At 73.5% G+C, this 114701-nt stretch carries 99 protein-coding genes, 7 tRNA genes and 1 pseudogene; 77 read left to right on the top strand and 30 right to left on the bottom strand.

The genetic code is table 11. The annotated features are described in order from the left end of the window. Positions 1–603 precede the first annotated feature (603 nt). The gene (locus ACH4TG_RS25985) at positions 604–1227 is read right to left on the bottom strand and encodes a TetR/AcrR family transcriptional regulator (protein WP_398244910.1); all 624 of its coding nucleotides are present in this window, start codon (positions 1225–1227) and stop codon (positions 604–606) included. Between the two features lie 83 nt (positions 1228–1310). Here ACH4TG_RS25985 and ACH4TG_RS25980 point away from each other — a divergent pair, with 83 nt between their 5' ends. Further along, positions 1311–2180 (top strand): ABC transporter permease, encoded by an 870-nt coding sequence (locus ACH4TG_RS25980; protein WP_398244909.1) that lies wholly within the window; start codon positions 1311–1313, stop codon positions 2178–2180. A gap of 106 nt (positions 2181–2286) precedes the next feature. Further along, positions 2287–3081, top strand: a complete 795-nt coding sequence (locus ACH4TG_RS25975) for an ABC transporter ATP-binding protein (protein WP_398244980.1) — start codon at positions 2287–2289, stop codon at positions 3079–3081. 78 nt (positions 3082–3159) lie between these two features. Here ACH4TG_RS25975 and ACH4TG_RS25970 read toward each other — a convergent pair whose 3' ends face one another. Next, positions 3160–4017 carry a 3-hydroxybutyryl-CoA dehydrogenase gene (locus ACH4TG_RS25970; RefSeq protein ID WP_398244908.1) on the bottom strand — a complete coding sequence of 286 codons (858 nt, stop codon included), beginning with the start codon at positions 4015–4017 and terminating at the stop codon, positions 3160–3162. Between the two features lie 132 nt (positions 4018–4149). After that, positions 4150–6891 carry a cellulose binding domain-containing protein gene (locus tag ACH4TG_RS25965; RefSeq protein WP_398244907.1) on the bottom strand — a complete coding sequence of 914 codons (2742 nt, stop codon included), beginning with the start codon at positions 6889–6891 and terminating at the stop codon, positions 4150–4152. 254 nt (positions 6892–7145) lie between these two features. On the opposite strand from ACH4TG_RS25965, the gene ACH4TG_RS25960 reads away from it, so the two are divergent. After that, positions 7146–8414: a glycoside hydrolase family 10 protein gene (locus ACH4TG_RS25960; protein ID WP_398244906.1), complete on the top strand. Its 1269-nt coding sequence runs from the start codon at positions 7146–7148 to the stop codon at positions 8412–8414. A gap of 87 nt (positions 8415–8501) precedes the next feature. Here the strand turns inward: ACH4TG_RS25960 and ACH4TG_RS25955 are convergent, their stop codons facing one another. The 3 genes from ACH4TG_RS25955 to ACH4TG_RS25945 form a co-directional block, all read right to left on the bottom strand. After that, positions 8502–8693 carry a hypothetical protein gene (locus tag ACH4TG_RS25955; RefSeq protein WP_398244905.1) on the bottom strand — a complete coding sequence of 64 codons (192 nt, stop codon included), beginning with the start codon at positions 8691–8693 and terminating at the stop codon, positions 8502–8504. 71 nt (positions 8694–8764) lie between these two features. After that, positions 8765–9907, bottom strand: coding sequence for a methyltransferase (locus ACH4TG_RS25950; RefSeq protein ID WP_398244904.1), 1143 nt, complete (start codon positions 9905–9907; stop codon positions 8765–8767). Positions 9908–10038: 131 nt separating this feature from the next. Further along, on the bottom strand, positions 10039–12258 hold the full coding sequence (locus ACH4TG_RS25945) for an NADP-dependent isocitrate dehydrogenase (RefSeq protein ID WP_398244903.1): 2220 nt from the start codon (positions 12256–12258) through the stop codon (positions 10039–10041). Positions 12259–12401: 143 nt separating this feature from the next. On the opposite strand from ACH4TG_RS25945, the gene ACH4TG_RS25940 reads away from it, so the two are divergent. The 11 genes and pseudogenes from ACH4TG_RS25940 (at position 12402) to argH (ending at position 23855) form a co-directional block, all read left to right on the top strand. After that, positions 12402–12842 carry a GntR family transcriptional regulator gene (locus tag ACH4TG_RS25940; protein ID WP_398244902.1) on the top strand — a complete coding sequence of 147 codons (441 nt, stop codon included), beginning with the start codon at positions 12402–12404 and terminating at the stop codon, positions 12840–12842. Further along, positions 12842–13933: a DUF1648 domain-containing protein gene (locus ACH4TG_RS25935; RefSeq protein ID WP_398244901.1), complete on the top strand. Its 1092-nt coding sequence runs from the start codon at positions 12842–12844 to the stop codon at positions 13931–13933. The genes ACH4TG_RS25940 and ACH4TG_RS25935 overlap by 1 nt, the downstream gene beginning before the upstream one ends. A gap of 53 nt (positions 13934–13986) precedes the next feature. Continuing rightward, positions 13987–15342, top strand: a complete 1356-nt coding sequence (locus tag ACH4TG_RS25930; RefSeq protein ID WP_398244900.1) for a lanthionine synthetase LanC family protein — start codon at positions 13987–13989, stop codon at positions 15340–15342. Positions 15343–15433: 91 nt separating this feature from the next. Continuing rightward, the gene (locus ACH4TG_RS25925) at positions 15434–15931 is read left to right on the top strand and encodes a nucleotidyltransferase domain-containing protein (RefSeq protein WP_398244899.1); all 498 of its coding nucleotides are present in this window, start codon (positions 15434–15436) and stop codon (positions 15929–15931) included. A gap of 145 nt (positions 15932–16076) precedes the next feature. Further along, entirely contained in the window at positions 16077–17105 is a 1029-nt protein-coding gene (gene argC / locus ACH4TG_RS25920) for an N-acetyl-gamma-glutamyl-phosphate reductase (protein ID WP_398244898.1), read from the top strand. 58 nt (positions 17106–17163) lie between these two features. Continuing rightward, positions 17164–18321 (top strand): bifunctional glutamate N-acetyltransferase/amino-acid acetyltransferase ArgJ, encoded by a 1158-nt coding sequence (gene argJ / locus ACH4TG_RS25915; RefSeq protein ID WP_398244897.1) that lies wholly within the window; start codon positions 17164–17166, stop codon positions 18319–18321. After that, positions 18318–19199, top strand: a pseudogene (argB, locus tag ACH4TG_RS25910) (acetylglutamate kinase); the annotation flags it as partial. The gene argJ and the pseudogene argB, both read left to right, overlap by 4 nt. Before the next feature lie 110 nt (positions 19200–19309). Further along, the gene (locus tag ACH4TG_RS25905; RefSeq protein ID WP_398244895.1) at positions 19310–20521 is read left to right on the top strand and encodes an acetylornithine transaminase; all 1212 of its coding nucleotides are present in this window, start codon (positions 19310–19312) and stop codon (positions 20519–20521) included. A gap of 7 nt (positions 20522–20528) precedes the next feature. Beyond that, entirely contained in the window at positions 20529–21062 is a 534-nt protein-coding gene (locus ACH4TG_RS25900; RefSeq protein ID WP_398244894.1) for an arginine repressor, read from the top strand. Positions 21063–21222: 160 nt separating this feature from the next. Beyond that, on the top strand, positions 21223–22419 hold the full coding sequence (locus ACH4TG_RS25895; protein ID WP_398244893.1) for an argininosuccinate synthase: 1197 nt from the start codon (positions 21223–21225) through the stop codon (positions 22417–22419). Further along, positions 22416–23855, top strand: a complete 1440-nt coding sequence (argH, locus tag ACH4TG_RS25890; RefSeq protein WP_398244892.1) for an argininosuccinate lyase — start codon at positions 22416–22418, stop codon at positions 23853–23855. Before ACH4TG_RS25895 ends, argH begins: the two co-directional genes overlap by 4 nt. Before the next feature lie 120 nt (positions 23856–23975). On the opposite strand, the gene ACH4TG_RS25885 is transcribed toward argH, so the two are convergent. After that, on the bottom strand, positions 23976–24644 hold the full coding sequence (locus ACH4TG_RS25885; RefSeq protein WP_398244979.1) for a lysophospholipid acyltransferase family protein: 669 nt from the start codon (positions 24642–24644) through the stop codon (positions 23976–23978). Between the two features lie 220 nt (positions 24645–24864). Between ACH4TG_RS25885 and ACH4TG_RS25880 the strand changes: the two genes are divergently transcribed. Both ACH4TG_RS25880 and ACH4TG_RS25875 read left to right on the top strand, forming a co-directional pair. Then, on the top strand, positions 24865–25524 hold the full coding sequence (locus tag ACH4TG_RS25880; RefSeq protein ID WP_398244891.1) for a sigma-70 family RNA polymerase sigma factor: 660 nt from the start codon (positions 24865–24867) through the stop codon (positions 25522–25524). 205 nt (positions 25525–25729) lie between these two features. Beyond that, positions 25730–26239 carry a GNAT family N-acetyltransferase gene (locus ACH4TG_RS25875; RefSeq protein ID WP_398244890.1) on the top strand — a complete coding sequence of 170 codons (510 nt, stop codon included), beginning with the start codon at positions 25730–25732 and terminating at the stop codon, positions 26237–26239. Between the two features lie 100 nt (positions 26240–26339). Here the strand turns inward: ACH4TG_RS25875 and ACH4TG_RS25870 are convergent, their stop codons facing one another. Both ACH4TG_RS25870 and ACH4TG_RS25865 read right to left on the bottom strand, forming a co-directional pair. Next, on the bottom strand, positions 26340–26882 hold the full coding sequence (locus tag ACH4TG_RS25870) for a hypothetical protein (protein ID WP_398244889.1): 543 nt from the start codon (positions 26880–26882) through the stop codon (positions 26340–26342). Then, positions 26875–27243 (bottom strand): hypothetical protein, encoded by a 369-nt coding sequence (locus ACH4TG_RS25865; RefSeq protein WP_398244888.1) that lies wholly within the window; start codon positions 27241–27243, stop codon positions 26875–26877. Before ACH4TG_RS25865 ends, ACH4TG_RS25870 begins: the two co-directional genes overlap by 8 nt. A 676-nt stretch (positions 27244–27919) precedes the next feature. Here ACH4TG_RS25865 and ACH4TG_RS25860 point away from each other — a divergent pair. From ACH4TG_RS25860 to ACH4TG_RS25850, 3 genes are all read left to right on the top strand, one after another. Further along, complete coding sequence (locus tag ACH4TG_RS25860; RefSeq protein ID WP_398244887.1) at positions 27920–28951, top strand: methionine ABC transporter ATP-binding protein; 1032 nt, start codon at positions 27920–27922, stop codon at positions 28949–28951. Continuing rightward, positions 28948–29715 carry a methionine ABC transporter permease gene (locus tag ACH4TG_RS25855; RefSeq protein WP_398244886.1) on the top strand — a complete coding sequence of 256 codons (768 nt, stop codon included), beginning with the start codon at positions 28948–28950 and terminating at the stop codon, positions 29713–29715. The genes ACH4TG_RS25860 and ACH4TG_RS25855 overlap by 4 nt, the downstream gene beginning before the upstream one ends. 92 nt (positions 29716–29807) lie before the next feature. Further along, positions 29808–30656 (top strand): MetQ/NlpA family ABC transporter substrate-binding protein, encoded by an 849-nt coding sequence (locus ACH4TG_RS25850; protein ID WP_398244885.1) that lies wholly within the window; start codon positions 29808–29810, stop codon positions 30654–30656. 96 nt (positions 30657–30752) lie between these two features. Here ACH4TG_RS25850 and ACH4TG_RS25845 read toward each other — a convergent pair whose 3' ends face one another. Continuing rightward, a complete protein-coding gene (locus ACH4TG_RS25845; protein ID WP_398244884.1) occupies positions 30753–31541 on the bottom strand; it encodes a class I SAM-dependent methyltransferase in 789 nt (262 codons plus the stop codon). Between the two features lie 184 nt (positions 31542–31725). Here ACH4TG_RS25845 and ACH4TG_RS25840 point away from each other — a divergent pair, with 184 nt between their 5' ends. The 5 genes from ACH4TG_RS25840 (at position 31726) to ACH4TG_RS25820 (ending at position 40652) form a co-directional block, all read left to right on the top strand. Further along, on the top strand, positions 31726–32400 hold the full coding sequence (locus tag ACH4TG_RS25840; RefSeq protein ID WP_398244883.1) for a GNAT family N-acetyltransferase: 675 nt from the start codon (positions 31726–31728) through the stop codon (positions 32398–32400). Positions 32401–32533: 133 nt separating this feature from the next. Continuing rightward, positions 32534–33784 carry a precorrin-6y C5,15-methyltransferase (decarboxylating) subunit CbiE gene (cbiE, locus tag ACH4TG_RS25835; RefSeq protein ID WP_398244882.1) on the top strand — a complete coding sequence of 417 codons (1251 nt, stop codon included), beginning with the start codon at positions 32534–32536 and terminating at the stop codon, positions 33782–33784. A 342-nt stretch (positions 33785–34126) separates the two neighbouring features. Further along, a complete protein-coding gene (gene cobT / locus ACH4TG_RS25830; RefSeq protein WP_398244881.1) occupies positions 34127–38269 on the top strand; it encodes a nicotinate-nucleotide--dimethylbenzimidazole phosphoribosyltransferase in 4143 nt (1380 codons plus the stop codon). A gap of 328 nt (positions 38270–38597) precedes the next feature. Continuing rightward, a complete protein-coding gene (gene cobA / locus ACH4TG_RS25825) occupies positions 38598–39815 on the top strand; it encodes a uroporphyrinogen-III C-methyltransferase (protein ID WP_398244879.1) in 1218 nt (405 codons plus the stop codon). A 6-nt stretch (positions 39816–39821) separates the two neighbouring features. Next, positions 39822–40652 (top strand): TrmH family RNA methyltransferase, encoded by an 831-nt coding sequence (locus tag ACH4TG_RS25820; RefSeq protein ID WP_398244878.1) that lies wholly within the window; start codon positions 39822–39824, stop codon positions 40650–40652. On the opposite strand, the gene ACH4TG_RS25815 is transcribed toward ACH4TG_RS25820, so the two are convergent. Then, entirely contained in the window at positions 40624–41313 is a 690-nt protein-coding gene (locus ACH4TG_RS25815; protein ID WP_398244876.1) for a response regulator, read from the bottom strand. The genes ACH4TG_RS25820 and ACH4TG_RS25815 overlap by 29 nt on opposite strands. Beyond that, positions 41310–42629: a sensor histidine kinase gene (locus tag ACH4TG_RS25810; protein ID WP_398244875.1), complete on the bottom strand. Its 1320-nt coding sequence runs from the start codon at positions 42627–42629 to the stop codon at positions 41310–41312. The genes ACH4TG_RS25815 and ACH4TG_RS25810 overlap by 4 nt, the downstream gene beginning before the upstream one ends. A gap of 212 nt (positions 42630–42841) precedes the next feature. On the opposite strand from ACH4TG_RS25810, the gene ACH4TG_RS25805 reads away from it, so the two are divergent. Both ACH4TG_RS25805 and ACH4TG_RS25800 read left to right on the top strand, forming a co-directional pair. Then, positions 42842–43531, top strand: coding sequence for an ABC transporter ATP-binding protein (locus ACH4TG_RS25805; protein ID WP_398244874.1), 690 nt, complete (start codon positions 42842–42844; stop codon positions 43529–43531). Beyond that, entirely contained in the window at positions 43528–45900 is a 2373-nt protein-coding gene (locus ACH4TG_RS25800) for an ABC transporter permease (RefSeq protein WP_398244873.1), read from the top strand. The genes ACH4TG_RS25805 and ACH4TG_RS25800 overlap by 4 nt, the downstream gene beginning before the upstream one ends. An 80-nt stretch (positions 45901–45980) precedes the next feature. Here the strand turns inward: ACH4TG_RS25800 and ACH4TG_RS25795 are convergent, their stop codons facing one another. From ACH4TG_RS25795 to ACH4TG_RS25785, 3 genes are all read right to left on the bottom strand, one after another. Further along, a complete protein-coding gene (locus ACH4TG_RS25795) occupies positions 45981–47093 on the bottom strand; it encodes an acyl-CoA dehydrogenase family protein (RefSeq protein WP_398244872.1) in 1113 nt (370 codons plus the stop codon). After that, positions 47090–48295, bottom strand: a complete 1206-nt coding sequence (locus ACH4TG_RS25790) for an acyl-CoA dehydrogenase family protein (RefSeq protein ID WP_398244871.1) — start codon at positions 48293–48295, stop codon at positions 47090–47092. The genes ACH4TG_RS25795 and ACH4TG_RS25790 overlap by 4 nt, the downstream gene beginning before the upstream one ends. Before the next feature lie 1051 nt (positions 48296–49346). Continuing rightward, positions 49347–50540, bottom strand: a complete 1194-nt coding sequence (locus ACH4TG_RS25785; RefSeq protein ID WP_398244870.1) for a protein kinase — start codon at positions 50538–50540, stop codon at positions 49347–49349. Between the two features lie 232 nt (positions 50541–50772). On the opposite strand from ACH4TG_RS25785, the gene ACH4TG_RS25780 reads away from it, so the two are divergent. Then, positions 50773–51006 (top strand): hypothetical protein, encoded by a 234-nt coding sequence (locus tag ACH4TG_RS25780; protein WP_398244869.1) that lies wholly within the window; start codon positions 50773–50775, stop codon positions 51004–51006. Positions 51007–52449: 1443 nt separating this feature from the next. Next, positions 52450–53280, top strand: a complete 831-nt coding sequence (locus ACH4TG_RS25775; protein ID WP_398244978.1) for a phosphotransferase family protein — start codon at positions 52450–52452, stop codon at positions 53278–53280. 80 nt (positions 53281–53360) lie between these two features. Here ACH4TG_RS25775 and ACH4TG_RS25770 read toward each other — a convergent pair. The 5 genes from ACH4TG_RS25770 to ACH4TG_RS25750 all read right to left on the bottom strand — a co-directional run bounded on the left by ACH4TG_RS25770 (position 53361) and on the right by ACH4TG_RS25750 (position 53823). Beyond that, a tRNA-Val gene (locus ACH4TG_RS25770) sits at positions 53361–53432 on the bottom strand. A 20-nt stretch (positions 53433–53452) separates the two neighbouring features. Then, a tRNA-Val gene (locus ACH4TG_RS25765) sits at positions 53453–53524 on the bottom strand. A gap of 44 nt (positions 53525–53568) precedes the next feature. Next, a tRNA-Val gene (locus ACH4TG_RS25760) sits at positions 53569–53640 on the bottom strand. Between the two features lies 1 nt (position 53641). Next, positions 53642–53715 (bottom strand) — tRNA-Cys (locus ACH4TG_RS25755). A 35-nt stretch (positions 53716–53750) separates the two neighbouring features. After that, a tRNA-Gly gene (locus ACH4TG_RS25750) sits at positions 53751–53823 on the bottom strand. A gap of 190 nt (positions 53824–54013) precedes the next feature. Between ACH4TG_RS25750 and ACH4TG_RS25745 the strand changes: the two genes are divergently transcribed. The 3 genes from ACH4TG_RS25745 (at position 54014) to ACH4TG_RS25735 (ending at position 56885) form a co-directional block, all read left to right on the top strand. After that, on the top strand, positions 54014–55159 hold the full coding sequence (locus ACH4TG_RS25745; RefSeq protein WP_398244868.1) for a chorismate-binding protein: 1146 nt from the start codon (positions 54014–54016) through the stop codon (positions 55157–55159). Then, complete coding sequence (locus ACH4TG_RS25740; protein ID WP_398244867.1) at positions 55156–55977, top strand: aminotransferase class IV; 822 nt, start codon at positions 55156–55158, stop codon at positions 55975–55977. The genes ACH4TG_RS25745 and ACH4TG_RS25740 overlap by 4 nt, the downstream gene beginning before the upstream one ends. Before the next feature lie 86 nt (positions 55978–56063). Further along, entirely contained in the window at positions 56064–56885 is an 822-nt protein-coding gene (locus ACH4TG_RS25735; protein WP_398244866.1) for a GNAT family N-acetyltransferase, read from the top strand. A gap of 109 nt (positions 56886–56994) precedes the next feature. Here the strand turns inward: ACH4TG_RS25735 and ACH4TG_RS25730 are convergent, their stop codons facing one another. Next, complete coding sequence (locus ACH4TG_RS25730) at positions 56995–57522, bottom strand: DsbA family protein (protein WP_398244865.1); 528 nt, start codon at positions 57520–57522, stop codon at positions 56995–56997. A gap of 189 nt (positions 57523–57711) precedes the next feature. Here ACH4TG_RS25730 and ACH4TG_RS25725 point away from each other — a divergent pair, with 189 nt between their 5' ends. Next, positions 57712–58194 (top strand): hypothetical protein, encoded by a 483-nt coding sequence (locus ACH4TG_RS25725; RefSeq protein ID WP_398244864.1) that lies wholly within the window; start codon positions 57712–57714, stop codon positions 58192–58194. A gap of 333 nt (positions 58195–58527) precedes the next feature. Then, a complete protein-coding gene (locus ACH4TG_RS25720) occupies positions 58528–58656 on the top strand; it encodes a hypothetical protein (RefSeq protein ID WP_398244985.1) in 129 nt (42 codons plus the stop codon). A gap of 19 nt (positions 58657–58675) precedes the next feature. Here the strand turns inward: ACH4TG_RS25720 and ACH4TG_RS25715 are convergent, their stop codons facing one another. Both ACH4TG_RS25715 and ACH4TG_RS25710 read right to left on the bottom strand, forming a co-directional pair. Continuing rightward, positions 58676–59236, bottom strand: coding sequence for a CGNR zinc finger domain-containing protein (locus ACH4TG_RS25715; RefSeq protein ID WP_398244863.1), 561 nt, complete (start codon positions 59234–59236; stop codon positions 58676–58678). A 211-nt stretch (positions 59237–59447) separates the two neighbouring features. After that, complete coding sequence (locus ACH4TG_RS25710) at positions 59448–59861, bottom strand: SsgA family sporulation/cell division regulator (RefSeq protein ID WP_003959770.1); 414 nt, start codon at positions 59859–59861, stop codon at positions 59448–59450. A gap of 296 nt (positions 59862–60157) precedes the next feature. Here ACH4TG_RS25710 and ACH4TG_RS25705 point away from each other — a divergent pair. From ACH4TG_RS25705 to ACH4TG_RS25695, 3 genes are all read left to right on the top strand, one after another. Beyond that, positions 60158–60229, top strand: a tRNA-Val gene (locus ACH4TG_RS25705). A 106-nt stretch (positions 60230–60335) separates the two neighbouring features. Next, positions 60336–60800, top strand: a complete 465-nt coding sequence (locus ACH4TG_RS25700; RefSeq protein WP_398244862.1) for an SRPBCC family protein — start codon at positions 60336–60338, stop codon at positions 60798–60800. Positions 60801–60838: 38 nt separating this feature from the next. Beyond that, positions 60839–60910: transfer RNA gene (locus ACH4TG_RS25695), tRNA-Val, on the top strand. A gap of 86 nt (positions 60911–60996) precedes the next feature. On the opposite strand, the gene ACH4TG_RS25690 is transcribed toward ACH4TG_RS25695, so the two are convergent. After that, positions 60997–61737, bottom strand: coding sequence for an exonuclease domain-containing protein (locus ACH4TG_RS25690; protein WP_398244861.1), 741 nt, complete (start codon positions 61735–61737; stop codon positions 60997–60999). Positions 61738–61957: 220 nt separating this feature from the next. Here ACH4TG_RS25690 and ACH4TG_RS25685 point away from each other — a divergent pair, with 220 nt between their 5' ends. The 5 genes from ACH4TG_RS25685 to ACH4TG_RS25665 all read left to right on the top strand — a co-directional run bounded on the left by ACH4TG_RS25685 (position 61958) and on the right by ACH4TG_RS25665 (position 67905). Beyond that, positions 61958–62524 carry a DUF4365 domain-containing protein gene (locus tag ACH4TG_RS25685; RefSeq protein WP_398244860.1) on the top strand — a complete coding sequence of 189 codons (567 nt, stop codon included), beginning with the start codon at positions 61958–61960 and terminating at the stop codon, positions 62522–62524. Beyond that, entirely contained in the window at positions 62521–63726 is a 1206-nt protein-coding gene (locus ACH4TG_RS25680) for a hypothetical protein (protein WP_398244859.1), read from the top strand. Before ACH4TG_RS25685 ends, ACH4TG_RS25680 begins: the two co-directional genes overlap by 4 nt. A gap of 158 nt (positions 63727–63884) precedes the next feature. After that, a complete protein-coding gene (thrS, locus tag ACH4TG_RS25675) occupies positions 63885–65867 on the top strand; it encodes a threonine--tRNA ligase (RefSeq protein WP_398244858.1) in 1983 nt (660 codons plus the stop codon). A gap of 171 nt (positions 65868–66038) precedes the next feature. After that, positions 66039–67247: a sensor histidine kinase gene (locus ACH4TG_RS25670; protein WP_398244857.1), complete on the top strand. Its 1209-nt coding sequence runs from the start codon at positions 66039–66041 to the stop codon at positions 67245–67247. A gap of 4 nt (positions 67248–67251) precedes the next feature. After that, a complete protein-coding gene (locus ACH4TG_RS25665) occupies positions 67252–67905 on the top strand; it encodes a response regulator (RefSeq protein ID WP_398244856.1) in 654 nt (217 codons plus the stop codon). Between the two features lie 8 nt (positions 67906–67913). Here the strand turns inward: ACH4TG_RS25665 and ACH4TG_RS25660 are convergent, their stop codons facing one another. Continuing rightward, a complete protein-coding gene (locus ACH4TG_RS25660) occupies positions 67914–68573 on the bottom strand; it encodes a potassium channel family protein (protein ID WP_398244855.1) in 660 nt (219 codons plus the stop codon). A 67-nt stretch (positions 68574–68640) separates the two neighbouring features. On the opposite strand from ACH4TG_RS25660, the gene ACH4TG_RS25655 reads away from it, so the two are divergent. Continuing rightward, positions 68641–69198: an HIT family protein gene (locus ACH4TG_RS25655; RefSeq protein WP_398244853.1), complete on the top strand. Its 558-nt coding sequence runs from the start codon at positions 68641–68643 to the stop codon at positions 69196–69198. Positions 69199–69201: 3 nt separating this feature from the next. Here ACH4TG_RS25655 and ACH4TG_RS25650 read toward each other — a convergent pair whose 3' ends face one another. Continuing rightward, the gene (locus ACH4TG_RS25650) at positions 69202–70851 is read right to left on the bottom strand and encodes a hypothetical protein (RefSeq protein ID WP_398244852.1); all 1650 of its coding nucleotides are present in this window, start codon (positions 70849–70851) and stop codon (positions 69202–69204) included. Positions 70852–71125: 274 nt separating this feature from the next. Beyond that, a complete protein-coding gene (locus ACH4TG_RS25645) occupies positions 71126–73351 on the bottom strand; it encodes an elongation factor G-like protein EF-G2 (protein ID WP_398244851.1) in 2226 nt (741 codons plus the stop codon). 325 nt (positions 73352–73676) lie between these two features. Between ACH4TG_RS25645 and pgsA the strand changes: the two genes are divergently transcribed. The 15 genes from pgsA to ACH4TG_RS25570 all read left to right on the top strand — a co-directional run bounded on the left by pgsA (position 73677) and on the right by ACH4TG_RS25570 (position 89209). Then, on the top strand, positions 73677–74342 hold the full coding sequence (gene pgsA / locus ACH4TG_RS25640) for a phosphatidylinositol phosphate synthase (protein WP_398244850.1): 666 nt from the start codon (positions 73677–73679) through the stop codon (positions 74340–74342). Next, entirely contained in the window at positions 74339–75316 is a 978-nt protein-coding gene (locus ACH4TG_RS25635) for a phosphatidylinositol mannoside acyltransferase (RefSeq protein ID WP_398244849.1), read from the top strand. Before pgsA ends, ACH4TG_RS25635 begins: the two co-directional genes overlap by 4 nt. Next, complete coding sequence (locus ACH4TG_RS25630; RefSeq protein WP_398244848.1) at positions 75313–76515, top strand: glycosyltransferase family 4 protein; 1203 nt, start codon at positions 75313–75315, stop codon at positions 76513–76515. The genes ACH4TG_RS25635 and ACH4TG_RS25630 overlap by 4 nt, the downstream gene beginning before the upstream one ends. Before the next feature lie 11 nt (positions 76516–76526). Further along, complete coding sequence (locus tag ACH4TG_RS25625; protein WP_398244847.1) at positions 76527–77084, top strand: hypothetical protein; 558 nt, start codon at positions 76527–76529, stop codon at positions 77082–77084. Between the two features lie 229 nt (positions 77085–77313). After that, positions 77314–78225, top strand: a complete 912-nt coding sequence (gene pdxS / locus ACH4TG_RS25620; RefSeq protein ID WP_398244846.1) for a pyridoxal 5'-phosphate synthase lyase subunit PdxS — start codon at positions 77314–77316, stop codon at positions 78223–78225. Positions 78226–78233: 8 nt separating this feature from the next. After that, positions 78234–78827, top strand: coding sequence for a pyridoxal 5'-phosphate synthase glutaminase subunit PdxT (pdxT, locus tag ACH4TG_RS25615; protein WP_398244845.1), 594 nt, complete (start codon positions 78234–78236; stop codon positions 78825–78827). A gap of 66 nt (positions 78828–78893) precedes the next feature. After that, a complete protein-coding gene (locus ACH4TG_RS25610; RefSeq protein WP_398244844.1) occupies positions 78894–79646 on the top strand; it encodes a YebC/PmpR family DNA-binding transcriptional regulator in 753 nt (250 codons plus the stop codon). A gap of 131 nt (positions 79647–79777) precedes the next feature. Beyond that, the gene (gene ruvC / locus ACH4TG_RS25605; protein WP_398244843.1) at positions 79778–80317 is read left to right on the top strand and encodes a crossover junction endodeoxyribonuclease RuvC; all 540 of its coding nucleotides are present in this window, start codon (positions 79778–79780) and stop codon (positions 80315–80317) included. Next, entirely contained in the window at positions 80314–80925 is a 612-nt protein-coding gene (ruvA, locus tag ACH4TG_RS25600; protein ID WP_398244842.1) for a Holliday junction branch migration protein RuvA, read from the top strand. Before ruvC ends, ruvA begins: the two co-directional genes overlap by 4 nt. Before the next feature lie 125 nt (positions 80926–81050). Then, a complete protein-coding gene (gene ruvB, locus ACH4TG_RS25595) occupies positions 81051–82157 on the top strand; it encodes a Holliday junction branch migration DNA helicase RuvB (protein ID WP_398244841.1) in 1107 nt (368 codons plus the stop codon). 153 nt (positions 82158–82310) lie between these two features. Beyond that, positions 82311–82796 (top strand): preprotein translocase subunit YajC, encoded by a 486-nt coding sequence (gene yajC / locus ACH4TG_RS25590; RefSeq protein WP_398244840.1) that lies wholly within the window; start codon positions 82311–82313, stop codon positions 82794–82796. Positions 82797–82884: 88 nt separating this feature from the next. Continuing rightward, positions 82885–84651, top strand: a complete 1767-nt coding sequence (gene secD / locus ACH4TG_RS25585; RefSeq protein WP_398244839.1) for a protein translocase subunit SecD — start codon at positions 82885–82887, stop codon at positions 84649–84651. Then, positions 84651–85829, top strand: a complete 1179-nt coding sequence (gene secF, locus ACH4TG_RS25580) for a protein translocase subunit SecF (protein WP_398244838.1) — start codon at positions 84651–84653, stop codon at positions 85827–85829. Before secD ends, secF begins: the two co-directional genes overlap by 1 nt. Positions 85830–85995: 166 nt before the next feature. Next, complete coding sequence (locus tag ACH4TG_RS25575) at positions 85996–86556, top strand: adenine phosphoribosyltransferase (RefSeq protein ID WP_398244837.1); 561 nt, start codon at positions 85996–85998, stop codon at positions 86554–86556. 172 nt (positions 86557–86728) lie between these two features. Then, a complete protein-coding gene (locus tag ACH4TG_RS25570; RefSeq protein ID WP_398244836.1) occupies positions 86729–89209 on the top strand; it encodes a RelA/SpoT family protein in 2481 nt (826 codons plus the stop codon). Between the two features lie 83 nt (positions 89210–89292). On the opposite strand, the gene ACH4TG_RS25565 is transcribed toward ACH4TG_RS25570, so the two are convergent. Then, positions 89293–90519, bottom strand: coding sequence for a DUF349 domain-containing protein (locus tag ACH4TG_RS25565; RefSeq protein ID WP_398244835.1), 1227 nt, complete (start codon positions 90517–90519; stop codon positions 89293–89295). 223 nt (positions 90520–90742) lie between these two features. Then, complete coding sequence (locus ACH4TG_RS25560; RefSeq protein ID WP_398244834.1) at positions 90743–91597, bottom strand: peptidylprolyl isomerase; 855 nt, start codon at positions 91595–91597, stop codon at positions 90743–90745. A 293-nt stretch (positions 91598–91890) separates the two neighbouring features. Here ACH4TG_RS25560 and ACH4TG_RS25555 point away from each other — a divergent pair, with 293 nt between their 5' ends. The 5 genes from ACH4TG_RS25555 (at position 91891) to rpsD (ending at position 97064) form a co-directional block, all read left to right on the top strand. Further along, positions 91891–92607: an MBL fold metallo-hydrolase gene (locus tag ACH4TG_RS25555; RefSeq protein WP_398244833.1), complete on the top strand. Its 717-nt coding sequence runs from the start codon at positions 91891–91893 to the stop codon at positions 92605–92607. Positions 92608–92618: 11 nt separating this feature from the next. After that, positions 92619–93881 (top strand): histidine--tRNA ligase, encoded by a 1263-nt coding sequence (gene hisS, locus ACH4TG_RS25550; protein WP_398244832.1) that lies wholly within the window; start codon positions 92619–92621, stop codon positions 93879–93881. Between the two features lie 114 nt (positions 93882–93995). Next, the gene (locus tag ACH4TG_RS25545; RefSeq protein ID WP_398244831.1) at positions 93996–94652 is read left to right on the top strand and encodes a vitamin K epoxide reductase family protein; all 657 of its coding nucleotides are present in this window, start codon (positions 93996–93998) and stop codon (positions 94650–94652) included. Positions 94653–94775: 123 nt separating this feature from the next. Beyond that, positions 94776–96182 carry a replication-associated recombination protein A gene (locus tag ACH4TG_RS25540; protein WP_398244830.1) on the top strand — a complete coding sequence of 469 codons (1407 nt, stop codon included), beginning with the start codon at positions 94776–94778 and terminating at the stop codon, positions 96180–96182. 270 nt (positions 96183–96452) lie between these two features. Next, on the top strand, positions 96453–97064 hold the full coding sequence (gene rpsD / locus ACH4TG_RS25535) for a 30S ribosomal protein S4 (protein ID WP_398244829.1): 612 nt from the start codon (positions 96453–96455) through the stop codon (positions 97062–97064). An 88-nt stretch (positions 97065–97152) separates the two neighbouring features. Here rpsD and ACH4TG_RS25530 read toward each other — a convergent pair whose 3' ends face one another. Next, the gene (locus tag ACH4TG_RS25530) at positions 97153–99297 is read right to left on the bottom strand and encodes an ATP-binding protein (protein WP_398244828.1); all 2145 of its coding nucleotides are present in this window, start codon (positions 99295–99297) and stop codon (positions 97153–97155) included. Positions 99298–99573: 276 nt separating this feature from the next. On the opposite strand from ACH4TG_RS25530, the gene ACH4TG_RS25525 reads away from it, so the two are divergent. The 15 genes from ACH4TG_RS25525 (at position 99574) to ACH4TG_RS25455 (ending at position 114617) form a co-directional block, all read left to right on the top strand. Continuing rightward, complete coding sequence (locus tag ACH4TG_RS25525; RefSeq protein WP_398244827.1) at positions 99574–100011, top strand: DUF948 domain-containing protein; 438 nt, start codon at positions 99574–99576, stop codon at positions 100009–100011. 10 nt (positions 100012–100021) lie between these two features. Then, positions 100022–100372 carry a DUF6167 family protein gene (locus ACH4TG_RS25520; RefSeq protein ID WP_398244825.1) on the top strand — a complete coding sequence of 117 codons (351 nt, stop codon included), beginning with the start codon at positions 100022–100024 and terminating at the stop codon, positions 100370–100372. Continuing rightward, positions 100372–103041 (top strand): alanine--tRNA ligase, encoded by a 2670-nt coding sequence (gene alaS, locus ACH4TG_RS25515; RefSeq protein WP_398244824.1) that lies wholly within the window; start codon positions 100372–100374, stop codon positions 103039–103041. Before ACH4TG_RS25520 ends, alaS begins: the two co-directional genes overlap by 1 nt. 46 nt (positions 103042–103087) lie before the next feature. Continuing rightward, positions 103088–103552, top strand: coding sequence for a Holliday junction resolvase RuvX (ruvX, locus tag ACH4TG_RS25510; RefSeq protein ID WP_398244823.1), 465 nt, complete (start codon positions 103088–103090; stop codon positions 103550–103552). 102 nt (positions 103553–103654) lie between these two features. Further along, entirely contained in the window at positions 103655–105499 is a 1845-nt protein-coding gene (mltG, locus tag ACH4TG_RS25505) for an endolytic transglycosylase MltG (protein ID WP_398244822.1), read from the top strand. Beyond that, the gene (locus ACH4TG_RS25500) at positions 105496–106326 is read left to right on the top strand and encodes a shikimate dehydrogenase (protein WP_398244821.1); all 831 of its coding nucleotides are present in this window, start codon (positions 105496–105498) and stop codon (positions 106324–106326) included. The genes mltG and ACH4TG_RS25500 overlap by 4 nt, the downstream gene beginning before the upstream one ends. Positions 106327–106519: 193 nt before the next feature. Beyond that, a complete protein-coding gene (gene aroC / locus ACH4TG_RS25495; RefSeq protein WP_398244820.1) occupies positions 106520–107704 on the top strand; it encodes a chorismate synthase in 1185 nt (394 codons plus the stop codon). Next, positions 107701–108234 (top strand): shikimate kinase, encoded by a 534-nt coding sequence (locus tag ACH4TG_RS25490; protein WP_398244819.1) that lies wholly within the window; start codon positions 107701–107703, stop codon positions 108232–108234. Before aroC ends, ACH4TG_RS25490 begins: the two co-directional genes overlap by 4 nt. Further along, positions 108231–109349 carry a 3-dehydroquinate synthase gene (gene aroB / locus ACH4TG_RS25485; protein ID WP_398244818.1) on the top strand — a complete coding sequence of 373 codons (1119 nt, stop codon included), beginning with the start codon at positions 108231–108233 and terminating at the stop codon, positions 109347–109349. The genes ACH4TG_RS25490 and aroB overlap by 4 nt, the downstream gene beginning before the upstream one ends. Next, a complete protein-coding gene (gene aroQ, locus ACH4TG_RS25480; protein WP_398244817.1) occupies positions 109346–109783 on the top strand; it encodes a type II 3-dehydroquinate dehydratase in 438 nt (145 codons plus the stop codon). Before aroB ends, aroQ begins: the two co-directional genes overlap by 4 nt. A gap of 214 nt (positions 109784–109997) precedes the next feature. After that, the gene (locus ACH4TG_RS25475; protein WP_398244816.1) at positions 109998–110666 is read left to right on the top strand and encodes an AAA family ATPase; all 669 of its coding nucleotides are present in this window, start codon (positions 109998–110000) and stop codon (positions 110664–110666) included. A 159-nt stretch (positions 110667–110825) separates the two neighbouring features. After that, positions 110826–111962, top strand: a complete 1137-nt coding sequence (locus tag ACH4TG_RS25470; RefSeq protein WP_398244815.1) for an aminopeptidase P family protein — start codon at positions 110826–110828, stop codon at positions 111960–111962. Between the two features lie 56 nt (positions 111963–112018). Further along, positions 112019–112585, top strand: a complete 567-nt coding sequence (efp, locus tag ACH4TG_RS25465) for an elongation factor P (protein ID WP_398244814.1) — start codon at positions 112019–112021, stop codon at positions 112583–112585. A 2-nt stretch (positions 112586–112587) separates the two neighbouring features. Beyond that, positions 112588–113013, top strand: coding sequence for a transcription antitermination factor NusB (nusB, locus tag ACH4TG_RS25460; protein WP_398244813.1), 426 nt, complete (start codon positions 112588–112590; stop codon positions 113011–113013). A 92-nt stretch (positions 113014–113105) separates the two neighbouring features. Then, positions 113106–114617 carry a pyridoxal phosphate-dependent decarboxylase family protein gene (locus ACH4TG_RS25455; protein ID WP_398244812.1) on the top strand — a complete coding sequence of 504 codons (1512 nt, stop codon included), beginning with the start codon at positions 113106–113108 and terminating at the stop codon, positions 114615–114617. Positions 114618–114701: the final 84 nt, after the last annotated feature.

The raw sequence follows: 114701 nt of genomic DNA, 5'->3' as shown, positions 1-114701 counted from the left end.
CACACCCCGGCCGTGCGACGGCAGCGCTACGCCTCGGGCACGGCGTGCCCCGCCCAGGGCGCGGGGTCCCCCAGAGCTGCACCTGGGAGGTGCCCCCAGCGCGGGCAACCACGCACCTGCCGTGCGACGGCATCGTGCCTTTCGGGGCGGGGCGTGCCCCGTAGGGGCGCGGGGTCCCCCAGGGCTGCACCTGGGAGGTGCCCCCTGCGCGGGCAACCACGCACCGGCCGTGCGACGGCATCGTGCCTTTCGGGGCGGGGCGTGCCCCGTAGGGGCGCGGGGAACTGCGCGCTCAGCCCGCGCGGCGCCGCGGGTCGTCACCGGCCCGAAGGGGCAGTTCGGTACGTCCCGGACCACCGGCCGGTGGTGGGCTGGTCGCGCAGTTCCCCGCGCCCCTTGGGGGTGCACCTCGCCGTGCGGACAGCGGGCCACCGTCGTGGCTGGCACCTCCCAGGCGCAGCTCTGCGGGCCCCGCGCCCTGACGGGGCACCTCGCCGTGGGGACGGTGGGCCACCGTCGTGGCCGAGCGCGCGTCCGACCCGGCACCGACGGGCGGTCCGGGGAAGGCCGCACCGTAGCCTCCCCGCCGGATGGCGGCCGAGCTCACCCAGGAGAGCGGAGAGCTGACGTGACGGCCGTCGCGAGAGCGTCCAGCTGGGACGGGGGGAGAGGCGAGCGCATGACGGAGAGGTGCCAGTAGACGGGGCCGGCCAGAAAAGCCAGGGCCAGCTCGGGATCGGTGGACGGGGGCAGCTCGCCGCGGGCGACGGCCTTGCCGACGACGGCCGCGGCGATACCGCCCTGCGCGTCCCGCAACGCCGTGCGCAGCGCCTCCGCCATCTCGGGGCTGCGCGCCGCCTCGGCCAGCAGGTCGGGGATGATCTGCGCGGCCACCGGGTGGCTCAGCGCCCGCGCCGCGACCTCCAGCAGCTCGCGCACATCGCCGTGGAGCGTCCCGGTGTCGGGCACGGGCAGTCCGCCGGCCGCCACGGCCGGCACCAGATCGAGCACCAGCGGCAGCTTCGAGCGCCACCTGCGGTACACCGCGGCCTTGCCGACGCCGGCCCGCCGGGCGATGCCCTCCATGGACATCCGCCCGTAGCCGACGGCTGCCAGCTCGGCGAACACCGCCTCGCGGATCGCCTCGGTCACGTCCTCGCGCAGTACCGCCGCCCCGGCCGGCGCGCGCCGTGCCGGACCGCCGCCCGCCGCCTCCTCATTCGCCATGGCACGAGCCTAGCGCAACGTCGTGACGGTGACGTGACGACGGAACGGTTGCGTTCCATCGTCAATCTGCGTACGGTCGGCCCATGCCCGCTTCTCCCGCCGCCGCCTTCGCGGCCGCCCACGGACTGTCGGTCAGCGGCGCCCGGCCCGGCCCGGGCGCCTACGCCCGCCAGCTGTGGGCCCGCCGCCACTTCATCACCGCGCTCGCCGCCGCCCGCCAGTCCGCCCTGTACTCCGGGGCCCGGCTCGGCCAGCTCTGGCAGGTGCTCACCCCGCTGCTCAACGCGGCCGTCTACTTCCTGGTCTTCGGCATGCTGCTCGGAGCCGGGCGCGGCGTGCCCGACTACATCCCGTTCCTGTGCACCGGTGTCTTCGTCTTCACCTTCACGCAGTCCGCCGCGCTGTCCGGCGCCCGCTCGCTGACCGACAACATCGGCCTGGTCAGGGCCCTGCACTTCCCGCGGGCCAGCCTGCCGCTGGCCGCCACCCTGCTCCAGCTGCGGCAGCTGCTGCTGGCGCTCGGCGTGCTGGGGCTGGTGCTGGTCGCCGACGGCGTCCCCGTCACGACCCGGTGGCTGCTGGCCGTCCCCGCCCTGCTGCTGCAGTCCGTGTTCAACGCGGGGCTGGCCCTCGCCCTGGCCAGGGTCGGCGCCCGCACCACCGACTTCTCCCAGCTGCTGCCGTTCCTGCTGCGCACCTGGATGTACCTGTCCGGGATCTTCTACGACCTGTCCCGGATCACCGCGGGCGCGCCGCACCCGCTGGTGCGGCTGCTGGAGGCCAATCCGGCGCTGATCTACGTGGGCCTGATGCGGTACGCCCTGATCGACACGGTGACCGGGTCCCGGCTGCCGCCCCACGTGTGGCCGCTCGCGCTGATCTGGGCGACTGTGGCGGCAGGTGCCGGGTACGCGTTCTTCTGGTCGTCCGAGGAGGAGTACGGACGTGGCTGAACCCTCCGCCGAGCAGACGGCGGCACACGACAGGACACACACCGACGCACACGGCGACACCGCACGGCGGCCGCCCGCCGCCGATCCCGCGGCGCCCGCCCCTGCCGTGCCGGACCCGCCCCCCGCCGCCGGGCCGCCCGCGGCCCCGGTGCCGACCGTCGTCGTCGACGACCTGCACGTGGTCTACCGGATCTACGGCACCGGCACCGGGCACGGCAATGCCACCGCGGCGCTGCGCCGGATGGTGCTGCGGCAGGGCTCGCCCAACATCACGACCGTGCACGCGGTCAAGGGCGTCACCTTCACGGCCTACCGCGGCGAGGCGGTCGGGATCATCGGCTCCAACGGCTCGGGCAAGTCCACCCTGCTCAAGGCCATCGCCGGCCTGCTGCCCGCGGACCGCGGCAGGGTGTACACCCACGGCCAGCCGTCCCTGCTGGGCGTCAACGCGGCGCTGATGAACGACCTGACCGGCGGCACCAACGTCGTGCTCGGCGGCCTGGCCATGGGCATGTCCCAGGAGGAGGTCCGGGAGCGCTACCAGGGGATCGTGGACTTCTCCGGCATCAACGAGAAGGGCGACTTCATCTCGCTGCCGATGCGCACCTACTCCTCAGGCATGGCCGCCCGCCTGCGCTTCTCCATCGCCGCGGCCAAGAACCACGACGTGCTGATGATCGACGAGGCGCTGGCCACCGGCGACCGCGCCTTCCAGAAGCGCTCGGAGGAGCGGATCCGCGAGCTGCGCAAGGAGGCCGGCACCGTCTTCCTGGTCAGCCACAACAACAACTCCATCCGCGACACCTGCGACCGGGTGCTCTGGATCGAGAAGGGCGAGCTGCTGATGGACGGCCCGACCGAGGAGGTCGTCCAGGCCTACGAGGACCACGGCGGTCCCTAGGGTCCGACACGGCCCAGGCCGTGTGGGACCGGGTCCGGCCGCCGGCGGCCGGACCGGTCGGTAGGTGGGGATTCCCGGTCAGTAGGTGTAGAAGCCGGCGCCGGACTTGCGGCCGAGGCGGCCCGCGTCGACCATCCGCTGCAGGATCGGCGGGGCGGCGTACAGCGGCTCCTTGTACTCCGTGTACATCGAGTCGGCGATGGCCGCGACGGTGTCCAGGCCGATCAGGTCGGAGAGCTTGAGCGGGCCCATCGGGTGGGCGCAGCCCATCTCCATGCCGTTGTCGATGTCCTCGCGGGTCGCGATGCCCGACTCGAACATCCGGATCGCGGACAGCAGATAGGGCACCAGCAGGGCGTTCACCACGAAGCCGGACCGGTCCTGCGCGCGGATCGCGTGCTTGCCCAGCACCTCGGCCACCAGGTGCTCGGTGCGCTTGACGGTGTCGCCGGACGTCGTCAGCGCCGGGATGACCTCCACCAGGCGCTGCACCGGCGCGGGGTTGAAGAAGTGCACGCCGATCACGAAGTCGGGCCGCGAGGTGGCGACCGCCAGACGGACCAGCGGGATGGAGGAGGTGTTGGAGGCCAGGATCGCGTCCCGGCGGGTGACCACCTGGTCGAGGACCCGGAAGATGTCCGTCTTGACCTGCTCGTTCTCCACCACGGCCTCGATCACCAGGTCCCGGTCGGCGAACTCGCCGAGGTCGGTGGTGAAGCTCAGCCGGTCCAGTGCGGCGTCGCGCTCGTCCTCGGTGATCTTGCCGCGCTCGGCGGCCTTGCCGAGCGAGGTGGTGAGGCGGGCGCGCCCCAGTTCCAGCGCCTCGCCGGTGGTCTCGGCGACCCGGACGTCGAGCCCGGCCTTGGCGCACACCTCGGCGATGCCCGAACCCATCTGGCCCGCCCCGACCACTCCGACGCGCTGGATGTCACTCACTCGTCAGCCCCTCGCTGCTCGGCCACTACGTCTACCGGACAGACGTTACCGGTGCCCGGACAGTGCGATGCCCGCGGGGACCGGCTGCCGCCGGACCCGCGAGCACCGCACCTGGCCTGCCTGGACTGCCGCTCAGGCCGAACTGCAGGCGGAGCCGTCGAGCGTGAAGGCCGCCGGTACGCCGGGACTCCCGGAGGATGTGCCGGTGAAGCCGAAGGTCGCCGTCCCGCCCGCGGGTAGCGACGGGGCCCAGTCCGGCGGTGTGACCGACACCGCCTTCCCGCTCTGGGTGAAGTTCGCGCTCCACAGCGAGGTGATGGCCTCGTCACCCGGGAACGACCAGCCGAGCTTCCAGCCGCTGACCGCCGAGCTCCCGGTGTTCGCCACCGTCACCGACGCCTGGAAGCCACCCGGCCACTGGTTGGTGACCGTGTACGCGACCTGGCAGCCGCCCGACGCAGGAGGCGTGGTCGGCGGGGTCGTCGGGGGAGTCGTGGGCGGAGTCGTCGGAGGTGTGGTGGGCGGGGTGGTCGGGGGAGTGGTCGGAGGTGTGGTGCCGCCGGACGGGTCCGAGGTGTCGCCGTAGATGATGCCGCGGCCGTTGGTGCCCAGGTACACCCGTCCGTAGACCCGCGGGTCGCCGGTGATGGCGCCGCCGGTCCAGCCGTACTGGTGGGCGTCGTCGTTGATCCGCACCCAGCCGGCGCCGGCGTCGGTGGAGCGGTAGATGCCGCGGACCCCGCCGATCTTCGCGCTGGTGTACAGCGCCTGGTAGTTCGCGCCCGGGGCGGCCTTGCCGAAGCCTATGGTGTCGGCCTCCTGGACGCCGGCGACCTTGGTGAAGGAGGCGCCGGAGTCGGTGGAGTGCCACAGGCCGTAGGTGCCGCCGCTGGTGCCGCCGGCCAGCCAGATGTCGCCCTCGGTCCCGGGCAGCGCCTTGAAGTGCACCGTGCCCGAGGAGGGCAGTCCGGTGGCCGCGGTCGCGGCGAAGCTCGCGCCGCCGTCGGTGGACACGTAGAACCGGCCGCCGGAGAACGCGTAGAACTTCCTGGCGTTCACCCGGTCCGCGCCGATCACCGCGCCGGACGGCACTCCGGTCGAGGCCGACCACGAACTGCCGAAGCCCACCGAGTAGTTGATGCCGGTGCCGGCCGGGCTCCACAGGAAGCGGCTGCCGTCGGCCGCGGCCGCGACGGTGCCGCCCCCGGTGATGCCGGACGGGTCGGTGCCGGCGAACCAGTTCGCGCCGTCGTCGGTGGAGAACGCCACGTGCGCGCCGGAGTCCGCGTTGCCGGACCGCACCAGGACCGACGGGTTGCCCTCGGCGTAGTCCAGGCCGGTGGAGGTGGTGAAGTTCGGCTGCTGGAACATCATGGCCGGCACCTTGGTCAGGTCGGTGTGCCGGAACCCGTCGATGTCGCCGAGCGCGCTGAGCAGCGGGGCGCCCGAGGGCGGGCTGACCAGCTCGTTGACCGCGGTCTCCTCCAGGCCCTTGACGTTCGGCCGGAGGGTGATCTTCCCGCCGGAGGTGTCCCAGTCGGTGAGGTCGCTGGTGCCGTAGACGGTCGCGCCGGTGCCGTACCACATGCGGTCGGAGTCGAACGGGTCGATCTCCAGCGCCTCGGTCATCCAGCCGAGCTTCGGGGTCTGCTCGGGCGGCGACGGGTTGGCGCCGAAGGTCAGCCACGGCACCGAGGAGACGTCCATCGTGTAGCGGTTCGCACGGTTCGGATAGCTGGTGTAGTCCCAGGCCCGGGTCCAGGTCGCGCCGCTGTCGGTGGACCGGAAGATCTGGGTGTCGGGCCACCAGGAGCTGTAGCCGCTGACCATGACCGTGCCCGGGTGCTGGCGGTCGACGGTCAGTCCCGAGTAGCCGAAGTAGGTGTCGGCGTCCGACATCGGGCTGATGTTCGTCCAGGTACCGGTCCTGGTGGCGTACCGCCAGACCTGGCCCTTGGCGCCGTCGTACGGGCCGCCGGTGTCGCTGGTGGCCAGGTAGAGGTAGCCGTTGACCGCGTCCAGCACGCCCTTGTGCGCGATGTAGCCGGTCGGCTGGCCGGCCACCCGCGACCAGGTGGTGCCGCCGTCGGTGGACCGGTAGACGGTGTTGTCCTTGTCGGCCACGCCCACGTAGACCGTCTGCGTGGTGCTGCCCTTGGTGCCGGTCGTCGGGTCGAAGGTCACCCAGACGACGCCCTGGTTGTCGCTGTTGTAGCCGCTGGTGTCCGACGGGTCGTCGGCGTAGTTCCCCGGGTTGGGGAACGCCGTCACCTTCGACCAGGTCACGCCCGCATCGGTGCTGCGCCACAGGCCGTTGCCGCTGGGCGTGCCCAGGTACAGGACGCTGTCCTTGTTCGGGTCGATCGCCAGGCGCTCGCCCATGCCGCGGCCCGGCATGTTGCCGCCGAGCTTGAACGGCAGGTCGGTGGCCTGCCAGGTGGCGCCCCGGTCGGACGAGCGCAGCACCGCGCCGGTGCCGGGGTCCCAGCTGTTGGTGTAGGTGCCGACGGCCGCGTACACCTTGTCGGGCGCGAGCGCGTCGGTGGCCAGGCTCACCACGCCGGTCCTGCCCCAGTGGTCCCAGTCCACCGAGTCCAGCAGCGGAATCCAGGACCCGCTCGACTGGTCCCAGCGGTAGGCGCCGCCGATGTCGGTCCGGGCGTAGGCGAGGTTCTTCTCGGACTGGTTGAACTCGATGCCGGGGACGAAGCCGCCCCCGCCGATCTGCACGTTCTTCCAGCTGTAGGACTCGGCCGCGGCCGGGGCGGCGGCCCGCGGGGCCGCCGAGGCGGCCGCGGTGGCCGACGCCGCGGCGACCGCGCCGCCGATCAGGGAGAGCGCCGCGACGAGCGCGGCAAGGGGTCTGCGGAGCATGGGACGTCCTCGAGGTGGGGGGTGTGGACGGGGTGCTCGGGCACGGCGAACGCCTCCGGAGTGTGGGAGCGCTCCCATGAATGGTCCGATGTTAGCGGCCCCGGCCGCGGTCGAGAAGAGCCCGGGCGCCGTTGCCGGAGAACCCCCTGTGTCTCCTCCGCCCCCCACAATTGGAGTAGACCAATCGGTGGTTGCCGCCATGGCCGAATGGGCCCATCATCGGCGGGTCGTGACGGAAGATCAGGAGGCCACCCATGGACCAACTCTCGCGACGCTCCTTCACCGCCGCTGCGGCCGGCACGCTCGCCGCGACCGCCCTGCCCGCCGGCTCCGCGGCCGCCGCCGACGGGAAGCCCGCCGCGGCCCCGGCGGGGCCGCCGCCGGGCCGGCCCCGCCCGCACCGGCAGATGCGCGGCATGTGGATCGCCACCGTCGTCAACACCAACTGGCCTTCCGCGCCCGGGCTCAGCCCCGAGCAGCAGCGGCAGGAACTGCTGGACCTGCTGGACCTGGCGGTCGAACGCAAGCTGAACGCCGTGATGTTCCAGGTGCGCCCGACCGCGGACGCCTTCTGGCCCTCGCCGTTCGAGCCGTGGTCGCAGTACCTGACGGGCACCCAGGGCAAGGACCCCGGCTGGGATCCGCTGGGCACGGCCGTCGAGGAGGCGCACCGCCGCGGCCTGGAACTGCACGCCTGGTTCAACCCCTACCGGGTGTCCATGACGACCGACCCCAGCACGCTGGTGCCCACCCACCCGGCCCGGCTGCACCCCGAATGGGTGCTGCCGTACGGCGGGAAGCTCTACTACAACCCGGGCATCCCCGAGGTGCGCCGGTTCGTGGAGGCGGCGATCCTCGACGCGGTCCGCCGCTACCCGATCGACGCAGTGCACTGGGACGACTACTTCTACCCGTACCCGGTGGCCGGCCAGACCTTCGACGACGACGCGGCCTGGGCGGAGTACGGCGCCGGCTTCACCGACCGCGACGCCTGGCGCCGCCACAACTGCGACCTGCTGGTCCAGGAGACGGCCGCCGGGATCAAGGCCATCCGGCCGACCACCCGGTTCGGCATCAGCCCCTTCGGCGTGTGGCGCAACGCGGCCACCGACCCGCTGGGCTCCGCCACCACCGCCGGCGTGCAGACCTACGACGACCTGCACGCCGACACCCGCGGCTGGGTCAAGAAGGGCTGGCTCGACTACATCTGCCCGCAGGTCTACTGGAACATCGGGTTCGCCGCGGCGGACTACGGCGTGCTCGTGCCCTGGTGGGCCGACGTGGTGACCGGCACCCGGGTGCAGCTCTACATCGGCGAGGCGGTCTACAAGGTCGGTGCCGCCGGCCAGCCGGCCCCCTGGCAGGACCCGGCCGAGCTGTCCCGGCACATGGACTTCGACGCGGACTACCCGCAGGTGCGCGGCAACGTGTGGTATTCGGCCAAGGAGGTCGGGCTCGACCCGCTCGGCGCGATGACCAAGGTCGTCGCCGACCACTACCCGACGCGGGTGCGCACCCCCTGACACCGTCGCGCCCCTCACCCCGCGACCCGGGGGCCGGTCCGTCCGGCCGGGCCTCGGGGCCGCAGGGTGAGGGTGCGAGGGGTCGGTTCAGCCCGCCGCGGGGCACAGCGGAACGACGTGTCCCGGCTCGTCGACCCAATAGACCTGCCGGTCGGCGGTGATCGTGGCGCCGAACCGGTCGCGCGACGGGTGCCCCTGGGACACGAACCACGAGCGGGCGCGCAGCACGGCGTCCCAGAGCTTCCTCGGGCCGGCCTGCCTGACCTCGCCTCCTGCCACGTGGGCCGGCGAACCGTCCGGCGTGTGCCTCCGCGATGAACTGCCGCAACCCGCGGTCGGCGCGGGGTGCTTCAGCGCCTGACGGCGCGCAGCACCACGAACTTCGGGTCGGAGGCGACGACTTCGCAGTTGCCGAAGAGCCGGCGCAGCCGCACGTGGTAGCCGAGGTGCCGGTTGCCGACCACCCACAGCTCGCCGCCGGGCCGCAGCGCGGCGCGCGCGCCGCCGAACATCCGCCGGGCCGTGCTGTCGCTGGTGGCCCGGTGGGAGTGGAACGGCGGGTTGTTCAGCACCAGGTCGGCACTGCCGGGCGGGACGGAGGCGAGCGCGTCCCCGGCGAGGAACTCGGCCTTGGTGCCCGGGTCCGCGTTGTCGTGGAAGGTCGCCTCGGCGGAGGCGACGGCCTGGTGGGACTCGTCGACGAACAGCAGCTCGGACGCCGGGTTGGCGACGGCCGCCGCGGTGCCCACGACGCCGTTGCCGCAACCGAGGTCGACCACCCGGTCCTGCCCGTCGCGGTGCGGCAGGTGCTGGAGCAGCAGACGGGTGCCGACGTCGAGCCGGTCGGCGCAGAAGACGCCGGCGTGGTTGGTGACGGTCCGGCCGGACAGCGGCCCGATGCCGTCGGGCAGCGCGTACCGCAGCGGCCAGGGGCTGGGACCCGGGTCGAGGCCGGGGTCGGGGGTGCACAGGATGAGGCGGGCCTTGCGCACCGCGAGCGAGGTGCGGGTCGGCCCGATGATCCGCTCGAACAGGCGCAGCGTCGAGGTGTGGATCTCGCTGACCATGCCCGCGCCGACGACGACGGTGCCCGCATGGACAGCGGGTGCGAGCCGGTGCAGCTGGTCCTCCAGCAGCGCCAGGCTCTTGGGTACGCGCACCAGCAGCACGTCGATCCGCCGCGGCGGGGTGTCGCGCGTGGACAGCAGCGGCACCCGGGCATCGGGCGCGTTGCGCCGCAGGTTCGCCAGGCTGGCCTGCTGGCCGAGGTAGGAGTCGGAGATCTGCGTCGGCTCGTGATCGGCGAGGGCGGTGGCCAGCGCGCCCCACCGGTCCCCCAGCGCGACGACCTCGCCCGACAGGTCGGTGCCCTGCTCCGCGAGGTGGGACAGCAGATAAGCGTCCGCCGCGTCCCATGCCTGCAACTGCTCCCGCGGCTCCGCCGGGAAGCGGCTCATCTCTCGTGCGCCCCACGGCGTGCTGAATCGACCCATCGCCCCCTCACCCTACGGCCTGCCGCGGGTCCGCAGGGGCGCGCGCCGGGCCCGACGCCGACCGCCCCGCCGGCGGTGGGCCGGGCGGGGCGGTCGGGGTGGCGGTGCGGCGCGGGCCGCACCGCCGGGGATCAGGCGAGCGTGGCGAGCGCGGCGTTGAACGTCGCCGACGGGCGCATCACGGCAGCCGCCTTCGCCGGGTCCGGCTGGTAGTAGCCGCCGATGTCGGCCGGCGAGCCCTGCACGGCGATCAGCTCGTCGACGATGGTCTGCTCGGCCTCGGCCAGCGACTTGGCCAGCGGCGCGAACGCCTCCGCGAGCTGCGCGTCGTCGCCCTGCTTCGCCAGCTCCTGGGCCCAGTACAGGGCCAGGTAGAAGTGGCTGCCGCGGTTGTCGATGCCGCCCAGGCGCCGGCTCGGCGACTTGTCCTCGTTGAGGAAGGTGCCGGTCGCGCGGTCCAGGGTGTCGGCCAGGACCTGGGCGCGGGCGTTGCCTGTGCTCTGCGCGAGGTGCTCGAAGCTGACGGCGAGCGCCAGGAACTCGCCCAGGCTGTCCCAGCGCAGGTAGTTCTCCTTGACCAGCTGCTGCACGTGCTTCGGGGCGGAGCCGCCGGCGCCCGTCTCGAACAGGCCGCCGCCGTTCATCAGCGGCACGATCGACAGCATCTTGGCGCTGGTGCCCAGCTCCAGGATCGGGAACAGGTCGGTCAGGTAGTCGCGCAGCACGTTGCCGGTGACCGAGATGGTGTTCTCGCCGCGGCGGATGCGCTCCAGGGAGAACCGGGTCGCCTCGACCGGCGACATGATCTCGATCCGCAGGCCCTCGGTGTCGTGCTCCGGCAGGTACTGGCGGATCTTGGCGATCAGCTGCGCGTCGTGCGCGCGGTCCTCGTCCAGCCAGAACACCGCCGGGTCGCCGGTGGCGCGGGCGCGGGTGACGGCCAGCTTGACCCAGTCCTGGATCGGCAGGTCCTTGGTCTGGCACATCCGGAAGATGTCGCCGGCGCTGACGACCTGCTCCAGCACCGCGTTGCCGGCCTCGTCCAGCACCCGCACGGTGCCGGTGACCGGGATCTCGAAGGTCTTGTCGTGGCTGCCGTACTCCTCGGCCTTCTGCGCCATCAGGCCGACGTTGGGCACCGAGCCCATCGTCGCCGGGTCGTAGGCGCCGTGGGCGCGGCAGTCCTCGATGACGGCCTGGTAGACGCCGGAGTAGCTGCTGTCCGGCAGGACCGCCAGGGTGTCCGCCTCGTTGCCGTCCGGGCCCCACATGTGGCCGGAGGTGCGGATCATGGCCGGCATGGACGCGTCGACGATGACGTCGCTGGGCACGTGCAGGTTGGTGATGCCGCGGTCGGAGTCGACCATGGCCAGCGCCGGGCCCTCGGCCAGCTCGGCCTCGATCGACGCCTTGATCGCCGGGCCCTCGGGGAGCGCCTCGACGCCCTTGAGGATGCCGCCCAGGCCGTCGTTCGGGGTCAGGCCGGCGGCGGCCAGCACCGCGCCGTACTCGGCGAAGGTCTTCGGGAAGAACGCGCGGACCACGTGGCCGAAGATGATCGGGTCGGAGACCTTCATCATGGTGGCCTTCAGGTGCACCGAGAACAGCACGCCCTCGGCCTTGGCGCGGGCGACCTGGGCGGTCAGGAACTCGCGCAGCGCCGCGACCCGCATCACGGACGCGTCGACGACCTCGCCGTCGAGCACCGGCACGGACTCGCGCAGCACCGTGGTGCTGCCGTCGTCGCCGGCCAGCTCGATGCGCAGCGAACCGGCGCCCGGGACGACCGCGGACTTCTCGGTGGTGCGGAAGTCGTCCACGCCCATGGTGGCGACGTTGGTCCTGGAGTCGGCGCTCCAGGCACCCATGCGGTGCGGGTGGGCCTTGGCGTAGTTCTTGACCGCGGCGGCCGCCCGGCGGTCGGAGTTCCCCTCGCGCAGCACCGGGTTCACCGCGCTGCCCTTGATCCGGTCGTAGCGGGCGCGGACGTCGCGCTCCTCGTCGGTCTTCGGGTCGTCCGGGTACTCCGGCAGCGCGTAGCCCTGCTGCTGAAGTTCGGCGATCGCGGCCTTGAGCTGCGGGATCGAGGCCGAGACGTTCGGCAGCTTGATGATGTTCGCCCCGGGCGTCTTCGCCAGCTCGCCCAGCTCGGCGAGCGCGTCGTCGATGCGCTGGCCTTCCTGGAGGTACTCCGGGAAGACCGCGATGATGCGCCCGGCCAGCGAGATGTCACGGGTCTCGACGGTGACCCCGGCCGTAGCGGCGTACGCCTCGACCACAGGCAAGAACGAGTACGTCGCCAGGGCCGGGGCCTCGTCGGTGTGCGTATAGATGATGGTCGAGTCAGCCACCGGGTTACTCCGCTCCAGTCTCCAACATTGCTTGACATCAAGATATCCCGACGCCGCCCGCGCATCGACAGCGCCCTGCCCCGCGCTTGACCGTGTGCGTCCGTCTGCTCTACAACAGCTATAACAGATACGAGGGGGTGCCCATGCTGCTCACCATCGAGCCGGACGGGCCGGTGCCGATCTACCAGCAGATCAGGGACCGGCTGGTGGAGGCGATCGCGGACGGCGGGCAGACGGCCGGCTCCGCGCTGCCGTCCACCCGGCAGCTGGCCACCGATCTGGGGATCAACTTCCATACGGTGAACAAGAGTTACGACATCCTGCGCCAGGAAGGGCTGGTGCGGATCAACCGCAAGTCCGGCGCGGTGGTCCAGCGGGACGCCGCCGGCGGCCCGCCCGATCCCGGTTACGTCGACGCGTGGGCGGCGCGGCTGCGCACGCTGCTGGCCGAGGCGGTCGCGCAGGGCGTGGGCGCCGAGGAGATCGTCGCGCACTGCCGGAGCACCGTCGCCGCGTTCGCCGGCGCCGGGCGGACCGCGCCTGCCGGGGAGTCCACCGGCGGCGAGGGCGGGGGGCAGCGCTGATGACCGCGCAGAGCCTGCTGGCGGCCTTCCCCGTGCTGCTCGTCGGGGTGGCGACCTGCCTGTCGCCGCTCGCCACCCGGCCCACCGTGCAGTTCGGCGTGCGGGTGCCGCCCGGGCGCACCGGCGCCGCGGTGATCGGCCGGGAGCGGCGCGCCTACATGCAGCGCACCGGCGTGCTGGCGGTCTGCTGCACCGCGGCGGCCGTGCTGTTCACCTCCGGCTGGGCCTGGCTGGTCGCGCCGCTGGTGCTGCTGCAGGTGGCCGCCGGGTTCGGCTGCTTCCTGCTCGCCCGGGAGCGGATATCCGCGGTCAAGGCCGAGGAGGGCTGGTTCGAGGGCGTCCGGCAGACCGTCACCGCCGACACCTCCTGGCGCACCGAGCCGGAGCGCTTCCCCGTGCTGTGGGCGGTGCCGGCCCTCGCCGTCGTCGCGGCCACCGTCATCGCCGGCATCGTCCGGTACCCCGACCTGCCCGACCGGCTGCCCGTGCACTTCACCCTCTCGGGCACCGCCGACCGCTGGGCCGACCGATCGGTGTGGAGCGCCTTCTCGATCGTCCCCGCCCAGCTGTTCGTGACCGCGGTGGTCGTCGGGCTGCTGGTGCTCACCTACCGCTCGCGCCCGGACACCGACGCCGCCGACCCCGCCTCGACCCGGCGCTACCGGCGCTTCCTCGGGGTGACCGCCCGCGCGGTGCTGCTGCTGGCCGCCCTGGCCGACGCCGGGCTGCTGCTCGGCGCCCTGCAGATCTGGCAGGTCTACCGGCCCTCGGGTGCCGCGGCCGCCCTGCCTCTGGTCCCGGTCGCGGCCGGGACGGTGGGCCTGGTCGTGGTGCTGCTGCGGATGGGCCAGGGCGGCCACCGGCTGCCCGCGCCCGACGCCGCCGCAGCCGGCGCGCGGCCGGCCGGCGGCCGCGACGACGACCGCTACTGGAAGGCCGGCGTCCTCTACGTCAACCGCGACGACCCGGCGATCGTGGTCGGCCGCCGGTTCGGCATCGGCTGGACGCTCAACTTCGGCAATCCGCGGGCCTGGTGGATCTTCGGCGCGATCGTCGCGGTGGCGGTCGGGCTGAGCCGGCTCCAGCAGTGAGGCGCGGGCCGGGCGTCGTGGTGGCCGGGGGTCCGACGGGCTAGCGTGGCCGGATGCTGAGGGGCGCGGGATACCGGGACGTGGGGGAGCGCGCCTGGTCGTGGGTGCTGGACCAGGTGCGCGAGGACGAAGGGCCGTGGCTGCCGGAGACGGTGCCGCAGGACGGCCCGCCCGGGGCGGGGGAGGAGCCGTCCGGAGACCGGCCGGCCAAGGAGCACCGCGACTCGCTCTATTCGGGGATCGCCGGCCTGGCCCCCGCGCTGGCCGAGATCGCCCAGTACCGGGAGCTGACCGCGCGGGAGCAGGCCCTGGCCGGCGGCATCGTCGCCAGGCTCACGCGGCAGGCGGAGCAGACGGCGGAACCCTCCCTGTACGACGGGCTCGGCGGCCACGCCATGGCGCTGCGCCTTCTCGCCCCCGGTACGGAGGCGGTCGCCCTGCGACGCCTGGTGGACCTGGCGGGACCGGACGGCTGGCGGACCACGCTCGACCTCGGCGAGGGGTCGGACGCCCCGCTGATCGACGTCATCATGGGTTCCGCGGGCGTGGTGATGGCGGCGGTGTGGGCGAGGAGCGAGTTCAGCGCGGCGATCGCCGCGACGGGCGGGGAGGCGCTGCTGCGCGCCGCCGACCGCACCGACGCCGGCCTGGACTGGGGCATGACGCCCGGCCGGGCGTCCCGGATGCCCAACTACTCGCACGGAACCGCCGGGGTGGCGGCCGCGCTGGCGGTGGCGGGCGCCGCGCTGGACCGGGCCGACTTCGTCGACGCCGCGGTGCGGGGCGCCCGGCACGTCCTGGCGGTGGGCTCGCTGGCGGACGGCGGGTTCGTCGTTCCGCACACCATCCCGCCGTCGACCCGGGAGGTGGAACCCGTGACGTACACCTGGTGCCACGGCCCGGCCGGCACCTCGCACCTGTTCACGGCGCTGGCGCACGCGGGGGTCGCGGAAGTGGCCGGCCACGGGGTCGACGAGCTGCGGGAGCGCTGCCTGACGTCGGTCCTCACCTCGGGAGTGCCGGAGCGGCTGCGGCCGGGCTTCTGGGACAACGACGGGCGCTGCTGCGGGACGGCCGGCGTCGGCGACATCCTGCTCGACGCGGCCCAGGACTGCCCGGTGCCGGCCAGGCGGCAGACCCTGGTGGAGGCGGCCCGCACGATGGGCGACGCGCTGGCCGACCGCGCCGTGCGGGACGACGCGGGCGTGCGCTGGCGCTTCCTTGAGCACCGCGAGGACCCGCCCCTGCTGCCGCCGGGGACCGCCTGGATGCAGGGCGCGGCGGGCATCGCGACGTTCCTCCTGCGCCTCGCCCGCTTCCTTGACACCGGCCCGGACGCCCCGGTCGTGGACCGCCCCGACCAGTGGTGGTCCGTCCCCGCCCACCTGCGCACCACCACCGCCCTGTGACGGCTCGGGCGGTCAGCCGGCCCGTGCCCGTTCGCGGTGCGGGGCGAATCCCGGTGGCGGCAGGGCCGTCGTGGCTGTCAGCGTGCGACGTGTGCTGAGCGAATCCGAGGTGCTTGCCGTCCTGCGCCTGCTGGGGGACGCGGGAGCGACGGCCTGGGTGGACGGCGGCTGGGGCGTGGACGCCCTGGTCGGTGGGACGACCCGGGTCCACGCGGATCTCGACCTGGTCGTCCTCCTGGACGAACTCGACGTCGTGCGGGCCGCGCTGGCCGGGGCGGGGTTCACGGAGGTCCTGCGCGACTGGCTGCCCGCGGCGCTGGCCGTCGCGGACGGTTCGGGCGGGGAGATCGACCTGCATCCCGTCACCGGCTCGTCCGACGGGGGCGGCTGGCAGCTCCTGCCGGGCGGTGAGAGGTTCCTCTATCCGCCCCCGGTGTCCGGGACGATCGGCGGGCATCGGGTGCGGTGCGTCGACGCGGCGACGCAGGTGCGGTGCCACCTCGGCTATGAGCCCACCGCGAAGGACCGCCGCGACATGCTGCGGCTCCAGGCGGCCACCGGCGTCGAGCTTCCCGAGGAGTACCGGTAGCGGCCCTGGGCAGGTGCTGCCAAGGGCCCAGCGGTGGAAGGGTCGGCCGCGGGCGGTCGTCACGCCTCCTCCCAGTGGACCGCGAGGTCTTTGCATAAAAGTGCGAGGTCTCGTATAGTCATGCTATCGATGTGAGGAGGACTCGATGGCTGTGCGGGTGGCGGTGGCGGGAGCCAGCGGATACGCCGGGGGCGAGGCGCTGCGGCTGCTCGCCGGGCACCCCGAGGTGGAGATCGGCGCGGTGACCGGCAACGCGAACGCGGGCCAGGTGCTCGGCGCGCTCCAGCCGCATCTGCTGCCGCTGGCCGGCCGGGTGCTGGAGCCGACCACGGCCGAGGTGCTGGCCGGGCACGACGTGGTCTTCCTCGCCCTGCCGCACGGCCAGTCCGCCGCCGTCGCCGAGCAGTTGGGCGACGGCGTGCTGGTCGTCGACATGGGCGCCGACTTCCGGCTGAAGGACGCCGCCGACTGGGAACGGTTCTACGGTTCGCCGCACGCCGGCACCTGGCCCTACGGGCTGCCCGAGCTGCCGGGGGGCCGCGCCGCGCTGGAGGGGTCCAAGCGCGTCGCGGTCCCCGGGTGCTACCCGACGGCCGTCTCGCTTGCCCTGTTCCCCGCTTACGCCGCCGCGCTCGTCGAGGCCGAGGCGGTCGTCGTGGCCGCGTCCGGCACCTCGGGCGCGGGCAAGGCCCCCAAGCCGCACCTGCTGGGCTCCGAGGTGATGGGCTCGATGAGCCCGTACGGCGTGGGCGGTGTGCACCGGCACACCCCGGAGATGGTGCAGAACCTCAGCGCGGTGGCCGGTGGGCCGGTGAGCGTGTCCTTCACGCCCACCCTGGCCCCCATGCCGCGCGGCATCCTCGCCACCTGCTCGGCCAAGGCCCGCCCCGGCGTGACCGCGGCGGACGTCCGGGCGGCGTACGAGAAGGCGTGCGCCGACGAGCCGTTCCTGCACCTGCTGCCCGAGGGCCAGTGGCCGGCCACCGCCTCGGTGTACGGCTCCAACGCCGTCCAGCTGCAGGTCGCCCTCGACGAGGCGGCCGGCCGGGTGATCGCGATCAGCGCCCTCGACAACCTGACCAAGGGCACCGCCGGCGGCGCGGTGCAGAGCATGAACATCGCCCTGGGCCTCCCGGAGGCCACAGGGCTGCCCCTGACGGGGATCGCCCCCTGACCGGAGCGGGCGGGAAGACCGACCTGAATCCGGTACCGAGAAGCGAGGAGAGTTCAGCGTGAGCGTGACCGCAGCGAAGGGATTCACGGCGGCGGGCATCGCCGCCGGGATCAAGGCGAGCGGCAAGGCGGACCTTGCCCTGGTGGTCAACACCGGGCCGCGCCGGGCCGCCGCCGGCGTCTTCACCTCCAACCGGGTGAAGGCCGCGCCGGTCCTGTGGTCCGAGCAGGTCCTCAAGGGCGGTGCGGTGACCGCCGTCGTCCTCAACTCCGGCGGCGCCAACGCCTGCACCGGGCCCCAGGGCTTCCAGGACACCCACGCCACGGCCGAGAAGGCCGCCGAGGTGCTGGGCCACAGCGCCGGCGAGATCGCGGTCGCCTCCACCGGGCTGATCGGGGTGCTGCTGCCGATGGACAAGCTGCTGCCCGGCGTGGCCGCCGCGGCCGCCGAACTGTCCGAGCACGGCGGCGAGAAGGCCGCCCTCGCCATCAAGACCACCGACACCGTGCACAAGACCGCGGTGGCCACCGGCCCCGGCGGCGCCTGGGCGGTCGGCGGCATGGCCAAGGGCGCGGGCATGCTCGCCCCGGGCCTGGCCACCATGCTGGTGGTGCTCACCACCGACGCCGACGTGGACGCCGGCACCCTCGACAAGGCGCTGCGCGACGCCACCCGGCAGACCTTCGACCGGGTCGACTCCGACGGCTGCATGTCCACCAACGACACCGTGCTGCTGCTGGCCTCCGGCGCCTCCGGCACCACCCCCGAGTACGGCGACTTCGCCGACGCGGTGCGCGCCGTGTGCGCCGACCTGGCCCGGCAGCTGATCGGCGACGCCGAGGGCGCCGCCAAGGACATCAAGATCGAGGTGGTGAACGCCGCCACCGAGGAGGACGCGGTCGAGGTCGGCCGGTCCATCGCCCGCAACAACCTGCTCAAGTGCGCGATCCACGGCGAGGACCCCAACTGGGGCCGGGTGCTGTCCGCGATCGGCACCACCGGCGCCGCCTTCGAGCCGGACCGGCTCAACGTCGCCATCAACGGCGTGTGGGTGTGCCGCAACGGCTCCGTCGGCGAGGACCGGGACCTGGTCGACATGCGCTTCCGCGAGGTGGTCGTCACCGCCGACCTCGCCGCCGGCGACCGGTCGGCCGTCATCTGGACGAACGACCTGACGGCCGACTACGTCCACGAGAACAGCGCGTACAGCTCATGACCGCGCGCAAGCACGCCGCGCTGCCCAAGGCCCGGGTCCTCGTCGAGGCACTGCCCTGGCTCACCCGGCACCACGGCAAGACGGTGGTCATCAAGTTCGGCGGCAACGCCATGGTGGACGACGACCTGAAGGCCGCGTTCGCGCAGGACGTGGTGTTCCTGCGGCACGCCGGGCTCAAGCCCGTCGTGGTCCACGGCGGCGGGCCGCAGATCAGCGCCCAGCTCGACCGGCACGGCCTGGTCAGCGAGTTCAAGGCCGGGCTGCGGGTGACCACGCCCGAGGCCATGGACGTGGTGCGGATGGTGCTGGCCGGGCAGGTGCAGCGGGAGCTGGTCGGCCTGCTCAACCAGCACGGCCCGCTGGCCGTCGGGCTGACCGGCGAGGACGCGCACACCATCACCGCGATCAAGCACTACCCGCGGATCGACGGCGAGCCGGTGGACATCGGCCGGGTCGGCGAGATCACCGCCATCGACACCGGCGCGATCGAGGCGCTGCTGGAGGACGGCCGGATCCCGGTGGTCTCCTCCATCGCCCGCGCCGCCGACGACGGCCACGTCTACAACGTCAACGCCGACACCGCGGCCGCCGCGCTGGCCGCCGCGCTCGGCGCCGAGACGCTGATGGTCCTCACCGACGTCGAGGGCCTCTACGAGGACTGGCCGAACAGCGACGACGTGATCAGCCGGCTGACCGCCAGCGAGCTGGAGAAGCTGCTGCCCGAGCTGTCCAGCGGCATGGTGCCGAAGATGCAGGGCTGCCTGCACGCCGTGCGAGGCGGCGTGCACACCGCCCGCGTCATCGACGGCCGGGTCCAGCACTCGATCCTGCTGGAGATCTTCACCGACGAGGGCATCGGCACGATGGTCGTCCCCGACGACGTGCCCGGGGCGCAGGACGTCCCCGGGGCGCTGGTCGCCACGGCCGTCGCCGGCACGACAGGAACCGCCGGCACCGGCGGGACCACCGCGAACGCAGGGGGAGCGGCATGACCGCCAACGAGGAACTGACCCGGCGCTGGCAGGCGTCGCTGATGGACAACTACGGCACGCCCCGGGTGCCGCTGGTGCGCGGCGAGGGCGCCACCTACTGGGACGCCGACGGCAGGACGTACACCGACTTCATCGGCGGCATCGCGGTGAACGCGCTCGGCACCGCGCACCCCGCGGTGGTGGCCGCGGTCTCCCGGCAGATCGGCTCGCTCGGCCACGTGTCCAACCTCTTCGTCGCCGAGCCCCCGGTGGCCCTCGCGGAGAAGCTGCTGCAACTGGCCGGCCGGTCCGGGCGGGTGTTCTTCGCCAACTCCGGGGCCGAGGCCAACGAGGCCGCCTTCAAGATCGGCCGGCTCACCGGCCGCACCGGCATGGTCGCCACCGAGGGCGCCTTCCACGGCCGCACCATGGGCTCGCTGGCGCTGACCGGCCAGCCGAAGAAGCAGGAGGCGTTCCGGCCGCTGCCCGGCGACGTCACCCACGTGCCGTTCGGCGACGCGGACGCGCTGCGCGCCGCGGTCACCACCGACACGGCCCTGGTGATCCTCGAACCCATCCAGGGCGAGAACGGCGTCGTGGTGCCGCCGGCCGGCTACCTGCAGGCCGCCCGGGAGATCACCGCGGCCACCGGCACCCTGCTGGTGCTCGACGAGGTGCAGACCGGCATCGGCAGGACCGGGTACTGGTTCGAGTGCCAGGCCCAGGGCGTGGAGCCGGACGTGATCACCCTCGCCAAGGGCCTGGGCGGCGGGCTGCCGATCGGTGCCGCGCTGGCCTTCGGGCCCGCCGCCGAGCTGCTCACCCCCGGCGCCCACGGCACCACCTTCGGCGGCAACCCGGTGGCGTGCGCCGCCGCGCTCGCCGTGCTGGAGACCATCGCCGCCGACGGCGTCCTGGAGAACGTCAAGCGCCAGGGCGAGAAGCTCCGTGAGGGCATCGAGGCACTGCAACACCCGCTGGTCGATCATGTGCGCGGCGCGGGCCTGCTGATCGGTATGGTGCTCACCGAGCCGCTCGCCCCTCAGATCCAGCTGGCGGCTCAGGACGCCGGATTCCTGGTGAACGCCGCCGTGCCCGGCACGGTGCGGCTCGCCCCTCCGCTCATCGTCGGTGACGAGGAGACGGACGCGTTCCTCCGGGCCCTGCCCGGCGTTCTCGACCACGTGTACCAGGAGTACCGGGCGTCCCGGGAGTCAGACGGAGAATGACGCGACGATGAGCGAGGCGCAGGCGAATGGCGGCGGACAGGCCGTACCGCAGACCCGAACGGCACGGCACCGCAGGATCGTGGACATCCTGGGCCGCCAGCCGGTCCGCTCGCAGAGCCAGCTCGCCAAGCTGCTCTCCGACGACGGGCTGAGCGTCACGCAGGCGACGCTCAGCCGCGACCTCGACGAGCTCGGCGCGGTCAAGATCCGCACCAACGACGGCGAGCTGATCTACGCCGTGCCCTCCGAGGGCGGCTTCCGCACCCCGCAGGCGCCGCTGGGCGAGTCGGTGAAGGAGGAGCGGATGCGCCGGCTGGCCGGCGAACTGCTCATCTCCGCCGAGGCGTCCGCCAACCTCGTGGTGGTCAGGACCCCGCCGGGCGCGGCCCAGTTCCTGGCGTCCGCGATCGACACCGCCGAGGTGTACGACATCCTCGGCACGATTGCCGGCGACGACACCGTGGTACTGATCAGCCGCGACCCCGCCGGCGGCCACAAGCTCGCCGACCACCTGCTGCGCCTGGCCCAGGGCGAGGCCTAGGGTCCGGCCCGGCCCACGGGCCGGATCCGGCAACGCCCCCGGCCACCGGCCGGGGGCGTTGCCATACCCGTCGTACAACGCGCTGACCAGCCGCGTTGACGATCCATACAGAGCAGTGCATACTTATACCAGTCAGCGTATGCATCGTAAGGAGAGACCCGTGACCGAGCGCGTCGTACTCGCCTACTCAGGCGGTCTTGACACCTCCGTCGCCATCGGCTGGATCGCCGAGGAGACCGGCGCCGACGTCATCGCCGTGGCGGTAGACGTCGGCCAGGGCGGCGAGGACCTGGACGTCATCCGCAAGCGCGCGCTCGCCTGCGGTGCCGTCGAGGCCGAGGTCGCCGACGCCAAGCAGGAGTTCGCCGACGAGTACTGCCTCCCGGCGATCCAGGCCAACGCGCTCTACATGGACCGCTACCCGCTGGTCTCCGCTCTCTCCCGGCCGGCCATCGTCAAGCACCTGGTGGCCGCCGCCAGGAAGCACGGCGCCGACACCGTCGCCCACGGCTGCACCGGCAAGGGCAACGACCAGGTCCGCTTCGAGGCCGGCATCTCCTCGCTCGCCCCCGACCTGAAGTGCATCGCGCCGGTCCGGGACTACGCCATGACCCGCGACAAGGCCATCGCCTTCTGCGAGGAGAAGAACCTCCCGATCGCGACCACCAAGAAGTCCCCGTACTCCATCGACCAGAACGTCTTCGGGCGCGCGGTGGAGACCGGCTTCCTGGAGGACATCTGGAACGCGCCGATCGAAGAGGTCTACGAGTACACCCAGAACCCCGCCACCCCGCGGGACGCGGACGAGGTCGTCATCACCTTCGAGCGGGGCGTCCCGGTCGCGATCGACGGCGCCCCGGTCACCGTCCTGGAGGCCATCCAGCAGCTGAACGCCCGGGCCGGCGCCCAGGGCATCGGCCGGATCGACATGGTCGAGGATCGGCTGGTCGGCATCAAGTCCCGGGAGATCTACGAGGCCCCCGGCGCGATCGCCCTGATCACCGCCCACCAGGAGCTGGAGAACGTCACCGTCGAGCGGGAACTCGCCCGCTACAAGCGGCAGGTGGAGCAGCGCTGGGGCGAGCTGGTCTACGACGGCCTGTGGTTCTCGCCGCTCAAGCGGGCCCTGGACGGCTTCATCGCCGAGGCCAACCAGCACGTCACCGGCGACATCCGGATGGTCATGCACGGCGGCCGGGCCGTCGTCAACGGCCGGAAGTCCGCGACCTCGCTGTACGACTTCAACCTCGCCACCTACGACACCGGCGACACCTTCGACCAGTCGCTGTCCAAGGGCTTCATCGAGATCTTCGGCATGTCCAGCAAGATCGCGGCCAAGCGGGACCTCGCGCAGTGACGGGCGCCGAGGGCAACGCCCCGGGGGCCAAGCTGTGGGGCGGACGGTTCGCCGACGGGCCGTCCGCCGCCCTGGAGCGGCTGTCCGCCTCCGTGCACTTCGACCACCGGCTCGCCCCGTACGACATCGCCGGGTCCCGGGCGCACGCCCGGGTGCTGCACGCCGCCGGGCTGCTCACCACCGACGAGCTCCAGCGGATGACGGCGGGCCTGGACCAGCTCGAAGCCGACGTGGCCGCGGGCGAGTTCACCATGACGGTGGCCGACGAGGACGTGCACACCGCGCTGGAGCGCGGCCTGCTGGAGCGGCTCGGCCCCGAGCTGGGCGGCAAGCTGCGGGCCGGACGGTCCCGCAACGACCAGATCGCCACGCTCTTCCGGATGTACCTGCGCGACCACGCCCGGATCATCGGCGGCCTGATCGCCGACCTCCAGGACGCGCTGGTGGGCCTCGCCGAGGCCCACCCGGACACCGCGATGCCCGGCCGCACCCACCTCCAGCACGCCCAGCCGGTGCTCTTCGCGCACCACGTGCTGGCCCACGTGCAGGCGCTGTCCCGCGACGCGGAACGGCTGCGGCAGTGGGACGAGCGCACGGCGGTCTCCCCGTACGGCGCCGGCGCGCTGGCCGGCTCCTCGCTGGGCCTGGACCCGGAGGCGGTCGCCCGCGACCTGGGCTTCGAGCACGGCAGCGCGGCCAACTCCATCGACGGCACCGCGTCGCGGGACTTCGCCGCCGAGTTCGCCTTCATCACCGCCATGATCGGTGTCAACCTGTCCCGGATCGCCGAGGAGGTGATCCTGTGGAACACGAAGGAGTTCTCCTTCGTGACGCTGCACGACGCCTTCTCCACCGGCTCGTCGATCATGCCGCAGAAGAAGAACCCGGACATCGCCGAGCTGGCCCGCGGCAAGTCCGGCCGGCTGATCGGCAACCTCACCGGGCTGCTGGCCACCCTCAAGGCGCTGCCGCTGGCGTACAACCGGGACCTTCAGGAGGACAAGGAGCCGGTCTTCGACTCCTGCGACCAGCTGGAGGTCCTGCTGCCGGCGCTCACCGGGATGATGGCCACCCTGACCGTCCACCGCGAGCGGATGGAGGAGCTGGCCCCGGCCGGCTTCTCGCTCGCCACCGACATCGCCGAGTGGCTGGTCCGGCAGGGCGTGCCGTTCCGCGTGGCCCACGAGGTCGCCGGCGCGTGCGTGAAGGTCTGCGAGGCGCAGGGCATCGAGCTCGACCAGCTGACGGACGAGCAGTTCGCCGCGATCTCGACGCACCTGACCCCGGAGGTCCGCGGCGTGCTCAGCGTGCCCGGCGCGCTCGCCTCCCGCAGCGGCCGCGGCGGCACCGCGCCCAGCGCGGTCGCGGTGCAACTGGCCGAGGTGAAGGCCGATCTGGCGGTCCAGCACGCCTGGGCCGACGCCAAGCGCGGCTGACCGGGCGCGGCGGCCGCATCGAAGGCCCCGCGAAAGCGGTGAAGGGCGGGCCCGGGTGACCGGGCCCGCCCTTCACGCGTGCCGTGGGCGGGGGCGCGGCGGCGCCCCCGGCGGGGTGGCTCAGGCGGCCTTCGCCTTGGTGGCGTAGATGTCCACGTACTCCTGGCCGGACAGCTTCATCACCTGGCTCATCACCTCGTCGGTGACGGCCCGCAGCACGTACCGGTCGCGGTCCATGCCGTCGTAGCGGGAGAAGTCCAGCGGCCGGCCGAAGCGGACGGTGACCGGGGCGATCCGCGGCATGCCCTTGCCGCCGGGCTGCACCTTGTCGGTGCCGACCATCGCGAACGGGACCACCGGGGCGCCGGTCATCAGGGTCAGCCGGGCGATGCCGGTGCGGCCGCGGTACAGGCGGCCGTCGGGGGAGCGGGTGCCCTCGGGGTAGATGCCGAAGATCTTCCCCTCGTCCAGGATCCGGCGGCCGGTCATCAGCGCCGCGACGCCGCCGTGCCCGCCGTCCCGGTCGACCGGGATCATGCCGCAGGTGGTGAAGAACCAGGCCATCAGGCGTCCCTTGACGCCCTTGCCGGTGACGTACTCGTCCTTGCCGATGAAGTACACCTGCCGCTTCACGACGAGGGACAGGAACATCGAGTCGATGAACGTGACGTGGTTGCCGGCCAGGATCACCGGCCCCTCACCCGGAATGCTCTCCACGCCCTCGACGACGGGGCGGTACAGCACACGCATCAGCACACCGAGAAGCACCTTGAGCACGCTGCGGGACAAGCGGGACAACGGACCCTCCGGACAGGTCGGACACGGTCGAACAGACGCAGGGCCGACCCTACCGGCCCGTACGCAAGGACGATACTTCCGCTCCCGCCGGTCGCGCACGCCGGGTTCGCCCAGGCGCGGGACCCGGAGCGGCCACACCATCAGGTGAAAGCCGGCGGCGCAGGCAACCGCCCCGCGCGGCCGCGGCGTGCGAGCCGGTATGCACATCCCCATGCACCTCCGCCAGGACCGGCCGCAGGGCCGGGAGCAGGGCCATGTCCCTCGGCCGCACCACCAGCCGCAGCACCAGCCGCCGCACCCGTCGCCGCATCAGCCGCCGCACCGGCCGCAGGACCGCCGGGCGGACGACCGCGCCGGGTACGCGCGCCTGCGTCCGCTGCTGGCCGCCGAGGCCGCGGCCGCGGAACTGCCCGGCCGCGTCGAGGCCGCCGACCTCGAACAGGCCGTGTGGGTACGGCTGCTGGAGTGTCCGGCGCCGCCCGCGGAACCCGGCCGGTGGATCCGCCGCGCGGTCCGCGACGAGGCCCGGGCCGCCGCCGGCGCCACCCGCCACCAGCACCCCTACGCCGACTTCGCCCTCGACTTCGGCGGCGGGCCGGCCGCCCGCGGCGCCCGCGGCGTGGAGGAGCTGGTGATCGCCGCCGAGCAGCGCAGGACGGTGCGGGCCGCGGTACGCCTGCTGCCCGGCCGCTGCCCGCAGGTGGTCACGGCGCTGATGTCCCGTTCCGACCCCACTTACCGGGAAATCTCCCGGGAGTTGGGAATCTCACAGGGCAGCCTCGGACCGCTGCGTTCGCGCTGCCTCGGGTGCCTGCGATCGATCCTGAATTCGAGGGTTCGACCCCTGCCAGGACGGGGTAATGCACGGTAAACAGTCAGCGGCAGCGGGCACCCTCGGCGCCTCCGGACGGGACTGAGACGGGCGCCGCAGGCCGGTACCCGGCCGGAAGGTTTGTGCGATCATCGGCGCCACGGAGGCGGCGCACATCAGCACCAACCTCCGCTCAGGCACACGTTCCGGGCGCTCACATCCACCCTCAACTGCCCGGACGGATTCGAAGGGGAGGCCTGCGCGCATGGGCATGAGCGTGACCATCTCCGCGGCGGACGACAACGACGCGGAGAAGATCCTCAAACTCCAGTACCTCTGCTACCAGGGCGAGGCGGAGCTGTACGGCGACTACACCATCGAGCCGCTCACCCAGACCCTGGACGACCTGCGCGCCGAACTCGCGCAGTCCGTCGTGCTGGTCGCACGCCTCGGCGAGGAGGTCGTCGGCTCGGTGCGCGGCGCCGTCGACATGGACGGGACCGCCCGCATCGGCAAGCTCATCGTCCACCCGCGGCTCCAGCGGCACGGCCTCGGCGGCCGGCTGCTGGCCGCCCTCGAAGGCCGGCTGGCCGACGAGGCCGAGGCCAAGCGGTACCGGCTGTTCACCGGCCACCGCAGCGAGGTCAACCTGCGGATGTACCGCAAGCTCGGCTACGAGCAGGTCGGCGCCGCGGAGCCGGTCACCCGCCGGCTGAGCCTGGTCCACATGGAGAAGGCCGCGCAGAGCAACGCCCCCTACGCCGCGAGCGCCTGAACCGCGCCGCACCCCGCAGGCCCTGCCGGCCCGGAGTCCGCTCCGGCCCGGCGGGGCCTGACGTCTGCCGCTCCCCGGCCGGCAGAGCCCCGGACGGGACCTAGCCCCGCCCTTCGCCGCTCGCCGCGGCCTCGGCGGGGGCGGCCGGCGCCGCCTGCCCGGCCCGGCGCAGCCACAGCAGGCCCGTCACGGGCAGCGCCAGCGGCAGCAGCAGGTAGTCCACCCCGTAGTACGACCACACCGTCGAGTCGGCGAACGCCGAGGAGTCGGCCACGGTCAGGGTGCCGACGGTGAGCACCCCCAGCAGCTCGACCGAGCAGCACACCAGGGCGACCCGGCGGGCCGACTCGCCGCCCTTGGACAGGGCGACCAGGATCACCGCGTAGACCACGCCGGCCACCGCGGACAGCGTGTAGGCCAGCGGCGCGTGGTGGAACTTCATGGTGATCTGCACGATCGAGCGGGACAGCGCCGCCACCGTGAAGATGCCGTAGAGCCACAGCAGCAGCCGCCCGGGGCCGGTGCCGATACCGGCCTTCGGGGCGGCCGCCGGCTGCTCGCCGGCGACGGTCTGGTCCGCGGTCACGTCGCTCTCCTCGGTCGTACGACCGGTCTCGTTCCCGGTCTCGCTGGCGTCAGCCATGGCCGGACCCCCAGATCTCGTGCAGCCGCAGCTCGAGAACGGCCAGGATCACACCGCCGGCCGCGACCACCGCCGAGCCCCAACGGGTGCGCTCGGCAAGGGACATGAAGGCCGCCGACGGGATCGTGCAGGCGGCGCCGATCAGGTAGGCGAGGAAGACCGCCATCCCGTGCTCGGGCCGCTCGCCGCGGGCGAGCTGCACCAGCGACACCACCAGCTGGACGAGCGCGGCCAGTGTGACCACGGCCATGCCGATGAAGTGCCAGTCCTTGGTCGGCGAGTCGCGGTACGCGGCGAAGCCGCACCACGCCGCGAGCAGCAGCGCCGTGACGGAGACCGTGAGGATGACGGCGTCGACCATGCGAAGACTGTATTACGGCCGGTCACCCCGCCCGATTCCGCCCCCTGGGACGGCCGCCTTCCTCGGATGGACCCGATGGTGTCCGCATAGTGAACGATCGGAGGGCTGACGCCCGAGCTCCCGCAGTGGCCGGCCGAGGTACGAGGTCGTCCGCGGAGGGAGTGAGCAGGAAGACCGACCGAAAGAGCCGGAGGGCTGACGCCCGAGCTCCCGCAGTGGCCGGCCGAGGTACGAGGTCGTCCGCGGAGGGAGTGAGCAGGAGGACCGACCGATACAGACCGACGGAATTCGGAACCTGGCCGGGTCTCTGCTTTACTGGGGCACATGACCACGACGAACCGCCGCAGCCACGCGACCGAGGCGACCACGCCCGGTGTCCGCTGCATGCCCGGCGCGCGTCGTGCCTGTCGAATGTGTGACTGACTGAGGGCCCGGAAAACCTGAGTCTCGCGCCCCGAAGCGAGACCCGGCGGCACGTCCACGCGCCGCCCTCGTCGTTCCCCCGACATCCGCCCTGCCCACCCGGCGGGCACCCCCGCGTCACACGCCCCCGGTCGCGCGCTGCGAGCGCCGCCGGTCCCGCAGGCCCGCCCAGGGCCGCAGTGTGCCGCGGACCACCGCAAGCCCCCGCACCGGCCGGTCTCCTGCCGCGTGCCCGGACGTGATGGACGCGATCGTGATCACCACCACCGACCTGCGTAAGGTCTACCGCTCGCGCGGCCGTGAGGTCACCGCCCTGGACGGGGTGGACCTCACCGTGCGCGAAGGCGAGGTCTTCGGCGTCGTCGGACGCAGCGGCGCCGGCAAGAGCACCCTGATCCGCTGCGTCAACCTGCTGGAACGCCCCACCTCGGGCACCGTCGAGGTGGCCGGCCGCGAGCTGACCGCGCTGGCCGGCCGCACCGACCGGGCCCCGGCCGCGCTGCGCGCCGCCCGCGCCGGCATCGGCATGGTCTTCCAGCACTTCAACCTGCTCTCCTCGCGCACCGCGCAGGAGAACGTGGAACTGCCGCTGGAGATCCTCGGTCGCGCCGGCCGGCGCGACCGCGCCCGCCGGGCCCGCGAACTCCTCGACCTGGTCGGCCTGTCCGGCGACCAGGCCCGCGCCTACCCCGCACAGCTGTCCGGCGGGCAGAAGCAGCGCGTCGGCATCGCCCGCGCCCTGGCCGGCGACCCCAAGGTGCTGCTCTCCGACGAGGCCACCTCCGCGCTCGACCCGGAGACCACCCGCTCCGTGCTGCGGCTGCTGCGCGACCTCAACCGGCAACTCGGCCTCACCGTGCTGCTCATCACGCACGAGATGGACGTGGTCAAGGCCGTCTGCGACTCGGCGGCCCTCATGAAAGGCGGACGCATCGTGGAATCCGGCACCGTGCCCGAACTCCTCGCGACCCCCGGTTCCGAACTGGCCGGCGAGCTCTTCCCCGTCGGCGGCCGCGCCTCGGCGCCCGACCGCACCGTGGTCGACCTGACCTTCCACGGCGACACCGCGAGCCGGCCGGTGATCTCGCAACTGGCCCGCACCTACAACGTCGACGTGTCCATCCTCGGCGCGGCCATGGAGACCGTCGACGGCCGCCAGGTCGGCCGGATGCGGATCGAACTGCCCGGCCGGTTCGAGGACAACGTCGTGCAGATCGGCTACCTGCGCGAGCTGGGCCTGCAGGTCGACGTGGCCGCCGCGGCGAGCACGGAGGCCGTGAAGTGACCTGGTCGCAGATGCAGCCGCTGCTCACCCAGGCGCTCGGGGAGACCCTGCGCATGGTCGGCTGGTCCACCGTGATCTCGGTCGCGGCCGGACTGCCGATCGGCGTCCTGCTGGTGCTCACCGACCGCGGCGGGCTGCTGCGCAGCCTCCCCGTCAACCGGGTGCTCGGCGCGGTGGTGAACGTCGGCCGCTCGCTGCCGTTCGTGATCCTGATGATCGCGCTGATGTCCTTCACCCGCGGGATCGTCGGCACCACCATCGGCTGGCAGGCCGCCGTCGTCCCGCTGTCGGTGGGCGCGACCCCGTTCTTCGCCCGGCTGGTGGAGACCTCCGTGCGCGAGGTCGACCACGGCCTGGTGGAGGCCGTGCAGGCGATGGGCGGCAGCACCTGGACGGTGGTCCGCAAGGTCCTGCTGCCCGAATCGCTCGCCTCGCTGCTGGCCGGCGTGACCACCACGGTCATCGCGCTCGTCGGGTACTCCGCGATGGCCGGCGTGGTCGGCGGCGGCGGGCTCGGCGACCTCGCCCTGCGCTACGGCTACCAGCGGTTCGAGACCGGCTTCATGTGGGTGATCGTGGCGGTGCTCGCCGTCCTGGTCACGCTCGTGCAACTGGCCGGCGACCTCGCGGCCCGGTCCGTCGCCCGGCGCGGCCGGTCCGGCCCCGCCCCGCGGCTGCGGCTGCTGCGCCCCCGCACCAAGCCCCGGCCCTCCGCGGCGGGCGGCCCCGCCGAGATCGACCCGGCGACCACGTCCTGTCCCTGAGCAGGACCCCGAACCTCCCCCCACACCCTGGCCCCGCGACGTTGCGGGGCTGCACCACCCACGGCACCACCCACAAGAAAGAGGCACTTTTCGTGCGTACCACCGTGAAGTACACCGCCGTCGCCCTGGCCACCGGAGCGCTCGCGCTCGGCCTGACCGCCTGCGGCTCCGGCTCGTCCGGCTCCTCTGCGTCCGGCGACACCTCCGGCCCGCTGGTCGTCGCCGCGAGCCCCACCCCGCACGCCCAGATCCTGGACTTCGTCCGGGACCACCTGGCGAAGAAGGCCGGGCTCGACCTCCAGGTCAAGGAGTTCTCCGACTACGTCCTGCCCAACACCGCCACCGAACAGGGCGAGGTCGGCGCCAACTTCTTCCAGCACAAGCCGTACCTGGACGACTTCAACAAGAAGAACGGCACCCACATCGTGCCGGTCGTCGACGTCGAACTGGAGCCGCTCGGCCTGTACTCGCACAAGATCACCTCGCTCGGCGCGCTGTCCGACGGCGCGAGCGTGGCCGTGCCCAACGACACCACGAACGAGGCGCGGGCGCTGAGCCTGCTCGCCGACAACGGCCTGATCACGCTCAAGCCCGGCACCGGGCAGACCGCCACCCCCGCCGACATCGCCTCGAACCCCAAGCACCTGAAGTTCAAGGAGCTGGAGGCCGCGCAGCTGCCGCGTTCGCTGGGCGACGTGGACGCCGGCGTGGTCAACGGCAACTACGCCATCCAGGCCGGGCTCAACCCGTCCAAGGACGCGCTGGTCCTGGAGAAGGCCGCGGGCAACCCCTACGCCAACTTCCTCGCCGTGAAGAAGGGCAACGAGAACGACCCCCGCGTGCGCAAGCTCGCCGAGCTGCTCAACTCGCCCGAGGTGAAGACGTACATCCAGGACACCTTCAAGGGCGCGGTGATCCCCGCGTTCGGCAAGGCCGCCTGACCGCAGCCGGCGGGGCCGGGCGCCGCGAAGGCCCCGCCCGCACCCCCTGGCGCGCAACGGGCCCGTGCCCGCCGCACCCCGCGGCGGCACGGGCCCTCAGCCGTACCGCAGCCAGTACACGTCCGTGGTGTACGGCAGGTCGATCGCGTCGCTGCCCCCGCTCACGCCGTGCGCCTCCAGCACCGCCTCGACCTCGGCGCGGACCCGGCCCTGTGCGGCCGGGTCCAGCACGGCTATGTGGCTCGACGACATCATCCGCTCCACCACGTCCTCCACGGTCGTGCGGTGCGGATTGGGCCAGTGCCGCTCCTCCACCGGACCCCAGCCCTTGCGCTCCTCGAACGCCTCACGCCAGCCGCCCGGTTCACCGGGGCGCGCGGCCAGCGGCGGGCTCGGCAGGTCGCGCGGCGCGAGCCGGAAATAGATGTCCTGGTAGTCCCGCACCCACGGAACGGACGTGTCGTAGGTGTTCCACACCAGCGCCAGCGCGCCACCGGGCCGCAGCAGCCGCTCGACCTCCGCGACCGCATCGTCCGCCTGGAACCAGTGCCACGACTGGGCCGCGACCACTGCGTCCGCGCAGTCCTCCCGCAGGCCCGTCGACTCCGCCGTGCCCGCCGTCACCGCCACCCCCGGCAGCAGCTCCGCCAGCCGCTCGCGCATCTCCCGTACCGGCTCCACCGCGAGCACCTCGGCGCCGGTCAGCGCCAGCAGCCGGGTGAACTTCCCGGTCCCCGCCCCGAGGTCGACCACCGTGCGGCCCGCCTCCAGCGGCAGCGCGTCGGCCAGGGCCGCGACCGCCGTGATCGGATAGGAGGGCCGCGAGCGCTCGTAGACGCCCGCCGCCCGCTGGTAACCGACTCCTGCTGCGTGGTGCACTGTCACGCGGGCTGACGGTAGCAGCATCGGATGACGTCCACGGATACCCGACCTGACCGGCATTCCCCCTACTCTGGAAGGGCGTTCGCCACCGTACGGCCACCGCACCCGCGGCGGCCCTGCCCGGACGGCGCCGCGCATGATGCTGCATGCTGTGCAATCCACACATGCCCTGGTTACGGAGCAGCGAATGACAGCCACCTTCCCGGACACCACCGTCAGCACCGATCGCCTGGTGCTGCGCCCGTACGAGGAGGCCGACATCCCCGCGCTCGTGGAGATGATGAACGACGAGCTGGTCACCGCCTGGACCGGGGTGCCGCATCCGTACACCGCCGAGGACGCCCGCGACTTCGTCACCCGGGCCGCCGAGGCCGAGCGCACCCAGGGCCGCGGCCTGGTGCTGGCCGTCACCGAGTTCCTCACCCAGCGGCTCGTGGGCACCGTCACCCTCCAGCGGACCGACTGGCGGATCCTCGGCACCGAGATCGGCTACCTCACCGCCCCCTGGGCCCGCGGCGAGGGCTACGCCAGCGAGTCCGTGCTCGCCGTCTGCCGCTGGCTCTTCGACGAGCAGGGCTTCCAGCGCGTCGAACTGCGCACCGCCGCCGACAACACCGCCTCCCAGCAGGTCGCCCAGAAGATCGGCTGCGTCAGCGAGGGCGTGCTGCGCGGCGCCGGCCTGGTCCGCACCCGCGCCGAGGACAGCGCCCCCGGGGAGGCCGGCGGCTGGACCGAGACGCGCACCGACCTGCTGGTGTGGAGCCTGCTCCCCGAGGACCTCGACGACGCCCCGGAACCCGGTTCCGACGCCGACCTGTACGACGCCCGCAGCGACTACGGGGCCTACGCCGACTGGCGCTGACCGCGCCGTCCCCGCCGCCGCCCGCCCGGGTTAGGGTTCTCACCCGGGCCCTCCGCCGCGACCTGCCGGAGGATCCCGCCCCCTCATCACAGGGACCCGCAGCGATCCGCACACGGCATGGAGGCAGACGACGATGGCCGACCGGGTCACCGTGATCGGATGGGACGGCACGCCCCCGTCCGACCCCGCCCGAGCCGCGCTGAGCGCCGCCACCCTCGTGGCCGGCACCCGCCACCATCTCGCCCTGCCCTACGTGCCCGCCGGAGCCGAGCAGATCGTCCTCGGCAGCATCGAGATCGCCGCCCGGCGGATCGCCAAGCACCGCGGCACGGCTGTCGTGCTCGCCGACGGCGACCCCGGGTTCTTCGGCGTCGTCCGCGCCCTGCGCGCCCCGGAACTCGGCCTGGAGATCGAGGTGCTCCCCGGCGTCTCCGCCGTCGCCCAGGCGTTCGCCCGCGCCGGGATGCCCTGGGACGACGCCCGCGTGGTCGTCGCCACCCGCCGCAGCCTGCGGCGCGCCGTCAACGTCTGCCGCGCCTACCCCAAGGTCGCGGTGCTCACCTCGCCCGGCGCCGGCCCCGCCGAACTCGCCCTGCTGCTCACCGGCGTCCACCGCACCTTCGTCATCTGCGAGGCGCTCGGCACCGACAGCGAGCAGGTCACCGTCCTCACCTCCGACAAGGTCGCCGACCACATCTGGCGCGACCCCAACGTGGTGCTGGTCATCGGCGGCACGACCTCCTCCGCCTCCTCCGCCGCGCCGTCGCGCTCGCTGCGCTGGGGCGACCCGCAGCCGGGTGCCGCCAGCCGCGTCGGCGGCTGGATCGCCGGCCGCGACCCTGGCTTCCCCGGGGACGTCCGCGGCTGGGCCCTGCCGTCCGGAGAGTACGGCGGCGACGTGCCCGCGCAGGTGCGCGCGCTGCAACTGGCCCGGCTCGGACCGCGCACCGGCGACCTGGTGTGGGACATCGGCGCGGCCGACGGCGCGGTGGCCGTCGAGGCGGCCCGGTTCGGCGCGGCCGTCATCGCGGTCGAACGGGACTCCGACGCCTGCGACTGGATCACCGCCGCCGCCCGCGGCCACGGCGTCCAGGTGCACGTCGTCCACGGCACAGCCCCCCAGGTGCTGGAGGACCTGCCCGAGCCGGACGTGATCCGCATCGGCACCGCCGACGCGGCGGTCACCGCCGCCTGCGCGGCCCGCAGGCCCGAGCGGATCGTCACCTCCGCGGCCAACCGCGACCAGGCGGAGGCGGTCACCCGGGCACTGGAGGAGGGCGGTTACGACGTCGAGCGCTCCCTGGTGCAGTCGGTCGAACTGGGCAGCGACTGGACCGAACGGGCGCGCGCCGTCACCTTCGTGCTGAGCGGCACCCGGCGCTGACCCGCGGACCGGTCCCGCACCCACCGGCCGGGCCCCGTACGGCAGTTGGCGCGGCCGCCGCCAACCCTTCGTGGTCTAGCACGTTTCCGCTGGTCGCGCGGGGAAATGTGGGCATCGTGTGAGATACGTCCCGAGGTGCGGACGATGGAGCGGACGGCCTCCCACAGCGGGGTAGGCTGACGGATCGTTGTGCCGTCGCCGTACGTTGACGGGCCGTCCAGCTGTTCGGGCCGTCGGGCGCCGACGTGCCGCAGCCCTGGCACGCTCGTTGTTGTTTCCAGGGGCTGCGGCGCGGGGCGGTACGGCGGCTGGAAGGACGAAACCGATGGGCGAGGGGCACGCATGACGGACACCGGTCAGATCCCCGGCGAGGGGCTGCCGGAGAACGGCGTCGGGGAAGCGGGTCTCCCGCCGCACACCGGCCTTGACGGCAACGGCGTACCGCAGCAGGCCGGCTGGGGCGCGGACCCACTGGCGGACCACGGTGCCCCCGGGCCCGCCTACACCTATCTCGACCAGCCGCCCGCGGGACCCGGACTCGAGGACGAGGACGACGGCCTGCTGATGCCCGGCCCGCAGGGCGCGTGGACCGAGTCCCCGTCCGCCTCGTTCGAGCCGCAGCCGCACCTCGCCCAGCCGCACCTTGCCCAGCCGCACTTCGCCCAGGCGCAGCCTCCGGCCGCCGCGATGGCGCAGCCCGCGACGGTCCCCTCCGTGGTCAACGTCATCTCGGTCGAAGTGCCCACCGAGGTGCCGGTGGAGACCCCCCACCTGCAGGTGCCGCCCGCCCCGCCGCGCCGCCAGCTGCACATGGGCCCGTCCGTGACCGACACCCCGTCGGGCGGCGTGTCCGTGCGGTCGCTGGCCGACCGCGGCCCCGCCGTCACCACGCAGGGACCGCCCACCTCCGGCCCCGAGTACCTCGACGTGCCCCGGGACGAGGCGATCCCCGCGCAGCAGACCGCGGAACCCGTCGCCACGGAGTGGCCCGTGGCCGGTGGACCCTCGCTGGTCTCCCTCATCCCGCACGCCGACAGCGTGATCCCGGCCCAGGCGCCGGCGCCCGCGGTCTCCGAGGGCCAGGGCATCCCCGCGCCCTCCGCCCAGGCCGCACCCGCCGCCCCGGCCCCCGGTTTCGTGCCCGCCCCCGCCGACGGTCCGCAGTTCGCCGGGCAGCCGGGCGTCCAGGCCGGGCAGCCGGGCGCGGTCCCGGCCGCGCCGGCCGGTGCCGAGGCCCTGCCGCCGGTGCCGGCCGCCGGCGGTGCCGCGTTCCAGCAGGTCGCCAACGGCCCTGCCGTCGCGGGTGGTTCCGCCGAGCAGGGCGGCGCGGTGGCCTTCGTGCCGGGCGCCCCCGAGGGCGTACCGGCCCACGCTCCCGCCGCGGCTCCCGAGCAGCAGGGGACGCCCGAGGCCGCCGCTCCTGTGGTGGGCGAGCCCGTCGCGACGCCGGGCCCCGCCACTGCCGCCGTCCCCGTCGCGCCCTCCCCGGCCGGCGTCAACGGCACGCAGGTGCCGGGCGCCGCGCCGGCCGCCGGGCCCGTGGCCGCCGCCCAGGTGAACGGTGCCGCCGTGCAGCCGGTCACCCCCGTCCTGCAGATGGTGCCCGCGCCTGCGGGCCCGCAGTCTCCCGCCGCGACCGGCCCGACGACCGCGGACGCCGCGGGCGTTCCCGGCGCGGTGCCGCAGGTCGGCCAGGGCCAGCCCGCGGCAGGTGCCGTCGCCGAGACCGTGGTCGTGGCCGGCGCGGAGCCCGCCGTGGCCGCAGGGCCGAACACCCTTGCGGGACAGACCTCTTCGACGGCCAACACGCCCGAGGGCGAGCCCGCTCCCGCTGCCGGTGCCGTGCCCGGTGAGCCCGAGCCCGTGGCCGTTCCCGTCGCCGAGGCCGTTCCGGCGGCCGACGTCCCGGACGCGGCCGCGCCGGAGAGCGCGGAGCCGGCGGCCGTTCCCGTCGAGACCGCGGAGGCCGTTCCGGCGGCCGGGCCCGAGGCCCCGGTCATGGCCGACGCGGAGCCCGCCGTCGCCGCGCCCGAGGCCGCCGCGATCGCCGAGGCCGTCCCGGGTGCCGAGCAGACCGGGCAGACCGGCCCGGCCGCCGTCGCGACGCCGGAGGCGGACGCCGCCGCGGAGGCGAACACCCCTGCGGCGCCTGGCGGTTCGCCCGACGCGGCACAGGAAGCGCCGTCCGCGCCCGCGCAGGCCGGGACCGGCCGCCGCCGCGGTCCGGCGAAGGAGGAGCAGCCCGCCACCCCGTCCGCCGAGGACGCGGCCGACCAGGTCGCCGATGCGGAGACCGCTGCCGCCGTCGCGCCGGTCGTGGCCGAAGCCGCCGCTGCCGCCGCGCCCGCGCCGTCGCGGGGCCGTCGAGGCCGTCGTGCCGCGGCTCCCGCCGCGGCTGCGGCCACCCCCGCCGCCTCTGCCGCGGCCACCGAGCAGCAGCCCGCCGAGGGCACGGAAACCGCGAAGTCCGCTGATTCCGCGGAGACTTCGGCGCCCGACGCCGAGGCCGCGACGGTGGAGGCCGCGGCCGTGGACGCTCCGGCCGCCGACGCCCCCGCCACCGGCGAGGCCCCGGACACCGAGGAGCCCGCGGAGGCGACTGCCGGCGAGGAGCCCGCGGCCGGGACCCCGGCCGAGCCCGCGCCCGCCGCGGAAGAGCAGCCCGCCGCGGAAGACCAGCCTGCGGCCGAAGAGCAGACCGCGGCCGAACAGCAGACCGCGGCCGAAGAGCAGACCGCGGCCGAGCCGCAGCCCGCCGCGGAGCCGTACGACCCGGCCGTTCGCGACGCCGTTCACCGCGTCATCCGCGAGCGGCGCGACATTCGCAACGGCTTCCGCTCCGACCCGATCCCGCACGAGGTGCTGCTGCGCGTGCTGGAGGCGGCGCACACCGCGCCGAGCGTCGGCCACTCCCAGCCGTGGGACTTCGTCGTGATCCGCTCCGAGAAGACCCGCGAGCGGATGCACGCCCTGGCCATGCAGCAGCGCGAGGCCTACGCCAAGTCGCTGCCGAAGGCCCGCGCGCGCCAGTTCCGCGAGCTGAAGATCGAGGCGATCCTCGACACGCCGGTCAACATCGTGGTGACCGCCGACCCGACGCGCGGCGGCCGGCACACCCTGGGCCGGCACACCCAGCCGCAGATGGCCCCCTACTCGTCCGCCCTCGCGGTGGAGAACCTGTGGCTCGCCGCCCGCGCCGAGGGCCTCGGCGTCGGCTGGGTCAGCTTCTTCGACGAGCGCCAGATGGTCGAGGCACTCGGCCTGCCCGAGCACCTGGAGGTCGTGGCCTACCTGTGCATCGGGTACGTCGACGAGTTCCCCGAGGAGCCGGAGCTGATGCAGGCCGGCTGGTCCCAGCGGCGCCCCCTTTCGTGGGTGGTGCACGAGGAGGAGTACGGCAACCGGGCACTGCCCGGCGAGGAGCCGCACGACCTGCTGGAGGAGACGCTGCGCGGCATCCGCCCGCTGGATGCCAAGGCGCTCGGCGAGGCGTGGGAGCGGCAGAAGCGGATGACGAAGCCGGCCGGCGCGCTGGGCATGCTGGAGATCATCTCCGCGCAGCTGAGCGGGCTGTCCCGGAAGTGCCCGCCACCGATCCCGGAGCCCGCGGCGGTGGCCGTCTTCGCCGGCGACCACGGCGTGCACGCCCAGGGCGTCACGGCCTGGCCGCAGGAGGTCACCGGTCAGATGGTGGCCAACTTCCTGGGCGGGGGCGCGGTCTGCAACGCGTTCGCCAACCAGGTGGGCGCGGAGGTGTGCGTCATCGACGTCGGCGTCGCCTCCGAACTGCCCAGTACCCCGGGGCTGCTGCCGCGCAAGGTGCGGCCCGGCACCGCGGACTTCACCGCCGGTCCCGCGATGACGCGGGAGGAGACGCTGCGCGCGGTGGAGGTCGGCATCGAGACCGCCCGTGATCTGGTGGCCGCCGGCAACAAGGCGCTGCTCACCGGCGAGATGGGCATCGCCAACACCACCGCGTCGGCGGCGCTGATCGCCGTGTTCACCGGCGTGGACCCGGCCGAGGTCACCGGACGCGGCACCGGCATCAACGACGAGATGCACGCGCGCAAGATCGAGGTCGTCCGGCGGGCGCTGGAGCTGCACCGGCCCGACCCGTCCGACCCGATCGCCGTCCTCACGGCCGTGGGCGGCCTCGAACACGCGGCGATGGTGGGCCTGTTGCTCGGTGCCGCGGCGCTGCGGACGCCGGTGATCCTGGACGGTGTGAGCGCGGGGGCGGCGGCGCTGGTGGCGCGGGCGATCGCGCCGGAGGTGCTGGCGGCGTGCATCGCCGGGCACCGCAGTGCCGAGCCGGGGCACATGGCCGCGCTCACCACCCTGGGGCTGCGGCCCCTGGTGGACCTCGACCTTCGCCTCGGCGAGGGGACGGGGGCTCTGCTTGCTCTTCCGCTGGTCCAGAGTGCGGCTCGGGTCATGCACGAGGTCGCGACTTTTGATGCCGCGGGCGTCACGGAAAAGGGCTGACGCTTTTCCTCTGGGTTCCGGGGTTTCCGGGCTGCGCCGCGGTGGCTGGGGTGCGTTGCGGTCCGCGGTCCGGTGGTCTGCTGGTCGCGCTGTTCCCCGCGCCCCTGTTGTGGCCGGCCTTGTCGCCAGGGTGCGCCCTTCAGGGGCGCGGGGAACTGCGCGACCAGCCGGCCACCGGCTGAAGGTCCGGGAACGGGGGTCGGGGCTGCCCGGTCGGTGAGCAGCCGGCCACCGGCTGAAGGTCCGGGCACGGGGTGGGCGTGGGGTGCGCGGGGGAAGCGCACCCGTAGGGTGAGACATGAGCAGGCCGGACATAGGAGAAAGCACCGTGCAGGAAGACGCCCCCGCGTACCCGGTCGGGCTGCGGCTGCAGGGCCGCCGCGTGGTCGTGATCGGCGGCGGCCAGGTCGCCCAGCGGCGCCTGCCCGCCCTCGTGTCCGCCGGCGCGGACATCGTCCTCGTCTCACCGGGCGTCACCCCGTCCGTGGAGGCGATGGCCACCGCGGGCGAACTGCGGTGGGAGGCCCGGCCGTACCGGGACGGCGACCTGGAGGGCGCCTGGTACGCCCTCATCGCGAGCACCGACGCCGCCGCCAACGCCGCCGCCTCCGCCGAGGCCGAGGCGCGCCGGGTGTGGTGCGTGCGCAGCGACGACGCCGAGGCGGCCACCGCCTGGACCCCGGCCACCGGCCGCACCGAGGGCGTGACCGTGGCCGTGCTGACCGGCCGCGACCCGCGGCGCTCGGCCGCCGTACGGGACGCCGTCGTCGCCGGGCTGCGCGACGGCAGCCTCGTCGCGCCGCAGCACCGGGCGCGTACCGCGGGCGTCGCCCTGGTCGGCGGCGGCCCCGGCGACCCCGACCTGATCACGGTGCGGGGCCGCAGGCTCCTCGCCGAGGCCGACGTGGTCATCGCCGACCGGCTCGGCCCGCGCGACCTGCTCGACGAACTCCCGCCGCACGTCGAGGTGATCGACGCGGCGAAGATCCCGTACGGCCGGGCGATGGCACAGGAGGCCATCAACGCGGCGCTCATCGAGCACGCCAAGGCGGGCAAGGCCGTGGTCCGGCTCAAGGGCGGCGACCCGTACGTGTTCGGGCGCGGCATGGAGGAGGCCGAGGCGCTCGCCGAGGCGGGCGTCGCGGTGACCGTGGTGCCCGGGATCTCCAGCTCGATCAGCGTGCCGGGCGCGGCCGGGATCCCGGTCACGCACCGGGGCGTCGCCCACGAGTTCACCGTCGTCAGCGGGCACGTCGCCCCCGACGACCCGCGGTCGCTGGTCGACTGGCCGGCGCTGGCGCGACTGCGCGGCACCCTCGTGCTGCTCATGGCGGTCGAGCGGATCGGCGCGATCGCCGACGCCCTCGTCGCCGCCGGACGGCCGTCCGGCACCCCGGTCGCGGTGATCCAGGAAGGCACCACCGCGGCCCAGCGCCGGGTGGACGCGACGCTCGCCACCGTCGCGCGGACCGTCGCCGACGAGGGTGTGCGGCCGCCGGCGGTCGTGGTCATCGGCGACGTCGTCACCGTCGCGCGGCACGGGTGAAGCGCGGTGGCTGACCCCGTCGCCGTCGACGACCCGGACGACCCGCGGCTGGCCGACTACACCTCGCTCACCGACGTCGAGCTGCGGCGGCGCCGCGAACCCGCCGAGGGCCTGTTCATCGCCGAGGGCGAGAAGGTCATCAGGCGGGCGCTGGCGGCCGGTTACCGTATGCGCTCGCTACTGCTGTCGGCCAAGTGGACCGACGCGCTCGGCGACGTGATCGCCGCGACCGACGCCCCGGTGCACCTGGTCGACCCCGCGGTCGCCGAGCAGGTCACCGGCTACCACGTGCACCGCGGCGCGCTCGCCTCCATGGAGCGCAAGCCGCTGCCCGCACCGGCCGAACTCCTCGCCGGCGCACGGCGGGTGGCGGTGATGGAGGCGGTCAACGACCACACCAACATCGGCGCGATCTTCCGCAGCGCGGCGGCGCTCGGCATGGACGCGGTGCTGCTCACCCCGGACTGCGCCGACCCGCTCTACCGGCGGTCGGTGAAGGTGTCGATGGGCGCGGTGTTCTCGGTGCCGTACGCGCGGCTGGAGCGGTGGCCGCACGACCTGGACGGCGTGGTGCGGGCGGCCGGCTTCCACGTCCTGGCGCTGACCCCGGCGGCGGACGCGGTGGACCTGACGGCGCTCGCCCCGCCGGAGCGGCTGGCGCTGCTGCTGGGCGCGGAGGGCCCCGGACTGACCCGGCGTGCCCAGCAGGCGGCCGACACCCGGGTGCGGATCCCGATGAGCAACGACGTGGACTCGCTGAACGTGGGCGCCGCCGCGGCCGTCGCCTTCTACGCGGTGGCCCACCCGGTCAGCCGGCCGGATCGGACCCCGGAGTGACCAGCCCGGTCTCGTAGGCCACCACGACGGCCTGGGCCCGGTCGCGCAGGTTCAGCTTCGACAGGATCCGCGCCACATGGGTCTTCACCGTCGCCTCGCTGAGCTGGAAGGCCGCCGCGAGTTCGGCGTTGCTCAGGCCGGTGGCCAGCAGTTCCAGCACCTCCAGCTCGCGCGGGGTGAGCGCGGCCAGGTCGCGGTGCCGGGTCGCGGTGCCGGCGTCCCGCACCGCGAACCGCTCCACCAGCCGCCGGGTGATCGCCGGCGCCAGCAGCGCGTCGCCGGCCCGCACCATGCGGACCGCGGCCACCAGGTACTCCGGCGTGACGTCCTTGAGCAGGAAGCCGCTCGCGCCGGCCGCCAGCGCCGCGTACACGTACTGGTCGAGGTCGAAGGTGGTGAGGATGACCACCCGCGGCTCGTCCGCGGCCCCGGTCAGGATCCGCCGCGTGGCCTCCAGCCCGTCCAGGCCCGGCATCCGGATGTCCATCAGCACCACGTCCGGCCGGTGCCGGCGGACCGCCTCCACCGCCTGCTCGCCGTCGGCGACCTCGGCCACGACCTCCATGCCGTCGGCGGCCAGGATCATCCGGAACCCGGTCCGCACCAGCGCCTGGTCGTCGGCGATCACCACACGAAGACCCGCCTGGTCCTGCCCGCTCACACGCCCCCCACCGGGATCACCGCTCTGACCCGATAACCGCCGGTGATACGCCGGCCCGCCTCGAGGGTCCCACCATAGACGGCCAGCCGCTCCCGCAACCCCAGCAGGCCGCGGGCGTTGCCGCCGGCCGCGGACGGCGAGCTGGCGCCGCCGGTGTCCGCGACCTCTATCCGCAGCTCCTCGGCCAGGTGCTCCACGGTGATCGTCACCGAGGCGCCCACCGCGTGCTTCACGGTGTTGGTGAGCGCCTCCTGCACCACCCGGTACGCCGCCAGGTCGACGCCCGGCGGCAGCGCGACGGGCGTGCCCGACACCACCAGGTCGACCGGCACCCCGGTGTCCCGGATCCGCCCGGCCAGCACCGCCACCTGGTCAAGTCCCGGCTGCGGCGCCAGATCCACCGCGTCCGTCATGGTCAGCAGGCCCATCACATGGCGCAGTTCGGACATCGCCGCGCGCCCGCCCGCCTCCACCGCGAGCAGCGCCTCCCGGGCCTGGTCGGGCGAGGTGTCCATCACCTTGCGGGCCGCGCCGGCCTGCACCGTCATCATGCTCACGTTGTGGGTCACCACGTCGTGCAGCTCGCGGGCGATCCTGGCCCGCTCCTCCTCCACCGCCTGCCGGGTCGCGACCGCCTGCTCGGCCTCCAGCGCGGCCATCCGCTGCCGCCAGGTGTGAAGGGTGTTGGCGGCCAGACCCAGCGGCACCAGCATCAGGAACGGCACGAACCCCGGCGAGAACTCCGGGACCGTCCGCTTGTAGAAGCCGAGGACCAGGACCGTGCCGGTGCCCAGACACCACGTCAGGGCCCGCCGGTTGCGGCTGTACATCGCCGCGCTGTACGCCGCGACCAGGCAGGACGCGAGGGTGAAGAACGCAGTGCCGCCGGTCTCCGCCCCGGGCACCCGGCCCAGGTGGTAGACGAGGGTCGCCCCTATCACCAGGCAGAGCGCGGTCAGCGGCAGCCGGCGGCGCACCACCAGCGGCGCGGCCGTCAGCGCCGCCAGCACCATCAGCCACCACGGCGGCGGGATCGCGTGCAGGAACGCCTGCGGCCACGCGGGGACCGGGCCGTGGTGGGGCGGCACCGGCGGCCGAGGCGGCGCGGGCAGCCGGGGCGGCGGCCCGAACGGCGGCACGAACCCCACCATCCGCCCGCTCTTGCTCGTCGCGTCGACGGTGCCGGCCGCGAGGCACGCCGCGAGCACCGCGTCCGCCGCCCACGCCCAGCGCGTCGGGCGCTGCGGCCGGCCCACCGGCATCCGCAGCACCTCCCGCAGCGCGCTCAACCGCGCGACCACATCAGCCCTGTTCACCGGGACAGTGTGCCAAGGCGCCGGGCGCCGGCACATCCCACCGGCGGGCGGCGGCGGGGCACCGGCGTACACCGGCCGCGTACATCCGCAGGATGACGCCGCGCGGGGTCCGCCCGGCACGGTAGCGACGGTCGTCACGCCGGGCGACGCGCTCCTTGCGCACCGCTCCCTACCTTCGGCACGTACCGAGCCGAGTGCCACAGGAGGACCGCGTGACCGCGCCGATCATCGAGATCCGGGACGTGAGCAAGAGATACGACGACGGGCCGGCCGCGCTGGCCGGCCTGTCGCTGACCGTCGCGAAGGGCGAGGCGCTGGCCGTCCTCGGGCCGTCCGGCAGCGGCAAGTCCACGCTGCTCAACATGATCGCCGGACTCGACCGGCCGACCGAGGGCAGCGTCACCGTCGCCGACGCGCGGGTGGACCGGATGTCCGAGACCGCGTCGGCGCGCTTCCGCCGCGAACGCATCGGCATGGTCTTCCAGTTCTTCAACCTGCTGGACGACCTGACCGTGCTGGACAACGTCCTGATCCCGGCCCAGCTGTCCGGCGCCGGCCGGGCCGAGGCCCGCGACCGCGCCGCCGAACTGCTCGACAACCTCGACATCGCCCGGCACGCCCGGGCCTACCCGGGGCGGCTGTCCGGCGGCGAGCGCCAGCGGGTGGCCGTGGCCCGCGCGTTGATGAACCGGCCCGCGCTGCTGCTGGCCGACGAGCCCACCGGAGCCCTGGACTCCGCCTCCGGCGCCGAGGTCCGCGAACTGCTCGCCGAACTCAACGCCGACGGCCAGACGATCCTGCTGGTCACCCACGACCTGGCGCTCGCCGAGTCGTGCGCGACGCGCACCATCGAACTCGTCGACGGCCGGATCGCGCGCGACGAGCAGGCGGTCGCCCGATGAGCGCGCTCGGCAAGGTGGTGCGGGCCGGCGTCGGCCGGCGCCGGGTGCAGAGCCTGGTGATGGTGCTGACCACGATGATGGCGGTGACCGCCTCCGTGATGGCGACCGCACTCGTCGTCGCGTCCCAGGCTCCGTTCGACCACACCTTCGACAAGCAGCACGGCGCGCAGCTGGCCGCGGCGTTCGACGGCGGCAAGGCGAGCCGGGAGCAGATCGCGGCGACCGCGCACGCGCACGGAGTCACCGACGCGGCGGGCCCGTTCCTGCTGCTGTCGCTGGCCGTGCGGCCGCAGCCGCCCGAGGGCATGCCGGCACCGCCGGCCGACCCGGTGCTGTCCATCGCCGGCCGGGCGGCGGCCGCGGGCCCGGTCGACGATCTCACCGTCGTCTCCGGCCACTGGCCGACCGGGCCCGGCCAGATCGTGGTCACCGACGGCTGGGGCCCGCCGGGCGTGCTCGGCAGCACGCTGCACCTGCCCGGGGTGCCGGGCGATCCGGCGCTGACCGTGGTGGGCACCGCCCGCTCCGCCACCTCCACCGCCGACGCCTGGGTGACGCCCGCACAGGCCGCCACCCTGACCCGGCCGGGCAGCACGCCCTCCTACCAGATGCTGTACCGGTTCGGGACGGCCGGCAGTACCGCGGCGATGACCGCGAACCGCGCCGCGGTGAGCGCCGCGGCCCCCGCGGGCTCGCTGCAGGGCACGCAGTCCTACCTGGTCGTCCGAGCGACCGCCAACCGGCAGACGGCGACGTTCGTGCCGTTCGTCGTCGCGCTCGGGGTGCTCGGGCTGGTCATGTCGGTGCTCATCATCGGCATCGTGGTCAGCGGCGCGGTCAGCGCCGGCACCCGCCGCATCGGCATCCTGAAGTCGGTCGGCTTCACCCCGCTCCAGGTCGCCCGCGCCTATGTCGGGCAGGCGCTGATCCCCGCCTCGATCGGCACGGCGCTCGGCATCGTGCTGGGCAACCTGGCGGCGGTCCCGCTGCTCGCGCAGGCCCAAGGGGCGTACCAGTCCGGCGCGTTGGCGGTCGCCGGCTGGATCGACGTCGCCGTGCCGGCCGCGGTGCTCGCCCTCGTGGTGGCCAGCGCGCTCGTGCCGGCGCTGCGCGCGGGCCGGCTGCGCACCGTCGAGGCCCTCGCCATCGGCCGCACCCCGCAGGTCGGCCGCGGGCGGTGGGCCGCCCGGCTGGCGGGCCGGCTGCCGCTGCCCCGGGCGTTCAGCATGGGCCTGGCCGGCCCGTTCGCCCGGCCGGCCCGTTCCGCGATGATCGCCGCGGCGATCGTCTTCGGCGCGGTCGGCGTCACCTTCGCCTACGGTCTGGGCGCCTCCCTCAACGGGGTGCAGCGCGGCATCAACCTCGACATGCCGGGACAGGTCGGCGTCGACCCCTTCCCGTCGCACACCGGCACGCCCGGCGGCAAGCCGGTCGCCCCGTCCCGGCAGGCCGATCCCGCGGCCGTCGCCCGCGTCATCGCCGAACAGCCCGGCACCAAGGGCTACTTCTCCAGCGTCTTCACCGACGTGCACTTCCTCGGCGTGTCCGACGCGGTCACGGCCGTGGCCTACCGCGGCGACTCCTCGTGGGGCGCCTACCAGATGGTCTCCGGGCGCTGGTTCACCCGGCCCGGGGAGGCCGTCGTCGGGCACCGGTTCCTGCAGGCCACCGGCACCCGGGTCGGCGACTACACCACGCTGGACGGCGACGGGCGCACCACCCGGGTGCGGATCGTCGGCGAGGCCCTGACCACCGGCGACGGCGGCATGCGGGTGCTCACCGACGCGGCCACCCTGGAACGCGCCGGCATCACCGTGCGCAGCGCCATGTTCAGCATCGAACTCAAGCCCGGGACGGACCGGGACCGCTACATCGCCGCGCTGAACAAGGCCCTGGACCCGGTCGGAGCGAGCGCCCAGGCCCGGCAGGGCCAGATCAGCGCGACCGTGGTGGCCATCGACGCCATCACCGCCATCCTGACCCTGATGCTGGTCCTCGTCGCCGGCCTCGGCGTCCTCAACACGGTCGTCCTGGACACCCGCGAACGCGTCCACGACCTCGGGGTGCTCAAAGCCCTGGGCATGGCACCGCGGCAGACGGTCGGCATGGTCGTCACCTCGGTGGCCGGGATCGGCGCCCTCGCCGGGCTGGTCGGCGTCCCGCTGGGCATCGCCCTGCACGACGTCATCGTGCCGAAGATGGGCGACGCCGCCGGCACCCGGATCCCGCCCGTCGACATGGCCGTCTACCACGCGCAGCAGCTCGTCCCGCTGGCCTTCGGCGGCCTGCTGATCGCCGTCCTCGGCGCTCTGCTCCCGGCGAGCTGGGCCGCCAGGACCCGCACCGCCACCGCCCTGCGCACCGAGTAGCCGGACGGCGGCCGGTTCGGAACCGCACCTGCCGCCGCGGGGCCGTCGATGCGGTCCCGCGGCGGGCCGTCCGGGGCGGGCTACCCCGCGGCGGGCAGGCCGACCAGGGCGCCGAGCGCGGCCCGGTGCCGGCCCGGCGTGCCCAGCGCGATCTCGTCGGCCTTGGCCCGCTTCAGATACAGGTGCAGCGGGTGCTCCCAGGTCATGCCGATCCCGCCGTGCAGCTGCACGGCCTCCTCGGCGGCGTGCACCGCGACCCCGCTGACGTACGCCTGCGCCACCCGGACCTCGACGCCCGCCCCGTCGCCGCCCGCGGTCAGCGCGTCGGCCGCGGCCCGCGCCGCCGCCCGCGCCGAGACGACCTCCAGCCACAGGTCCGCCAGACGGTGCTTCAGCGACTGGAACCCGCCCACGACCCGCCCGAACTGGTGGCGCTGCCCGAGATAGCGGACCGTCTCGTCCAGGCACCACTGCGCCACCCCGAGCTGCTCCGAGGCCAGCAGGCCCGCCCCGGCCAGCAGTGCCGCGTCGAGCGCCGCGGCCGCGTCCCGCGCGGGAAGCGGCCGCCCCTGCACGCCGTCCAGCCGCACGTCGGCCAGCGGGCGCGTCAGGTCCAGCGACACGAAGCGCTCCACGACCGCGTCCGCCGCCGCGACCCGGTACAGCGTGGGCCCGTCGGGACCCAGTGCCGGGACGACCAGCACGCCGGCCGTGACCGCGTCCGCGACGCTCGTCACCGCGCCGCTCAGCCGCCCGTCCGCATCCGCCCGCACGCCGGCCGGGAAGTCCCCGCCGGGCGCCGACGACAGCGGCACCGCGAGCGCCGCGGTCTCCGCTCCGGCCGCGAGCCGCGCGAGCAGCTCCGCCACGCCTGCGTCCTCGGTGTCGCAGCCCAGCAGGGCCGACGTCGCCAGCACCGCGCTGCCCAGGAACGGCACCGGCGCCACGGCGCCGCCCAGCTCCTCCAGCACCACCGCCGCCTCGCGCGCCGATGCGCCCTGGCCGCCCAGCTTCTCCGGCACCAGCAGCCCGGCCAGCCCCAGATCCGCCGCCAGCACCCGCCACAGCGCCGGGTCGTACGGCTCGCCGCCCTCGACGCGGCCCAGCACCGCACCCGGCGGGCAGTGGTCGGCCAGCACCTCGCGGACCGCGGCCCGCAGGTCGTCCTCCACCTCGGAGTACAGCAGGTTCATCGGGGCAGGTCCTTCCAGGCGACGTCCTTGTCGGTACGCGGTTCAGCGGGCAGGCCCAGCACCCGCTCGGCGACGATGTTGCGCAGGATCTCGGAGGTGCCGCCCTCGATCGAGTTGCCCTTGGCGCGCAGGTAGCGGTAGCCGGCGTCCCGCCCGTAGAAGTCGACCTTCTGCGGCCGGACCATCGTCCAGTCCCCGTACCGCAGCCCCTCCTCGCCGAGCAGCTCCACCTCGAAGCCGCTGACCCGCTGGTTGAGTTGGGCGAACGCCAGCTTCAGGCCGCTGCCCTCCGGCCCCGGCGCGCCCGAGGCCATCTGCTGCCTGACCCGTTCGGCGCCCAGCCGGGTCACCTCGGCCTCCACCCACAGGCCCAGAAGCCGGTCGTGCAGTTCGGGGGTGCGCAGCTCCGGGCGCTCCCGCCAGGCCGCCGCCACCGGGGCGATCATGCCGCCCTCCCGGGGCAGTGCCAGGCCGCCGATGGCCACCCGCTCGTTCATCAGCGTCGCCTGCGCGACCCGCCAGCCGTCGCCCACCGCGCCCAGCCGGTGCGCGTCGGGGATCCGCACCCCGGTCAGGAACACCTCGTTGAACTCGGCCTCACCGGTGATCTGGCGCAGCGGCCGCACCTCGACGCCCGGGTCCGTCATGTCGCACACGAAGTAGGTGATGCCCTGGTGCTTGGGCACGTCCGGGTCGGTCCGGGCGATGAGGATCGCCCAGCGGGCGTTGTGCGCGCTGGACGTCCAGACCTTCTGGCCGTCCACGACCCAGCCGTCGCCGTCGCGGACCGCCCGCGTGCGCAGCCCCGCCAGGTCGGAACCTGCGCCCGGCTCGCTGAACAGCTGGCACCACACTTCCTCGCCGGTCCACAGCGGCCGCAGGAAGCGCTGCTTCTGCTCGGCCGTGCCGTAGCGCAGGATCGTGGGCGCGGCCATGCCCAGGCCGATGCCGATGCGGCGCGGGTCGTTGTCCGGCGCGCCCGCCGCGGCCAACTCCGCGTCCACCACGGCCTGCAGGGCGCGGGGTGCGCCGAGCCCGCCCAGCCCCTCCGGGAAGTGCACCCAGGCCAGGCCGGCGTCGAACCTGGCCCGCAGGAAGTCCAGCGGGTCGCCGCCCGACGGGTCGTGCGCCGCCAGCAGCGCCCGCACGCGGCTCCGCAGCGTCTCTTCCGTGACGGGTGTCCCTGCCTCTGCGTCCGCCATGCGGCGCCGTCCTTCCGTCCGGGGTTCCTTCCCCACCACCTAAGCAAGCGCTTATTAACCTAACGGACAACCCGCCCTCCCCGCCACCCTTCCCTCCTCCCGGTTCGCCCCCGAGAGCGCGCTGCCGGCTGCGCCGTGCGTGGCGGGGTGTCCTGAGGGTGCGTTGCCGTCTGCGACGTGGCCGGGTGGCTGGGCGCGGAGTTCCCCGCACCCCTGGTCCCCTCAGGGCGGGGTTCCGGGGTGCCCCCGGGGGTGCGCTGCCGGGTGCCGCGCCGCTGTGGCTGGTCGCGCTGGGGGCACCTCCCAGGCGAAGCGCTGGGGGACCCCGCGCCCCTTGCGGGGTTCTGGGGTGCCCCTTTGGCGTCATTGCCGTCTGCAGCGTGTGCTGTGGCTGGTCGCGGAGTTCCCCGCGCTCCTGGTGCATCGCCCCTGCGGGGCGGGCAGCCGGGGTGCCCCGGGCGGTGGGTTGCCGGGTGCGTGGTGCGTGGGTGGCTGGTCGCGCAGTTCCCCGCGCCCCTTCGGCAACGGGGGTGCCTCTTGGGCGTCGTTGCCGTCTGCGGCGTGGCTGGGTGGCTGGTCGCGGAGTTCCCCGCACTCCTGGTCCCCTCGGGGCGGGGTTCCGGGGTGCCCCCGGGGGTGCGCTGCCGGGTGCCGCGCCGCTGTGGCTGGTCGCGCTGGGGGCACCTCCCAGGCGAAGCGCTGGGGGACCCCGCGCCCCCATGGGTGACCCTCGTCCTCATTCCTCCCGCAGACGGGGGCCGGTCGGGAGGGGACGGTGCGGGAGTGTCCCCGCAGGAACTGTGCACACACCCGGGCACGTTCGCGAAAGAAGCCGCACGCACAGTTCCGAGGAGACACTCCCGTGGCGGCCCCGACCCCACCCACCGAAGGTGCACCGCCAGGGGCGCGGGGAACTGCGCGCTCAGGCGGGACGATGCCCGCAGACGGCAATGGCGCCCAGGGGGCACCCCGGGAGCCGCAGGGGGGCGCGGGGAACCGTTTGACGGGGGAGCGCGTCCGGGGGCAGCCCGGAAGCGCACCCACGGCCACGCTAAAAGTGATGGCACCCCTGGAGCGCCGCGATACAGACCGCAGCCAGCAGAGTGACCGTCACAAAGACGAAGAGCCGCTGCCGCATCAGCCGCCGCGAAGCCCCGGGCCGCCCCACAGGAGTGCGGACCGGCGTCCGCGCAGCCGGCGTGCGGGAGGAAGAACCCCGCGCCGGAGTACGCGCACCCTGCCGGGGGACCGGCGTCCGCGCCGAAGCCCCCCGCGGCACCGTCGCGGAAGCGCCGGGCGCGGCCCCCCGCTGCGTCCGCTGCTGCGCGTACTCCTCGGCCCGCCGCCCGACCGGCCGCTCCGGCCGCGGCCCCGCCGCCTTAGGGATGCCGTCCCGTCGCGGCGGCGCCGCCGCCCCGATCCCGCGCGCCTCACGCGCCGCGATCTCCCCGAGCCGCTCGGCCAGCTGGACGGTGCTCGGCCGCTCCGAGGGATCCTTGGCCAGGCACGCGTAGACGAGCGGCGCGAGAGCGTCGGGAACACCCGCCAGATCCGGCTCCTCGTGCACCACCCGGTACAGCATGACCTCGGAACTGCCCTGCCCGAACGGCGAGTCCGCCGTCGCCGCGTACGCCAGCGTCGCGCCGAACGCGAACACGTCGGTGGCCGGCGTCACCGCCGCCCCCCGCACCTGCTCGGGCGCGAGGAACCCCGGCGAGCCCACCGCCGTACCCACGTGCGTGAGCGTGCTCGCGCCCGTCGCCCAGGCGATGCCGAAGTCGATGATGCGCGGGCCCTTGGGGGAGAGCAGGATGTTCGACGGCTTCAGATCGCGGTGCACCACGCCCGCCTCGTGCACCGCCACCAGCCCCTCGGCGAGCGCCGCGCCGATGGACGCGGCCTCCGCGGCCGGCAGCACCCCGTGCTCGGCGACCTTGTCGTGGAGCGAGGGACCGGGCACGTACTGCGTGGCGAACCAGGGGCGTTCGGCCTCGAGGTCGGCGGCCACCAGACGCGCGGTGCAGCCGCCGCGGATCCGCCGGGCCGCCGACACCTCGCGGGCGAACCGCGACCTGAACTCCTGGTCCTCGGCCAGCTCCGGCCGGATCACCTTGAGCGCCACCCGCTGCCCGCGCTTGTCCGCGCCCAGGTAGACCACGCCCATGCCGCCCGCGCCCAGCCGCCGGTGCAGCCGGAACGCGCCGACGACCCGCGGATCCTCGCGCCGGAGCCGCATCATCGCCATGTTCTGTCCGTCCCCTACCTCCGGCGGTGGGGAGGCCCCACTCCGCTGACTGGCCGGTCCGGCCGCCCACAGCTTACGGACTCACCTGCCCGCGCGCGGTGAAGGCCCGCAGGCGACGGGCCGTGAATTGTCAGTGGCAGGTGGGAATCTGGACTGTGGGAGCGGGCCCGCGCCACCGCGCCGGGTGCTCCCCGACGCACCAACGGACCGTCTGCCGAGGGGGAGTGACGCCGTGAAGGGTGACAGGGTCGAGATCGTGGTGGACGCGGGGGACACCACCCGCACGTACGAGGTGGTGGCCACCCGCGCCGGCCGCCGGGTGGAGATCGCGGTGCGCCGCGGAGTGGTGGAGGTGAGCGAGGTGACCCGCAGCGGGACCGTGGTGCGCACCGCCCGCTTCATGGCGAACCGGGTCCTCGCGCTCGTCGAGCAGCCCGTGCCGAGGGAGGACGAAGCGGCGGGCTGAGGGGCGGTGCCGACACGCCGGGCCGGGGTGCCGGGGTGAGCCCGCAGGACTCAGGGATCACCCTGGGGACCTAGGTCTCCTCCTCCACCCAGGGGAGTACCCGGGGTGTCGTCCGTCATCCTCCGGGAGGCCCGTAAAGCCGTACGAGGGGGTGACGACCGGGGGCCGTGGCGCCGCCTAATGTTGAGGTCAAGCGGCGGGCGAAGCACTCGTCCCCCGAGGTCAAGCGTCCGCCGCTCCCAAAGACGTCGTCTGCGGCCGGCCTGATGGGGCAGCGAAAACTTGCCCCAGGCCCGGAAGAGCGGTCCGGGCCGGGGACACACCGGCATCACCCCGTGGGGACGGGGGTAGCGGACGACTGCGGTTGCCCGGGTATCAGCTGATACCCGGGCATTACGCTTTTCCCGGAGTGATGCGAGCCGCCGTCCCCGCAGGGCGGCCCGTGCCCCGCCCTGCGGGCCACCGGGCGGACCGGAACCCACCGCGAGCCCCTCGGCCAGGGGCGGGGGAGCGCACGTGCCTTCAGCAGACCCGACGTCCCCGCCGCCCGCCGCGCCCTCCGCCGCGCCTCCGTGCCCGGCGGACACCGGGGCGGCCCCGCCGGAGGAGCGTCCGCCGGACGCGCCCACCGAGGTCCGCCTGGGGGAGTACGCGCCCGGCCCGCCCCCAGCCGGGACCCGGCACGCCGCCCGCGGCCTCGTCCGGGGCCTGGCCGCCATCGCCGCGGCCGCCGACGCCGAACACGCGCAGGCCGCGCCCGTCCCCGCCGAGCGCACGCAGGCCGCGCCCGTCCATGCCGAGCACGTGCCGGCCGCGCCCGTCCCCGCCGAACACGCCCACGCCGAGCAGGCGCAGGCCGAGGGCTCCGACGTCACCCGTCCCCGTACCGCGCCCGTCCCCGTCGAGGCCCGGGGTGCGCACCCCCAGGGCGGCCCGGTCCACGCCGAGGACCCCGACGCCGAGCACCCCCAGATCGGACGCCCCCAGGCCGCGCCCCGGACGGCCCCGCACGCGGCCGTGCCCGCCCCCGCCCCCGCACCCGCGCACCGAGGTTCCGCCCACCTCTGCGAGGAACTGCTCCCGGACGGCCCCCGGCCCCAGGGACGACCCGCACGTCCCGAGGTGCCCCGGCGCACCCTCCGGCAGGAGCACGCCCTCGGGGGCGGGACCGACCCGGGCGGGGAACGGCACGAGCGGCCACCCGCGGCCGGCCACCCGCACCCCGGGGCACCCGAAGCCGCCCCCGCCGCCCCGGCCGGTGGGCCGGCGGGTGCGCGTCCGTCCGCCGGCGGTGGCGGCTCGCCCGCCCCCACCGTCCCCGCCCCTCCGGCCCGCGGGACGTCCGGCCCGCAGGAGGTCCCGCAGGCCCCGCAGCTCCCGCAGCTCCCGCAGCTCCCGCAGGTTCCGGCGGTTCCGGAGGTCCAGGCCCCGGGCGGCCACACGGTGCTGGCCGAGCGCCGGGACGGCACCGTCGTGCGCGTCGGGGGGACGGTCGCCAAGGCGCACCCCGTGGACAGCGTGCCGGGCGACCTCGCGCAGCGGCTCGCGCTGGCCGGGCATCCGCGGCTGCGCGGCATCGTGCTGGCGCCGCGGGCGACCGGGGCGGAGCTGGGCGGGCGGGCGGTGAGCGTGTGGCCGTACGGGGAGCCGGTCGACCGGCGGCAGGCCCAGGCCGCGCCCTGGGAGGCCGCGGCCGTGCTGCTGGCCCGGCTGCACACGGTGCCGCTCGGCGAGATCGGCGGGCCGCTGCCGGAGATGCGCGGCCCCGCGAAGGCGGCCCGCGCCATGGCCAGGCTCGGCGCCCTGCCTGACTCAGAGGACGCGCGCACCGTGCGGGCCGCATGGCGGATGCTGCCGCCGTGGGCCAGGGGCGAGCAGCCCTACCGCGGCCGCCGGGCGCTGTGCCACGGCGACTGGCACCTCGGGCAGCTGGTCCGCCATCCCTCGCCCGACGGCCCGTGGCTGCTGATCGACGTCGACGACCTGGGCGTGGGCGATCCGGCCTGGGACCTGGCGCGGCCGGCCATGTGGTTCGCCGCCGGACTGCTGCCGGGCGAGGCGTGGGCGCGGTTCCTCGCCGCGTACCGGGCGGAGGGCGGTCCCGCGGTGCCCCCGGCCGGTGACCCCTGGCCCCAACTCGACGTCCCCGCACGGGCCCTGGCCGTGCAGACGGCCGCGATCGCGGTGGCCAAGGCGGCCCGCGACGGCCGTGACCTGGACCAGGCGGAGTCCGAACTCCTGGGCGCCTGCGCCCGGATCGCGCAACTGGACTGAGTACGCCCTTGCGCACAGGGGGAGTTGAGAACGGCGGAGGGCCGGAAGCGATCGCTTCCGGCCCTCCGCCGTACAGTGCGTGGACGATACTGGGATTGAACCAGTGACCTCTTCCGTGTCAGGGAAGCGCTCTCCCGCTGAGCTAATCGTCCGGGATGGTGCCGATGATGCGTGCGCGATACTGGGATTGAACCAGTGACCTCTTCCGTGTCAGGGAAGCGCTCTCCCGCTGAGCTAATCGCGCGGGACCTACGCCAGGACCTCCGGAGTGCGACCCCGCAGACCCAGTGGACGATACTGGGATTGAACCAGTGACCTCTTCCGTGTCAGGGAAGCGCTCTCCCGCTGAGCTAATCGTCCTTGGAGGTGGAGACGGGATTTGAACCCGTGTAGACGGCTTTGCAGGCCGTTGCCTCGCCTCTCGGCCACTCCACCACGCAGCAGGGGTCCCGGGAGGATCCCCCACATCGAGCGGACGACGAGATTCGAACTCGCGACCCTCACCTTGGCAAGGTGATGCTCTACCAACTGAGCCACGTCCGCCTGTTGCCTCGGAACTGGTTCCTCGGCGACGGGTTGAACTCTAGCGGATTCCCGGGCCAGCTCAAAAACCGGTTTCCGCAGCGTGCCGGGGCAATGACAGCCGGTTGACGGTCGTTGCGCCTGCGGACGGCCGCCCACCTGCCCCGTCTAGACTCGGGCCCGGCAGTCTCTCGTCCACCAGGGAACCTCCGTGCGCGACCTCGCACCCATGGCCCGCTTCGGCGGCCTCGTCGCCTCCGACCTGCGCGATGTCACCGATGATCTCGGTGCGCTGGACTCGTCCGGCTTCTGGGCGGTGGCCGCGGACTTCGAGGGCCGCACGGTCTGCGCCCGCTTCGGCGACGTCCGCCCGGCCACCGGGAGCGCCGCCGGGACGGCAGCCCGGGCCCGCGTCTGGCGCGGACCGCGCCCCGACGCGTGGACCTCCTCGATGGACCGCGCCGCCTACGAGGCCGGGGTCGCGGCGGTACGGGCCCGGATCGCCACCGGCGAGGTCTACCAGGTGAACCTCTGCCGGGTGCTGTCGGCGCCGCTGCCGGCGGGCGCCGAGCCCGACATCGACGCGCTGTCCGCCGTGCTCGCGAGCCGCAACCCGGGCGCCTACGCAGGAACGATCCGGCTGCCGGCGCACGGCGTGGAGATCGCCACCGCCTCACCCGAGCTGTTCCTGCACCGCGACGGCGGCATCGTGGAGTCCGGGCCGATCAAGGGCACCGCCGTGGACGCCGCCTCGCTGCTGGACAAGGACTACGCCGAGAACGTGATGATCGTCGACCTGGTCCGCAACGACCTCGGCCGGGTCTGCGCCACCGGCAGCGTCACGGTCCCGGCGCTGTGCACGGCCGAGCCCTACCCGGGGCTGGTCCACCTGGTGTCCATGGTGCGCGGCGAGCTGCGGGACGGCGCCGGCTGGCCCGAGCTGTTCGCCGCCGCCTTCCCGCCCGGCTCGGTCAGCGGCGCGCCCAAGTCCAGCGCCCTGCGGATCATCGGCGAGCTGGAGACGGCGCCGCGCGGCCCCTACTGCGGGGGGATCGGCTGGGTGGACGCCGACCGGCGCAGGGCCGAACTCGCCGTCGGCATCCGCACGTTCTGGATCGACCGGAACGGCGGCGACGGCCCGGTGCTGCGATTCGGCAGCGGCGCCGGCATCACCTGGGGCTCCGACCCGGCCGGCGAGTGGGCGGAGACCGAGCTGAAGGCCGGCCGGCTGCTGGCGGTAGCGTCGGAGGAGAGCCGCGGCCGCGGCGGGACCGGAACCGGCGGCCGCAACAGCGAGAGCAAGGCGACCAGCATGAACAGCACGGCGAACAGCGCGAGCGGAAGGACACTGCGGTGAGGATCTGGGTGGACGGCGGGCTGCGGGACACCGCGGACGCCACGGTGTCGGTGTTCGATCACGGCCTGACGGTCGGGGACGGCGTCTTCGAGACCCTCAAGGCGGTGCACGGCACCGCCTTCGCGACCACCCGCCATCTGCGGCGGCTGGCCCGCTCCGCCCGCGGGCTCGGCCTGCCGGAGCCCGACCTGGACGAGGTCGCGGCCGCCTGCACGGCGGTGCTGGAGGCCAACCAGGTGGCGTTCGGCCGGCTGCGCATCACCTACACCGGCGGGCTCTCCCCGCTCGGCTCCGACCGGGGCGACTCCGGTCCCACCCTCGTCGTCGCGCTCGCCCCCTCGACCCCGCGCCCCGACACCACCGCCGTGGTGACCGTGCCCTGGACGCGCAACGAGCGGGGCGCGCTCGCCGGCCTCAAGACCACCTCGTACGGCGAGAACGTGGTCGCGCTCGCCCGCGCCCACGAGCACGGCGCCTCCGAGGCACTGCTCGCCAACACCCGCGGCCTGCTGTGCGAGGGCACCGGCTCCAACGTCTTCGTGGTGGTCGGCGGGCGGCTGCTGACCCCGCCGCTGGAGTCCGGCTGCCTCGCCGGCATCACCCGCGCGCTGGTCGTGGACTGGGCCGGGGCCGAGGAGGCCGACCTGCCCTTCGACGTGCTCGACCGGGCCGACGAGGTGTTCCTGACGTCCAGCCTGCGCGACGTCCAGGCCGTGCACCGGGTGGACGACCGCGGGCTGCCCGGCGCGCCCGGCCCGGTGACGGCCAAGGCGATGCGCGTCTTCGCCGAGCGGGCGGCCGAGCAGGTCGACCCCTGAAACCGCGGTGACCCGGGTGCTCCCGGAGGGGTAGAACGGCTGTGCACGAGCGCCGTGTCCGATGCGACTTCCCGGGAGCCTGACCCATGACGACGACCCTGCGGCCCGCCGGGCCCGAGCGCCGCCGCCCCGACGGCTTCCGGGCCCGCGCGTACACGGTGTGCGTCAACAGCCGCCCCGTGGGGAGCGTCGAACTGAGCAGCGGCGACTCGTTCGGGCCGACGGTCGGCACGATCGCCGGGCTGGCGATCGACGAGCCGGACCGCGGCCGCGGGCGGGGCGCGGTGGCCGCCCTCGCCTCCGAGGAGGTGCTGCGCTCCTGGGGCTGCACCCAGGTGAAGATCGCGGTGCCCGTGGAGGCGGAGCACGCGCTGCGGCTGGCCGCGTCCCTCTGCTACACCGAGCGCAACCGCCATCTGCGCAAGGACATCGGGCCGGTGCATCCCCTGCCGGCCGGTGCTTCGGTCCGGCCGCTGAGCGTGGCCGAGTACGAGCCGTGGCTGGCCCGCGGGCGCGAGAAGTTCATCGAGAGCCTCACCGGCATAGGGGTTCCGCGGGCGGCGGCGGAGGAGCGTGAGGCCGCCTCGGCGCGGTCGCTGCTCCCGGGTGGGCCCGACGCCCCGGACGGCGTCGCCCTGGTCGGGGTCGCCCACGACGGGGCGGACGTCGCCGCGCTGTGGCTGCGGACCGCCGAGCCGGCGTGGGTCTACGCCGTGGAGGTCGCCGAGGCCTTCCGCGGCCAGGGCCACGGGCGCACGGCGATGCTCGCCGCGGAGAACGCGTGCGGGGGTGCGGGCGCGCGCACCATCGGGCTCAACGTGTTCGTCGCCAACGAGCCGGCCGTCCGGCTGTACGAGTCCCTGGGCTACCGGACGGTGGTCCGGCACCTGGTGAAGCCGTTGCTCTAGGGGTACGGCGCCCGGGGTGCCCCCGGGGCTGCGTTGCCGTCCGGCGGTTCGCGCTGGTTGGTCGCGCAGTTCCCCGCGCCCCCGGCAGGGCGCTGCAGGGGGGCGGTGGTCAGGTTTGGGGGGTGATGAGGGTGTCGGCGATGGCGGTGATGCGGTCGCGGAGGCCCTCCTGGGTCTTGGAGCCGTCGAGCAGTTCGCCGCCGATCACGTAGGTGGGGGTGCCGGTGACGCCGATCGCGCGGCCCTCGGCCTGGTCGGAGTCGACGATGAGCAGGTGGCGGCCGTCGATCAGGGCGGTGTCCATCTCGTCGGCGTCCAGGCCGAGTTGCCGTGCCACGTCGATGAGCAGCTGCTCGCCCTGGCGGTCCAGGTCCTCGACGCGGGCCAGTACGGCCTCGGCGTACGGCCACGCCGCGCCCTGCGCGAACGCCTCCTCGAACGCCTGCGCCGCCGCCAGCGCGTGCTTGTGCTTCTCCAGCGGGAAGTGCCGCAGCTGGATGGCGAGCGCGTCACCGTAGCGCTCGCGCAGCGCCGCCACGTCGTCCAGGGCGGTCCGGCAGTCCGGGCACTGCAGCTCGCACCAGACGTCGAGGACGACCGGCCGGAGGGCGGGGGAAGCGGGGGAGGGGTGCGTCATGTGGCCCAGTCTCCCACTCGCGGAGGAGGCCGCCCCGCACCTGCGGAGGAGGGATCCCGGAGATCCCCCTGAACCCGGCGCCGGACCGTGGCCCGGACGGCGGCCGGCGAGGCACGATGGGAGGACGTGACATCCGCGGGGCTCCGGCCGGGCCCCGCGGGCCGCTGTACGGACGCAGGGAGCCGCAGGATGCTGACCACCGCCCTATGCGCCGTCCTGTCCGCCGCAGGACTGGCCGTGGCCGTTCAGACGGCGTACCGGCGCCGCTTCCTGCGGGCCACCCGGATCGCCGCGCTGTCGCTGCTGCCGGTCGGCCTGGCCATGGCCGGCCTGGTCACCCTGGGCCGCAGGGTCGGCACCGCCGTCGCCGACTGGGCCGCGGACCTGGTGTTCAAGCCCACCGTGTGGATGGGCTTCGGCGTGATCGTCTGCTCGGCCCTGCTGTACGGCGCGACCCGGCTGATCTCCGGCCGCGGCGGGCCGGACGAGGCGACGGCCGGCGGCGAGGCTGCGAGCCGGGCCGCGGTCCCGGCGGCGGGCACGGGCGCCGGCGCGGGAGCACCCGCGATCACCTCGGGACGCGGCCAGGGCGGCCGCCGCAGGAGCGGCGGTGACAGCGGGCTGTCGGAGTTCGCGGACGTCGAGGAGATCCTCAAGCGCCGCGGCATCTGAGCCCCGGCCGGGCCCCGGCCTTCTCAGGGCCGGATCCGGTAACCGGACAACCCACGCACACTAGCCGGGACGGGGCGTCTCAGCAGGCGGATTCCGCGATCCGAGACGCAGGTAAACGGCCTTGTAAACTCTGCGTGTTGGGCCCCCCGCGATCATGCTCTGCGCGATCATCAGGCTGTGCTGACATCCCCCGGGGACCGCATGGCCCCGCCGTGCCAGGACCGCGCCGGAACCTCCCCTCAGCAGGACTCCGGCTTCCCTGAGTGCGTCCCCGAGCCCGCTCCTCCCGAGGCGCCGGCAGCGACGGCGGGGTCCCTGCCGCCGGCTCCCGCCGTGTCCCCGGGACAGCCCGAGCCGAAGGGGTGCCTCTACGCGCTGTCACAGCCGCCGCTGATGTTGTTCCTGTGCGTGATCGGCGGCCTGATCGGCGCGGGCGCGGCCTGGGACCTGCTCTTCGTGTGAGGGGGCCCCGGTGGCCGGCTCAGGCGCTCGCCTCGCGCCGGCGGGCCCGGTAGGCGGCGACGTGCAGCCGGTTCCCGCAGGTGCGGCTGTCGCAGTAGCGGCGGGAGCGGTTGCGGGACAGGTCGACGAACGCCCGCCGGCAGTCCGGCGCGTCGCAGCGGCGCAGCCGCTCCCGCTCGCCGGCCACGATGAGGAAGGCCAGCGCCATCCCGCCGTCCGCGGCCAGGTGCTCGGCCAGTGACGCGCCCGGGGCGAAGTAGTGCACGTGCCAGTCGTAGTCGTCGTGGTCGGTGAGCCGGGGCGTCGTCCCGGCCCCGGCGATCATGGCGTTCAGCAGCGTCGCCGCCGCGGTGTCGTCGCCGGTGGCGAAGAAGATCTCGGCGAACCGGTCGCGGACGGCCTGGACGGCGCTGACGTCGTCCTGGCCGAGCCGGCCCACCTCGCTGACCCGATGCTCCTCCACGAACCGGCGCAGGGCGGCGACGTCGCCCAGTGATTCCCGGCCCTCGATCTGCGGCTGGCTGTTGACCAGGTCCACCACGCTGTCGAGTGCGCACCTGGTGTCGTGGTTGATGAGCACGGAATCGCTCCCTGCCGGCGGGATCTGCGGCTGCGGTTCCGGTGACTCTAGCGTGCGAGAGCCGCCAGCGTGGGGCTGTGCGCCTCCACGATGACGGCTCTCCACGTGCGGCGACGGGCGCCGGCGCGTGCCGGGCGCCGGTCGGCGCGGCCGATGGCGGGTGTGGGCTGTCCCCCCGAGTAGGACGGCCCTGGACGTCGGGACCCGGGGCTCAGCTCTCCGCGAGGATGTGCGAGAGCTCCGTGTCCAGATCGAAATGGCGGTGCTCGGTGCCTGGCGGTACCGCGGCGTCCGTCCGCTTGAGGAAGGACTCCAGGGCTCGTGCCGGGGCTTCGAGCAGGGCTTCGCCCTCGGGGGAGCTGAGGGCGATGCAGACGACGCCCTGACCGTGGCTGCGGGACGGCCAGACTCGGACGTCGCCGGTGCCGGTGGGGCGGTGCAGCCCCTCGGCGAGCAGATCGCGGGCGAACACCCATTCGACCGTCTCTTCGGCACCGGTGTGGAAGGTGGCGTGCACGGCATACGGATCGGCCGTGTCGTACCGCAAGCCCGCGGGTACAGGCAGTGAGGATTCGCTCGACACAACGAGGCGCAGGTGCAGCTCGCAGCTGACCGTGGTGTTCATAAGCGCCAGGGCCTTTCGCTCAGTGTGCGCTCGGGGATTCGCACGTCGGCGAAATCGACATGCCACCTGCGGGGACGTTGTAAACCCCTCTGAGGGGTTTGTGCGGCTTCTGGTACCTCGTCCGGCGCAGCCCCCGGACCTGCGCGGCGGCCATCACGGTGAGCGTTCCGGCGGCCCGATCGGAGCCGCCTGATTGCGGAGAGTGACGGTGCCGGGTTGCGGTCCGCCGGTGCCCGCCGGCCGGGTGCGCGCGTGGTCGGTGGCCCTGTCACGGTGCGGTAGTGTTGTCCTCGCCGGGGCGATTAGCTCAGCGGGAGAGCACTTCGTTCACACCGAAGGGGTCACTGGTTCGATCCCAGTATCGCCCACCCGGAATCGAGATCCCGGAACCGTGCGTGCACGGTTCCGGGATCTCGGCGTTTCCGGGGCCTACTGCCGGGGTCGGCGCGCTCGCGGCGCGGGCAGACTTCCGGCATGGACTGGAGCCACTACCGATTCCGCAGCACGTGGCACCTCGCCGCCGCCCCCGACGCCGTCTTCCGCGTCCTCGAACGCCCCGACTTCTACCCGAAGTGGTGGCCCCAGGTCCGCGACGTCCGGCCGACCGGCGAGACCACCGGGGTGCTGCGCTTCCGGTCGCTCCTGCCGTACGACCTGGTCGTCGACGCCCGCTCCACCCGGCACGATCCGCGGGACGGTGTGCTCGAAGTCGCCCTGGACGGCGACCTGGAGGGCTGGGTGCGGTGGACCGTCCGCCCCGGTGACGGCGGCGGGACCCGGCTGCTCTTCGAGCAGGAGGTCGTGGTGCGCAAGACGTTGATGCGGGTGCTCGCGCTGCCCTGCCGGCCGCTGTTCCGCGCCAACCACGCCCTGATGATGCGCGGTGGCCGGCTCGGCCTGCTCGCGCGACTCGCCGCCGACGCGGGGCATCTCGTTTGAACGCCGCGCCCTGGTGACGGTAAGGTTCAGCACGTCCCGGGCGATTAGCTCAGCGGGAGAGCACTTCGTTCACACCGAAGGGGTCACTGGTTCGATCCCAGTATCGCCCACACCACCGAGGGCGGGTGGTTCGCATCGCGCGAACCACCCGCCCTCGTCGTCGAGTCGGCCTTGGGCGCCGATCCGGACGGGCCCGTCAGGCCGCGGCGCTGGCCGGCGGCTGCGGGCGCAGCGGCCACGCCGGATCGCACCGTTCGTCCGAGCCGTTGGCGGCGAACCACGCCTGCAGGCCGCGGGACTGGGCCGCGTGCCAGATCGCCTGACGGGTGTGCAGTTCCGTCGGGGCCAGGCCCTCGAGCCGGCCGGCGAACCTGCGGCCGATCGCGCGGACCAGTGACAGCGACGCCTCGGCGTCGGCGGCCGCGTCGTGCGCGCCGTCGAGCACCACGCCGTAGTGCGCGCACAGGTCGGTCAGGGTGCGGCGGCCCTTGCGGTACCGGTCGAGGTGCTTGTCGAGCACCCGCGGATCCAGCACGCACCACGCCGGACCGGTGAAGTACGCGCTCAGCGCCACGTCGCGGTGCCGCAGCAACTCCCGGTCCAGCAGGGTGAGATCGAAGGGGGCGTTCATCACCACCAGCGGCACCCCCGCCGCGCACACCGCCGCCAGTTCCCGGGCCAGCTCCTCCACCACGGGCTCCGGCCGGCGCCCGTACCGCTGCAGGAACTCGTCCGACAGCCCGTGCACGGCCCGCGCCGGCTCCGGCACCGGCACGCCCGGATCGACCAGCCAGCGGCTGATCCGGGCGGGCCGGCCCGGCGCGTCCTGCACCACCAGTGCGGCGGAGACGATCCTGTCCCGCTCCACATCCACCCCGGTCGTCTCCGTGTCGAAGGCGGCCAGCGGTCCCTCGTACCAGGCTTGGTTGTCCGGCATGTCCGGCTCCCGTGATTCCGGTGAACAGCGTGTGTCGAAGGGGAGATGAGGAGGAGTCGGGGCAACTCCCCATCAACGGTGTACCCATGACGTGATGTCAATGAACCGGGATTGTTTGGCGGTTGTCGCAGGTGGAGAAGACACCGGTAGAGGAGAGCACGTACGAACGGCGAACAGGCGTCCGGTCGGGTGCACCCCCGCACGGAAGGCACACAGAGCGATGGCGCTCGCACAGCCCGGGCCTGGAGGGCTGCTGCCGGAACCGGCGGCCCCCCTGCGCGGCGGGCTCGCCACCACCAGCTGCATGGAGACCCTTCAAGTGGGCTATCTGCACGCGGTCGCCGCGGCGGCCGGCTGCTCCCTGGCCCAGCCCTTTCCCGACGACGGCATCGACTGGCACATCAGTCACCGTTCCCGCACCCACGCGGTCGACGACGAGGTCACCATCAAGGTGCAGTTGAAGTGCACCTACCAGCAGGCGCCCAACCCCCCGGGCCCCACCTTCGCGTTCACCCTGGAGAACGACCACCTGGCGAAGCTCGCCAGGACCCCCGTCTCCGTCCACAAGATCCTGGTCGTGATGCTCGTACCGCGCACCCAGGAGGAGTGGCTGCGGGCCGGCCACGACCGGCTCGAACTGCGGCACTGCTGCTACTGGACCAACCTGGCGGGCCACTCGGTGACCGGCAGGTACAAGACCACCGTGCGGATACCCACCGCGCGGATCTTCGACGACCGCGCGCTGTGCGCGATCATGGCGCGCGTCGGGGCCGGAGGAAGACCGTGACGCACCTGACCGGCGACGAACCGGTACCACCGGACCCCGAGCGCGTCGACCCCGCCGTCCTGACCTCCCTGCTGCGCCGGCACGGCTGGCAGCGCAGGGGCGGCGCCCCCGGCCGCTACAGCCGCTGGACGCCGCCCGGCGACGGCTCGGGCACCAGCCTGCTGCTCCCCGAGGCCCGGCCGCGCGGCGGGCGCCCGCCGCACTACGCCGACTACGCCGACCTGCTGGGCGAGGCGCTCACCGCGCTGGCCCGCTCGCCCGCCCCCTCCGCCCGCGAGGTGCTGCGCGCGCTGACCGTCCCCGGAGACGCGATCCGCTGGACCCGGGACGTGCCCGGCACCGGGCCCGGGGTGCCGTGGGCCATCGCCGACCACCTCAGGTCCGCCGCCCGCGCCATGCTGCTGGCCGGCGCGCGGGCCGCGCTGTGCCCGGCCGCCTACTTCGGCGAGCGGCACCGCCCGCAGGCGGCCGCGTTCCTCGACAGCGTGCTGGTCGGCCCCAGCGGCTCCGCGGTGGGCGGCGACCTGCTCACCGCCTACACCCCGGTGCCCGACGGCCGCCCCACCGCCACCACCCTGCTGCGGGCGCTGCAGGCCACCCGGGACGCCGTCGACTACCAGAGGGCCGCCGGCGGGCTCGACGCGTTCGACGCGGCGGTCGGCCTCGGCGTCAGCCACGAACTGGCCCGGTCCCTGGTCAAGCTGGTGCGCGGCACCGAAGGGGTGAGCGTGGAGCTGGACTGGTCGCCGGCCGCCGGTCCACCCGAGGGGTTCGCGGCGCGCCCCGACCCCGTCGAGTTCTCACCCGGCGACCTCCCCGCCCTGGAGGCCGCCGGCGCCCGTTACCGGGACAGTGAGCCGTCCGTCCCCGTGCGCCTCACCGGCACCGTGGTCCGCATGCGCCGCCCCGCGCCGTCCGGCGGCGGCAGCGTGCGGCTGCGGGTGCTGGCCGGCGCCGACGTGCGCCAGGTGCGGGTCAGGCTCGACGAGGAGGCGTACCGCATCGCCGTGCACGCCCATCTGGTGGGACTGCCGGTGCGGATCAGCGGGCGGCTGGAGAGCCGCGGCGGGTTCCGGCGGCTCGCCGACCCCGGCGGGGTGGCGCCGGTCGAGGTCGACGAGGCGGAGCGGGACCGGCTGCTGAAGTCGCTGCAGGGCGGGATCGACACCTTCGAGGACGCCTGCGGCGGCGAGGACGGCTGAGGCCGGGGGTCCCGGACCGGGGCCGTCCCGGGCGGCCCGGCACGGCCCTGCCGGTCGGTCCTGTGGACGGCTGAGCGGAGGGGGCCGCCGGCTCGGTACGATTCAGCGAGTGGCGGCGGGTGCCGCCCGGCCCGTACGACCAAGTCAGGAGCAGACCGGTGTCAGACCTCCGTGTGATCATCAAACGCGATTCCGCCGAACCGGAAGAGCGGGTGGTCACGACGGGCACGACCGCGGCCGAACTCTTCACCGGCGAGCGCTCCGTCGTCGCGGCCCGCGTCGGCGGCGAGCTGAAGGACCTGGCCCACGCCCTGGCCGACGGCGACGAGGTCGAGCCGGTGGACATCACCAGCGAGGACGGCCTCAACATCCTGCGCCACTCCACCGCGCACGTCATGGCCCAGGCCGTGCAGGAGCTGTTCCCCGAGGCCAAGCTGGGCATCGGCCCGCCGGTCAAGGACGGCTTCTACTACGACTTCGACGTGGCCAAGCCGTTCCACCCCGATGACCTGAAGGCCATCGAGAAGAAGATGCAGGAGATCCAGAAGCGCGGGCAGCGCTTCTCCCGGCGGGTGGTCACCGACGAGCAGGCCCGCGAGGAACTGGCGGACGAGCCGTACAAGCTGGAGCTGATCGGCCTCAAGGGCTCCTCCGCGAGCGCGGACGACGGCGCGGACGTCGAGGTGGGCGCCGGCGAGCTGACCATCTACGACAACCTGGACGCCAAGACCGGCGAGCTGTGCTGGAAGGACCTGTGCCGCGGCCCGCACCTGCCCAGCACCCGCGCCATCCCGGCGTTCAAGCTGATGCGCAACGCGGCGGCGTACTGGCGCGGCAGCGAGAAGAACCCGATGCTGCAGCGGATCTACGGCACCGCGTGGCCCACCAAGGACGAGCTCAAGGCCCACCTGGAGTTCCTGGAGGAGGCCGCCAAGCGCGACCACCGCAAGCTCGGCAGCGAACTCGACCTGTTCTCCATCCCGGAGCAGATCGGCTCGGGCCTGGCCGTCTTCCACCCCAAGGGCGGCATCGTGCGCCGCACGATGGAGGACTACTCGCGGCGGCGCCACGAGGAGGAGGGGTACGAGTTCGTCTACACCCCGCACGCCACCAAGGGCACGCTGTTCGAGATCTCGGGCCACCTGGACTGGTACGCCGACGGCATGTACCCGCCCATGCAGCTCGATGAGGGCACGGACTACTACCTCAAGCCCATGAACTGCCCGATGCACAACCTGATCTTCGACGCCCGCGGCCGTTCCTACCGTGAACTGCCGCTGCGGCTCTTCGAGTTCGGCACCGTGTACCGGTACGAGAAGTCCGGTGTGGTGCACGGCCTGACCCGTGCCCGCGGCTTCACCCAGGACGACGCGCACATCTACTGCACCAAGGAGCAGATGGCCGACGAGCTGGACTCCACGCTCACCTTCGTCCTCAACCTGCTGCGCGACTACGGCCTCACCGACTTCTACCTGGAGCTGTCCACCAAGGACCCGGAGAAGTACGTCGGTTCGGACGAGGCGTGGGAGGAGGCCACCGAGACGCTGCGCCGGGTGGCCGAGAAGCAGGGCCTGCCGCTGGTGCCCGACCCGGGCGGCGCCGCGTTCTACGGGCCGAAGATCTCCGTCCAGACCAAGGACGCGATCGGCCGCAGCTGGCAGATGTCCACCGTCCAGCTGGACTTCAACCTGCCCGAGCGGTTCGACCTGCAGTACACCGCGGCGGACGGCTCGCGGCAGCGGCCGGTGATGATCCACCGCGCGCTGTTCGGCTCCATCGAGCGGTTCTTCGCGGTGCTGCTGGAGCACTACGCGGGCGCGTTCCCGGCCTGGCTCGCGCCGGTGCAGGCGGTCGGCATCCCGGTCGGTGACGCCCACGTGCCGTACCTCCAGGAGTTCGCCGCCGAGGCCCGGCGCAAGGGCCTGCGGGTCGAGGTCGACGCGTCCTCGGACCGGATGCAGAAGAAGATCAGGACCCACCAGAAGCTCAAGGTGCCCTTCATGATCATCGTCGGCGACGAGGACATGACGAACGGCACGATCTCCTTCCGCTACCGCGACGGCTCCCAGGAGAACGGCATCCCGCGCGACCTGGCGCTGGCCAAGCTGGTCGACGTGGTGGAGCGGCGCGTCCAGGTCTGACCCGCCGTTTCGCGTACGTCGGGCCCCCGGGGAGCACGTCCCCCGGGGGCCCTTCGTACGCACCGCGCCCGCCGACGGCCCACCGGTGCGCCCGCACCTCGGCCGACCGGCGGGGACGTTCCGGCCGGTCGGCAGAGGCGCGGCCGCGCGCACCCCACCTACGCTCGATCCATGACCGACGGCCTCGAACTCGCCCTGCCCACCAGGCGGACCTGGCGCGGCTGGGCGATGGACACCGTGCTCTTCTGCGCGGCCCTGTTCCTCGGCCTGGTCGCCCTCGCCGCGGTGAGCAGCCAGGGCGCGCCGGAGCGGTGGGCCGTCCAGTTGGAGCCTGTGCTGGGCCTCACGGCCTGCTGCGCGCTGTGGGGGCGGCGCCGCTTCCCCTTCGCGGTGGCCGTCGTGGGACTGCCCGCCGCGGCACTGGCGGCCAGCGCGCTGCCCGCCTGCGCGGTGATCCTGACCGGCCTCGCCACCCGGCGGCGCTGGCAGCAGTCCCTGCCGGTGTTCTGCGGCTACCTGGTGGCGATGGTGCCGTCCGGGCGGCTGCTCCAGGGGTCGTGGGACGACCTGTGGATCGACACGATCTTCTCGCTCGGCTACCTGCTGACCACCTTCGCCTGCGGCAGCGCGCTGCGCTCGCGGCGGCTGCTGGTCCAGCGGCTGCGGCTGGACGCGGTGCGGGCTGCGGCCGAGCACGAGCGCCGGCTGGCCGACGCCCGCCGCGGGGAGCGCCAGGCCATCGCCCGCGAGATGCACGACGTGCTGGCGCACCGCATCTCCCTGCTGTCGGTGCACGCCGGCGCGCTGGCCTACCGCACCCGGCAGGCCGAGGCCGGCCACGGCCCGGCGCTCAGCGGCGCCGAGGTCGCCGAGAGCGCCGAGGTGATCCGGGGCAACGCCCACGAGGCGGTGCAGGAACTCCAGGAGGTGCTGCACCTGCTGCGGGCCGACGGCGGCGACGAGCCGGCGTCGCTGCTGCCGCGCATCGAGGACATCGGCGGGCTGGTCGACGACGCCCGTGCCACCGGGCAGCCGGTGGACTTCCGCGCCGACGTGCCCGGTGACGCCGTCCGCGACCTGCGTTCCGCGCTGCACCGCACCGCCTACCGGGTGGCCCAGGAGGGCCTGACCAACGCCCGCAAGCACGCGCCCGGCACCCCCGTCAGCGTGCTGCTGGCCGGCCGCCCCGGCGCCGCCCTCACCGTCGAGGTCCGCAACCCGCTGCACGCCGCTGCGGCCGCCGGCGCCCCCATCCCGGGCACCGGCGCCGGACTCACCGGACTCGCCGAACGCGTCCGCCTCGACGGCGGCACCCTGGACCACACCGCCACCGGCGGCATGTTCACCCTGCGCGCCCGGCTACCGTGGCCCGCGAGGTGACGCCATGATCCGAGTGCTGCTGGCCGACGACGACCCGCTGGTGCGGACCGGCCTGAAGCTGATGCTGCGCGGTGCGGACGGCATCGAGGTCGTCGGGGAGGCGGCGGACGGCTCCCAGGTCGCCCCGGCCGTCCGCGAGCAGGCGCCCGACGTGGTGCTCATGGACATCCGGATGCCGGTGATGGACGGCCTGGCGGCCACCCGGGCACTGCACCGCGGCGGCAGCGCCGCCCCGCAGGTGATCGTGCTGACCACCTTCGACGAGCACGCCCTGGTGCTGGAGGCGATGCGGTCCGGCGCCGCCGGCTACCTGGTCAAGCACGCCGCGCCCGAGGACATCGTCGAGGCGGTGCGGCGGGCCGCCCGGGGCGAGCCCGCGCTGTCGCCGTCCGCCGCGCGGGCGCTGGTGCAGCACGCGGCGGCCGGATCCGGCGACCGGTCGGAACGCGCCAGGCGGCAGCTCGCGCAGCTCACCGAGCGCGAGCGGGAGGTGGCCGCGGCGGTCGCCGAGGGCCTGTCCAACACCGAGATCGGCGCCCGGCTGCACCTGTCCGTCGGCACGGTCAAGACCCATCTGTCCAGCGCCCTGGCCAAGCTCGACCTCGACAACCGGGTCCAGCTCGCGCTGCTCACCCACGACGCCCGCCCGCAGTCCTGAAACGGCGGCTACCGCTGCGGCTCCTTCTCGTCCTCGCGCGTGAACGTCTGGATCAGCCAGGACGAGAACGAACCGGTGACCGCGCCGAGCAGCGCCAGGCCGAGCACCATCAGGAACGCGGCGATGACCCGGCCGCCGGACGTCACGGGCGTGACGTCGCCGTAGCCGACGGTGGTGAGCGTCTGGACGACCCACCACAGCGAGTCGCCGAAGGTGCGGATGGTCGCCCCGGACGCGTACCGCTCCTGCTGGTAGACCGCGAGCGCACCGGCGAACCCGAGGAGCACCGCGGTCAGGCTGCCGTAGGCGATGACCCGGCCGTACAGGCTCAGCCGCGGCTCCTCGCGGCGGCGCTGCACCACCTCGTAGAGCCTGACCACCCGCAGCGGGCGCAGCAGCGGCAGGATGGTGGCCACGGTGTCGATCAGGTGGTCGCGGATGTAGGAGGGGCCGAACCTGCGCCCGCTGAGCCGCCACCGCACCGCGTAGTCGACGACGAACAACGCCCAGGTCAGGGCGATCACGGACAGCAGCACACCGTGCACCCAGTCCGGCGCGTGGGGCGCCAGCACGTGTGCCGCGTACGCGCCCAGGTAGAGCAGCGAGGCGGCGAACAGCGGTCCCTCGGCCCGGTTCTCCCACCGGGCCAGGCGGGTGTCGGCGTCCATCCGGCCAGGATCACCGCCCGCGGCCGGGTGCCGGGGCCGCCGACACGCGCCGCACGGGTGAAGTCCTATGCTGATCGGCATGACGAGTGAGCCGGAGCAGCAGATCGGGGCGGGGGATCCGGACGGCTTCCAGCGACTGTGGACCCCGCATCGCATGGCCTACATCCAGGGCGAGAACAAACCCACCGGCCCGGAGGCCGGCGACGGCTGCCCGTTCTGCGCGGTGCCGGCCATGTCGGACGAGGACGGGCTGATCCTCACCCGCGGCGAGCACGTCTACGCGCTGCTCAACCTCTACCCGTACAACAGCGGCCACCTGATGGTGGTGCCCTACCGGCACGTCGCCGACTACACCGAACTGGACGAGCGGGAGACCGCGGAGCTGTCCCTGCTGACCAAGCAGGCGATGGCCGCGCTGCGTTCGGCGTCCGGCGCCCAGGGCTTCAACATCGGCATGAACCAGGGCGGCGTCGCCGGCGCCGGCATCGCCGCCCACCTGCACCAGCACGTGGTGCCGCGCTGGGGCGGCGACATGAACTTCATGCCGGTCGTCGGGCACACCAAGGTGCTGCCCCAACTCCTCGCGGACACGCGGAAGATGCTCGCCGACGCCTGGCTGCGCTGACCGTCACGCGTCGTACGCGTCGGCCTTCTTCGGCTCCACGCCCTGCACCAGGCCGCTCAGCACCATCGAGCGGTTGGTGAAGTGCGAGGTGTCCACGCCGTTCTCCTCCATCACCTGGATCGCGGCCGCGTGCACCGCGCGCAGCACCGGTGTGGCGGCGCGCAGCGCGTCGTCGGCCATGAAGCGGTGCTTCCACGGCTTCCCGGCCCAGGTGTGCCGCAGGCCGAACGGCTCCGGCAGCTTCACCGTGCCGCCCAGGTAGTCCAGGATCGGCGGGAACCAGGTCAGCGGCGCCCGGGCGGCCAGACGCACCACCTCGTTCGAGTTGATCAGCGGCTGGCTGACGGTCTTGGTCTCCCAGAACTTCACCGGCTTGGCGACGGTCTTCTCCGACGGGTCCGGCGCGCTGGTGAACAGGCCGTCGACCGGGCCGAGCGCGTGCCCGGTCACCTCCACCCGCAGGGTGTGCGCCAGCACCGTGACGGTGACCATCAGGGTCAGCACCAGGTTGCCGTCCCAGAGCACGAACTGGATGCCCAGGTAGTGCCGGTTGCCCTTGCCGAACTGCTGGTTGTTGCAGATCCGCTGGATCTCGAAGTCCTTGACGGTGAACGCCTCGACCTCGGCGCCGGTCGGCCGGGAGATCTTCGAGGCGCCCTCGCCGATCGGCACCACCACCCAGTGCCGTATCGAGGCCTTGGGGAAACCGCCGGTGTGCAGCGGGCCGCGCTCCAGCATCCGCAGCTTGTCGTGGACCGCGCGGATCACGTCCCAGCTGCGGAACGGGTGGATCTCGGTGATCCCCTCGCGCGGCAGCAGCTCCTCGGCCAGCTGCCAGCTGCCCCACCGGCTGCCCATGCCCAGTATCCCCTTGGGCCCGGCGTAGAAGACCACGTTGCTGTTCTGCTCGGCCGACAGTTTGGCCAGGCTCTGCCGCAGCCGCTCGGCGCGCACCTGGTTGGGGTTGCGGGGGACCGCCTCCGGGATCTTCGCGCCGATGCCGCTGCCGGCCACCAGCCCCGACCAGCGGTCGCGCAGGTCCTTGGCGCTGCTCTCGCAGATCCGCTTCGCCCAGTACCAGCCGATGACCGGGGCGATCATCACGACCCGGGTGTACTCCCGCCAGAAGCCGCTGAACGGCGGGCGGATGGCCAGCAGCGCGGTGAAGGCGATGACCACCGCCAGCACGATCGCGCCCAGCGTGCCGGCCCGGTTGCCCTTGTCCCGCAGCGCCGCCAGCGAGGTGCGCAGCTGGAACGCGCCCAGCCACAGCAGCACGCCGGGCAGGAAGAGCAGCCCGAACACGCCCATCACCACGGTCAGCCGGGTGTCGCGCTCCTGCCGGAGGCGGTTGGCGGCGAGGCAGTGCTCGACCACGGTCTGCGGCTCGATGCCGAAGGACTGCACCAGCTCCTTGCGGCCGCCGCCGAGCATCCGCACCTGCACGGCGCGGGCGAACGCCTCGCCCAGGTTGGGCGCGAACAGCCGCAGCCGGGGCGGGGTGATCTTGGTGTCCTCGTTGATGTCGACCAGCCCGGTGACCGGGGTGTCGCGGTACGCGGCGGAGGCCAGCGCCTGGGTCGCCGCCGTCTCGCCGTCGAGGCCCGTCAGCGGGACCTGAGCCCCGGGGCTGAAGTCGAACCCGTCCGTCACCAAAGCCCCCAGATCCCAGGTCTCGGGCGTCAGGCCGCCGCGGCCGTTCCGCCCGCCACATCACCCGCTCCGACCGGCCCATTCCCCGCCGGACGGCGTGTCACACGTTCGGAGCACTTCCCAGATTAGCGGCGCGGTGGCCCGCAGGGAGCCTGCGGGCCGCCGAACGACCTTGGTTCCGGGGCCTGTTGGCGGGTCATCCGGGGCGCACACGCAATGTCTGCGCGCCCCGGTCCGCCGCCGGGCTCCGCGGTGCGCCCTCACGGGCGCGGTGTCACCGGGTGTGCTCCCCCTCCTCCGCCTGCTGGCGCAGCCGGGTGGCCTGCGCCGCCGGCATCGGCTCGTGCCGGGCGTAGTGCCGGCTGAACCGGCCCGTGCCGTGGGACAGCGAGCGCAGGTCCACCGCGTACCGGCCGATCTCGATCTCCGGCACCTCGGCGCGCACCAACGACCGTCCGGGACCGGCCGGTTCGGTGCCCAGCACCCGACCGCGCCGGCTCGACAGATCGCTCATCACCGGGCCCACGTACGCGTCCGGCACCAGCACGCCGACCTCGGAGACCGGCTCCAGCAGATGGATCCGGCAGGTCGCGGCGGCCTCCCGCAACGCGAGCGCGCCCGCCGTCTGGAAGGCGGCGTCCGAGGAGTCCACCGAGTGGGCCTTGCCGTCGGAGAGGGTGACCCTGATGTCCACCACCGGGTAGCCCAGGGCCACGCCGCGGGCGGCCTGCGCCCGCACGCCCTTCTCCACCGACGGGATGAACTGGCGCGGCACCGCGCCGCCGATCACCTTGTCCACGAACTCGATGCCCGAACCCACCGGCAGCGGCTCCACCTCGATGTCGCAGATCGCGAACTGGCCGTGCCCGCCGGACTGCTTGACGTGCCGGCCGCGCGCGGTCGCCGCCTCGCCGAACGTCTCGCGCAGCGACACCTTGTGCGGCACCGCGTCGACCTGCACCCCGTAGCGGGTGCGCAGCCGCTCCAGCGCGACGTCCGCGTGCGCCTCGCCCAGGCACCACAGCACGACCTGCCGCGTGTCGGGGTTCTGCTCCAGGCGCATCGTCGGATCCTCGGCCACCAGCCGGGACAGGCCCTGCGACAGCTTGTCCTCGTCGGCCTTGCTGTGCGCCTCGATGGCGACCGGCAGCAGCGGGTCCGGCATCTGCCAGGGCTCCATCAGCAGCGGGCGGTCCTTCGACGACAGCGTGTCCCCGGTCTCGGCGCGGGTCAGCTTGGCCACGCACACCAGGTCGCCGGCCTTCGCGGACGGCACCGGCCGCTGCAGCTTGCCGAACGGCGACGACAGCGCGCCGACCCGCTCGTCCACGTCGTGGTCCTCGTGCCCGCGGTCCTCCATACCGTGCCCCGAGACGTGCACCGTCTCGTCGGGCCGCAGCGTGCCGGAGAACACCCGCACCAGGCTGATCCGGCCCACGTACGGGTCGGAGGCGGTCTTGACGACCTCGGCGGCCAGCGGCCCCTCCGGGTCGCACTCCAGGTCCGGCTCCGGCCGCCCGTCGGGACTGGTCACCGGCGGCGGCGTCCGCTCCAGCGGCGTGGGGAAGCCGCCGGTGACCAGCTCCAGCAGCTCCACCGTGCCCAGGCCCTGCCGGGCGCCCTCGGCGGCCGGGGCGGCCGCCAGCACCGGATGGAAGGTGCCGCGCGCCACCGCCCGCTCCAGGTCGGTGATCAGCGTCTTGACGTCGATCTCCTCGCCGCCCAGATAGCGGTCCATGAGGGTCTCGTCCTCGCTCTCGGCGATGATCCCCTCGATCAGCCGGTTCCTGGCCTCCTGGAGCTCCGGCAGCAGGTCGGGGCCGGGCTGCACCTCGGTGCGCTCACCGCCCGAGTAGTCGAAGACCCGCTGCGTGAGCAGCCCGGCCAGGCCGGTCACCGGCGCGTGGCCGTCCGGCCCCTCCGGGCCGTGCACCGGCAGGTACAGCGGCAGCACCGCGTCGGGATCGTCGCCGCCCAGCTCGGCGGCGCACTGCGCGGCCGTCTCCTCGAAGCCGGCCAGCGCCGACTCCAGGTGCGTGACGACCACCGCCCGGGGCATGCCGACCGCCGCGCACTCGTCCCACACCAGCCGGGTCGCCCCGCCGATGCCCTCGCCGTCCTGCGCGGCCGAGACGACGAAGAGGGCCGCGTCCGCTGCCCGCAGACCGGCCCTCAGCTCCCCGACGAAGTCCGCGTAGCCGGGGGTGTCCAGCACATTGACCTTGATTCCGTCCCACTCCACCGGGACCAGCGACAGCTGCACCGACCGCTGCTGCCGCTGCTCGATCTCGTCGTGGTCGGAGACCGAGCCGCCGTCCTCGACGCGGCCCGCCCTGTTCACCGCTCCGGTGGCCAGCGCGAGCGCCTCCACCAGGGTCGTCTTCCCTGCTCCGCTGTGGCCGACCAGCACCACGTTGCGCACCTTGTCGGGGCGGCCGGCCGCAGGTGCCCCTCCGGCGGCCCCTGATTGAACATCTCTCCTGTCGGATGCACCACCCATGTGTCATTCGCCTCCCGGTCCGTCACCGCATGAGGGACCGCACCCGCGGGACGGGCGCGGATCCGGGGGCGCACCGCACCAGCCACACAGGCGGCTGGGATGACGCCCGCGGTAATTCGACCTTCCCACGGGTGTCACCAGCCGTCCATACGTCGGACGCCCGGCCCGGTCAGGGTGCGGCAGGGCCGTGCGGGCCGACTCCGGCGCGTCCCGGGGCGCGCGGGGAGGTGCCACACGCGTTCGGTGTCGCGGGGCTGGCTACGATGGGCCATCCGGTGGCCGCCTCGGCCGCCGTCGCACTCCTCTCTCACCTGTCGGGAAGGCCATGCTGAACAAGTACGCGCGTGCGTTCTTCACGCGTGTCCTCACGCCGTTCGCCTCGTTCCTGCTGCGCAAGGGGGTGACCCCGGACGCGGTGACGCTCGTCGGCACCGCCGGCGTGGTGGCCGGCGCGCTGGCCTTCTACCCCAGGGGCCAGTTCTTCTGGGGCACGGTCGTGATCACGCTGTTCGTCTTCTCCGACCTGATCGACGGGAACATGGCCCGCCAGATGGGCCGCTCCAGCCGCTGGGGCGCGTTCCTGGACTCCACCCTCGACCGCGTCGCCGACGGCGCGGTCTTCGGCGGCCTGGCGATGTGGTACGCCGGTAAGGGCAACGACCTCGTGCTGTGCGCGGTGACGATCTTCTGCCTGGCCAGCGGCCAGGTGGTGTCCTACACCAAGGCGCGGGGCGAGGCGATCGGGCTGCCGGTGAACGTCAACGGCCTGGTCGAACGGTCCGAGCGGCTGGTGATCACCCTGGTGCTGTGCGGTCTCTCCGGCTTCCACCGGACCTTCGGCGTGCCCGGTATCCAGTGGCTGCTGCCGATCGCGCTGTGGGTGGTGGCCGTCGGCAGCCTGATCACTCTGATCCAGCGCGTGGTCACGGTCCGGCGCGAGGCCGCCGAGGCGGACGCGGCGGCGCTGGCCGACCAGGGGAGCGGCGTGTGAAGGAACGCCTTGTCGACGGGCTCTACGGGCTGGGCTGGAGCGCGGTCAAGACACTGCCGGAGCCGGCCGCCCGGGTCCTCGGCCGGACCATCGCCGACGCGGCCTGGCGGCGGCGCGGCAAGGGCGTCCAGCGGCTGGAGGCGAACCTGGCGCGCGTGGTCCCCGGCGCGGGCGAGCAGCAGCTGCGCGAGCTGTCCCGCAAGGGCATGCGCTCCTACCTGCGGTACTGGATGGAGTCCTTCCGGCTGCCGGCCTGGGGCAAGGACCGCATCCGCGGCGGCTTCGACCCGCAGGACGTGCACTACCTGACCGGGGGACTGGCGGCCGGCGGCGGCGTGATCCTGGCGCTGCCCCACATGGGCAACTACGACCTGGCGGGCGCCTGGGTCACCACGAAGCTGGAGACCCCGTTCACCACCGTCGCCGAGCGGCTGAAGCCGGAGACCCTCTACGGCCGGTTCGTCGCCTACCGCGAGGGCCTGGGCATGGAGGTGCTGCCGCACACCGGCGGCTCCGCGTTCGGGACGCTGGCCAGGCGGCTGCGGGCCGGCGGCCTGGTGTGCCTGGTGGCCGACCGCGACCTGTCGGCCAGCGGCGTCGAGGTCGACTTCTTCGGCGAGAAGACTCGGATGCCCGCCGGGCCCGCGATGCTCGCCCAGCAGACCGGCGCGCTGCTGCTGCCGGTCACCCTCTGGTACGACGACTCGCCGGTCATGCAGGGCCGGGTGCACCCGCCGATCGCCGTGCCGGAGACCGGCGACCGGGCGTCCCGCACGGCCGCCATGACGCAGGCGCTGGCCGACGTGTACGCCTCGGGCATCGCCGACCACCCCGAGGACTGGCACATGCTGCAGCGGCTGTGGCTCTCCGACCTCCCCCCGCGGCCGCCGGCGGCCGGCGGGCAACCTGCCGCCGCCCAGGGAACGTCCACCACGACGTCACCCGCAGAAGGCTCCGGAACGGAGAACGCGTGAGGATCGGGATCGTCTGCCCGTACTCCTGGGACGTCCCCGGAGGCGTCCAGTTCCACATCCGCGACCTGGCCCAGCACCTCATCGGGCTCGGCCACGAGCTGTCCGTGCTCGCCCCCGCGGACGACGAGACACCGCTGCCGCCCTACGTCGTGTCCGCCGGCCGCGCCGTCCCGGTGCCGTACAACGGGTCGGTCGCCCGGCTCAACTTCGGCTTCCTGTCCGCCGCGCGGGTACGCCGCTGGCTGCACGAGGGCAACTTCGACGTCATCCACATCCACGAGCCGGCCTCGCCCTCGCTGGGCCTGCTGTCGTGCTGGGCCGCGCAGGGCCCGATCGTGGCCACCTTCCACACCTCCAACCCGCGGTCGCGCGCGATGATCGCCGCGTACCCGATCCTGCAGCCCGCGCTGGAGAAGATCCGGGCCCGGATCGCGGTGAGCGAGTACGCCCGGCGCACCCTCGTGGAGCACCTGGGCGGCGACGCCGTCGTCATCCCCAACGGCGTCGACGTCGACTTCTTCGCCGGCGCCGAGCCGAGGAAGGAGTGGCAGTCCGGCACCATCGGCTTCATCGGCCGGATCGACGAGCCGCGCAAGGGCCTGCCCGTGCTGATCAGGGCGCTGCCCGCGATCCTCGCCGAGCGCCCCGGCACCCGGCTGCTGGTCGCCGGCCGCGGGGACGCCGAGGAGGCCGTGCAGGGGCTGCCGCGGGAGATGCGGGACCGCGTGGAGTTCCTCGGCATGGTCAGCGACGAGGACAAGGCCCGGCTGCTGCGCAGCGTCGACCTGTACGTGGCGCCCAACACCGGCGGCGAGTCCTTCGGCATCATCCTGGTGGAGGCCATGTCGGCCGGCGCGCCGGTGCTCGCCAGCGATCTGGACGCCTTCGCGCAGGTCCTCGACCAGGGCGCCGCCGGCGAGCTGTTCGCCAACGAGGACGCCGACGCGCTGGCGGCCGCCGCCGTCCGGCTGCTGGGCGACCCGGAGCGCCGCGAGGAGCTGCGCAGCAGGGCCGCCGCCCATGTGCGCCGCTTCGACTGGTCGGTGGTCGGCGGCGACATCCTCGCCGTGTACGAGACCGTCGCGGACGGCGCGGCGCACGTCGCGACCGACGAACGCACCGGGCTGCGGGCCCGGTTCGGCCTCGGCCGGGACGACTCGGGCGACCGCTCCGACCGCACCTACCGGCCCCGCCGGTAACCTTGCCGCCCGTGACCACCACCATCATCTGGGTCGCGGTCGCCGTCGTGGCCGTGGGTCTGTACCTGAGCTGGACGGCGGGCCGCCTCGACCGGCTGCACGCGCGGATCGACGCCGCCCGGGCGGCCCTGGACGCACAACTGCTGCGGCGCGCCTCGGTCGCCCAGGAACTGGCGACCGCGGGCGTCCTCGACCCGGCCGCCTCGATCGTGCTGTACGAGTCCGCGCACGCCGCCCGGCAGGCGGAGGCCGAGCAGCGCGAAGTGGCCGAGAGCGAGTTGAGCCAGGCACTGCGGGCGGTGTTCTCCGAGGGCGAGACGGTCACCGCGGTCCGCGAGGCGCCGGGCGGGACGGAGGCGATCGGCGAGCTCACCCAGGCGGTACGGCGGGTGCCGATGGCCCGGCGCTTCCACAACGACGCGGTGCGCGCCGCCCGGCTGGTCCGCGAGCACCGGGTGGTGCGCTGGCTGCGGCTGGCCGGCCACGCGCCCTTCCCCATGGCCTTCGAGATGGACGACGAGCCGCCGATCGTGCTGACCTCGGACGGCGGGGCCAGCGCGGTCCGCTGAACCGGCGCGCGGCGGGGCGGCCGAACCGGCGCGCGGCCATGCGGCCGAACCGGCGGATCGCCGGGCGGCCGCGGTCCGCCGCGGCGCGGGCGGCCGGCCGATCGGCGCCACGCGGGAGCCACTGCCCCGGAATTGGCCCTTTTCCACTGCCGGCGGCCCGCCGGACGATAGGCGCAGACCGTGGCACAACCATGGTCGAATCCGTCCTTTCGTCAGGAACGAGGTCACCGTGTCCACCACCCCGCCCCCCGCCGCCACCCCCGAGACCGGCACCGCGCGCGTCAAGCGCGGCATGGCCGAGCAGCTCAAGGGCGGCGTGATCATGGATGTCGTCACCCCGGAGCAGGCGAAGATCGCCGAGGACGCGGGCGCCGTGGCCGTCATGGCCCTGGAGCGGGTGCCCGCCGACATCCGCAAGGACGGGGGTGTGGCGCGGATGTCCGACCCCGACATGATCGAGGGCATCATCAGCGCGGTCTCGATCCCGGTCATGGCCAAGTCCCGCATCGGCCACTTCGTCGAGGCCCAGGTGCTCCAGGCGCTCGGCGTCGACTACATCGACGAGTCCGAGGTGCTCACCCCGGCCGACGAGGTCAACCACTCCGACAAGTGGGCGTTCACCACCCCCTTCGTGTGCGGCGCCACCAACCTGGGCGAGGCCCTGCGCCGGATCGCCGAGGGCGCGGCGATGATCCGCTCCAAGGGCGAGGCCGGCACCGGCAACGTCGTCGAGGCGGTCCGCCACCTGCGCCAGATCAAGGGCGAGATCTCCCGCCTGAGGGGCCTGGACAACAACGAGCTGTACGCCGCGGCCAAGGAGCTGCGCGCCCCCTACGAGCTGGTCAAGGAGGTCGCGGAGCTGGGCAAGCTGCCCGTCGTGCTGTTCTCCGCCGGCGGCGTGGCCACCCCCGCGGACGCCGCGCTCATGCGCCAGCTGGGCGCCGAGGGCGTGTTCGTCGGCTCCGGCATCTTCAAGTCCGGCGACCCGGCCAAGCGGGCCGCGGCGATCGTCCGCGCCACCACCTTCTTCGACGACCCGAAGGTCATCGCGGACTCCTCCCGCAACCTCGGCGAGGCCATGGTCGGCATCAACTGCGACGAGCTCCCGGAGTCCGAGCGCTACGCCAACCGGGGCTGGTAACGCCCACGATGAGCAGCACCCCCACCATCGGCGTCCTGGCACTGCAGGGCGATGTGCGGGAGCACCTGGCGGCACTGGCCGCGGCGGACGCCGCGGCCGTGCCGGTCCGGCGCCCCGAGGAACTGGCCGCCCTCGACGGCCTGGTCATACCCGGCGGCGAGTCCACCACGATCTCCAAACTCGCCGTGCTCTTCGGCCTGATGGAGCCGCTGCGCGACGCGATCAGGGACGGCCTGCCGGTCTACGGCACCTGCGCCGGGCTGATCATGCTCGCCGACAAGATCCTCGACCCGCGCAGCGGCCAGGAGACCTTCGGCGGCATCGACATGATCGTCCGCCGCAACGCCTTCGGGCGGCAGAACGAGTCCTTCGAGGCCCGGGTCGACGTGCGCGGCGTGCCCGGAGGTGCGGTCGACGGCGTCTTCATCCGCGCCCCGTGGGTGGAGTCGGTGGGAGCCGGCGCCGAGGTGCTGGCCGAGTACGGCGGGCACATCGTCGCGGTGCGGCAGGGCCCGGTGATGGCCACGTCCTTCCATCCCGAGCTGACCGGCGACCACCGCGTCCATGAACTCTTCGTGCACACAGTGCGCACCGGGAGCTGACCGCGCACCGGTAGGATCGACCGCGCGACGTAGTACAGATATCGGTGACGCGAAGGAGACAGTCGGATGTCCGGCCACTCTAAATGGGCGACGACGAAGCACAAGAAGGCCGTGATCGATGCCAAGCGCGGCAAGCTCTTCGCGAAGCTGATCAAGAACATCGAGGTCGCGGCCCGCACCGGTGGTGCCGACCCTGACGGCAACCCCACGCTCTTCGACGCCATCCAGAAGGCCAAGAAGCAGTCGGTGCCGAACAAGAACATCGACAGCGCGGTCAAGCGCGGCTCCGGCCAGGAGGCCGGCGGCGCCGATTACCAGACGATCATGTACGAGGGCTACGGCCCGAACGGCGTGGCGGTGCTCATCGAGTGCCTGACCGACAACCGCAACCGCGCCGCCTCCGACGTGCGGGTCGCCATGACCCGCAACGGCGGCTCGATGGCCGACCCCGGCTCGGTGTCGTACCTGTTCAACCGCAAGGGCGTGGTGATCGTCCCCAAGTCCGAGCTGTCCGAGGACGACGTGCTGGGCGCGGTGCTCGACGCGGGCGCCGAGGAGGTCAACGACCTCGGCGAGTCCTTCGAGGTGATCAGCGAGGCCACCGACCTGGTGCCGGTCCGCAAGGCCCTGCAGGAGGCCGGCATCGACTACGACTCGGCCGACGCCAACTTCCTGCCGACCATGCAGGTCGAGCTGGACGAGGACGGCGCGCGCAAGATCTTCAAGCTCATCGACGCGCTGGAGGACAGCGACGACGTGCAGAACGTCTTCGCCAACTTCGACGTCTCCGACGAGGTCATGGAGAAGGTCGACGCCTGACGCCGCACCCCTGACGCAACGCCGGGCGAGGGGCCGGCGGGGACACACCCCGCCGGCCCCTCGCCCGTTTGTCAGTGCGAACCGATAGCCTGCGGGAACAGGGCGGACGGCGGTGCGAAGGGAGGGGCGGCGTGCGCGTACTCGGCGTGGACCCGGGCCTGACCCGGTGCGGGGTCGGCGTGGTCGACGGCTCGCCCGGCAGACCGCTGGCGATGGCCGGCGTCGGCGTGGTCCGCACCCCGGCCGACGCGCCGATCGGTGACCGGCTGGTCCTCATCGAGCGCGGCCTGGAGGCATGGCTGGACCAGCACCGGCCGGACGCGGTGGCCGTCGAGCGCGTCTTCAGCCAGCACAACGTCCGCACCGTCATGGGCACCGCGCAGGCCAGCGCGGTCGCCATCCTGTGCGCGGCCCGGCGCGGCCTGCCGGTCCACCTGCACACCCCCAGCGAGGTCAAGGCCGCCGTCACCGGCAGCGGCCGCGCCGACAAGGCCCAGGTCGGCCAGATGGTGACCCGGCTGCTGCGGCTGGACGCCCCGCCCAAGCCCGCGGACGCCGCGGACGCCCTCGCCCTGGCCATCTGCCACATCTGGCGCGGCACCGCCACCGGCCGGCTGCAGCAGGCCGTCGCCGCGCACCGCGCCGTCCGACCCCAGGAGCACGCCAGGTGATCGCCTTCGTCAGCGGCGAGGTCGCCGCCCTCGCCCCCGACACCGCCGTCATCCAGGTCGGCGGGGTCGGCATGGCCGTGCAGTGCGCGCCGAACACGCTGGCCGCGCTGCGGGTGGGCCGGCCCGCCCGGCTCGCGACGTCGCTGGTGGTCCGCGAGGACTCCCTCACCCTCTACGGCTTCGCCGACGACGACGAGCGGCAGGTCTTCGAGCTGCTGCAGACCGTCAGCGGCGTCGGCCCGCGGCTCGCCCAGACGATGCTGGCGGTCCACGCGCCCGACGCGCTGCGGGCGGCGGTGGCCGCGGGCGACGAGAAGGCGCTGACCGCGGTGCCGGGCATCGGCAAGAAGGGCGCCCAGCGCCTGCTGCTGGAGCTGAAGGACCGGCTCGGCGCCCCCGTCGGCTCCGCCGTCCCGCAGACCGCCGGCGCCCCCGCCGCAGCCTCCTGGCGCGAGCAGCTGCACGCCGCGCTGCTGGGCCTCGGCTACGCCGCCCGCGAGGCGGACGACGCGGTCGCGGCCGTCACCCCGCAGGCCGAGGCCGCCGACCGTCCCGAGCTGGGCGTGCTGCTGCGCGCCGCCCTGCAGACCCTCAACCGCACCCGCTGATGCCCGGACCGCCGGCCCCGCCGCCCTGACCTGGGACCGCCGCCCCCGCAGACCCCTATGCCCGCCGATACCGCCGAGATCGCCTCACCGGGCGAGATCGCCGAGAGATCCCCGAGAGACCGCCGATGAACTGGGACGACGCCACCGCCGATACGCCCGAGCGACTGGTCGGCCCCGCCGCCGACCGCGAGGACCAGGCGGTCGAGGCGGCGCTGCGCCCGAAGGACCTGGCGGAGTTCGTCGGGCAGGAACGGGTCAGGCAGCAGCTGGGCCTGGTGCTCCAGGCGGCCCGCCAGCGCGGTGCCACCGCCGACCACGTCCTGCTCTCCGGCGCCCCCGGGCTCGGCAAGACCACCCTGTCGATGATCATCGCGGCGGAGATGGGCGTCCCGATCCGGATCACCTCGGGTCCGGCCATCCAGCACGCCGGTGACCTGGCGGCGATCCTGTCCTCGCTGCAGGAGGGCGAGGTGCTCTTCCTCGACGAGATCCACCGGATGTCGCGGCCCGCCGAGGAGATGCTCTACATGGCGATGGAGGACTTCCGGGTCGACGTGATCGTCGGCAAGGGCCCGGGCGCCACCGCCATCCCGCTGGAGCTGCCGCCCTTCACGCTGGTCGGAGCCACCACCAGGGCCGGCCTGCTGCCGCCGCCGCTGCGCGACCGCTTCGGCTTCACCGGCCACATGGAGTTCTACGCCCCGAGCGAGCTGGAGCGGGTGCTCCACCGCTCGGCGTCCCTGCTGGACGTCGAGGTGAGCGGCGAGGGCGCCGCGGAGATCGCCGGCCGCTCCCGCGGCACCCCGCGGATCGCCAACCGGCTGCTGCGCCGGGTGCGGGACTACGCCCAGGTCGAGGCGGACGGCGTGGTCACCCGCGAGGTCGCGGCCCGGGCACTGGAGGTCTACGAGGTCGACGAGCGCGGTCTCGATCGGCTGGACCTGGCGGTGCTGCGGGCGCTGCTCACGCTCTTCGGCGGCGGACCGGTCGGCCTGTCCACCCTCGCGGTGGCGGTCGGCGAGGAGCGGGAGACCGTCGAGGAGGTGGCCGAGCCGTTCCTCGTCCGCGAGGGGCTGCTGGCCCGGACTCCGCGCGGCCGGATCGCGACCCCGGCGGCCTGGGCGCATCTGGGCCTGGTACCCCCGCAGGGTTCCCCGCCGGGCGCCGGAGGCAGTGGGACAGATCACCTAAGAACCGGACAGGACGGTCTTTTCGGGCCTGGAGCGTCGTGAGAGTCTTGCAGTCAGGAACTGCAGTGCCATGCTTGGCGTTGTTCCAGCGGCGAGCCAGCCTTTAGACTCCGCCGACGCCCTTCCTCCGGATCGGCATCCACACCCCGAAATCCAGGCCATCCCCACGTGGCCGCGCGAAGGAATGTCCAGACCGTGAACATCGGAATCCTCCTCCCCCTGATCCTGATCGTCGGCGTCATGTTCATGATGTCGCGATCCGCCAAGAACAAGCAGCGTCAGGCCTCGGAGATGCGCAGCAAGATGGAGCCCGGCACGGGTGTCCGCACCATCGGCGGCATGTACGCGGTGGTGAAGGAAGTCAACGAGGAGACCGTCCTCCTCGAGTTGACGGACGGCGTGCACGCGCACTTCGCCAAGAACGCCATTGCGGTGGTGCTGGGTGAGGACGAGTTCAACCGCATCGTGCACGGCATCGACCCGGAGGGACTGGACGAGGACGGCGCGGAGGCCGTCGAGTCCGCCGACGGCGACGCCGACACGGACGGGTCGGACGCCGACGGTGACGACGTCAAGGACGCCGGGACGTCCGACGACGCCGAGGACGCGCCCATCGATCTCAGCAAGTCCGACACCGCACCGGAGCAGAACGGCAGCGGCGCCGCTCACGACGCCAAGTAGCCTCAGCAAGGGTCCGGCTTGACAACACTCGTGGCCGTTCCCGGGGAGCTGTAGGCCCGGGGCCGGTAGGACAGGGAGAAACAAGAAGGTGGCAGCAGCCAAGAAGGGCCGCAGGTCCTCGGGGAGCCAGGGTTATCCCGGGCGCGCTCTGGCCGTGATTCTCATCGCCCTGGTGGCGCTGACCGGAGGGATCTTCCTCTCCAACCAGCGGACGCCGCGACTCGGTATCGACCTGGCCGGCGGTGTCAGCATCACCCTGCAGGCCAAGGCCAACCAGGGCAGCGCGGTCAACAAGGCCAACATGAACACGGCGGTGGACATCATCAACCGCCGTGTCAACGGTCTGGGTGTCTCCGAGGCCGAGGTCCAGACCCAGGGCTCGAAGAACATCATCGTCAACATCCCCAAGGGGACCAACGCCGACCAGGCCGAGAAGCAGGTGGGCACCACCGCCCAGCTGTACTTCCGCCAGGTCCTGGCCGAGGTTGCGGGCACGCCGACCAAGGCGACCCCGACCCCCACGCCCTCGGGGAGCGCGACGCCGAAGCCCTCGGGCAGCGCCACTCCCAAGTCCACCCCCACCGGCACCGCGAAGTCCTCCGCGACCCCGTCGAACAGCGCCAGCCCGCAGGGCCGCGCCGTCACGGGCGCGCTGACGTCGAGCGTGGACAAGGCGCCCACGCCGTCCCCGACGCCGACGCCGACCACCCCGGCGACCACCGGCACGACGGCCGCCGCGGACACCAGCATCCCCGCTGACCTGCAGGCCAAGCTCGACAAGCTGGACTGCACCAACGCCAACCAGCGGGCCACCGCGGTCGAGAACAACAAGGCCGCGGACAAGGTCGTCGCCTGCGGCCAGGTCAGCGGCCAGTGGTACAAGTACGTGCTCGGCCCTTCCCTGATCGACGGCAAGAAGGTCTCCGGCGCCAACGCCGCCTTCGACACCCAGCAGGGCAACGGCTGGGTCGTCAACCTGACGTTCAACTCCTCGGGTGCCAAGGCGTTCACCACCGTCACCGGCAACCTGGCCAGCCAGCAGCAGCCGTACAACCAGTTCGCCATCGACCTGGACGGCAACGTGCAGTCCGCGCCGCGCGTCTCCAGCGCGCTGAGCGGCGGCAGCGCCCAGATCTCCGGCAGCTTCACCCAGCAGTCGGCCGAGGACCTGGCCAACGTCCTGAAGTACGGCTCCCTGCCGCTGGCCTTCAGCGTCCAGGACAAGACCACCGTCTCCGCCGCGCTCGGCGGCGAGCAGCTGCGCGGCGGCCTGATCGCCGGCGCCGTCGGCCTCGCGCTCGTCGTGCTGTACATGGTCGCGTACTACCGCGGTCTGAGCCTGGTGGCCCTCGCGAGCCTCCTGGTCTCGGCCGTGCTGACCTACACGATCATGTGCCTGCTCGGCTCGGCGATCGGGTTCGCGCTGAACCTGCCCGCGGTCTGCGGCGCCATCGTGGCCATCGGTATCACCGCCGACTCGTTCATCGTGTTCTTCGAACGCATCAGAGACGGGTTGCGCGAGGGCAGGTCCCTGCAGCCCGCCGTCGCCACCGGCTGGCCGCGCGCCCGGCGCACCATCCTGGTGTCCGACTTCGTGTCCTTCCTGGCCGCCGCGGTGTTGTTCGTGGTGTCGGTCGGCAAGGTCCAGGGCTTCGCGTTCACGCTGGGTCTGACCACGCTCCTCGACGTGGCGGTGGTCTTCCTGTTCACCAAGCCGCTGATGACGATCCTGGCCCGCAAGCCGTTCTTCGCCAAGGGCCACAAGTGGTCCGGCCTGAACCCCGAGAGCCTCGGCGTGCGGAGAGCACCCCTGCGCAGTGTCCGCCGCAAGCCCTCCGAGACGAAGGAAGCCTGATGTCCAAGCTCGGCAACCTCGGGCACAAGCTGCACCGGGGCGAGGTCAGTTACGACTTCGTCGGCAAGCGCAGGATCTGGTACGGGATCTCGATCCTGATCACGATCGCGGCGGTCCTCGGCCTGGCGGTCAACGGGCTCAAGGAGGGCATCGAGTTCTCCGGTGGCGCCGTGTTCACCACGCCGAAGACCACGATGTCCGTCTCCGACGTGCAGAACAAGATCTCCGGTGACACCGGCGGTCACGACGCCACCGTGCAGAAGCTCGGCACCGGCAGCGTCCGCATCCAGGTCAGCGGCATCTCGACCGACGCCTCCAAGGAGGCGCAGGACAAGATCGCCACGTCGCTGAAGATGCCGAAGGCCCAGATCGACGCCGAGATCGTCGGCCCGAGCTGGGGCAAGGAGATCTCCCAGAAGGCCCTCGAGGGCCTGATCATCTTCCTGGTCCTGGTGGTCATCTACCTCGCCATCGCCTTCGAGTGGAGAATGGCGCTGGCGGCGCTGGTCGCCCTGCTCCACGACCTGACGATCACCACCGGCGTCTACGCCCTGGTGGGCTTCGAGGTCACGCCGGGCACGGTCATCGGTCTGCTGACGATCCTCGGTTACTCCCTCTACGACACCGTCGTCGTCTTCGACGGTCTGAAGGAAGCCAGCAAGGACATCACCAAGCAGTCCAAGTTCACCTACAGCGACATCGCCAACCGCAGCCTCAACAGCACGCTGGTGCGGTCGATCAACACCACGGTCGTCGCGCTGCTGCCGGTCGCCGCGCTGCTGTTCATCGGCGGCGGCCTCCTCGGCGCCGGCATGCTGAACGACATCGCGCTGGCCCTGTTCGTCGGCCTCACCGCGGGTGCCTACTCCTCGATCTTCATCGCGACCCCGCTCGTGGCGGACTTCAAGGAGCGCGAGCCGCAGATGAAGACGCTGCGCAAGCGCGTGCTGGCCAAGCGGGCCTCCGAGGCCGCCAAGGCCGAGCAGGGCGACGAGCCGGCCGGCAGTGTCGTGGACGGCGAGGACGGCCTGGACGACGAGGGCGAGGGTGCGGCGGCCACCGCCGGCGTCGTCGGCCAGCGCACCCAGGGCGCCGGCGCCGGCAGCCGCCCGGCGCGCAACCAGCCCCCGGGACGCGGCAACCGCAGCCGCAACCGTCCCTCCGGCAAGCGCCGCTGATCCACCGCCCGCCGCCGCCCGGCTCCAGGAGCCGGGCGGCGGCGGGCGTCTTTGTGCCCCCGGACGGCCGCGCCACCGGCGGCCCGTACGCTCGCACTGCCCCCACCGCCACCCATCCCCACCCCCACCCCCACCTCTGCCGGATTCCCCGCCCGAAAGAAGCACCATGACCACGACGGAAGCGTCCTCCCCGGAACTGCGGGACCTGCTGCTCTCCCGCATCAGGGACGTGCAGGACTATCCGAAGCCGGGGGTGGTCTTCAAGGACATCACCCCGCTGCTGGCCGACCCCGTCGCCTTCGGCGCGCTGGTGGACGCCTTCGCGGGGATCTGCTCACGGCACGCCGCCACCAAGGTCGTCGGCCTGGAGGCGCGCGGCTTCATCCTCGCCGCGCCCGCCGCGGCCCGCGCCCACCTCGGCTTCGTCCCCGTCCGCAAGGCCGGCAAGCTCCCGGGGGACACCCTCGGGCAGAGCTACGACCTGGAGTACGGCACCGCCTCGATCGAGCTGCAGACCGACGCCTTCGCCCCCGGCGACCGGGTGCTGGTCATCGACGACGTGCTCGCCACCGGCGGCACCGCGGAGGCGTCCCTGGAGCTGATCCACCGGGCCGGCGCGACCGTCGCGGGCGTGGCCGTGCTGCTGGAGCTCGGCTTCCTCGGCGGCCGGGACCGGCTCACCCCGATGCTCTCCGGCGCCCCCCTGGACGCTCTCATCGCCCTCTGAGGCCGCGCGGGGCCGCCTGCGGCCTCCGCGGCCCCGCAGGCCCCGCACGGCCCTGGTGCGCCGTCGTGGGGCCGTGCTCGGGCCCTTCCGGGCCCCCGGCGGCCCGCTGGGCGCCCGTGTTCCCTGCGGGCTCGATACCATGGGTACTCCCACCACCGCGTGAGGAGTGCACTTGCCAGACCAGGCCCAGCCACTCGGCGCCGCAGGCGGGCCGGAGCCCGCCACCGACGGGTCGGGTTCTCCGGCCGCGACCGGCGGCGCCGTCGAGCCCGCCGAGAGCAGCGCGGCCGCGCCCAAGCCCGCGCCTCCTGGTGTCCGGCCCGTCCGGACGCCCGGGGCCGTCGCGCCCACGCGCCCCGGGGCCTCGTCCAGCAGGGTGCGGGCCCGCCTGGCCAGGCTCGGCGTGCAGCGCTCCAGCCCGTACAACCCGGTGCTCGAACCGCTGCTGCGGATCGTGAGGGGCAACGACCCCAAGGGCGACAGCGCCCAGCTGCGGCAGATCGAGCGGGCCTTCCAGGTCGCCGAGCGCTGGCACCGCGGCCAGAAGCGCAAGAGCGGCGACCCGTACATCACCCACCCGCTCGCGGTCACCACCATCCTCGCCGAGCTGGGCATGGACCCGGCCACCCTGATGGCCGGGCTGCTGCACGACACCGTCGAGGACACCGAGTACGGCCTGGAGCAGCTGCGCCGCGACTTCGGCGACCAGGTCGCGCTGCTCGTCGACGGCGTCACCAAGCTGGACAAGGTCAAGTTCGGCGAGGCCGCGCAGGCCGAGACGGTCCGCAAGATGGTCGTGGCGATGGCCAAGGACCCGCGGGTGCTGGTGATCAAGCTCGCCGACCGGCTGCACAACATGCGGACCATGCGCTACCTGAAGCGGGAGAAGCAGGAGAAGAAGGCCCGCGAGACGCTGGAGATCTACGCCCCGCTGGCGCACCGGCTGGGCATGAACACCATCAAGTGGGAGCTGGAGGACCTCGCCTTCGCGATCCTCTACCCGAAGATGTACGACGAGATCGTCCGCCTCGTCGCCGAACGCGCCCCCAAGCGCGACGAGTACCTCGCGGTCGTCACCGACCAGGTGCAGCAGGACCTGCGCGCGGCCCGGATCAAGGCCACCGTCACCGGCCGCCCGAAGCACTACTACAGCGTCTACCAGAAGATGATCGTCCGCGGCCGGGACTTCGCGGAGATCTACGACCTGGTCGGCATCAGGGTGCTGGTCGACACCGTCCGGGACTGCTACGCGGCGCTCGGCACCATCCACGCGCGATGGAACCCGGTCCCCGGCCGGTTCAAGGACTACATCGCGATGCCGAAGTTCAACATGTACCAGTCGCTGCACACCACGGTGATCGGTCCCAGCGGCAAGCCCGTCGAACTGCAGATCCGCACTTTCGACATGCACCGCCGCGCCGAATACGGCATCGCCGCGCACTGGAAGTACAAGCAGGAGGCGGTGGCCGGCGCCTCCAAGGTCCGCACCGACAGCCCGCGTTCGGACAAGAAGGACGACGCGGTCAACGACATGGCGTGGCTGCGGCAGCTGCTGGACTGGCAGAAGGAGACCGAGGACCCGGGCGAGTTCCTGGAGTCGCTGCGCTTCGACCTGTCGCAGAACGAGGTCTTCGTCTTCACGCCCAAGGGCGACGTGATAGCCCTGCCGGCCGGAGCCACCCCGGTGGACTTCGCGTACGCGGTGCACACCGAGGTCGGCCACCGCACCATAGGGGCGCGGGTCAACGGCCGCCTGGTGCCGCTGGAATCGACGCTGGACAACGGCGACACCGTCGAGGTCTTCACCTCCAAGGCGGCCGGCGCCGGGCCCTCCCGCGACTGGCTGGGCTTCGTCAAGTCCCCGCGCGCCCGCAACAAGATCCGCGCCTGGTTCTCCAAGGAGCGCCGCGAGGAGGCGGTCGAGCAGGGCAAGGAGGCCATCGCCCGGGCGATGCGCAAGCAGAACCTGCCGATCCAGCGGGTGCTGACCGGCGACTCGCTGGTCACCCTGGCGCACGAGATGCGCTACCCCGACATCTCCGCGCTGTACGCGGCGATCGGCGAGGGCCACATCACCGCGCAGTCGGTGGTGCAGAAGCTGGTGGACGCGCTCGGCGGCGAGGAGGGTGCCACCGAGGACATTGCCGAGATCACCACCCCGACGCAGGGCCGCACCAAGCGCCGTGCGAACGCCGATCCGGGCGTGATCGTCAAGGGCGCCAGCGACGTGTGGGTCAAGCTGTCCCGCTGCTGCACGCCGGTGCCGGGCGACCCGATCATCGGCTTCGTCACCCGCGGGAACGGCGTCTCGGTGCACCGGGCGGACTGCGTCAACGTGGAGTCGCTGTCGCAGCAGCCGGAGCGGATCATCGACGTCGAGTGGGCGCCGACGCAGTCCTCGGTTTTCCTGGTCGCCATCCAGGTCGAGGCGCTGGACCGGTCGCGGCTGCTGTCGGACGTCACCCGGGTGCTGTCCGACCAGCACGTCAACATCCTGTCGGCGGCGGTGCAGACCTCGCGCGACCGGGTCGCCACCTCGCGCTTCACCTTCGAGATGGGCGACCCCAAGCACCTCGGCCACGTCCTGAAGGCCGTCCGCGGCGTGGAGGGCGTCTACGACGTCTACCGCGTCACCTCGGGCCGCCAGCGCTGAAACGACCGCGCCCCTGAAGGGACCGCGCACGCAGTGCGGTCACCCTCAGGGGCGCGAGGTACTTGCGCTCCGGCGGGGGAGTCCTAGCGGAACTCGCCCATGCCCTTCAGGGCGGCGTCCAGGAGCGCCTGGCGGCCGTCCAGCTCGGACTGCAGCTTGTCCGCCTTCGCGGTGTTGCCCGCGGCACGCGCCGCCTCGACCTGCTGGCGCAGCTTGTCGACGGCCGCCTGCAGCTGTCCGGTCAGGCCCTCGGCCCTGGCCCGCACCTCGGGGTTGGTCCGGCGCCACTCGGCTTCCTCGGACTCCTGCAGCGCGCGCTCCACCGTGTGCATCCGCGCCTCGATCCGCGGCCGGGCGTCCCGCGGCACGTGGCCGATGGCCTCCCAGCGCTCGTTGATCGAACGGAACGCCGCCCGGGCGGACTTCAGGTCGCTCACCGGCAGCAGCTTCTCCGCCTCGACGACCAGTTCCTCCTTGCGCGACAGGTTCTCCCGCTGCTCGGTGTCCCGCTCTTCGAACACCTCGGACCGGGCGGCGAAGAAGACGTCCTGCGCACCGCGGAAGCGGTTCCACAGGTCCTCCTCGGCCTCGCGCTGCGCGCGGCCCGCGGCCTTCCACTCCGCCATCAGCTCGCGGTAACGGGCCGCCGTCGGGCCCCAGTCGGTGGAGTCCGACAGCGACTGGGCTTCGGTGACCAGCTTCTCCTTGGTCCGCCTGGCATCCTCGCGCTGCGCGTCCAGGGACGCGAAGTGCGCCTTGCGGCGCTTGGAGAACACCGAACGGGCGTGGCTGAAGCGGTGCCACAGCTCGTCGTCGGCCTTGCGGTCCAGCCGCGGCAGGCCCTTCCAGGTGTCGACCAGGGCACGCAGCCGCTCACCCGCGGTCCGCCACTGCTCGCTCTCCGCGAGCTGCTCGGCCTCGGCGACCAGCTGCTCCTTGGAGGTCCTGGCCTCCTCGTTCTGCTTGACCTTCGCCGCCTTGCGCTCCTCGCGCCGGGAGTCCACCAGCGCGGTCAGTGCGTCCAGCCGCTCGGCCAGGGCCGCCAGGTCGCCCACCGCATGCGCCTCGGACACGGTGGCCCGCAGGTGCTCGATCGCGGTCAGGGCTTCCTTGGGGGCGAGATCGGTGGTCCGTACGCGGCGTTCGAGGAGGCTGATCTCCACGACGAGCCCCTCGTACTTGCGCTCGAAGTAGGCCAGGGCCTCCTGGGGGGAGCCCGCCTGCCACGAACCGACCTCCTTCTCCCCGTCGGCCGTCCGCACGTACACGGTCCCCGTCTCGTCGACGCGGCCCCACGGGTCGCTGCTCACAGCGCCTCCCTCACGTGATGCCCCACCGAATCTCGCCCGGCGGGCATCGTCCACAGTTTCCAGCCGGCCGGGCCGCACGCCCTGACCGGTCCAACGCCAACATAGGCGACCAGCGGCCTCGCTGTCCGCATCCGATGACGGCCCAATCGCGATTCAGATACCGATCAGGTCTCGGTGTCCGCGGAGCGCGGGCCCTGACCTGGACCCGCACCCCGCCGCGCGGTCAGGACTTGGTGACCGTCGCCTTGTTGATCACGACGGTGGCGTTCGGCGCGCCGTCGCCCTGGCCGGTCGACTCCCCGGCCTTGGCGATCTTGTCGAGCACCGTCATGCCGTCCGCGCTGATCGTGCCGAACGGGGTGTAGCTCGGGGGCAGCGGGCTGTCCTTGTAGACGAGGAAGAACTGGCTGCCGCCGGTGTGCTTCTGACCGGTGTTGGCCATCGCGACGGTGCCCGCCTTGTACGTCACCGAGCCGGTCGCGCCGGCCTTGCCGAAGGCGTCCAGGTTCTCGTCGCCGATGGTGTAGCCGGGACCGCCGCTGCCGCTGCCGCTCGGGTCGCCGCACTGCAGCACGTAGATGCCGGTGGTGGTCAGCCGGTGGCACTTGGTGTGGTCGAAGAAGCCCTTGCCGGCAAGGAAGTTGAAGGAGTTGACGGTCTCCGGGGCCTTGGCCGCCTCGAGCGAGATCGGGATCGCGCCGCAGGTGGTCTGCAGGGTGAAGGTGTAGTGCGCCGACTTGTCGATGGTCTGCGCCGGCTCCTTCTTCCACTGCGCGGTGCCCGGGTTGCCCGCGGCCGGCTTGGCGCACGGGTCCGGTCCCTTGGCCGGTGCGGTGGTGGCGGCGGCGGAGGCCGACGGGGTGGCGCTCGCCTTCGCGGCGGCGTCCGTCTTCTTGCTGCTGCCGTCGAAGGCGCCTGCCGCGTACGCGCCGATGAGCGAGGCGGCCACGACCGCCACGACCGCGGCGATCGCGGAGTTGCGCACCTTCGACTTCCGCCGCGCCTCGACCCTGCGCAGTTGCTGCCGCTCGAACTTCTCCCGGGCGAGCTGCCGCCGCCGCTGATCCTTGGTGACCACTTCGCCGTCTCCGTCGTCTGTCGTTGCCGTCCGTGCCGTGGGGGGCACGCTGTGCGTTCACTGTGTGGCGGCTGTGTCCCCGGTGTCCCGGCGGCCACAGGCCGTTGTTCTGTTCTCGAACGCGAATGCGTGTGCCGAGATCTTCGCGTCCCTCAGGCCCGCAGTCCAGTCCGAGGGCGGTCCGTTGCGGGCACGATACGAGTTCGCGACCGCCGCGCCCCCGCCGGTAGGCTCGTGGGACACCACCGCTCGACAGCACCGCGGCGAAAGTCGCGGACGACAGAAGGACGAACGTGCTCATTGCCGGGTTCCCCGCCGGGGCCTGGGGGACCAACTGCTACGTGGTCGCCCCCGCCGCCGGTGAGGAGTGCGTGATCATCGACCCGGGTCACCTCGCGACCCAGGGCGTCGAGGACATGCTCGCCAAACACCGCCTCAAGCCCGTCGCCGTCGTCCTCACCCACGGCCACCTCGACCACGTCGCCTCGGTCGTCCCGGTGTGCGGAGCCCATGACGTCCCGGCCTGGATACACCCCGAGGACCGGTACATGCTCGGCGACCCGGAGAAGGCGCTGGGCCGGGCGATCGGCGCGCAGCTGCTGGGCGAACTGACCGTCGGCGAGCCCGACGACCTCAGGGAGCTCACCGACGGCGCCGGCCTGCAGCTGGCCGGCCTGGAGTTCACCGTCGCGCACGCGCCCGGCCATACCAGGGGGTCGGTGACGTTCAGGCTGCCCGAGGCCGCGGAGGAGTCCATCCCCTCCGTGCTGTTCTCCGGCGACCTGCTCTTCGCCGGCTCCGTCGGACGCACCGACCTGCCCGGCGGTTCCGCGGCCGAGCTGTACGAGTCGCTGGCCCGCGTGTGCCTGCCGCTCGACGACTCGACCGTGGTGCTGTCCGGCCACGGCCCCCAGACGACCATCGGCCGCGAGCGCGCCGCCAACCCCTTCCTGGGAGAGGCGGCCCGCGCCGCCGGAGCCGGAGAACCGGCTCCACGACGAGGATTGTGACGACTTCTGCTGTGAGCACGTTCCAGGCCCCCAAGGGCACCTACGATCTGCTGCCGCCCGACTCCGCGACCTACCTGGCGGTGCGCGAGGCGATCGCCGCCCCCGCGCGCCGCGCGGGCTACGGCTATGTCGAGACCCCCGGTTTCGAGAGCGTCGAGCTGTTCTCCCGCGGTGTGGGGGAGTCCACCGACATCGTGACCAAGGAGATGTTCACCCTCACCACCAAGGGGGGCACCCAGCTCGCGCTGCGCCCCGAGGGCACCGCGTCGGTGCTGCGCGCGGCGCTGCAGGCCAACCTGCACAAGGCCGGGAACCTGCCGGTCAAGCTCTGGTACTCCGGCTCCTACTACCGCTACGAGAGGCCGCAGGCCGGCCGCTACCGGCACTTCTCGCAGGTCGGCGCCGAGGCGATCGGGGCCGAGGACCCGGTGCTGGACGCCGAGTTGATCATCCTCGCGGTGGACGCCTACCGGTCGCTGGGCCTGCGCGGCTTCCGGCTGCTGCTGAACTCCCTCGGCGACAAGGAGTGCCGCCCGGCCTACCGCGCTGCCCTCCAGGACTTCCTGCGCGGCCTCGACCTGGACGAGGACACCCGCCGCCGGATCGAGATCAACCCGCTGCGGGTGCTGGACGACAAGCGCGAGGCGGTGCAGCGGCAGCTGGCCGGGGCGCCGCTGATCGCCGACCACCTGTGCGAGGCATGCAAGGCGTACCACGAGCAGGTGCGCGACCTGCTGACCGAGGCGGGCGTGGCCTACGAGGACGACCCGAAGCTGGTCCGCGGGCTGGACTACTACACCCGCACCACCTTCGAGTTCGTGCACGACGGGCTCGGCTCGCAGTCCGCGGTCGGCGGCGGCGGCCGCTACGACGGCCTGTCCGAGATGATCGGCGGCCCGTCGCTGCCGTCGGTCGGCTGGGCGCTGGGCGTGGACCGCACGGTGCTGGCGCTCAAGGCCGAGGGCGTGGAGCTGGAGCTGCCGCCGGTCACCGACGTCTACGCGGTGCCGCTCGGCGAGGAGGCGCGGCGGGTGCTGTTCGGCGCCGTCACCGCGCTGCGCAGGGCCGGGGTCGCGGCGGACTTCGCCTTCGGCGGCAAGGGCATGAAGAACGCGATGAAGTCGGCCAACCGGTCCGGCGCGCGGCTCGCGGTCGTGGCCGGCGAGCGCGACCTGGCCGCGTCGGTGGTGCAGCTCAAGGACCTGGAGTCCGGCGAGCAGGTGGCGGTCGCACTCGACGATCTGGTCGCCACCGTCAAGGAGCGGCTGGTTTAAACCGCCCGTCCGGGTGGAGGTCGGTCAGGACTTACGCCGTCCTGACCGACCTCGTGCACAATGAGGGGTGCCCGCCCCCACGGATGCCCGCCCCCACGGAGAGAATCGGCGACCATGACGACTTCCGCTCTTGACGAGCCCCGTACGGACGGCGATCGCGAAGAGCCGGCGCGCGAGGAGATCGCGGCGGGCAAGCCGCTGACCTGGCTGCTGCTGATCTGCGGTGCGCTGGGCCTGTGGGCGTCGTTCGTGATCACCAACGACAAGTTCGTCCTGCTGCAGGACCGTCTCGAGGGCAAGACCCCGCACTTCTCCTGCAGCCTCAACCCGATCATCTCCTGCGGCGACGTGATGGAGAGCTCGCAGGCGCACGTCTTCGGCTTTCAGAACCCGATCATCGGCCTGGTCGCCTACGGCGTGGTCATCAGCCTGGCGATGGGCCTGTTCGCGGGCGCCCGCTACAAGCCGTGGTTCTGGTACGGCCTGCAGGCCGGCGGGCTGTTCGGCGTCTGCTTCGTGAGCTGGCTGCAGTACCAGACGATCTACAACATCAACGCGATCTGCCTGTGGTGCTGCCTGGCCTGGGTCGTCACCATCCTGATCTTCTGGTACACCGCCGTGCACAACATCAAGCACGGTCTGATCAAGGTGCCCGGCAAGGTCCGCGAGGCGGTGCTGGAGTTCCACTGGGTGGTGCCGGTGCTCTGGTACGGCGTGATCGCGCTGCTGATCCTCACGCACTTCTGGTACTACTGGAAGACCGTCATCTGACCTGCGGGAACGCCCGGCCGCCCGGCCGGCTTCCCGACACCACCACTTCCTGCCAGCGCCGCCCGCGGCCCCTCGGGGTCCGGGCGGTGCGGCATGTCAGAGGGGTGTCCTAGGCTTCAGGGCGTGGAGCCAGACCTGTTCACCGCCGCGGCCGAGGAGCGCCGGGAGCGGGACCCCAGCAGCAGCCCGCTTGCCGTCCGGATGCGCCCGCGCGTCCTCGACGAGGTGGTGGGCCAGCAGCACCTGCTGCGTCCCGGCTCACCGCTGCGGCGCCTGGTGGGGGAGGGCGGCGGCGGCCCGGCCGGCGCGTCGTCGGTGATCCTGTGGGGCCCGCCCGGCACCGGCAAGACCACCCTGGCGTACGTGGTGAGCAAGGCCACCAACAAGCGCTTCGTGGAACTCTCGGCGATCACCGCCGGCGTCAAGGAGGTCCGCGCGGTCATCGAGAGCGCCAAGCGCGAGTCCGGCGGCTACGCCCGCGAGACCGTGCTCTTCCTCGACGAGATCCACCGCTTCAGCAAGGCCCAGCAGGACTCGCTGCTGCCTGCCGTGGAGAACCGCTGGGTGACGCTGATCGCCGCCACCACCGAGAACCCCTACTTCTCGGTCATCTCCCCGCTGCTGTCGCGCTCGCTGCTGCTCACCCTGGAGCCGCTCACCGACGACGACCTGCGCGGCGTGCTGCGCCGGGCGCTGTCCGAGGAGCGCGGGCTGGCCGGCTCGGTCACCCTGCCCGAGGACGCCGAGGCGCACCTGCTGCGGATCGCCGGCGGCGACGCCCGCCGCGCGCTGACCGCACTGGAGGCCGGCGCGGGCGCGGCCCTCGCCCAGGGCGAGGACGCCATCACCCTGGCCACCCTGGAGCAGGCGGTGAACCGGGCCGCGGTCGCCTACGACCGGGACGGCGACCAGCACTACGACGTGGCGAGCGCCCTCATCAAGTCCATCCGCGGCTCCGACGTGGACGCGGCCCTGCACTACCTGGCGCGGATGATCGTGGCGGGCGAGGACCCGCGGTTCATCGCGCGCCGCCTGATGATCTCCGCCAGCGAGGACATCGGCCTGGCCGACCCGACCGCGCTGCCCACCGCGGTGGCCGCCGCCCAGGCGGTGGCGATGATCGGCTTCCCCGAGGCGTCCCTCATCCTCAGCCACGCCACCATCGCCCTGGCGCTGGCCCCCAAGTCCAACGCGGCGACGACCGCCATCGGCGCGGCGCTGGACGACGTCCGCTCCGGCAAGGCCGGTCCGGTGCCGCCGCACCTGCGCGACGGCCACTACAAGGGCGCCGCCAAGCTCGGCCACGCCCAGGGGTACGTCTACCCGCACGACGTCCCCGGGGCGATCGCCGCCCAGCAGTACGCCCCGGACGAGCTGGCGGGACGCCGCTACTACGAGCCGACCCGCTACGGCGCCGAGGCCCGGTACGCCGACGTCGTCGAGCGGGTGCGGCAGCGCCTGTCCGGCAGGACCGAGCCGCCCGCCCGCCCCGCGGCTGAGCCCGCCCCGGAGGCGGACGCGGCACCGTAGCCGGTCGAAGCCCTGGTGGCGGCCCGTCCCGCCCGCCTGCGAGCCGGGCCCCGGCACCGGCGGGAATGGCTCCGCTCCGCGCCGGGTTACCCTCGATGCATGTGCGCGCGCCGGGCGGCCGAAGGCCGCCCGCGCGCATGTTCCACGTCGGGACGCGGCTGACCAAGCCCGCAGCAGCGGGCCTGGGGTTCCCGAGTCGGACCGTGCGCACCCCTCAGCACACCATCAGGTAAGGTGAGCCTTACCTAAGTACACGGAGGTTCGACGTACGTGAATCAGTCGCGTCCCAAGGTCAAGAAGTCCCGGGCTCTGGGCATCGCGCTCACCCCGAAGGCGGTCAAGTACTTCGAGGCACGCCCCTACCCGCCGGGTGAGCACGGCCGCGGTCGCAAGCAGAACAGCGACTACAAGACCCGCCTGCTGGAGAAGCAGCGGCTGCGGGCGCAGTACGACATCAGCGAGCGGCAGATGCTGCGCGCCTACGACCGCGCGAAGAAGGTCACCGGCAAGACCGGCGAGGCGCTGATCATCGAGCTGGAGCGCCGGCTCGACGCGCTGGTGCTGCGGTCCGGGCTGGCCCGCACCATCTACCAGGCGCGCCAGATGGTGGTGCACGGCCACATCGAGGTCAACGGCCGCAAGGTCGACAAGCCCTCGTACCGGCTGCGCCCCGAGGACGTCGTCCAGGTCCGCGAGCGGTCCCGCGAGAAGACCCCGTTCCTGGTCGCCCGCGAGGGCGGCTGGTCCGGCGAGGGCGAGACCCCGCGCTACCTCCAGGTCAACCTGCAGGCCCTGGCGTTCCGGCTGGACCGCGACCCCAACCGCAGCGAGATCCCGGTGATCTGCGACGAGCAGCTCGTCGTCGAGTTCTACGCCCGCTGATCCGCCGCGGAACGCCGGCGGTCACCCACCGGCCGCCCGCGCGATCATCCGCCGGCCGCCCCGCGTCGCCCGCCGGGTGCGGTCGCCGTCAGCCCGCCGTCTCCCCGGAGGCGGCGGGCCGCTGCGTTCGCGGGGCCGTGCCGCCGCCCGCGCCGCCGGGCCTGCGGCCGTGCGTCCTGGGCCGGTTCAGCGCCCGCACCACCGCCTCGTCGAAGCCGAGCCGGCCGCCCTCCGACAGCGCCGCCGTGTAGGGGCCGTCGCCCAGGGCCGACCGCAGCCGCTTCTCGCACACCGTGTGCGGGGCGTTGAAGTGCCGCGAGCCGAACAGCCGCAGGCCCACCGACTGCCACAGCCGGCCCGCCGCGCCCTGCAGCACCGCCGCCTCCTGCGGCGCCCCCTCGTCCTCGGTCACCAGCGCCAGCATCTCCAGCGCCAGCACCGACCCGACCAGGTCGTGGAAGGCGTGGCCGATCGCCAGCGACTCCTCGGCCAGCCGCCGGGAGCGCTCCGGCTCGCCGGACTTCCATGCGGCGTACGCCAGCACGTACAGCGCGTAGGCCAGCGCCCACCGCTCCCCGTGGTCGCGGCAGATCTCCCGCACGTCCTCGGCCAGCCGCACCGCGTGGTCCAGTTGGCCCTGGAAGGCGACCGCCATCGCCAGCTCGACCTGGCCCATCAGCACGTTGCTGTTCAGCTCGCCGATGCCGCGGTAGCGCAGCAGCGCGTCGCCGATGAACCGCTCGGCGCGCGCCATGTCGTCCGAGACCAGCGCCAGGCAGCCCAGCCGGTGCACCGCGTACGCCTCCGCGGTCTCGTTGCCGGTGGCCTGCGCCTCCCGGCGGCACTCCTGGAGCACCGCGAGCGCCGCCGCCGAGTCGCCCTGCAGCAGCGCGACATAGCCGTACACCCACATGGCCTTGGCGCGCGCCTCGCTCGCCGTCTCGCACGCGTCGAGCGCGCGCTCCAGCCAGTGCCGGCCCTCGGCCAGCCGGCCGCAGCCGACCCAGCAGAACCACAGGGTGCCCGCCAGGTACTGGCCGACCGCCGGGTCGTCCGGCGGCTCGCCCTCGGTGCCGTCGAGGCTGAAGTCCAGGGCGAGGCGCAGGTTCGGCAGGTCGGCGGCCACCCGGGTGGCGACCTCGGCCTGCCGCGGGCTGAACCAGTCCAGCTCGCACCACGTGGCCAGGCCCAGGTACCAGTCGCGGTGCCGGCGCCTGACCCGCAGCTCGTCGCCGATCGCGGCCAGCCACACCGCGCCGTACTCCCGCACGCTCTCCAGCATCCGGTAGCGGACCTGCCCGTCGGCGCCCTGCTCGCGGGACAGCACCGACTGCGCCACCAGGGCCTCGACGGTCTCCAGGACGCCCTCCTCGGCCAGCTCCGCGCCGGTGCACACGTACTCCACGGCGTCCAGGTCGAAGGGGCCGGCGAAGACCGACAGCCGGGCCCACAGCAGGCGCTCGGGCGGGGTGCACAGCTCGTGGCTCCAGCCGATCGCCGTGCGCAGCGCCCGGTGCCGCTCGGGGGCGGTGGGATCGCCGCCGGTCAGCAGCCGGAAGCGGTCGTCGAGCCGCTCCAGCACCTGCTCCACGCTCAGCGCCCGCAGCCGCACCGCGGCCAGCTCCAGTGCCAGCGGCAGCCCGTCGAGCCGGGCGCACAGCTCGGCGACCAGGCCCTCCTCCGGCGGCGCCACCGCGAAACCGGGCAGCACGCCGCCGGCCCGCTCGGTGAACAGCCGGACCGCGTCCGCCTCCGGCAGCGGGGCCAGCGGCAGCAATTGCTCGCCCGTGATGCCCAGCGAGCGGCGGCCGGCCGCCAGCACCCGCAGCCCCGGCGCACGCCGCAGCAGCTCGCCGACCAGCGCGGCGCACTCCTCGTGCAGGCCGTCGAACCCGTCGAGCACCAGCAGCAGCTCGCGGTCGGCCAGATGCCCGGCCAGCGCGTGCCTAGGCGCGCGGGTGGTGTGGTCGGGCAGCCGCAGTGCGTCGGCGACGGCCTGCTCCAGCAGGCCCGCGTCGCGCAGACCGGACAGCTCCACCGACCACACTCCGTGGGGGAAACGGTCCTGCAACCGGCCGGCGGCGCGCAGCGCCAGGCGGCTCTTGCCCACTCCGCCGGGTCCGGTCACCGTGGTCAGCCGGGACTGCCCCAACAGGTGCGCGAGTTCGGTGAGTTCATCGTTCCGGCCGACGAAGCTGGTGAGATCGGCCGGAAGGTTGCCCGGTGTACTCATGATGTACGGAGCGTACTGGTGGATGTGCGGACCGTACAATCCGACCGGATTCCGACTGAGGTCCGAGCGCGTCCCGCCTCCGAACAGCCGTCCGTCTGCTAGTGCGCCGGGCGCCGAGGGCCGGCGGCCCCCGGCACCCGCGGCACGCTCCGTGGCACGCGGGAATGCGGTACGGAGGCGTCGGTCCGGCGCGATAAGGTCGAGTGCACATATCGACGGTTCACGACCGGCATCCCACAACTGCCGGCGTGCGGGTGACGAGGGAGAGCGGCAGCGATGTCCGGTGGAGAGGTGGCCGGCCTGATCGTGGCGGTGTTCTGGGCGATCCTGGTGTCGTTCCTCGCCGTCGCGCTGGCGCGCCTCGCCCAGACGCTCCGGCGGACCACCGAACTGGTCGCCGGCATCACCGAACAGGCCGTCCCGCTGCTCGGCGAGGCGACCGAGGCTCTGCGCACCGCGCACACCCAGCTCGACCGGGTCGACACCATCACCTCCGACGTCGCCGAGGTGACCGCCAACGCCTCCGCGCTGTCGTCGACCGTCGCCACCGCCTTCGGCGGCCCCCTGGTGAAGGTCGCCGCGTTCGGCTACGGGGTGCGCCGCGCGGTCGGCCTGCAGACCGGCGAGGCCGGCCGGGCCCGCGCGAGGACCCTCACGGGCAAGGTGCTGCCGCCCGCCCGGCGCGGTGGCCGTCGCAACCGATCCAAGGACTGAGGCCACGCCCATGTTCCGCCGCATGTTCTGGTTCCTGACCGGCGCCGCCACCGGCGTCTGGGCCACCGTCAAGGTCAACCGGGCGGTGCGCAGGCTCAGCCCCGACGGCCTCGCCGCGAGCGCGGCCGACCGGGCGCTGGAGACCGGCGCCCGGCTGCGGCTGTTCGCCCGGGACGTGCGGGCCGGCATGGCCCAGCGCGAGGGCGAACTCCAGGACGCCCTGGGCCTGACCGGCCGCGACCAGCCGAAGGCGCTGCCCGCGGCGGACGACACCCCGGGCCTGACCGCCCGCAACTCCGACGTCCCGGCTGCCCGCCGGGGTATCACGTACAACGCGTACGACCGGAAGGACGAACACTGATGGAGTCGGCAGAAATCCGCCGCCGCTGGCTGCGCTTCTTCGAGGAGCGCGGGCACACCGTCGTGCCGTCGGCGTCCCTCATCGCCGACGACCCCACGCTGCTGCTGGTGCCCGCGGGCATGGTCCCGTTCAAGCCGTACTTCCTCGGCGAGGTCAAGCCGCCCTTCAAGCGCGCCACCAGCGTGCAGAAGTGCGTGCGCACGCCCGACATCGAAGAGGTCGGCAAGACCACCCGGCACGGCACGTTCTTCCAGATGTGCGGCAACTTCTCCTTCGGCGACTACTTCAAGGAAGGCGCCATCAAGCTCGCCTGGGAGCTGCTCACGTCCTCCCCGGACAAGGGCGGCTACGGGCTGGAGCCTTCGAGGCTCTGGATCACCGTCTACGAGCAGGACGACGAGGCCGAGGCCATCTGGCGCGACGTGATCGGCGTGCCCGCCGAGCGCATCCAGCGCCTGGGCATGGGCCCCAACTTCTGGTCCATGGGCGTGCCGGGCCCCTGCGGCCCCTGCTCCGAGATCAACTACGACCGCGGCCCCGAGTTCGGCCCCGAGGGCGGCCCCGCGGTCAACGACGAGCGCTACGTGGAGATCTGGAACCTGGTCTTCATGCAGTACGAGCGCGGCGCCGGCGAGGGCAAGGAGGACTTCCCGATCCTCGGCGACCTGCCCGCCAAGAACATCGACACCGGCCTCGGCCTGGAACGCCTCGCGATGATCCTGCAGGGCGTGCAGAACATGTACGAGACCGACACCCTGCGCGCGGTCATCGACACCGCCACCGCGCTGACCGGCGTGCACTACGGCACCCACCACGACTCCGACGTCTCGCTGCGGGTCGTGGCCGACCACATGCGCACCTCCGTCATGCTCATCGGCGACGGCGTGACCCCCGGCAACGAGGGCCGCGGCTACGTGCTGCGCCGGATCATGCGCCGCGCCATCCGCAACATGCGCATGCTGGGCGCCGACCGCCCGGTGGTCGCCGAGCTGGTCGACGTCGTCATCGGCACGATGGGCCAGCAGTACCCGGAGCTGATCAACGACCGCAAGCGCATCGAGTCCGTGGCGCTCGCCGAGGAGTCGCGGTTCCTGAAGACCCTGTCGGCCGGCACCAACATCCTGGACACCGCGGTCACCGAGACCAAGTCGCAGGGCGGCACCGTGCTCCCGGGCGAGCAGGCCTTCCTGCTCCACGACACCTGGGGCTTCCCGATCGACCTGACCCTGGAGATGGCCGCCGAGCAGGGCCTGTCGGTCGACGAGGACGGCTTCCGCCGGCTGATGAAGGAGCAGCGCGACCGCGCCAAGGCCGACGCCCGCGCCAAGAAGACCGGCCACGCCGACCTGTCCGCCTACCGCGAGGTCGCCGACCGGGCCGGCGCCACCCTCTTCACCGGCTACACCCAGGACACCAACGAGTCCACCGTCGTCGGCCTGCTGGTGGACGGCGTGCCGTCGCCCGCCGCCACCGAGGGCGACGACGTCGAGGTGGTCCTCGACCGCACGCCGTTCTACGCCGAGGGCGGCGGCCAGCTCGCCGACACCGGCCGGATCCGGATCGAGGGCGGGGCGATCGTCGAGGTCCGCGACGTGCAGCAGCCGGTGCCCGGCGTCAGCGTGCACAAGGGCGTCGTCCAGGTCGGCGAGGTGACGGTCGGCGCCGTCGCCGAGGCCCAGATCGACGTGGTGCGCCGCCGCGCCATCGCCCGCGCCCACAGCGCCACCCACCTCACCCACCAGGCGCTGCGCGACGCCCTCGGCCCGACCGCCGCCCAGGCCGGCTCGGAGAACTCGCCCGGCCGCTTCCGCTTCGACTTCGGCTCGCCGACCGCCGTCCCCGGCACGGTGCTCACCGACGTCGAGCAGAAGATCAACGAGGTGCTGGCCCGCGAACTGGACGTCATGGCCGAGGTGATGCCGATCGCCGAGGCCAAGCGGCAGGGCGCCATCGCCGAGTTCGGCGAGAAGTACGGCGAGCAGGTCCGCGTGGTGACCATCGGCGACTTCTCCAAGGAGCTGTGCGGCGGCACCCACGTGCACAACACCGCCCAGCTCGGCCTGGTCAAGCTGCTCGGCGAGTCCTCCATCGGCTCCGGCGTGCGCCGGGTCGAGGCCCTGGTCGGCGTGGACGCCTACAACTTCCTCGCCCGCGAGCACACCGTCGTCGCCCAGCTCACCGAGCTGGTCAAGGGCCGCCCCGACGAGCTGCCCGACAAGATCGCCGGCATGCTGGCCAAGCTCAAGGACGCGGAGAAGGAGATCGAGAAGTTCCGCGCCGAGAAGGTGCTGCAGGCCGCCGCGGGGCTCGCCGAGGGCGCCGAGGACGTCAAGGGCGTCGCCCTGGTGACCGGCGCGGTGCCGGACGGCACGGGCGCGGACGACCTGCGCCGCCTCGTGCTCGACGTCCGCCAGCGCATCACCGGCGGGCGGCCCGTGGTCGTCGCCCTGTTCACGGTGGCCGGCGGCCGCCCGCTGACCGTGGTGGCCACCAACGAGGCCGCCCGCGAGCGCGGCGTCAAGGCCGGCGAGCTGGTGCGCACCGCCGCCAAGACGCTCGGCGGCGGAGGCGGCGGCAAGGACGACGTCGCCCAGGGCGGCGGCCAGAACCCGGCCGCGGTGGCCGAGGCCATGGAGGCCGTCCGCCGTCTCGTGGCCGAGAAGGCCTGAGGCCACCGATGAGGCGGGCACGGGCGGCCGGACGCGGGAAGGCGGCATGAGAAGGGGCCGGCGGATCGCCGTCGATGTCGGGGACGCCCGGATCGGGGTCGCCTCGTGCGACCCCGACGGGATCCTCGCCACCCCGGTGGAGACGGTCCCGGGACGGGACGTGCCGGCGGCGCTGCGCCGGCTCGCCGCGATCGTCGCCGAGTACGAGCCGATCGAGGTCGTCATCGGGCTGCCCAGGTCCCTCAACGGGACCGAGGGCCCGGCGGCGGCCAAGGTCCGGGCCTTCGCACAGAGTGTGGCGAAAGTCATCGCGCCGGTCGGCGTCCGCCTGGTGGACGAGCGGATGACCACCGTGACGGCGGCTCAGGGACTGCGCGCGTCCGGAGTGAAGGCGAAAAAGGGACGCTCCGTAGTCGACCAGGCAGCCGCCGTCATCATTCTCCAGAGTGCGTTGGAGACCGAACGGGTGTCTGGTAAAGCCCCGGGAGAGAGCGTCGAAACAGTCATCTGATCGCGGTACGGTAACGTTCCGCGCGATACGGCGGCGCCTCCTTGGCGCCGCCCGTTTCGCAAGGTCGGCAGGCCCGTTGCCGGCCGCGTACCAAGGGGACCGATGACTGACTACGGCCGGGGCTCCGGCTCGGAAGCGTGGCATCCCGAGGACCCGCTCTTCGGCGATGCGTACGACCAGGGCCAGGGATACCAGCAACAGCAGCACCACCCTCAGCAGGACGGCTGGCAGGACCCCTACGCCACGGGGCAGCAGCCCGGGTACACCCAGCAGGGCTACTCACAGCAGCAGTACGGGCAGCAGCAGTACCCGCAGCAGCAGTACGGGCAGGAGCAGTACCAGCAGCGCCCCGCACAACCCCAGCAGCCCTACGGCGGCCAGGCTGCGTACGAACCGTATGACCCGTACGACACCGGCTCCTACCAGACCGGCGGCTACGCGCACCAGGACCCGTACGGCGGGCAGCAGGCGCAGGACCCGTACGGCGACAGCGGCCAGCAGCCCGACCTCTACGGCCAGAACGGCTATCCGCCGCCCCAGCAGCCGCAGTTCCGCGGCCATCCGCAGCAGCCGATGCCCGGCGCGGGCCAGGGACAGCCCGGTCAGCCCGGCCCGCCGGTCGGCCCCGGCGGCATGGGCCAGCCCGGGCAGCCCGGGGCCGGCGCCGCCCCGGGCGCACAGGGCCTGCGGCAGCCCGGCGGCCCCGCCGGCCGTCCGGTGGAGCCGGGCACCCGCCCGATGCGCACCGCGCCGGACAACACCGGCGAGTGGGAGGACACGGACGGGCCCGGCCCGCGCGAGCACGCCTTCTTCGCGGACCGTGACGAGGACGACGACGAGGACGACGACCTGCTGCCCTCGTCCTCCGGCGGCCGCAGGACGGGCAAGTCCGCGGGCAGGGAAGGCAAGAAGCGGCGCAGCGGCTGCGCGTGCCTGGTCGTCGCCACCCTTCTGGTGGGCGCGGTCGGCGGCGCCGGCTACTACGGATACACCTTCTACCAGTCGCACTTCGGCCCGGCGCCCGACTACTCCGGTCAGGGCACCGGCGACGTCCAGGTGACGATCCCCAGCGGCTCCAGCCTGACCGCCATGGGCAACCTCCTCAAGGACGCGGGCGTGGTGAAGAGCGTCGGCGCCTTCACCGCCGCGGCGAACAAGAACCCCAAGGGGCGCTCGATCCAGGCCGGCGTGTACCTCCTGCACAAGCAGATGTCCGCCTCCGCCGCGGTCTCGATGATGCTGGACCCGGCGTCGCAGAACGCGATGATCGTCCCCGAGGGCCTGCGGGCCACCGCCGTGTACGCGGCCATCGACAAGAAGCTCGGGCTCGCGGCCGGCACCACGGCCAAGGACGTCAAGGGCGTCAACATCGGCCTGCCCGCCTGGGCGAAGGGCAACGTCGAGGGCTTCCTGTGGCCGGCCAAGTACAGCGTCGCCAAGGGGACGAAGCCCGCGGACCTGATCAAGCAGATGGTCAGCCGGGCCAACGCGGAGTACACGAAGGACGACCTGGAGGCCGACGCGGCCAAGCTCCACAAGACGCCGCGGGACATCATCAACATCGCGAGCCTGATCCAGGCCGAGGCGCAGGACCCGGAGGACTTCGGCAAGGTCTCCCGCGTCATCTACAACCGGCTCGAGCAGGGCACGGCGCTCGGGTTCGACTCCACCATCAACTACGCGATGGGCCGGTCCACCCTCAACACCTCGACGAAGGACACCCAGTACCCGTCCCCGTACAACACGTACACGCACAAGGGACTGCCGCCGGGGCCGATCGACAACCCGGGCCACGACGCCATCGAGGCGGCGCTGAACCCGACCCCCGGAAAGTGGGTCTACTTCGTCACGGTGAAGCCGCACGACACCCGGTTCGCCGTCACGTGGGCGGACCACCAGAAGAACGTCGCGGCCTTCAACAAGTACCAGAAGGAGCACGGCGGGTGACCGGTCAGCACCGCGCCGCCGTGCTCGGCTCGCCGATCGCCCACTCGCTCTCACCCGTGCTGCACCGGGCCGCGTACGCCGCGCTGGGGCTGGACGGCTGGCGCTACGACCGGTTCGAGGTCGACGAGGTGGCACTGCCGGGCTTCGTCGGGGAACTCGACCCGGCGCAGTGGGCGGGGCTGTCGCTGACCATGCCGCTCAAGCGGGCGATCCTGCCGCTGCTGGACGAGATCACGCCGACCGCGGCGTCGGTCGAGGCGGTGAACACCGTGGTGTTCACCGCCGACGGCCGGCGCCGCGGCGACAACACCGACATCCCCGGCATGGTCGCGGCGCTGCGCGAGCGCGGCGTGACGTCGGTGCCGTCGGCGGCGGTCCTGGGGGCCGGCGCGACCGCCTCCTCGGCGCTCGCCGCCCTCGCCCAGATCTGCCGCGGCGAGGTCACCGCGTACGTGCGCGGTCCGGCCAGGGCCGCGGAGATGCGGCAGTGGGGCGAGCGCCTCGGCGTCTCCGTGCGCACCGCCGACTGGGCCGACGCGGCGAAGGCGCTCGGCGAGCCGCTGGTCGTCAACACCACGCCGGCCGGCGCCGCCGACCCGCTCGCCGGCGCCGTCCCGGACGCCCCCGGCGCGCTGTTCGACGTGCTCTACGACCCGTGGCCCACCGCCCTGGCCGCCGCCTGGACCGCCCGGTCCGGCGCGGTCGTCGGCGGCCTCGACCTGCTGGTCCACCAGGCCGTCCTCCAGGTCGAGCAGCACACCGGCCGCACCCCGGCCCCCCTCGCCGCCATGCGCGCCGCGGGCGAGGCGGCCCTGGCCGCGCACTGACGCGGCACCGGCCCCGGGCTCCGGTCCGCGCGTCGGCCCGCGCTCGATCCGCGGTCGAGACGGCCTGTTCGGCGGCCGTCCGCACGCTGGACCGGGTCCGGTTCCGGCGGTGGATCGTGGGAGGATCGGACGCGCAGCACCGGAGCGCCACACGGGGGCGTTCCATCGGGCGCCGAATCGAGGGAGCACGCCGTTGAGCAGGTTGCGCTGGCTGACCGCGGGGGAGTCGCACGGCCCCGCACTCGTCGCGACGCTGGAGGGTCTGCCCTCCGGCGTGCCGGTGACCACCGAGCTGGTCGCCGACGCGCTCGCCCGGCGGCGGCTCGGCTACGGACGCGGCGCGCGGATGAAGTTCGAGCGCGACGAGATCACCTTCATCGGCGGCGTGCGGCACGGGCTGACCATGGGCAGCCCGGTGGCGATCATGGTCGGCAACACCGAGTGGCCCAAGTGGGAGCAGGTGATGGCCGCCGACCCGGTCGACCCCGAGGTGCTGGCGGGCCTCGCCCGCAACGCGCCGCTGACCCGGCCCCGCCCCGGCCACGCCGACCTGGCCGGCATGCAGAAGTACGACCTGGACGAGGCCCGGCCGGTGCTGGAGCGGGCCAGCGCCCGCGAGACCGCCGCGCGGGTCGCGCTCGGCGCGGTCGCCCGCTCCTACCTCAAGGAGACCGCGGGCATCGAGATCGTCTCGCACGTGGTCGAACTCGCCCGCGCCAAGGCCCCGTACGGCGTCGTCCCGGTGCCCGGCGACGAGGCCCGGCTGGACGCCGACCCGGTGCGCTGCCTGGACGCCGACGCGAGCAAGGCGATGGTCGCCGAGATCGACCAGGCCCACAAGGACGGCGACACCCTCGGCGGCGTCGTGGAGGTGCTCGCCTACGGCGTGCCGGTCGGCCTCGGCTCGCACGTCCACTGGGACCGCCGGCTCGACGCGCGGCTGGCCGGAGCGCTGATGGGCATCCAGGCCATCAAGGGCGTCGAGGTCGGCGACGGCTTCGACCTGGCCCGGGTGCCCGGTTCGCAGGCGCACGACGAGATCGTGCCGACCCCCGAGGGCGTGCGCCGCGCCTCCGGCCGCTCCGGCGGCACCGAGGGCGGCATGACCACCGGCGAGGTGCTGCGGGTGCGCGCCGCGATGAAGCCCATCGCGACCGTGCCGCGCGCGCTGGCCACCATCGACGTCGCCACCGGCGAGGTCGCCCAGGCCCACCACCAGCGCTCCGACGTGTGCGCGGTCCCGGCCGCCGGCATCGTCGCCGAGGCGATGGTCGCCCTGGTGCTCGCCGACGCCGTCGCCGAGAAGTTCGGCGGCGACTCGGTGGCCCAGACCCGGCGCAACGTCACCGACTTCCTCGACCACCTGGCCATCCGGTGACCGCCCGGCCGGCCGCGGGCCCGCCGCGGATCGTCCTGGTCGGGCCGCCCGGCGCCGGCAAGACCACCGTCGGCCGGGTGCTCGCCGCCCGGCTCGGCGCGGTCTACCGGGACACCGACGGCGACATCGAGGCCACCGCGGGCAAGCCCATCCCGGAGATCTTCATCGACGAGGGCGAGCCGCACTTCCGCGACCTGGAGCGGGCCGCGGTGCGGGCGGCGCTCGCCGAGCACGACGGGGTGCTGTCGCTCGGCGGCGGCGCCGTCATGGACGACGGCACCCGCGCCCTGCTCGCCGGGCTGCCGGTGGTCTTCCTCGAGGTCGGCCTGCACGACGCCGTCCGCCGGGTCGGCCTCGACGCCCCCCGCCCGCTGCTCGCCGTCAACCCCCGGCAGCGCTGGCGCGAACTGATGGACGCCAGGCGGCCGCTGTACACCGAGGTCGCCCGCGCCGTGGTGCCCACTGACGACCGGACCCCGGAGGACGTGGCCGATGCCGTCCTCGACGCACTCCAACTGAAGGACGCATGAGCGACAACGCCCAGGCCGCGGGGCAGACCGCGCCTCCCACCCGCATCCAGGTCGGCGGCTCGGCGGGCACCGCACCGTACGAGGTGCTCGTCGGCCACCAACTCCTCGGCGAGCTGCCCGGGTTGATCGGCGACAAGGCGATGCGCGTCGCGGTGCTGCACCCCGAGGCGCTGGCCGGCACCGGCGAGGCGATCCGCGAGGACCTGGCCGAGCAGGGCTACCAGGCGATCGCGATCCAGCTGCCGAACGCCGAGGAGGCCAAGACGGCCGAGGTCGCCGCCTACTGCTGGAAGGCGCTCGGCCAGACCGGCTTCACCCGCACCGACGTCATCGTCGGCGTCGGCGGCGGCGCCACCACCGACCTCGCCGGGTTCGTCGCGGCGACCTGGCTGCGCGGCGTGCGCTGGATCGCGGTGCCCACCACCGTCCTCGGCATGGTCGACGCCGCGGTCGGCGGCAAGACCGGGATCAACACCGCCGAGGGCAAGAACCTGGTCGGCGCCTTCCACCCGCCGGCCGGTGTGCTGTGCGACCTGGCGGCGCTGGACAGCCTGCCGCCGAACGACTACGTCAGCGGGCTCGCCGAGGTGATCAAGGCCGGCTTCATCGCCGACCCGGCCATCCTCGACCTGGTCGAGGCCGACCCGGCCGCCGCCCGCACCCCGCAGGGCCCGCACACCGCGGAACTCGTCGAGCGCGCCATCCGGGTCAAGGCCGAGGTGGTGTCCGCCGACCTCAGGGAGTCCGGCCTGCGGGAGATCCTCAACTACGGCCACACCCTGGCGCACGCCATCGAGAAGAACGAGCGCTACAACTGGCGGCACGGCGCCGCGGTCTCCGTCGGCATGGTCTTCGCCGCCGAACTCGGCCGGCTGGCCGGGCGGTTGGACGACGCGACGGCCGACCGGCACCGCAGCGTGCTGGAGTCGGTGGGGCTGCCGCTGACCTACCGCGGCGACCAGTGGCCGCGGCTGCTGGAGACCATGAAGGTCGACAAGAAGTCCCGCGGGGACCTGCTGCGCTTCATCGTCCTCGACGGCCTGGCCAAGCCGACCGTGCTGGAGGGCCCGGACCCGGCGGTGCTGCTGGCCGCGTACGGGGAGGTGTCCGCGTGAGCCGCGTCCTGGTGCTCAACGGCCCCAACCTGGGCCGGCTCGGCTCGCGCGAGCCCGACGTGTACGGCTCGACGTCGTACGCCGGGCTCGTCGAGGAGTGCACCAAGCTGGGCGCCGAACTGGGCTTCGACGTCGAGGTCCGGGAGACCAACGACGAGGGCGAGATGATCCGCTGGCTGCACGAGGCGGCCGACGGGCGGATCCCCGTCGTCCTGAACCCCGGCGCCTTCACCCACTACTCGTACGGCATGCGGGACGCCGCCGCACAGCGCACCGCTCCGCTGATCGAGGTGCACATCTCCAACCCGTACGCCCGCGAGGAGTTCCGGCACACCTCGGTGATCGCCGCGGTCGCCAGCGGCACCGTGGCGGGCTTCGGCATCGGCTCCTACCGGCTCGCGCTGCGCGCCCTCGCGGAGCAGAGCGCGCAGTAGGTCCGGGCTCCCGGCGGGGCGCGAACCAGGCACCGGCGGGCGCCCCTTCGGGCGCTCGCCGTTCCTTCGTGGAGCCGACGTCCCACGGGCACCACCTGTACACCCCGGTCGTTCACACAACGGATGCCGGGAGCGGTACCGTTCGGTGTCGAACGGCGCTACCGGCCGGTCATGTCAGCAGCCGAGGTTCCGGCACGGGATGGAGTGGGCCGAGATGCAGCACGCTGTCGGGGCGCCGCAGCCCGGTCGGCCGTCCCCCCAGCAGGGGAGCACCACCGGGCACTTCCCGCTGCCCGCGCCGACGCCGGTGCAACTGCCCGCTCCCCAGGGCCCGATAGCCGTGCTGCTGATCGGAGCGGCCGGCGCGGGCAAGACCACCATCGCGCGCCACTGGGCGGACCACCGCGGCGCCCCGACCGCCCACATCAGCCTGGACGACGTGCGCGAGTGGGTGCGCAGCGGCTTCGCCGACCCCCAGGCCGGGTGGAACGAGCACTCCGAGGCGCAGTACCGCCTCGCCCGCAGGACCTGCGGCTTCGCCGCCCGCAACTTCCTGGCCAACGGGGTGTCCTGCATCATCGACGACGCGGTGTTCCCGGACCGGCCCGCGGTCGGACTCGGCGGCTGGAAGCGGCACGTCGGCCCCGGGCTGCTGCCCGTCGTCCTGCTGCCCGGCCTGGACGTGGTGCTCACCCGCAACGCCGAGCGCTCCGGCAACCGTCGGCTCTCCGACGAGGAGGTGGCCAGGATCCACGGCCGCATGGCCGGCTGGTACGGCTCGGGCCTGCCCATCATCGACAACTCCCAGCTCGACGTCGCCTCCGCCGTGGCCGCCCTGGACCGTGTCGTCGCCCGCAGCCTCCAGGGCCCGCCGACCTGGTGAGGCGGCCGGTCCCGGCGCCGCCCGGTCGACGGCGCGACGGCGTGCCCGGACGCCGCCGCGGACGCGCGCCCGGACGCGCGCCCGGACGCGCGCCCGGACGCGCGCCCGGACGTCGGCACAAAAGGGGCGATCCGGTCGTGGGCGGCCTAAGCTCGCCGCATGGCGGAGGTGCATGGGACCCGCAGGAACCGGCTGCGTGAGAGGTGTGCGGCGACCGGGATCGACGCTGCCCTGGTGACCCGCCCCGCGAACGTGCGGTACCTGACCGGCTGCGCCCCGCCCGGTGCGGCCCTGCTGGTCGGGCCCGGCACCGAGGACATCCTGGTCCACCTGGCGACGCCCCCGGACGACCCCGCCGACCCGGGGGACCGGGGCGACCGCGGCGCCGAGCGCCCGCCCGAGGACCTGCGGACCTCCACACTGCCGTCGGCGGAGGCCGACGCCGCCGTCGCCGCGGCCGACCTGGCCCGGGAGCAGCGCGCCGACCGCCTCGCGGTGGAGGAGCACCATCTGACCGTGGCGCGCCACCGCGCCGTCCGCTCGGTCGCCCGCGACCTGCCGCTGGCCGACCTCGCCAACGCGGTCGAGCAGCTGCGCCTGGTCAAGGACGAGCAGGAGATCGCGGCCCTGCGGATCGCCGCCGAGATCGCGGACCAGGCGCTCGGCGAGCTGCTGGAGTCGATCCTGGTCGGCCGGACCGAGCGGCACCTGGCCCTGGAGCTGGAGCGCCGCCTGGTCGACCACGGCGCGGACGGCGCGGCGTTCCCCACCTCCGTGGGCACCGGCCCGCACTCCGGAACGGCCCGCCACGTGCCGACCGACCGGCGGGTGGAGGAGGGCGACTTCCTGAGCGTGCGCCTGGGCGCCTGCTACCGCGGCTACCGCTGCGAGGTCGGCCGCACCTTCGTGATCGGCACCGCTCCGGCGGGCTGGCAGGTCGAGTTGTACGACCTGGTCTTCGACGCCCAGCGGGCCGGCCGCGAGGCGCTCGCACCCGGTGTGGCCTGCCGCGACGTGGACAGCGCGACCCGCCGCCCGCTCACCGCCGCCGGCCATGCGGAGGGCCTGGCCCCGTGGTCGGGCCACGGCGTGGGCCTGGAAATCGACGAGGACCCTCAGTTGTCACCGGCGGCCATGGGTAAACTGGACGCTTGCGTGCCGGTCACCGTCGAGCCGGGGGTCCATCTCCCGGGCCGTGGCGGGGTCCGGATCGACGACACACTCGTCGTCCGCCCCACGGCGGACGGCGGGCCTGAGCTACTCACCATCACGACCAAGGAACTGCTCGCCCTCTGAGCCGGGCGCGGTATTTCCACGGTCCCGAAGCTGCACTTTCAGGAGATTCCGCAACCGTGGCCACCACGAACGACCTCAAGAACGGCCTCGTGCTCAAGCTCGACGGCGACCAGCTCTGGACCGTCGTCGAGTTCCAGCACGTCAAGCCCGGCAAGGGCCCCGCCTTCGTGCGCACCAAGCTGAAGCACGTGCTGTCCGGGAAGGTCGTCGACAAGACCTTCAACGCAGGCGTGAAGGTCGAGACGGCCAACGTCGACAAGCGCGGCATGCAGTTCTCCTACAAGGACGGCACCGACTTCGTGTTCATGGACACGGAGACGTACGACCAGATCAACGTCACCCCCGAGGTCGTCGGCGACGCCGCCAACTACCTGCTCGAGGGCTTCGAGGCGGTCGTCGCGATGTACGAGGGCGCGCCCCTCTACATCGAGCTGCCGGCCTCCGTCGAGCTGGTCATCGAGTACACCGAGCCCGGCGTGCAGGGCGACCGCTCCACCGGCGGCTCCAAGCCGGCCCGCCTGGAGACCGGCCACGAGATCGGCGTGCCGCTCTTCATCACCACGGGTGAAAAGGTGAAGGTCGACACCCGCACGGGCGACTACCTCGGCCGGGTGAACAGCTAACCGTGGCTGCCCGCAACAAGGCCCGCAAGCGAGCCTTCCAGATCCTCTTCGAGGCGGAGCAGCGGGGCGCCGCCCCCACGACCGTCATGGCGGACTGGATCCGGCTCGCCCGGACCGACGACCGGCAGCCGCCGGTCACCGACTACACCCGCCAGCTGGTCGAGGGCTACGCGGCGCACGCGGCGCGCATCGACGAGCTGTTGGCCGGCTACTCCGTGGGCTGGACCCTGGACCGGATGCCGGTCGTCGACCGCAACGTGCTGCGGCTGGGAACGTACGAACTCCTGTGGGAGGACGACGTCCCGGACGCGGTGGTGCTGGACGAGGCGGTGCAGCTGGCGAAGGAGTTCTCCACCGACGAGTCGCCGTCGTTCGTCAACGGCCTGCTCGGCCGGCTGATGGAGCTGAAGCCGACACTCAAGCGCTGACCACACCGGCGACCAGGCCCGACAGCAGAAGGTGAACAATATTCTGCTTCGGGCCTGGTGTGTGTCCGCATCCCTGGCCTAGATTCCGCTGCATGGACCGGGACGCCCAGACCTCCGCCCTCGCCGCAGCCGCCGACACCGCCGCCCTCGCCGCCGACGCCGGGACCGACGCGAGCGCCGCCGCGCTGCTGGACCGGCTGGCCGCGCTGCGCGCCGCCGACCTGCCGGTGCACGGCGGCCGGACCATGGCCTACGTGTACGACGCCGGGCTGCCCGGGCTCGACGCGCTGGCCGCACGGGCCCAGGAGGCCGTCGCCGGCGTCAACGGCCTGGACATGACGGCCTTCCCGAGCGTGGTCACCCTGGAGAACGAGGTGGTGGCGCGCGCCGCCGACCTGCTGGGCGGGCCACCGGGAACGGCCGGCACCTTCACCAGCGGCGGCACCGAGAGCTGCCTGCTCGCCGTGCTCACCGCGCGCGAGCACGCCCGCCGCACGCGCGGGGTGACCGCCCCCGAGATCGTGCTGCCGGTCACCGCGCACGCCGCGTTCCACAAGGCCGCCCACCTGTTCGGCCTCACCCCGGTGACCGTGCCGGTGGGCGCCGACTTCCGGGTCCGGCCCGACGACGTCGCGGCCGCGCTGACCCCGCGCACCGCGCTGGTCGTGGCCTCCGCCCCGTCGTACGCGCACGGGGTGGTCGACCCGGTGGCCGCGATCGCCGCCGTCGCCGCCGAGCGCGGGGTGCTCTGCCACGTCGACGCCTGCATCGGCGGCTGGTACCTCGGGCATCTGCGGCTGGCCCGAGGGCTGCCGGAACCGCCGCCGTTCGACCTGTCGGTGCCCGGCGTCACCTCACTCTCCGTCGACCTGCACAAGTACGGCTACACCCCCAAGGGCGCGTCCGTGCTGCTGTTCCGGGACGCCGAGCTGCGGCGGCACGGCTGGTTCGCCCACGCCTCCTGGCCCGGCTACCCGGTCGTCAACGCGACGCTCCAGGGCACCAAACCGGCCGGCCCGCTCGCCGCCGCTTGGGCGGTCCTGTCCCGGATCGGCACCGGGGGATATGTGGAGCTCTCCCGCCGGGTGCACGAGGCGGTGCGTCAACTCGTCGACGGCATCGGGGAGATCGACGGGCTGCGGGTGCTGGTCGAGCCGGACGCCTCGCTCGTGGCGGTGGCGGCCGACGACCCCGGCGTCGACCCGTTCGTGGTCGCCGACGAGATGCGGCTGCGCGGCTGGTACCTCCAGCCGCAGCCCGCGCACGGCAACTCCCCGGCCAACCTGCACCTGACCGTGACCGGCGCGGTGGCCGATCCGGCCCGGATCGGCGGCCTGCTGGCCGAGTTGGCGGACGCGGTGGCCCGGGCGCGCGAGGCGGGGCCCGCGGTCGTGGACCCCGGCCTCGTCGAAGTGGCGGCCGGGCTGGACCCGGACGCGCTCACCCCGGAGGAGGCCGCCCTCGCCCTGGCGGTGGCGGGCGTCGGCCCGGGCGGCGCGCTGCCCGCCCGGATGGCGCCGGTGCTCGCCGTCCTGCAGGCGCTGCCCGCACCGCTCGCCGAGCGCCTCCTGCCCGATGTCGTCTCGCAGCTCTACTCACGCTGAGTTCCGGGCGGGGCGGCGGCCGGGCCACGGCCGCCCTCTCCGCGGGGGCGCGGCCGCGCGTCCCGCTGCCGCCGCGGCCCGCCG

The organism is Streptomyces sp. NPDC020917, assembly GCF_044333795.1.
Classification (GTDB): Bacteria; Actinomycetota; Actinomycetes; order Streptomycetales; family Streptomycetaceae; genus Actinacidiphila.
Note: the sequence above shows the minus strand (reverse complement) of the source record. Positions and strands in the feature narration are given on the sequence as shown.

What these genes read in the sequence shown, in the direction of transcription:
- ACH4TG_RS25940 (WP_398244902.1), top strand. Translation starts at nt 12,402, where the DNA reads ATGCTGCTCACCATCGAGCCGGACGGGCCGGTGCCGATCTACCAGCAG.
- ACH4TG_RS25960 (WP_398244906.1), top strand. Translation starts at nt 7,146, where the DNA reads ATGGACCAACTCTCGCGACGCTCCTTCACCGCCGCTGCGGCCGGCACG.
- ACH4TG_RS25645 (WP_398244851.1), bottom strand. Translation starts at nt 73,351, where the DNA reads ATGGGTGGTGCATCCGACAGGAGAGATGTTCAATCAGGGGCCGCCGGA.
- ACH4TG_RS25735 (WP_398244866.1), top strand. Translation starts at nt 56,064, where the DNA reads ATGACGACGACCCTGCGGCCCGCCGGGCCCGAGCGCCGCCGCCCCGAC.
- ACH4TG_RS25655 (WP_398244853.1), top strand. Translation starts at nt 68,641, where the DNA reads ATGCTGATCGGCATGACGAGTGAGCCGGAGCAGCAGATCGGGGCGGGG.
- alaS (WP_398244824.1), top strand. Translation starts at nt 100,372, where the DNA reads ATGGAGTCGGCAGAAATCCGCCGCCGCTGGCTGCGCTTCTTCGAGGAG.
- ACH4TG_RS25965 (WP_398244907.1), bottom strand. Translation starts at nt 6,891, where the DNA reads ATGCTCCGCAGACCCCTTGCCGCGCTCGTCGCGGCGCTCTCCCTGATC.
- aroB (WP_398244818.1), top strand. Translation starts at nt 108,231, where the DNA reads ATGAGCGACAACGCCCAGGCCGCGGGGCAGACCGCGCCTCCCACCCGC.
- ACH4TG_RS25685 (WP_398244860.1), top strand. Translation starts at nt 61,958, where the DNA reads ATGGCGCTCGCACAGCCCGGGCCTGGAGGGCTGCTGCCGGAACCGGCG.
- ruvX (WP_398244823.1), top strand. Translation starts at nt 103,088, where the DNA reads ATGAGAAGGGGCCGGCGGATCGCCGTCGATGTCGGGGACGCCCGGATC.
- ACH4TG_RS25725 (WP_398244864.1), top strand. Translation starts at nt 57,712, where the DNA reads ATGCTGACCACCGCCCTATGCGCCGTCCTGTCCGCCGCAGGACTGGCC.
- ACH4TG_RS25690 (WP_398244861.1), bottom strand. Translation starts at nt 61,737, where the DNA reads ATGCCGGACAACCAAGCCTGGTACGAGGGACCGCTGGCCGCCTTCGAC.
- ACH4TG_RS25530 (WP_398244828.1), bottom strand. Translation starts at nt 99,297, where the DNA reads ATGAGTACACCGGGCAACCTTCCGGCCGATCTCACCAGCTTCGTCGGC.
- ACH4TG_RS25610 (WP_398244844.1), top strand. Translation starts at nt 78,894, where the DNA reads ATGTCCGGCCACTCTAAATGGGCGACGACGAAGCACAAGAAGGCCGTG.
- ACH4TG_RS25935 (WP_398244901.1), top strand. Translation starts at nt 12,842, where the DNA reads ATGACCGCGCAGAGCCTGCTGGCGGCCTTCCCCGTGCTGCTCGTCGGG.
- mltG (WP_398244822.1), top strand. Translation starts at nt 103,655, where the DNA reads ATGACTGACTACGGCCGGGGCTCCGGCTCGGAAGCGTGGCATCCCGAG.
- ACH4TG_RS25980 (WP_398244909.1), top strand. Translation starts at nt 1,311, where the DNA reads ATGCCCGCTTCTCCCGCCGCCGCCTTCGCGGCCGCCCACGGACTGTCG.
- ACH4TG_RS25545 (WP_398244831.1), top strand. Translation starts at nt 93,996, where the DNA reads ATGACGACTTCCGCTCTTGACGAGCCCCGTACGGACGGCGATCGCGAA.
- ACH4TG_RS25840 (WP_398244883.1), top strand. Translation starts at nt 31,726, where the DNA reads ATGACAGCCACCTTCCCGGACACCACCGTCAGCACCGATCGCCTGGTG.
- ACH4TG_RS25800 (WP_398244873.1), top strand. Translation starts at nt 43,528, where the DNA reads ATGAGCGCGCTCGGCAAGGTGGTGCGGGCCGGCGTCGGCCGGCGCCGG.
- ACH4TG_RS25470 (WP_398244815.1), top strand. Translation starts at nt 110,826, where the DNA reads ATGGCGGAGGTGCATGGGACCCGCAGGAACCGGCTGCGTGAGAGGTGT.
- ACH4TG_RS25475 (WP_398244816.1), top strand. Translation starts at nt 109,998, where the DNA reads ATGCAGCACGCTGTCGGGGCGCCGCAGCCCGGTCGGCCGTCCCCCCAG.
- ACH4TG_RS25730 (WP_398244865.1), bottom strand. Translation starts at nt 57,522, where the DNA reads ATGACGCACCCCTCCCCCGCTTCCCCCGCCCTCCGGCCGGTCGTCCTC.
- ACH4TG_RS25880 (WP_398244891.1), top strand. Translation starts at nt 24,865, where the DNA reads ATGCACCTCCGCCAGGACCGGCCGCAGGGCCGGGAGCAGGGCCATGTC.
- ACH4TG_RS25665 (WP_398244856.1), top strand. Translation starts at nt 67,252, where the DNA reads ATGATCCGAGTGCTGCTGGCCGACGACGACCCGCTGGTGCGGACCGGC.
- ACH4TG_RS25985 (WP_398244910.1), bottom strand. Translation starts at nt 1,227, where the DNA reads ATGGCGAATGAGGAGGCGGCGGGCGGCGGTCCGGCACGGCGCGCGCCG.
- ACH4TG_RS25785 (WP_398244870.1), bottom strand. Translation starts at nt 50,540, where the DNA reads ATGGCGATGATGCGGCTCCGGCGCGAGGATCCGCGGGTCGTCGGCGCG.
- ACH4TG_RS25900 (WP_398244894.1), top strand. Translation starts at nt 20,529, where the DNA reads ATGAGCGAGGCGCAGGCGAATGGCGGCGGACAGGCCGTACCGCAGACC.
- ACH4TG_RS25670 (WP_398244857.1), top strand. Translation starts at nt 66,039, where the DNA reads ATGACCGACGGCCTCGAACTCGCCCTGCCCACCAGGCGGACCTGGCGC.
- ACH4TG_RS25700 (WP_398244862.1), top strand. Translation starts at nt 60,336, where the DNA reads ATGGACTGGAGCCACTACCGATTCCGCAGCACGTGGCACCTCGCCGCC.
- pdxT (WP_398244845.1), top strand. Translation starts at nt 78,234, where the DNA reads ATGAGCAGCACCCCCACCATCGGCGTCCTGGCACTGCAGGGCGATGTG.
- ACH4TG_RS25795 (WP_398244872.1), bottom strand. Translation starts at nt 47,093, where the DNA reads ATGAACCTGCTGTACTCCGAGGTGGAGGACGACCTGCGGGCCGCGGTC.
- ACH4TG_RS25950 (WP_398244904.1), bottom strand. Translation starts at nt 9,907, where the DNA reads ATGGGTCGATTCAGCACGCCGTGGGGCGCACGAGAGATGAGCCGCTTC.
- pgsA (WP_398244850.1), top strand. Translation starts at nt 73,677, where the DNA reads ATGCTGAACAAGTACGCGCGTGCGTTCTTCACGCGTGTCCTCACGCCG.
- ACH4TG_RS25525 (WP_398244827.1), top strand. Translation starts at nt 99,574, where the DNA reads ATGTCCGGTGGAGAGGTGGCCGGCCTGATCGTGGCGGTGTTCTGGGCG.
- ACH4TG_RS25575 (WP_398244837.1), top strand. Translation starts at nt 85,996, where the DNA reads ATGACCACGACGGAAGCGTCCTCCCCGGAACTGCGGGACCTGCTGCTC.
- ACH4TG_RS25905 (WP_398244895.1), top strand. Translation starts at nt 19,310, where the DNA reads ATGACCGCCAACGAGGAACTGACCCGGCGCTGGCAGGCGTCGCTGATG.
- argC (WP_398244898.1), top strand. Translation starts at nt 16,077, where the DNA reads ATGGCTGTGCGGGTGGCGGTGGCGGGAGCCAGCGGATACGCCGGGGGC.
- ACH4TG_RS25870 (WP_398244889.1), bottom strand. Translation starts at nt 26,882, where the DNA reads ATGGCTGACGCCAGCGAGACCGGGAACGAGACCGGTCGTACGACCGAG.
- ACH4TG_RS25930 (WP_398244900.1), top strand. Translation starts at nt 13,987, where the DNA reads ATGCTGAGGGGCGCGGGATACCGGGACGTGGGGGAGCGCGCCTGGTCG.
- ACH4TG_RS25865 (WP_398244888.1), bottom strand. Translation starts at nt 27,243, where the DNA reads ATGGTCGACGCCGTCATCCTCACGGTCTCCGTCACGGCGCTGCTGCTC.
- cbiE (WP_398244882.1), top strand. Translation starts at nt 32,534, where the DNA reads ATGGCCGACCGGGTCACCGTGATCGGATGGGACGGCACGCCCCCGTCC.
- ACH4TG_RS25710 (WP_003959770.1), bottom strand. Translation starts at nt 59,861, where the DNA reads ATGAACACCACGGTCAGCTGCGAGCTGCACCTGCGCCTCGTTGTGTCG.
- ACH4TG_RS25660 (WP_398244855.1), bottom strand. Translation starts at nt 68,573, where the DNA reads ATGGACGCCGACACCCGCCTGGCCCGGTGGGAGAACCGGGCCGAGGGA.
- ACH4TG_RS25790 (WP_398244871.1), bottom strand. Translation starts at nt 48,295, where the DNA reads ATGGCGGACGCAGAGGCAGGGACACCCGTCACGGAAGAGACGCTGCGG.
- ruvB (WP_398244841.1), top strand. Translation starts at nt 81,051, where the DNA reads ATGAACTGGGACGACGCCACCGCCGATACGCCCGAGCGACTGGTCGGC.
- ACH4TG_RS25455 (WP_398244812.1), top strand. Translation starts at nt 113,106, where the DNA reads ATGGACCGGGACGCCCAGACCTCCGCCCTCGCCGCAGCCGCCGACACC.
- ACH4TG_RS25520 (WP_398244825.1), top strand. Translation starts at nt 100,022, where the DNA reads ATGTTCCGCCGCATGTTCTGGTTCCTGACCGGCGCCGCCACCGGCGTC.
- secF (WP_398244838.1), top strand. Translation starts at nt 84,651, where the DNA reads ATGTCCAAGCTCGGCAACCTCGGGCACAAGCTGCACCGGGGCGAGGTC.
- cobT (WP_398244881.1), top strand. Translation starts at nt 34,127, where the DNA reads ATGACGGACACCGGTCAGATCCCCGGCGAGGGGCTGCCGGAGAACGGC.
- ACH4TG_RS25875 (WP_398244890.1), top strand. Translation starts at nt 25,730, where the DNA reads ATGGGCATGAGCGTGACCATCTCCGCGGCGGACGACAACGACGCGGAG.